This window comes from Nonomuraea sp. NPDC059194, from assembly GCF_042754765.1.
Taxonomy (GTDB): Bacteria; Actinomycetota; Actinomycetes; order Streptosporangiales; family Streptosporangiaceae; genus Nonomuraea.
This window is the reverse complement of the sequence record NZ_JBHZBH010000010.1, coordinates 1-111,631: the sequence shown is the minus strand read 5'-3', so window position 1 is coordinate 111,631 and position 111,631 is coordinate 1. Positions and strand designations below refer to the sequence as shown.

General features: G+C 68.6%; 104 protein-coding genes, 1 tRNA gene and 6 pseudogenes (1 of these 111 cut by a window edge). 68 read left to right on the top strand and 43 right to left on the bottom strand.

Translation table 11 applies throughout. The features are described 5' to 3' along the window. The 12 genes from ACFXJ8_RS15670 to ACFXJ8_RS15615 form a co-directional block, all read left to right on the top strand. On the top strand, nt 1–209 hold the 3' portion of the coding sequence (locus ACFXJ8_RS15670) for an ArsR/SmtB family transcription factor (protein WP_379644573.1). The gene continues 505 nt to the left of window position 1, outside the view; the window shows 209 of its 714 coding nt (coding positions 506–714); its start codon lies off the left edge, out of view; its stop codon occupies nt 207–209. Between the two features lie 203 nt (nt 210–412). Next, nucleotides 413–730 carry an ArsR/SmtB family transcription factor gene (locus tag ACFXJ8_RS15665; protein ID WP_379644638.1) on the top strand — a complete coding sequence of 106 codons (318 nt, stop codon included), beginning with the start codon at nt 413–415 and terminating at the stop codon, nt 728–730. Between the two features lie 52 nt (nt 731–782). Then, a complete protein-coding gene (locus ACFXJ8_RS15660; RefSeq protein ID WP_379644572.1) occupies nt 783–1,244 on the top strand; it encodes an SRPBCC domain-containing protein in 462 nt (153 codons plus the stop codon). 260 nt (nt 1,245–1,504) lie between these two features. Continuing rightward, nucleotides 1,505–2,446 carry a DUF1702 family protein gene (locus tag ACFXJ8_RS15655; RefSeq protein WP_379644571.1) on the top strand — a complete coding sequence of 314 codons (942 nt, stop codon included), beginning with the start codon at nt 1,505–1,507 and terminating at the stop codon, nt 2,444–2,446. Continuing rightward, complete coding sequence (locus ACFXJ8_RS15650) at nt 2,443–4,344, top strand: FG-GAP repeat domain-containing protein (RefSeq protein ID WP_379644570.1); 1,902 nt, start codon at nt 2,443–2,445, stop codon at nt 4,342–4,344. Before ACFXJ8_RS15655 ends, ACFXJ8_RS15650 begins: the two co-directional genes overlap by 4 nt. Continuing rightward, on the top strand, nt 4,341–5,282 hold the full coding sequence (locus tag ACFXJ8_RS15645) for an enediyne biosynthesis protein UnbU (protein WP_379644569.1): 942 nt from the start codon (nt 4,341–4,343) through the stop codon (nt 5,280–5,282). The genes ACFXJ8_RS15650 and ACFXJ8_RS15645 overlap by 4 nt, the downstream gene beginning before the upstream one ends. A 6-nt stretch (nt 5,283–5,288) precedes the next feature. Continuing rightward, a complete protein-coding gene (locus tag ACFXJ8_RS15640) occupies nt 5,289–10,895 on the top strand; it encodes an SDR family NAD(P)-dependent oxidoreductase (protein WP_379644568.1) in 5,607 nt (1,868 codons plus the stop codon). Further along, nucleotides 10,892–11,332, top strand: a complete 441-nt coding sequence (locus ACFXJ8_RS15635) for an acyl-CoA thioesterase (RefSeq protein ID WP_379644567.1) — start codon at nt 10,892–10,894, stop codon at nt 11,330–11,332. Before ACFXJ8_RS15640 ends, ACFXJ8_RS15635 begins: the two co-directional genes overlap by 4 nt. Before the next feature lie 20 nt (nt 11,333–11,352). Then, a complete protein-coding gene (locus tag ACFXJ8_RS15630; protein ID WP_379644566.1) occupies nt 11,353–12,054 on the top strand; it encodes an NADPH-dependent F420 reductase in 702 nt (233 codons plus the stop codon). 89 nt (nt 12,055–12,143) lie between these two features. Continuing rightward, nucleotides 12,144–12,986 (top strand): hypothetical protein, encoded by an 843-nt coding sequence (locus ACFXJ8_RS15625; RefSeq protein ID WP_379644565.1) that lies wholly within the window; start codon nt 12,144–12,146, stop codon nt 12,984–12,986. After that, nucleotides 12,986–13,534 carry a hypothetical protein gene (locus ACFXJ8_RS15620; protein ID WP_379644564.1) on the top strand — a complete coding sequence of 183 codons (549 nt, stop codon included), beginning with the start codon at nt 12,986–12,988 and terminating at the stop codon, nt 13,532–13,534. The genes ACFXJ8_RS15625 and ACFXJ8_RS15620 overlap by 1 nt, the downstream gene beginning before the upstream one ends. Nucleotides 13,535–13,576: 42 nt before the next feature. After that, nucleotides 13,577–15,049 carry an LLM class flavin-dependent oxidoreductase gene (locus tag ACFXJ8_RS15615; RefSeq protein WP_379644563.1) on the top strand — a complete coding sequence of 491 codons (1,473 nt, stop codon included), beginning with the start codon at nt 13,577–13,579 and terminating at the stop codon, nt 15,047–15,049. A gap of 12 nt (nt 15,050–15,061) precedes the next feature. Here ACFXJ8_RS15615 and ACFXJ8_RS15610 read toward each other — a convergent pair whose 3' ends face one another. Further along, the gene (locus ACFXJ8_RS15610; RefSeq protein ID WP_379644562.1) at nt 15,062–16,414 is read right to left on the bottom strand and encodes an LVIVD repeat-containing protein; all 1,353 of its coding nucleotides are present in this window, start codon (nt 16,412–16,414) and stop codon (nt 15,062–15,064) included. Between the two features lie 252 nt (nt 16,415–16,666). On the opposite strand from ACFXJ8_RS15610, the gene ACFXJ8_RS15605 reads away from it, so the two are divergent. From ACFXJ8_RS15605 to ACFXJ8_RS15590, 4 genes and pseudogenes are all read left to right on the top strand, one after another. Then, on the top strand, nt 16,667–18,115 hold the full coding sequence (locus ACFXJ8_RS15605; RefSeq protein ID WP_379644561.1) for a DHA2 family efflux MFS transporter permease subunit: 1,449 nt from the start codon (nt 16,667–16,669) through the stop codon (nt 18,113–18,115). Between the two features lie 133 nt (nt 18,116–18,248). Continuing rightward, complete coding sequence (locus ACFXJ8_RS15600) at nt 18,249–18,599, top strand: VOC family protein (RefSeq protein ID WP_379644560.1); 351 nt, start codon at nt 18,249–18,251, stop codon at nt 18,597–18,599. A gap of 12 nt (nt 18,600–18,611) precedes the next feature. Beyond that, nucleotides 18,612–18,866, top strand: a pseudogene (locus ACFXJ8_RS15595) (ArsR/SmtB family transcription factor); the annotation flags it as partial. A gap of 121 nt (nt 18,867–18,987) precedes the next feature. Further along, a complete protein-coding gene (locus tag ACFXJ8_RS15590; RefSeq protein ID WP_379644559.1) occupies nt 18,988–21,243 on the top strand; it encodes an ATP-dependent Clp protease ATP-binding subunit in 2,256 nt (751 codons plus the stop codon). 4 nt (nt 21,244–21,247) lie between these two features. On the opposite strand, the gene ACFXJ8_RS15585 is transcribed toward ACFXJ8_RS15590, so the two are convergent. Then, on the bottom strand, nt 21,248–21,838 hold the full coding sequence (locus ACFXJ8_RS15585) for a carboxymuconolactone decarboxylase family protein (RefSeq protein ID WP_379644558.1): 591 nt from the start codon (nt 21,836–21,838) through the stop codon (nt 21,248–21,250). 77 nt (nt 21,839–21,915) lie between these two features. On the opposite strand from ACFXJ8_RS15585, the gene ACFXJ8_RS15580 reads away from it, so the two are divergent. The 4 genes from ACFXJ8_RS15580 (at nt 21,916) to selA (ending at nt 25,920) form a co-directional block, all read left to right on the top strand. After that, nucleotides 21,916–22,596 carry a winged helix-turn-helix transcriptional regulator gene (locus tag ACFXJ8_RS15580; protein WP_379644557.1) on the top strand — a complete coding sequence of 227 codons (681 nt, stop codon included), beginning with the start codon at nt 21,916–21,918 and terminating at the stop codon, nt 22,594–22,596. 238 nt (nt 22,597–22,834) lie between these two features. Then, entirely contained in the window at nt 22,835–23,386 is a 552-nt protein-coding gene (locus ACFXJ8_RS15575) for a carboxymuconolactone decarboxylase family protein (protein ID WP_379644556.1), read from the top strand. A 99-nt stretch (nt 23,387–23,485) separates the two neighbouring features. Then, on the top strand, nt 23,486–24,553 hold the full coding sequence (gene selD, locus ACFXJ8_RS15570; protein ID WP_379644555.1) for a selenide, water dikinase SelD: 1,068 nt from the start codon (nt 23,486–23,488) through the stop codon (nt 24,551–24,553). A gap of 20 nt (nt 24,554–24,573) precedes the next feature. Further along, nucleotides 24,574–25,920 (top strand): L-seryl-tRNA(Sec) selenium transferase, encoded by a 1,347-nt coding sequence (selA, locus tag ACFXJ8_RS15565; protein ID WP_379644554.1) that lies wholly within the window; start codon nt 24,574–24,576, stop codon nt 25,918–25,920. A gap of 81 nt (nt 25,921–26,001) precedes the next feature. On the opposite strand, the gene selB is transcribed toward selA, so the two are convergent. Beyond that, a complete protein-coding gene (selB, locus tag ACFXJ8_RS15560; protein WP_379644553.1) occupies nt 26,002–27,765 on the bottom strand; it encodes a selenocysteine-specific translation elongation factor in 1,764 nt (587 codons plus the stop codon). 42 nt (nt 27,766–27,807) lie between these two features. Next, nucleotides 27,808–27,900, bottom strand: a tRNA-OTHER gene (locus ACFXJ8_RS15555). A 253-nt stretch (nt 27,901–28,153) separates the two neighbouring features. Here ACFXJ8_RS15555 and ACFXJ8_RS15550 point away from each other — a divergent pair. The 10 genes from ACFXJ8_RS15550 (at nt 28,154) to ACFXJ8_RS15505 (ending at nt 37,093) form a co-directional block, all read left to right on the top strand. Beyond that, entirely contained in the window at nt 28,154–28,597 is a 444-nt protein-coding gene (locus tag ACFXJ8_RS15550; protein ID WP_379644552.1) for a hypothetical protein, read from the top strand. Between the two features lie 52 nt (nt 28,598–28,649). Continuing rightward, nucleotides 28,650–29,381 (top strand): DUF6073 family protein, encoded by a 732-nt coding sequence (locus tag ACFXJ8_RS15545; protein ID WP_379644551.1) that lies wholly within the window; start codon nt 28,650–28,652, stop codon nt 29,379–29,381. 11 nt (nt 29,382–29,392) lie between these two features. Then, complete coding sequence (locus ACFXJ8_RS15540; RefSeq protein ID WP_379644550.1) at nt 29,393–30,124, top strand: hypothetical protein; 732 nt, start codon at nt 29,393–29,395, stop codon at nt 30,122–30,124. Between the two features lie 6 nt (nt 30,125–30,130). Then, a complete protein-coding gene (locus ACFXJ8_RS15535; protein ID WP_379644549.1) occupies nt 30,131–31,414 on the top strand; it encodes an ABC1 kinase family protein in 1,284 nt (427 codons plus the stop codon). Between the two features lie 148 nt (nt 31,415–31,562). After that, on the top strand, nt 31,563–32,951 hold the full coding sequence (locus ACFXJ8_RS15530; protein WP_379644548.1) for an MFS transporter: 1,389 nt from the start codon (nt 31,563–31,565) through the stop codon (nt 32,949–32,951). Between the two features lie 54 nt (nt 32,952–33,005). Continuing rightward, complete coding sequence (locus ACFXJ8_RS15525) at nt 33,006–34,238, top strand: acyl-CoA dehydrogenase family protein (protein WP_379644547.1); 1,233 nt, start codon at nt 33,006–33,008, stop codon at nt 34,236–34,238. After that, nucleotides 34,235–35,149 carry a phosphate/phosphite/phosphonate ABC transporter substrate-binding protein gene (locus ACFXJ8_RS15520; RefSeq protein WP_379644546.1) on the top strand — a complete coding sequence of 305 codons (915 nt, stop codon included), beginning with the start codon at nt 34,235–34,237 and terminating at the stop codon, nt 35,147–35,149. The genes ACFXJ8_RS15525 and ACFXJ8_RS15520 overlap by 4 nt, the downstream gene beginning before the upstream one ends. Next, nucleotides 35,149–35,907 carry a phosphonate ABC transporter ATP-binding protein gene (locus ACFXJ8_RS15515; protein ID WP_379644545.1) on the top strand — a complete coding sequence of 253 codons (759 nt, stop codon included), beginning with the start codon at nt 35,149–35,151 and terminating at the stop codon, nt 35,905–35,907. The genes ACFXJ8_RS15520 and ACFXJ8_RS15515 overlap by 1 nt, the downstream gene beginning before the upstream one ends. After that, entirely contained in the window at nt 35,904–36,746 is an 843-nt protein-coding gene (gene phnE / locus ACFXJ8_RS15510) for a phosphonate ABC transporter, permease protein PhnE (protein ID WP_379644544.1), read from the top strand. Before ACFXJ8_RS15515 ends, phnE begins: the two co-directional genes overlap by 4 nt. Further along, nucleotides 36,743–37,093: a DsrE/DsrF/TusD sulfur relay family protein gene (locus tag ACFXJ8_RS15505; protein WP_379644543.1), complete on the top strand. Its 351-nt coding sequence runs from the start codon at nt 36,743–36,745 to the stop codon at nt 37,091–37,093. Before phnE ends, ACFXJ8_RS15505 begins: the two co-directional genes overlap by 4 nt. A gap of 59 nt (nt 37,094–37,152) precedes the next feature. On the opposite strand, the gene ACFXJ8_RS15500 is transcribed toward ACFXJ8_RS15505, so the two are convergent. After that, nucleotides 37,153–38,361 (bottom strand): aminotransferase class V-fold PLP-dependent enzyme, encoded by a 1,209-nt coding sequence (locus ACFXJ8_RS15500; protein ID WP_379644542.1) that lies wholly within the window; start codon nt 38,359–38,361, stop codon nt 37,153–37,155. 327 nt (nt 38,362–38,688) lie between these two features. Between ACFXJ8_RS15500 and ACFXJ8_RS15495 the strand changes: the two genes are divergently transcribed. After that, on the top strand, nt 38,689–39,030 hold the full coding sequence (locus ACFXJ8_RS15495) for a YciI family protein (RefSeq protein ID WP_379644541.1): 342 nt from the start codon (nt 38,689–38,691) through the stop codon (nt 39,028–39,030). A gap of 9 nt (nt 39,031–39,039) precedes the next feature. Here the strand turns inward: ACFXJ8_RS15495 and ACFXJ8_RS15490 are convergent, their stop codons facing one another. Next, nucleotides 39,040–40,263, bottom strand: a complete 1,224-nt coding sequence (locus tag ACFXJ8_RS15490; RefSeq protein ID WP_379644540.1) for an MFS transporter — start codon at nt 40,261–40,263, stop codon at nt 39,040–39,042. Further along, nucleotides 40,260–41,594 (bottom strand): rhodanese-like domain-containing protein, encoded by a 1,335-nt coding sequence (locus tag ACFXJ8_RS15485; RefSeq protein WP_379644539.1) that lies wholly within the window; start codon nt 41,592–41,594, stop codon nt 40,260–40,262. Before ACFXJ8_RS15485 ends, ACFXJ8_RS15490 begins: the two co-directional genes overlap by 4 nt. Nucleotides 41,595–41,652: 58 nt before the next feature. Here ACFXJ8_RS15485 and ACFXJ8_RS15480 point away from each other — a divergent pair, with 58 nt between their 5' ends. Together ACFXJ8_RS15480 and ACFXJ8_RS15475 are read left to right on the top strand one after the other, a co-directional pair. Continuing rightward, entirely contained in the window at nt 41,653–42,312 is a 660-nt protein-coding gene (locus ACFXJ8_RS15480; protein ID WP_379644538.1) for an ArsR/SmtB family transcription factor, read from the top strand. Between the two features lie 10 nt (nt 42,313–42,322). Continuing rightward, nucleotides 42,323–43,528, top strand: a complete 1,206-nt coding sequence (locus ACFXJ8_RS15475) for a cysteine desulfurase family protein (RefSeq protein ID WP_379644537.1) — start codon at nt 42,323–42,325, stop codon at nt 43,526–43,528. Here ACFXJ8_RS15475 and ACFXJ8_RS15470 read toward each other — a convergent pair. Continuing rightward, nucleotides 43,476–44,648 (bottom strand): cytochrome P450, encoded by a 1,173-nt coding sequence (locus ACFXJ8_RS15470; protein ID WP_379644637.1) that lies wholly within the window; start codon nt 44,646–44,648, stop codon nt 43,476–43,478. The genes ACFXJ8_RS15475 and ACFXJ8_RS15470 overlap by 53 nt on opposite strands. Before the next feature lie 87 nt (nt 44,649–44,735). Between ACFXJ8_RS15470 and ACFXJ8_RS15465 the strand changes: the two genes are divergently transcribed. From ACFXJ8_RS15465 to chrA, 4 genes are all read left to right on the top strand, one after another. Then, nucleotides 44,736–45,335, top strand: a complete 600-nt coding sequence (locus ACFXJ8_RS15465) for a TetR/AcrR family transcriptional regulator (RefSeq protein WP_379644536.1) — start codon at nt 44,736–44,738, stop codon at nt 45,333–45,335. A gap of 106 nt (nt 45,336–45,441) precedes the next feature. Continuing rightward, a complete protein-coding gene (locus ACFXJ8_RS15460) occupies nt 45,442–45,939 on the top strand; it encodes a Chromate resistance protein ChrB (RefSeq protein WP_379644535.1) in 498 nt (165 codons plus the stop codon). Then, nucleotides 45,936–46,367, top strand: a complete 432-nt coding sequence (locus ACFXJ8_RS15455; RefSeq protein ID WP_379644534.1) for a chromate resistance protein ChrB domain-containing protein — start codon at nt 45,936–45,938, stop codon at nt 46,365–46,367. Before ACFXJ8_RS15460 ends, ACFXJ8_RS15455 begins: the two co-directional genes overlap by 4 nt. Further along, a complete protein-coding gene (gene chrA / locus ACFXJ8_RS15450; protein ID WP_379644533.1) occupies nt 46,364–47,743 on the top strand; it encodes a chromate efflux transporter in 1,380 nt (459 codons plus the stop codon). The genes ACFXJ8_RS15455 and chrA overlap by 4 nt, the downstream gene beginning before the upstream one ends. Nucleotides 47,744–47,760: 17 nt before the next feature. Here chrA and ACFXJ8_RS15445 read toward each other — a convergent pair whose 3' ends face one another. The 3 genes from ACFXJ8_RS15445 to ACFXJ8_RS15435 form a co-directional block, all read right to left on the bottom strand. Beyond that, nucleotides 47,761–50,226 (bottom strand): family 16 glycoside hydrolase, encoded by a 2,466-nt coding sequence (locus ACFXJ8_RS15445; protein ID WP_379644532.1) that lies wholly within the window; start codon nt 50,224–50,226, stop codon nt 47,761–47,763. Between the two features lie 186 nt (nt 50,227–50,412). After that, nucleotides 50,413–51,615, bottom strand: a complete 1,203-nt coding sequence (locus ACFXJ8_RS15440; protein ID WP_379644531.1) for an RNA polymerase sigma factor — start codon at nt 51,613–51,615, stop codon at nt 50,413–50,415. Between the two features lie 67 nt (nt 51,616–51,682). Next, nucleotides 51,683–52,024, bottom strand: coding sequence for a YciI family protein (locus ACFXJ8_RS15435; RefSeq protein ID WP_379644530.1), 342 nt, complete (start codon nt 52,022–52,024; stop codon nt 51,683–51,685). Between the two features lie 209 nt (nt 52,025–52,233). Between ACFXJ8_RS15435 and ACFXJ8_RS15430 the strand changes: the two genes are divergently transcribed. Together ACFXJ8_RS15430 and ACFXJ8_RS15425 are read left to right on the top strand one after the other, a co-directional pair. Beyond that, entirely contained in the window at nt 52,234–52,812 is a 579-nt protein-coding gene (locus ACFXJ8_RS15430; RefSeq protein WP_379644529.1) for an IS607 family transposase, read from the top strand. After that, a complete protein-coding gene (locus ACFXJ8_RS15425) occupies nt 52,805–54,460 on the top strand; it encodes an IS200/IS605 family accessory protein TnpB-related protein (protein WP_379644528.1) in 1,656 nt (551 codons plus the stop codon). The genes ACFXJ8_RS15430 and ACFXJ8_RS15425 overlap by 8 nt, the downstream gene beginning before the upstream one ends. Here ACFXJ8_RS15425 and ACFXJ8_RS15420 read toward each other — a convergent pair. Beyond that, on the bottom strand, nt 54,448–54,630 hold the full coding sequence (locus ACFXJ8_RS15420; protein ID WP_379644527.1) for a hypothetical protein: 183 nt from the start codon (nt 54,628–54,630) through the stop codon (nt 54,448–54,450). The genes ACFXJ8_RS15425 and ACFXJ8_RS15420 overlap by 13 nt on opposite strands. Nucleotides 54,631–54,726: 96 nt before the next feature. On the opposite strand from ACFXJ8_RS15420, the gene ACFXJ8_RS15415 reads away from it, so the two are divergent. Continuing rightward, on the top strand, nt 54,727–55,200 hold the full coding sequence (locus ACFXJ8_RS15415; RefSeq protein WP_379644526.1) for a MarR family winged helix-turn-helix transcriptional regulator: 474 nt from the start codon (nt 54,727–54,729) through the stop codon (nt 55,198–55,200). Between the two features lie 22 nt (nt 55,201–55,222). Here ACFXJ8_RS15415 and ACFXJ8_RS15410 read toward each other — a convergent pair whose 3' ends face one another. The 4 genes from ACFXJ8_RS15410 to ACFXJ8_RS15395 form a co-directional block, all read right to left on the bottom strand. After that, the gene (locus ACFXJ8_RS15410) at nt 55,223–56,038 is read right to left on the bottom strand and encodes a family 1 encapsulin nanocompartment shell protein (protein WP_379644525.1); all 816 of its coding nucleotides are present in this window, start codon (nt 56,036–56,038) and stop codon (nt 55,223–55,225) included. Then, nucleotides 56,035–57,084, bottom strand: coding sequence for a Dyp-type peroxidase (locus ACFXJ8_RS15405; protein ID WP_379644524.1), 1,050 nt, complete (start codon nt 57,082–57,084; stop codon nt 56,035–56,037). Before ACFXJ8_RS15405 ends, ACFXJ8_RS15410 begins: the two co-directional genes overlap by 4 nt. A 168-nt stretch (nt 57,085–57,252) precedes the next feature. After that, nucleotides 57,253–57,615: a DUF488 domain-containing protein gene (locus tag ACFXJ8_RS15400; protein WP_379644523.1), complete on the bottom strand. Its 363-nt coding sequence runs from the start codon at nt 57,613–57,615 to the stop codon at nt 57,253–57,255. Between the two features lie 166 nt (nt 57,616–57,781). Continuing rightward, complete coding sequence (locus ACFXJ8_RS15395) at nt 57,782–58,102, bottom strand: hypothetical protein (protein ID WP_379644522.1); 321 nt, start codon at nt 58,100–58,102, stop codon at nt 57,782–57,784. Nucleotides 58,103–58,276: 174 nt separating this feature from the next. Here ACFXJ8_RS15395 and ACFXJ8_RS15390 point away from each other — a divergent pair, with 174 nt between their 5' ends. Continuing rightward, complete coding sequence (locus ACFXJ8_RS15390; RefSeq protein WP_379644521.1) at nt 58,277–58,579, top strand: hypothetical protein; 303 nt, start codon at nt 58,277–58,279, stop codon at nt 58,577–58,579. 30 nt (nt 58,580–58,609) lie between these two features. Here ACFXJ8_RS15390 and ACFXJ8_RS15385 read toward each other — a convergent pair whose 3' ends face one another. The 3 genes from ACFXJ8_RS15385 to ACFXJ8_RS15375 all read right to left on the bottom strand — a co-directional run bounded on the left by ACFXJ8_RS15385 (nt 58,610) and on the right by ACFXJ8_RS15375 (nt 62,105). Further along, the gene (locus tag ACFXJ8_RS15385; RefSeq protein ID WP_379644520.1) at nt 58,610–59,113 is read right to left on the bottom strand and encodes an NUDIX hydrolase; all 504 of its coding nucleotides are present in this window, start codon (nt 59,111–59,113) and stop codon (nt 58,610–58,612) included. 85 nt (nt 59,114–59,198) lie between these two features. After that, the gene (locus ACFXJ8_RS15380; RefSeq protein ID WP_379644519.1) at nt 59,199–61,502 is read right to left on the bottom strand and encodes an FdhF/YdeP family oxidoreductase; all 2,304 of its coding nucleotides are present in this window, start codon (nt 61,500–61,502) and stop codon (nt 59,199–59,201) included. A gap of 102 nt (nt 61,503–61,604) precedes the next feature. Then, nucleotides 61,605–62,105 (bottom strand): SRPBCC family protein, encoded by a 501-nt coding sequence (locus ACFXJ8_RS15375; protein ID WP_379644518.1) that lies wholly within the window; start codon nt 62,103–62,105, stop codon nt 61,605–61,607. A 209-nt stretch (nt 62,106–62,314) separates the two neighbouring features. Between ACFXJ8_RS15375 and ACFXJ8_RS15370 the strand changes: the two genes are divergently transcribed. From ACFXJ8_RS15370 to ACFXJ8_RS15360, 3 genes are all read left to right on the top strand, one after another. Beyond that, the gene (locus tag ACFXJ8_RS15370) at nt 62,315–62,542 is read left to right on the top strand and encodes a hypothetical protein (protein WP_379644517.1); all 228 of its coding nucleotides are present in this window, start codon (nt 62,315–62,317) and stop codon (nt 62,540–62,542) included. A gap of 67 nt (nt 62,543–62,609) precedes the next feature. Continuing rightward, nucleotides 62,610–62,753, top strand: coding sequence for a hypothetical protein (locus ACFXJ8_RS15365; RefSeq protein ID WP_379644516.1), 144 nt, complete (start codon nt 62,610–62,612; stop codon nt 62,751–62,753). A gap of 80 nt (nt 62,754–62,833) precedes the next feature. Continuing rightward, entirely contained in the window at nt 62,834–64,012 is a 1,179-nt protein-coding gene (locus ACFXJ8_RS15360) for a GntR family transcriptional regulator (RefSeq protein WP_379644515.1), read from the top strand. Here the strand turns inward: ACFXJ8_RS15360 and ACFXJ8_RS15355 are convergent. Beyond that, complete coding sequence (locus ACFXJ8_RS15355; protein ID WP_379644636.1) at nt 63,907–64,629, bottom strand: DMT family transporter; 723 nt, start codon at nt 64,627–64,629, stop codon at nt 63,907–63,909. The two genes, ACFXJ8_RS15360 and ACFXJ8_RS15355, sit on opposite strands and share 106 nt — an antisense overlap. A gap of 181 nt (nt 64,630–64,810) precedes the next feature. Here ACFXJ8_RS15355 and ACFXJ8_RS15350 point away from each other — a divergent pair, with 181 nt between their 5' ends. The 4 genes from ACFXJ8_RS15350 to ACFXJ8_RS15335 are packed head-to-tail and all read left to right on the top strand — an operon-like array spanning nt 64,811 to nt 68,472. Next, nucleotides 64,811–65,935, top strand: coding sequence for a branched-chain amino acid ABC transporter permease (locus ACFXJ8_RS15350; RefSeq protein WP_379644514.1), 1,125 nt, complete (start codon nt 64,811–64,813; stop codon nt 65,933–65,935). After that, nucleotides 65,932–66,903, top strand: coding sequence for a branched-chain amino acid ABC transporter permease (locus ACFXJ8_RS15345; protein ID WP_379644513.1), 972 nt, complete (start codon nt 65,932–65,934; stop codon nt 66,901–66,903). The genes ACFXJ8_RS15350 and ACFXJ8_RS15345 overlap by 4 nt, the downstream gene beginning before the upstream one ends. Further along, nucleotides 66,893–67,696 (top strand): ABC transporter ATP-binding protein, encoded by an 804-nt coding sequence (locus ACFXJ8_RS15340; RefSeq protein WP_379644512.1) that lies wholly within the window; start codon nt 66,893–66,895, stop codon nt 67,694–67,696. Before ACFXJ8_RS15345 ends, ACFXJ8_RS15340 begins: the two co-directional genes overlap by 11 nt. Continuing rightward, entirely contained in the window at nt 67,693–68,472 is a 780-nt protein-coding gene (locus ACFXJ8_RS15335) for an ABC transporter ATP-binding protein (RefSeq protein WP_379644511.1), read from the top strand. Before ACFXJ8_RS15340 ends, ACFXJ8_RS15335 begins: the two co-directional genes overlap by 4 nt. On the opposite strand, the gene ACFXJ8_RS15330 is transcribed toward ACFXJ8_RS15335, so the two are convergent. Next, nucleotides 68,429–68,857 carry a YybH family protein gene (locus ACFXJ8_RS15330; RefSeq protein ID WP_379644510.1) on the bottom strand — a complete coding sequence of 143 codons (429 nt, stop codon included), beginning with the start codon at nt 68,855–68,857 and terminating at the stop codon, nt 68,429–68,431. The genes ACFXJ8_RS15335 and ACFXJ8_RS15330 overlap by 44 nt on opposite strands. 328 nt (nt 68,858–69,185) lie before the next feature. Continuing rightward, nucleotides 69,186–70,220 carry a hypothetical protein gene (locus ACFXJ8_RS15325; protein WP_379644509.1) on the bottom strand — a complete coding sequence of 345 codons (1,035 nt, stop codon included), beginning with the start codon at nt 70,218–70,220 and terminating at the stop codon, nt 69,186–69,188. Between the two features lie 399 nt (nt 70,221–70,619). Between ACFXJ8_RS15325 and ACFXJ8_RS15320 the strand changes: the two genes are divergently transcribed. Further along, nucleotides 70,620–71,570 carry an endonuclease/exonuclease/phosphatase family protein gene (locus ACFXJ8_RS15320; protein ID WP_379644508.1) on the top strand — a complete coding sequence of 317 codons (951 nt, stop codon included), beginning with the start codon at nt 70,620–70,622 and terminating at the stop codon, nt 71,568–71,570. 103 nt (nt 71,571–71,673) lie between these two features. Here the strand turns inward: ACFXJ8_RS15320 and ACFXJ8_RS15315 are convergent, their stop codons facing one another. After that, on the bottom strand, nt 71,674–72,504 hold the full coding sequence (locus ACFXJ8_RS15315) for an NAD(P)H-binding protein (protein ID WP_379644507.1): 831 nt from the start codon (nt 72,502–72,504) through the stop codon (nt 71,674–71,676). A gap of 377 nt (nt 72,505–72,881) precedes the next feature. Between ACFXJ8_RS15315 and ACFXJ8_RS15310 the strand changes: the two genes are divergently transcribed. Further along, nucleotides 72,882–73,397, top strand: a complete 516-nt coding sequence (locus tag ACFXJ8_RS15310; protein ID WP_379644506.1) for a hypothetical protein — start codon at nt 72,882–72,884, stop codon at nt 73,395–73,397. Between the two features lie 45 nt (nt 73,398–73,442). Here ACFXJ8_RS15310 and ACFXJ8_RS15305 read toward each other — a convergent pair whose 3' ends face one another. The 3 genes and pseudogenes from ACFXJ8_RS15305 to ACFXJ8_RS15295 all read right to left on the bottom strand — a co-directional run bounded on the left by ACFXJ8_RS15305 (nt 73,443) and on the right by ACFXJ8_RS15295 (nt 74,531). Continuing rightward, entirely contained in the window at nt 73,443–73,832 is a 390-nt protein-coding gene (locus ACFXJ8_RS15305) for a zinc-binding dehydrogenase (protein ID WP_379644635.1), read from the bottom strand. A 103-nt stretch (nt 73,833–73,935) separates the two neighbouring features. Beyond that, nucleotides 73,936–74,196: pseudogene (locus ACFXJ8_RS15300) on the bottom strand (alcohol dehydrogenase catalytic domain-containing protein); the annotation flags it as partial. Nucleotides 74,197–74,336: 140 nt separating this feature from the next. Continuing rightward, nucleotides 74,337–74,531 carry a hypothetical protein gene (locus ACFXJ8_RS15295; protein WP_379644505.1) on the bottom strand — a complete coding sequence of 65 codons (195 nt, stop codon included), beginning with the start codon at nt 74,529–74,531 and terminating at the stop codon, nt 74,337–74,339. A gap of 65 nt (nt 74,532–74,596) precedes the next feature. On the opposite strand from ACFXJ8_RS15295, the gene ACFXJ8_RS15290 reads away from it, so the two are divergent. The 3 genes from ACFXJ8_RS15290 (at nt 74,597) to ACFXJ8_RS15280 (ending at nt 75,912) form a co-directional block, all read left to right on the top strand. Further along, nucleotides 74,597–74,803: a helix-turn-helix domain-containing protein gene (locus ACFXJ8_RS15290; protein WP_379644504.1), complete on the top strand. Its 207-nt coding sequence runs from the start codon at nt 74,597–74,599 to the stop codon at nt 74,801–74,803. 442 nt (nt 74,804–75,245) lie between these two features. Then, nucleotides 75,246–75,560 carry a hypothetical protein gene (locus ACFXJ8_RS15285; protein ID WP_379644503.1) on the top strand — a complete coding sequence of 105 codons (315 nt, stop codon included), beginning with the start codon at nt 75,246–75,248 and terminating at the stop codon, nt 75,558–75,560. A 217-nt stretch (nt 75,561–75,777) separates the two neighbouring features. Continuing rightward, complete coding sequence (locus ACFXJ8_RS15280; RefSeq protein WP_379644502.1) at nt 75,778–75,912, top strand: hypothetical protein; 135 nt, start codon at nt 75,778–75,780, stop codon at nt 75,910–75,912. A gap of 50 nt (nt 75,913–75,962) precedes the next feature. Here ACFXJ8_RS15280 and ACFXJ8_RS15275 read toward each other — a convergent pair whose 3' ends face one another. Next, complete coding sequence (locus ACFXJ8_RS15275) at nt 75,963–76,727, bottom strand: hypothetical protein (RefSeq protein ID WP_379644501.1); 765 nt, start codon at nt 76,725–76,727, stop codon at nt 75,963–75,965. Nucleotides 76,728–76,994: 267 nt separating this feature from the next. Between ACFXJ8_RS15275 and ACFXJ8_RS15270 the strand changes: the two genes are divergently transcribed. Then, on the top strand, nt 76,995–78,164 hold the full coding sequence (locus ACFXJ8_RS15270; RefSeq protein ID WP_379644500.1) for an SMI1/KNR4 family protein: 1,170 nt from the start codon (nt 76,995–76,997) through the stop codon (nt 78,162–78,164). A gap of 763 nt (nt 78,165–78,927) precedes the next feature. On the opposite strand, the gene ACFXJ8_RS15265 is transcribed toward ACFXJ8_RS15270, so the two are convergent. Then, nucleotides 78,928–80,064, bottom strand: a complete 1,137-nt coding sequence (locus ACFXJ8_RS15265; RefSeq protein ID WP_379644499.1) for a hypothetical protein — start codon at nt 80,062–80,064, stop codon at nt 78,928–78,930. A gap of 194 nt (nt 80,065–80,258) precedes the next feature. Between ACFXJ8_RS15265 and ACFXJ8_RS15260 the strand changes: the two genes are divergently transcribed. The 4 genes and pseudogenes from ACFXJ8_RS15260 to ACFXJ8_RS15245 all read left to right on the top strand — a co-directional run. After that, nucleotides 80,259–81,470, top strand: a complete 1,212-nt coding sequence (locus ACFXJ8_RS15260; protein ID WP_379644498.1) for an MFS transporter — start codon at nt 80,259–80,261, stop codon at nt 81,468–81,470. A gap of 52 nt (nt 81,471–81,522) precedes the next feature. Continuing rightward, nucleotides 81,523–81,681 (top strand): annotated as a pseudogene (locus tag ACFXJ8_RS15255) (argininosuccinate synthase); the annotation flags it as partial. Nucleotides 81,682–81,683: 2 nt separating this feature from the next. Then, on the top strand, nt 81,684–82,001 hold the full coding sequence (locus ACFXJ8_RS15250; RefSeq protein ID WP_192773063.1) for a hypothetical protein: 318 nt from the start codon (nt 81,684–81,686) through the stop codon (nt 81,999–82,001). After that, nucleotides 81,959–82,279, top strand: a pseudogene (locus tag ACFXJ8_RS15245) (integrase core domain-containing protein); the annotation flags it as partial. The gene ACFXJ8_RS15250 and the pseudogene ACFXJ8_RS15245, both read left to right, overlap by 43 nt. 20 nt (nt 82,280–82,299) lie before the next feature. On the opposite strand, the gene ACFXJ8_RS15240 reads toward ACFXJ8_RS15245, so the two are convergent. From ACFXJ8_RS15240 to ACFXJ8_RS15200, 9 genes and pseudogenes are all read right to left on the bottom strand, one after another. After that, on the bottom strand, nt 82,300–83,511 hold the full coding sequence (locus ACFXJ8_RS15240) for an acyltransferase family protein (protein ID WP_379644497.1): 1,212 nt from the start codon (nt 83,509–83,511) through the stop codon (nt 82,300–82,302). A gap of 410 nt (nt 83,512–83,921) precedes the next feature. Continuing rightward, complete coding sequence (locus ACFXJ8_RS15235; RefSeq protein WP_379644496.1) at nt 83,922–84,536, bottom strand: hypothetical protein; 615 nt, start codon at nt 84,534–84,536, stop codon at nt 83,922–83,924. Nucleotides 84,537–84,620: 84 nt separating this feature from the next. Continuing rightward, nucleotides 84,621–85,959: pseudogene (locus tag ACFXJ8_RS15230) on the bottom strand (alkaline phosphatase family protein). After that, the gene (gene eboE, locus ACFXJ8_RS15225; protein ID WP_379644495.1) at nt 85,959–87,023 is read right to left on the bottom strand and encodes a metabolite traffic protein EboE; all 1,065 of its coding nucleotides are present in this window, start codon (nt 87,021–87,023) and stop codon (nt 85,959–85,961) included. The pseudogene ACFXJ8_RS15230 and the gene eboE overlap by 1 nt, the downstream one beginning before the upstream one ends. Then, nucleotides 87,023–87,850, bottom strand: a complete 828-nt coding sequence (locus ACFXJ8_RS15220) for a TatD family hydrolase (protein WP_379644494.1) — start codon at nt 87,848–87,850, stop codon at nt 87,023–87,025. Before ACFXJ8_RS15220 ends, eboE begins: the two co-directional genes overlap by 1 nt. Beyond that, nucleotides 87,850–88,338, bottom strand: a complete 489-nt coding sequence (locus ACFXJ8_RS15215) for an EboA domain-containing protein (RefSeq protein WP_379644493.1) — start codon at nt 88,336–88,338, stop codon at nt 87,850–87,852. Before ACFXJ8_RS15215 ends, ACFXJ8_RS15220 begins: the two co-directional genes overlap by 1 nt. Next, entirely contained in the window at nt 88,319–89,149 is an 831-nt protein-coding gene (locus ACFXJ8_RS15210; RefSeq protein WP_379644492.1) for a sugar phosphate isomerase/epimerase family protein, read from the bottom strand. The genes ACFXJ8_RS15215 and ACFXJ8_RS15210 overlap by 20 nt, the downstream gene beginning before the upstream one ends. Continuing rightward, nucleotides 89,146–89,958, bottom strand: a complete 813-nt coding sequence (locus tag ACFXJ8_RS15205) for an SCO3242 family prenyltransferase (protein ID WP_379644491.1) — start codon at nt 89,956–89,958, stop codon at nt 89,146–89,148. Before ACFXJ8_RS15205 ends, ACFXJ8_RS15210 begins: the two co-directional genes overlap by 4 nt. Next, entirely contained in the window at nt 89,955–91,085 is a 1,131-nt protein-coding gene (locus ACFXJ8_RS15200) for an inositol-3-phosphate synthase (protein WP_379644490.1), read from the bottom strand. Before ACFXJ8_RS15200 ends, ACFXJ8_RS15205 begins: the two co-directional genes overlap by 4 nt. A 127-nt stretch (nt 91,086–91,212) precedes the next feature. On the opposite strand from ACFXJ8_RS15200, the gene ACFXJ8_RS15195 reads away from it, so the two are divergent. The 8 genes from ACFXJ8_RS15195 (at nt 91,213) to ACFXJ8_RS15160 (ending at nt 103,227) form a co-directional block, all read left to right on the top strand. Next, the gene (locus ACFXJ8_RS15195) at nt 91,213–92,247 is read left to right on the top strand and encodes a Gfo/Idh/MocA family protein (protein ID WP_379644489.1); all 1,035 of its coding nucleotides are present in this window, start codon (nt 91,213–91,215) and stop codon (nt 92,245–92,247) included. Nucleotides 92,248–92,249: 2 nt separating this feature from the next. Beyond that, the gene (locus tag ACFXJ8_RS15190) at nt 92,250–93,680 is read left to right on the top strand and encodes a sugar ABC transporter ATP-binding protein (RefSeq protein WP_379644634.1); all 1,431 of its coding nucleotides are present in this window, start codon (nt 92,250–92,252) and stop codon (nt 93,678–93,680) included. Further along, nucleotides 93,677–94,690 carry an ABC transporter permease gene (locus ACFXJ8_RS15185; RefSeq protein ID WP_379644488.1) on the top strand — a complete coding sequence of 338 codons (1,014 nt, stop codon included), beginning with the start codon at nt 93,677–93,679 and terminating at the stop codon, nt 94,688–94,690. The genes ACFXJ8_RS15190 and ACFXJ8_RS15185 overlap by 4 nt, the downstream gene beginning before the upstream one ends. Beyond that, nucleotides 94,687–95,631, top strand: a complete 945-nt coding sequence (locus ACFXJ8_RS15180) for an ABC transporter permease (protein ID WP_379644487.1) — start codon at nt 94,687–94,689, stop codon at nt 95,629–95,631. The genes ACFXJ8_RS15185 and ACFXJ8_RS15180 overlap by 4 nt, the downstream gene beginning before the upstream one ends. Beyond that, entirely contained in the window at nt 95,618–96,838 is a 1,221-nt protein-coding gene (locus ACFXJ8_RS15175) for a substrate-binding domain-containing protein (RefSeq protein WP_379644486.1), read from the top strand. Before ACFXJ8_RS15180 ends, ACFXJ8_RS15175 begins: the two co-directional genes overlap by 14 nt. Next, complete coding sequence (locus tag ACFXJ8_RS15170) at nt 96,835–97,650, top strand: sugar phosphate isomerase/epimerase family protein (protein ID WP_379644485.1); 816 nt, start codon at nt 96,835–96,837, stop codon at nt 97,648–97,650. The genes ACFXJ8_RS15175 and ACFXJ8_RS15170 overlap by 4 nt, the downstream gene beginning before the upstream one ends. Nucleotides 97,651–97,679: 29 nt before the next feature. Continuing rightward, a complete protein-coding gene (locus ACFXJ8_RS15165; RefSeq protein WP_379644484.1) occupies nt 97,680–102,254 on the top strand; it encodes a ThuA domain-containing protein in 4,575 nt (1,524 codons plus the stop codon). A gap of 520 nt (nt 102,255–102,774) precedes the next feature. Further along, on the top strand, nt 102,775–103,227 hold the full coding sequence (locus ACFXJ8_RS15160) for a hypothetical protein (protein WP_379644483.1): 453 nt from the start codon (nt 102,775–102,777) through the stop codon (nt 103,225–103,227). A gap of 934 nt (nt 103,228–104,161) precedes the next feature. On the opposite strand, the pseudogene ACFXJ8_RS15155 reads toward ACFXJ8_RS15160, so the two are convergent. Beyond that, a pseudogene (locus ACFXJ8_RS15155) lies at nt 104,162–105,637 on the bottom strand (IS481 family transposase); the annotation flags it as partial. Nucleotides 105,638–106,283: 646 nt separating this feature from the next. After that, nucleotides 106,284–107,663 carry a hypothetical protein gene (locus ACFXJ8_RS15150; RefSeq protein ID WP_379644482.1) on the bottom strand — a complete coding sequence of 460 codons (1,380 nt, stop codon included), beginning with the start codon at nt 107,661–107,663 and terminating at the stop codon, nt 106,284–106,286. A 25-nt stretch (nt 107,664–107,688) separates the two neighbouring features. Here ACFXJ8_RS15150 and ACFXJ8_RS15145 point away from each other — a divergent pair, with 25 nt between their 5' ends. Further along, nucleotides 107,689–108,126, top strand: coding sequence for an HIT family protein (locus ACFXJ8_RS15145; RefSeq protein ID WP_379644481.1), 438 nt, complete (start codon nt 107,689–107,691; stop codon nt 108,124–108,126). Here ACFXJ8_RS15145 and ACFXJ8_RS15140 read toward each other — a convergent pair. Continuing rightward, complete coding sequence (locus ACFXJ8_RS15140; protein WP_379644480.1) at nt 108,118–108,540, bottom strand: hypothetical protein; 423 nt, start codon at nt 108,538–108,540, stop codon at nt 108,118–108,120. The two genes, ACFXJ8_RS15145 and ACFXJ8_RS15140, sit on opposite strands and share 9 nt — an antisense overlap. On the opposite strand from ACFXJ8_RS15140, the gene ACFXJ8_RS15135 reads away from it, so the two are divergent. After that, nucleotides 108,530–108,976, top strand: a complete 447-nt coding sequence (locus tag ACFXJ8_RS15135; protein ID WP_379644479.1) for a hypothetical protein — start codon at nt 108,530–108,532, stop codon at nt 108,974–108,976. The genes ACFXJ8_RS15140 and ACFXJ8_RS15135 overlap by 11 nt on opposite strands. A 231-nt stretch (nt 108,977–109,207) precedes the next feature. Here the strand turns inward: ACFXJ8_RS15135 and ACFXJ8_RS15130 are convergent, their stop codons facing one another. The 3 genes from ACFXJ8_RS15130 to ACFXJ8_RS15120 all read right to left on the bottom strand — a co-directional run bounded on the left by ACFXJ8_RS15130 (nt 109,208) and on the right by ACFXJ8_RS15120 (nt 111,547). Beyond that, nucleotides 109,208–109,645 carry a hypothetical protein gene (locus ACFXJ8_RS15130; protein ID WP_379644478.1) on the bottom strand — a complete coding sequence of 146 codons (438 nt, stop codon included), beginning with the start codon at nt 109,643–109,645 and terminating at the stop codon, nt 109,208–109,210. A 133-nt stretch (nt 109,646–109,778) separates the two neighbouring features. Beyond that, nucleotides 109,779–110,762 (bottom strand): radical SAM protein, encoded by a 984-nt coding sequence (locus tag ACFXJ8_RS15125; protein ID WP_379644477.1) that lies wholly within the window; start codon nt 110,760–110,762, stop codon nt 109,779–109,781. Next, a complete protein-coding gene (locus ACFXJ8_RS15120) occupies nt 110,756–111,547 on the bottom strand; it encodes a phosphate/phosphite/phosphonate ABC transporter substrate-binding protein (protein ID WP_379644476.1) in 792 nt (263 codons plus the stop codon). The genes ACFXJ8_RS15125 and ACFXJ8_RS15120 overlap by 7 nt, the downstream gene beginning before the upstream one ends. Nucleotides 111,548–111,631: the final 84 nt, after the last annotated feature.

The window sequence follows — 111,631 nt, the reverse complement described above, 5'->3', positions numbered from 1 at the left end:
TCGCCTACTGTCGCAGCGCGCACTGTCTTCTGGCCACCGAGGCCGTCTGGCTGCTCAAGGCGCACGGGCGCTGCGCCCGGCCCCTGGAGGAGGGAATGCTGGAATGGAGGCTGCATCGCCTGCCGGTCGAAGCTGGTCGGTCCGTCGTGCGGCGGCCGCGTCCCCTGCGACCTCGTGAATATGCCAGGTCAATGGCGCCCGGAGGATAACGACAGTTGACGCTAACGCAAGGAGCTGCCTACGCTCAGGGGGTTGGGCTGTACCGGCATCAGGATTGATGCCGGTTGGCGGCTGCGAGGTGCATCGTGGTGAGACACCCGCGGGCGGTCGGATCTCCGGCGACCTCCTCCTTCAGTGGGCCGTCCGTCGCCCGCTGGCTAGGATCGGCACCATGAGCGGAGACTTGGACGAGGTGCTGCGCGCGATCGCCGAGCCGCGGCGGCGTGCCATCCTGCGTCTTGTCGCCACCGAGGAGCTCCCCGCCGGCCGTATCGCGGAGCACTTCGACGTGACGCGGTCGGCCGTCTCTCAGCACCTGCAGGTGCTGAAGGATGCTGGGCTGATCATCGAACGGCGTGACGGCACCAAGCGGATCTACCGCGCCAGCGAGGACGCCCTCGGCCAGCTGCGTGATGTGGTCGAGTCGTTGTGGCAGGAAAGCATGATGAAGGCTCGCGCATCCGTTGAGGGCACCGATACGGAAGCGCGCGATGAGACGGCGGTCGGCTGAGCGATCTGGCAGACTTGTGCGCGTCGTCCCGACGCCTACAGAGGTCACGCCGATGAGTAGTCCGACCGAGACCGGAGTAGAGCCGATCCGCCATGCTGTCAATGTAGAGGCGGACCAAAGCCGCACTTTCGGCACCTTCACCAAAAAACTCGCAACCTGGTGGCCGATCGACTCTTTCGCAATCGAGCCGGGAAAAGTGCGTGACGTCTGCCTCGAAGAATGGGTCGGCGGTCGCATTTACGAAATTCTGGACGACGGCGAAGAGCGGGACTGGGGGCATATTCTCCGCTGGGATCCGCCGCGTTTGGTCGCTTTTTCCTGGGAAGTGATTCAGGGCCCCGCCTTCACGGAAGTCGAGCTGCTCTTCAAAGAGCTCGGTCCTGCCCTGACGCGCGTCGAGATGACCCACAGGGGATGGGAGAACCTCACGCCCCTGCTGATGGACTCCTACCTCGCGCATCAGACCGGCTGGCCCTTCATCCTGGGACGGCTGCAGGCCGCGCTGTCCGCGTAGTGCTTGATCGAACTCCCCCTTGGCATGGTGTGCCAAGGGGGAGTTCTCCTGTTGTCGGAATGTTTTGTTGACAGCGTGTGCGTCCGGTAGTCGTCCTGCGACCGCGCATTATTCAAAAGATTCTTATAGGATTTGTTCTCGCTGGTAGTGGTTTCGCCGCCGAGATTCGTGTTGACAGCCGCAGAAGGCTGTTATTTGGTGCCTTCCAGACCTCCCTCTCTGGCAATGGGGTATGGACGGTGGCTGACCCGAACTCGTTTATGCGATCTTTTCTTCGCCGACCGCTGATGCTCGACCCCGGTGATCTCGACCTCGCCCGGCGGGGCTTCTGCCCGGCCTCTCCCGCGGTGCGGCCCAAGCTCGACGCCGTCGTACGGAGTTTCGCGGCCGGCTACAACGCCATGATCACCGGCAGGCCGGAGGAGTTGGCCTTCTCCGACCTGAAGCCGGGGCTTCGCGGCTTCGCGTTCGAGGGGGCGGCGATGAGTGCGGTCCTGCTCGACCTGCTCACCTTCACCGGCGGCCGGCGGCTCGCGAGCCTCCACCGTCATGCGGGCCGGCGCTATGTGCACCTGATCCACGTGGGAGCCGGTTGGGCGTTCGCCCGCCTTCGCGTGCGCCCATGGACCGCGATCCGAGCCCACCAACCCGTGCTGCGGTGGCTGGCCTGGGACGGCTGGGGCTTCCACCAGGCCTTCTTCCGGCCTGAGGCGGTCTTCCACGGCCATGTGGAGCGTTCCGCGAGAGGGCCCGTCCTCTCCATCCGCGACCAGGGGGCCGGCCGGGCACTGTGGTTCTACGCCGGGGCGGATCCCGCGCGCATCGCCGAGGTGATCGGCGGATTCCCGCCAGGCCGGCGCGCCGACCTCTGGGCGGGCATCGGCCTGGCGGCCGGCTATACGGGAGCCCAGCCGGCCGACGTCCTCGAGCGGTTACTGCAGGTCGCCGACGGCTACCACGACCACCTGGCGCAGGGGGCGGCGTTCGCGGCCAAGGCTCACCACCTGTCCGGGGGCGTCACCTCCGACGTGGCGACCGCCGTCAAACTCCTCACCGGCGCGGAAGCCGATGCCGCGGCTGCTTGGACCGACACCGCTCTGGCCGCTGCCAAGACAGACGAGGACAGTCCGCGGACGTATGAGCGCTGGCGCGCAGGCATCCGCCACGCCTGGTCCCTGCACGCGGGAGGAGGAGAACGGTGAAGCATCGGCTGAGGTCCCACCTGGCGCAGATCGTGGCGCTCGTGCTGGTCGTCAGCGGCTGGCAGTTGTCGCGGCCTCCCGCGGCGTCGCCGGAGACGCTCGCGTCGGTGGCGCAGCGCTTCTCGTTCGAGAAGCACCCACTCAACACCGCGACAACCACCCGAGCGATTCGTACGGTGGCCCCCGCGTACCAGAAGATCGATCACTGGATCTCCTCGCTCGGCGCGGCCGTGGCGCTCGCCGACTTCGACGCGAACGGCCGCTCGGACGACCTCTGCCTGGTCGATCCCCGTGACGAGTCAGTGCGCCTGCAGCCGGTGCCCGGCAGCGCGAGCAGGTTCGCTCCCTTCGAACTCAAGCCCACGGGGCTGCCCTACGACGCCACCATGGCGCCGATGGGCTGCGTTCCCGGCGACTACAACGAAGACGGCAAGGCCGACACGCTGGTCTATTTCTGGGGACGCTCGCCGATCGTCTATCTCAGAAAGGCTGACCCGCTCGCGGTCGCGTCCTTCGTGCCGCAGGAGCTCGTCCAGCCGTACCAGGTCTGGAACACCAACGCCGTGACGCTCGGCGACTTCGACGGAGACGGCCACACCGACCTGGCGGTCGGCAACTATTTCCCCGACGGGGCCAGGGTGCTGGACCCGAAGGCCGTCCAGCCCGAACTGCAGATGCAGGACTCCATGTCCGGCGGATACAACGCCGGTCACAACCGGCTGATGCTCTGGCAGGACGCCGACGACGGAGTCCGTTTCACCGAAGCCGCGACGGCATTCACGCCGGAAATGGAGAACGGCTGGACGCTCGCCCTCGGCGCCCAGGACCTCAACGGTGACGGACTTCCAGACCTCTATGTCGCCAACGACTTCGGCCCGGACCGCCTGCTGAAGAACGTCTCGACGCCAGGCCGTCCGCGCTTCGAGATCATGCAAGGCGTCCGGCACTTCACCACCCCCAAGTCGAAGACCCTCGGCCTGGACTCCTTCAAGGGAATGGGCGTCGCCTTCCCCGATCTGAACAAGGACGACGTCCCCGACATCGTCGTCAGCAACATCACCGAGGATTTCGCCCTCCACGAGAGCAATTTCGCATGGGTCAGCCAGAGCGAGAACGTCTTCGAGGGCGGTACGGCACGCTACGACGATCACAGCGAGCCCCTGGGCATCTCCCGCTCCGGATGGGGCTGGGACGTCAAGACCGGCGACTTCGCCGGTGACGGGCAGACCCAGATCATCCAGGCCACCGGCTTCATCAAAGGCACCGCCAACCGCTGGCCGGAGCTGCAGGAGCTGGCCATGACGAACGACGAGTTGCTCATCGACCCGGCGATGTGGCCGCGCTTCATGTCAACCGACGACCTCTCGGGATCCAACCCCAACAGATTCTTCGTCCAGGGGCCGGACGGCCGCTTCATCGACCTCGCCGCCCGGCTGGGCATGGAGAACCGAGGACCCAGCCGAGGGCTGGCCCTCGCCGACACCGACCACGACGGGCGGCTCGACTACGCGGTGGCCAACCAATGGCGACAGTCGCACTACTTCCGCAATACCCGGAGCGCCGGTCATCCCTTCCTGGGACTGCAACTCGTCCGCCCGGCAACGCGGTGCCGCGGACCCGAACGCGGCGGCACCTCTCCGGCCATCGGGGCGACGGTCAACCTGCGAACAGGTGCGGCCGGAGTGAGAACCGCGCAGGTGTATCCCGCCAACGGCCACGCGGGTGTCTCCTCTCCCGAGGTCATGCTCAGCCTGGCCGACGGCACCACGGCCGCAGACGTGACAGTCCAGTGGCGCGACGCCTGCGGTGCGCGGCACAGCTCCGATATCACGCTCGCGCCAGGCTGGCGCACCCTCCTGCTCGACGCCGACGGATCCGCACGGGAGATCACCCGATGACCGGCAAACCAGACCCCCGAACAAGCGCACTGCGCCGGTTCGCCATCTCCATCACCGCTTTCAACATCCTCGGGCACACGCTGCTCGGCTTCGAGCAGGCCTTCGCCACGCCTATCGTCGCCCTGGCCGTCGCCTACGTCGTTGAGCTCGGTCTGGAGAAGATCGACGCCGTGACCAACAGCAGGCCGGTGAAGTACGCCGGCGGCTTCCGCAATCTGGCCGACTTCCTGCTGCCCGCGCACATCAGCGCTCTGGCCTGCGCCATGCTTCTGTACGCCAACGACAGGCTGATGCCGGTGGTCTTCGCTGTCATCGTGGCGATCTCGAGCAAATACCTGATCAGGGTCAGACTCCGCGGCGCCTACAAGCACGTGCTCAACCCGTCGAACTTCGGCATCGTCGTGGTGCTGCTGCTGTTTCCGTGGGTCGGGATCGCACCGCCGTACCACTTCACCGAGTGGGTCAGCGGACCGGTCGACTGGATCATCCCCGTGCTGATCCTCGCGTCGGGCACCATGCTCAACGCGATGCTCACCAAGAAGATGCCGCTGATCCTGGGCTGGGTGGGCGCGTTCGCCGTCCAAGCCGTCATCAGGACCGCCATCGACGGAACCGCCACGGTGACCGCGCTGACCGTCATGACAGGAACCGCCTTCATCCTGTTCACCAACTACATGATCACCGACCCGGGGACGACGCCCTTCAAACCGGGCCGGCAGGTCCTGTTCGGCATCGCCACCGCGACGGTCTACGGGCTGCTGGTCCACCTTCACATCGCCTTCGGGTTGTTCTTCGCCCTGGTCATCGTCTCCGCCGTCAGGGGCGGCGCACTCGCCGTCGTTTCGCTGCGGCAGCGCGGCCAGGAAACCCAGCCCGGGCTCGTCAACCCGATCGCCCCTTCCGGCCTGGTCACTGGACCTGCCGCGAACAGGATGTGACCTCCTATGGACGACCCCATCGCCATCGTCGGAGCATCGTGCCGGTATCCGGACGCTGACGACGTCGACCAGCTGTGGGAGCTGGTGATGTCGGGCAGACGAGCGTTCCGGCCGATTCCCAAGGTCCGGCTCAACCTCGACGACTACTCCAGCGAGGTCGCGGGCGAGGCGGACGGCACGTACGCGAAGTTCGCCGCGGTGCTGGAGGGATGGTCATTCGACCGGGCCAGGTTCCGGGTGCCTGGCTCGGTGTACCGGGTCACCGACACGACACACTGGCTGGCCCTGGAGGTGGCCGCCGACGCGCTCACGGCCGCCGGCTACCCCGAAGGGAGAGGACTCGAGCGCGACCGCGTGGGCGTGGTCATCGGCAACACCATGAACGGGGAGTTCAGCCGGGCAGGCGGCCTGCGGCTGCGCTGGCCGTACGTGCGGCGAGTGCTGCAGCAGGCCCTGTCCGACGAGGGCTGGGACCTGGACCAGCAGGCTCGTTTCGTCGCAGGCTTCGAGCGGGCTTTCAAGAGCCCCTTCCCCGAGCCCAACGACGAGACCCTCGCCGGCGGCCTGTCGAACACCATCGCCGGACGGATCTGCAACCACTTCGACTTCCACGGGGGCGGATACACCGTCGACGGCGCCTGCTCCTCGTCGCTGCTCGCCGTCATCACTGCGGCCAAAGCCCTTCGCGCCGGCGAGGTCGACGTCGCGATCGCCGGAGGCGTAGATCTCAGCCTCGACCCGTTCGAGCTCGTGGGTTTCGCGCGAACCGGTGCCCTGGCGACCACCGACATGCGGATCTATGACGCGAACCCGACAGGTTTCTGGCCTGGTGAAGGCTGCGGCATGGTGGTCCTGATGCGCGGCCAGGACGCTCTCGCGGCCGGGCGCACACCGCTGACGCTGATCAGCGGCTGGGGCGTGTCCTCCGACGGGCGCGGCGGCATCACCAGGCCGGAGAAGAACGGCCAGCTCCTGGCCGTCCGGCGAGCCTACGAACACACCGGGTTCGGCCCTGAGTCCGTGGCGTTGTTCGAGGGACATGGCACGGGCACCGCCGTGGGTGACCCTGTGGAGATCGCCACTCTGATCGAGGCGCAGGGCGGCAGACGCACGGCCGGGCCTGCCGCGCTCGGCTCGATCAAGGCGAACATCGGTCACACCAAGGCGGCCGCGGGAGTCGCCGGGCTCCTCAAGGCCACCATGGCTCTGCACCGGCAGGTCATCCCGCCCACCACCGGCTGCGCGAAGCCGCACGAGTCGCTTCACGGAGGAGGCGTTCCGCTACGGGTGGTCCACACGGCCGAGACCTGGCCGGGCGGCATGCCGCTGCGAGCCGGGGTGAGCGCCATGGGGTTCGGCGGCATCAACACGCATGTGGTGCTCGAAGGCGCCGCTCCTCGCAGGCGTCCGAGGTTCACCGCCAAAGAGAGGCGTCTGGCGAGCGGCCCGCTGGACGCCGAGGTGTTCGCCTTCGCGGCTGATACCCGCGAGGAGCTGTTGGCCCTGCTTGAGCAGGCGCAGGAGGTCGCTGCCCGCATCTCCTTCGCGGAGCAGGTGGACCTCGCCGCCTCCCTGGCGGAATCGAGCGCCGGCGGGATACGTGCGTTCCGGGCCGGCATCGTCGCCTCGAGCCCCACCCAGCTCGCCCGCAGAGCGACGCAGGCCGCGCGGCTCCTGGCCGACCGGGAGGACGGCGCGTTCCTCACAGCTCCGGGCATCGCCATCGGGATCGGTGCGGCGGGCAGCCTCGGTCTTGTCTTCACCGGCCAAGGAGCACCTGTCCCCGCTGGGCCGGGTGCTCTCGGCGTTGTCCTGCCCGGCCTCGACGATCTCTTCGCAGGTGGTACCCCGGTCACCGAGCCCGTTGACACGGCGGTGGTGCAACCCGCGATCGTCAAGGCCTCGCTCGCCGGGCTGCGCTGGCTCCAATGGCTTGGCGTCGTGGCAGGTGGGGTGGTGGGACACAGCCTGGGCGAGATCACCGCCCTGCACTGGGCGGGAGCCCTTGGCGTCCAGCAGGCCATGGAGCTCGCCGCGGCGCGGGGACGCCTCATGGGGCAGCATGGCGCGCCGCACACCGGCATGCTCTCTGTCGCCGCCGACCAGGACCTGACGCTCCGACTGATCGACGGCACCGAGCTGGTGATCGCCGCCGACCACGGTCACGCCCACGTGGTCGCCGGGCCGACAGTGGATATCGACCGGGTCATGCGTCGCTGCGAGGAGCGCGACATCCGAGCGAGACGTCTCAAAGTGAGTCACGGATTCCACTCGCCGGCGTTCCGTTCGGCTGAGCCGATACTCGAGCAGTACCTGCAGCGGGTCGCGTTCGAACCTCCGGTCCGCCCCGTCTACTCCACGATCACGGGTGAGCGCCTGGATGAGAAGGCAGACCTGCCTGGCCTGCTCACCGCACAGCTCACCGCTCCGGTGCTGTTCCGCCAGGCAGTGGCCGCTCTGGCTGAGGCGAGCGACCTCCTCGTGGAGATCGGGCCCGGCCACACTCTGGCTCCGCTCGCGGGCGAGCTTTCGGGCGTGCCGGCTCTCTCGCTCGATGTGGGGTCGCCGTCGAGCGCGGCGCTGAGCCAGATCGCCGCGGCTCTTCACGCGTTGGGCGTGGCCGGCGATCTCCGTCCTCTGTTCTCCACCCGCTTTCATCGTGACTTCGACCTCCGGCGCGACCCGCGATTCCTTGAGAGCCCGTGCGAGCAAGCCCCCTCATCAACGCCCTTGCCTGCCGTCGTCTCCCCTTCCACGGTGGCGACCGAGATATCGGCCGACCCCAACCTGGATCCGGCTGAGGTGGTGCGGGACCTGGTCGCACTCGCGCTGGAACTGCCGCCTGACGCGATCAGCGATGACGACCGGCTGCTCAGCGATCTTCACCTGAACTCCTTGCGCGTCGTCCAGCTCACCGCGCAGGCGGCGACCGCGTGCGGGCGTACCGTACCCATCGAACCGCTCGTCCTGGCCGACGTGTCACTGGCAGAGCTCGCTGAGTACGTGGCCGCGCTGCCCCCGGCCGGTGAGGACGACGGCGACGGTCCGAACATCGCAGGAGTGGGGCCCTGGCACCGCCTCCTGCTGCCCAGCAGGAAGCCCGCCGACCTGTCCGATGAACGGGTCGGCGTCACCTGGCGGGTATGGGGGAGCGGCCCGCTGCGAGCGGAGCTCGCGCCGCGGCTGGACACGGACGATCGGCAACCTGATGCCGAGCTCGTCTTCCTGCCGGAGGACCCCTCGGACGAGGACATCATCACTCTGGTCGATGCTGCCAGGACAGCCGTGGCAGAGGGACGTCCCCTCGTTGTCGTCGATCACGGAGATACCGCGACCGGGTTCGTGGCGACCATTCGCCAGGAGCACGCCGGCCAGGTGGCTCGGTGGATCGGCGCGAGCTCGGCCAAGGCCGCCGAAGCCGTCAACCGGATTCTTCACCTCCCCATGGACCGGCATCCCGAGCTCGTCGTCGACGACGATGGGACGGCTCACACCCGGGTCTACGCGCCCCTAGCGCCTCCCCTGGAGGGAGAGCTGCCGCTGGGGCCACATGACCTGGTACTGATCAGCGGTGGCGGCAAGGGGATCGGTTTCCAGACCGCCCTGGCGCTGGGGCGGCTGACGGCTGGTCGACTGGCCCTGCTGGGTCGCAGCAAGCCCGAGGAGGACGACGACCTGCGAGCCAACCTTGACGCCCTCACCGCGGCGGGCGTGCGGCACACCTACGTGAGCGCCGACGTCACAGATCCAGCATCCGCACGGCAGGCCATCGACGCCGTCATCGCCGCCCATGGCCCTGTCACCGCGCTGATCCACAGCAGCGGCATCAACGTACCCCGGCGCTTCCTGGACCTGGGCCCGAGCGACTACCTCGGCCACGCCGCCCCCAAACATCACGGCCTGCGGGAGATCCTGGCCGCGCTCGACACCGAGCAGCTGAGACTGCTGGTCACCTACGGGTCCGTCATCGGCCGCTTCGGGCTTCCGGGGGAGGCGCACTACGCCCTGGCCAATGGCCGCCTGCGCGAGCTCGCCCGGGTCCTGGCGCGAGACCTGCCGGACTGCCAGGTCCGCAACATCGACTGGACCGCGTGGTCGGGGGCCGGCATGGGGGAGCGCCTGGACGTGCTCGACAGTCTGCTGCGGTCGGGCGTGGTCCCCGTTCCCGTCGACAAGGGCGTGGACCTGCTACGGCAACTCCTGTCGTCCTCCGTTCAGGATTCGACCGTGGTCGCCAGTGGACGCCTGCCGCACCTCCAGGTGGAAGCCGACACCAGTGCGGGGACGTACGTCCAGCGGATCCGGACCCTGGTTCCCGGCGTGGAGCTAATCGCGGAAGCCGACCTCGACCTGGAGCGCCATACGTACCTGGTCGACCACACGATCGACGGTCTCGCGATCCTTCCAGCGGTCTGCGCCATGGAGGCGATGGCGGAAGCCGCTGCGATGGTCTCGGGCCGAGCGATCAGCGGGCTGGTCGACTGCCGTTTCGATCGGCCGGTGATCATCCCGGATGACGGCAGCCGCACCGTCCGGATCTGCGCTCTCGTCAGCGAGTCGGGTGAGATCGAGGTCGTTGTGCGCAGCGACGAGAGCGGCTACGCCGTGGACCACTTCTCCGCCCGCGTCGACCTCGAACCTTCTCCTCCGGTCGTCGACGTCGTGGAGGGACAGCGGCTACCTCTTCCGGCCCACGACGGACAGGACCTGTACGGGCCGACCTTCTTCCACGGCCGGCTCTTCCAGCGCCTGCGCAGGTACGAGCACCTGGAAGCCACTGCCTGCGTCGCCGTCCTGGACGGAGGGCGCCGATGGAGTCTCGGCGGTCGTCTCGTCCTCGGTGATCCGACCCTCAACGATGCGACCATCCACGCGTTGCAGGCCTGCGTGCCCAACCGGCGGCTGTTGCCGATCGGCTGCGACGCGTTCACCGCCAGCACCGGGACGGCTGCCCCGGATGAGCTCGTGCTGTCCGCTGTCGAGCGAGCTCGCCAGGGCGTCGAGCACGTCTACGACGTATCCGTTCGCGACTCGCGGGGCGCCGCCGTCATGAGTTGGCAGGGGTTACGGCTGCGCGACATCGGACCGCTGGAGCCTGGTTCGTGGCCCCCGGTACTGCTCGGCGCCTACCTGCAAAGGAGCATCGAAGCGCTCCTTCCGGCCAGCCCCGTTCACGTGCACGTGGCGCCGAAAACCGGAGGCCGAACCGGATCCCGGAAGGGACGTCCCGATCAGGCCGCAGGACGGAGTCACCTTGACGTATGGGTGCTGGAGGTCGGCGGCCCCGCGGCGCTGGCATGCGATTGGGAGTGGGTCGACCTCAAGGGAGCAGGAGTGCCACAGACCCCGGCCATGTCTGGACAGCGCGAGCAGATCGCGACGCTGACCGCTGAGCCGGAAAGCCACACCCTCGCCCGGCTGTGGACCGTACGCGAATGCCTTTCCAAGCGCGGTCAGGCGATCGCCCAGGCACCGCTGACCGTCCAGGGAGTCTTCGAGCAGGGGTGGGTGCTGCTGCGCAGTGGAACCACCCAGATCGCTTCAGCCGTCATCCGCGTCGACGGCACCACGCGACCGATCGCCGTCTCGGTCATGGTGAAAGGAGGATCATGAAACGGCATTTCGCGTACGAGCACCTGGTGACCTTCGCTGACACCAATCTTGTGGGCAACGTCTACTTCGCCAACTACCTCATGTGGCAAGGCGCCTGCCGGGAGCGATTTCTCGCCGCGCACGCTCCAGGCGTCGTGCAACGGCTGGCCGTCGACCTGGCGCTCGTCACCGTGTCGTGCTCCTGCGAGTACTTCGCGGAACTCGTGGCCTTCGATCAGGTTTCGGTGCGCATGTCGCTACGAAGCATCGAGTTCAACCGCATCGCCATGGCATTCGACTACTTCCGGCTCAACTCGGGCCCTGGACAACTCGTCGCCCGCGGAGCGCAGACCGTCGCCTGCATGAAGCGCGTCGACGGAGAGCTGGTCTCGGTGGACGTGCCGCACGAGCTGTTCCAGGCGCTCGAGGCCTACGCCCCACCCGCGGAACAACGTTGACCCCCGGCAGGGATGTGCCCATGGCCCCGATGGGGGTGGTGGGGTGCGGCGCCATGGGAACGGCGGTGGCCGAGCTTCTGGGCCACGGCGGATTCCCCGTCCTTCTGGCGGGAGGAAGGAGAAGAACAGCAGAACGCCTCGCCTCGACCATTCCCGGTGCGACCGCGGCCCCACTGGAGACGGTCGCCCTCGAAGGACAGCTGGTGATCCTGGCGACCAGCCTGGAGGTGAGCCGGCGCGAGATCGCTCCACGGATCCACGACCACCTCGTCGGCAAGGTCGTGGTGGACGTCTCCAACCCCGCGCCGGCCGACCTCATCGGCTCGGCGCACGACTCGGCGGGAGAGATGCTCGCCGAGCACTTTCCGAAAAGTCCCATCGTCAAAGCACTGAACTGCGTCTCCGCTCGCAGGCTGCGGATGATCGCGCACGGCGGGCAGGCGCCGACGGTGCCCATCGCCGGTGACGATCTCGCCGCGAAGCAGTGCGTGACGTACATCCTTCGCCGGCTCGGACTCGACGTGGCGGACGCCGGTTCCTTGCGCACCAGCAAATGGATCGAAGGGCTGGCCGAGCTGCTGCGCAGCTTGGGGAGCGAAGAAGGGCTGGGAGACGCGGTCGGATTCCGTCTCCTCCGCCTCGATCAGGTCGACCGTACCAGTGCCGGACGAGCGGCCATCGTCCCGGCAGACCGCTACGACTTCGGAAAGGAGCAGGGATAGTGACAAGCACGGAAACCGGCCCAACCACCGCACCGGCTGTTCCAGCACGGCGTGGGTTGGTGATCGGTCTCAGCATTCTGGGAGGGTTCGTGCTGACCGTCCTCTGGTCAGCGCCCTTCGTCGACCGGGTGATCGGCGACGGGGTCACCAGCGCGATCACCGGCCACGAGAGCGATGCCCCCATCGCGGGCATCATGTCGGGTGTCGTCTTCGCCTTCGCCAGTGGCCTTGGTGGCACCTTCACCGCCTGCAACATCGCGGCGCTGGGGGCCGTCGCTCCGCTCCTGGGCCAGAAGCAGTCGGTGAAGGGCCGGATTCTGCAGGCGCTGCCGCCGCTGGCCTGGCTCGTGGCGGGGATGGCCGCGGTCTCGGCCGGCTACGGCGTGATCGCCGCCCTGTTCGGCACCTCCATGCCGCAGTACTCGACCGCCACGGTCACCTCGGGCCTGTCCCCGCGCCTCATCCAGTCGATGGTGGTCTTCGGAGTGATCGGGCTCGTCCTGTGCTATCTGGGTCTGGCGGCGATGGGACTCGTGAAGGATCCCATGGAGAACATCTCGCGACGCCACCCGCACGCGAGGTCCGTCCTCATGGGGGTGCTGATCGGGGCATTCCTCATCGGCAGGCCGTTCGGTCTCTACCGGCACCTGTTCCGAGACGTCGCCAACAGCCACAACCCGCTCTACGGCGCGGTGTCGTTCGTGATGCAGTCACTCGGGAACATCGTCATCCTCGCGGTTCTCTTCCTCCTCCTGGCGGTCGTAGCCGGTGGCAGAGTGCAACGCTGGATGGCCGCCAAGCCGGGACGCGCCGCACTGGTCACCGCCTCCGCGTTACTCGTGGCAGGCGTCTTCACGTTCCTCTACTGGGATGTCAGGCTCTTGGCTCGTACCGGAGTCATCTGGTACCCGATCATCACCTGGTACTCCTGATGGCGATCACCATGAACGCGCTGGCGGTCAACCATCGCTACCACCGGGCGGCGTTAGGCATCTACTTCGTGATCGTGCTGGCCCACTGGGCCGAGCACGTCTCGCAGGCGGTCCAGATCTATGCCCTGGGCTGGCCGGTCCACCACGCCAGAGGCGTGCTCGGCATCCCCTTCCCCTGGCTGGTGTCATCCGAATGGATGCACTACGGCTACGCCCTCCTCATGCTCATCGGGCTCATCCTCCTCCGCCCCGCCTTCGTCGGCAGGGCTCGCACCTGGTGGAACGTGTCGCTGGCGATCCAGGTATGGCACCACTTCGAGCATCTTCTGCTCCTGCTGCAGGCGATGACAGGCACCAACATCTTCGGCAGGCCGGTGCCGACGAGTTTGATTCAGCTCCTGGTGCCCCGGGTGGAACTCCACCTGTTCTACAACGGCCTGGTCTTCATCCCCATGGTCGTCGCGATGATCCTTCATTACCGCCCGCGTGCCGAGGAACGGGCTGCGATGTCGTGCACCTGCGCGGGCACTCCTGTGTCCGCCCGCTGATCCCCGGCCGTTCGCTGGAGCATGACGGGGTAACACATCCTCGTGTCCATCCGACTGCCCTCCCCCTGCGTGATCGTTCTCGTCGGCCCCGGGGCCTGCGGGAAGTCGACCTGGGCCGCGACGCACTTCCCGGCGGGTGAGATCGTCTCCAGCGATCGGCTCCGCTCCATGGTCGGAGAGGGGGAGGACGACATCGCCGCCAGTTCTGACGCGCTGGCGCTGCTGGAGACGGTGGTGAGCCGCCGCATCGCCCGACGGCTCACCACCGTGATCGACACGCTCGGGCTTGACGCAGAGCGACGTCGCCACTGGCGCGAGCTCGCTCGTGCGCAGGACATGCCCTGCGTCGCCGTAGCGTTCGACACGCCTGTCGCCGAGTGCCGAGCCCGGAACCGAAGCCGGTCCAAGCGCATCCCCGCCGAGGTCCTGGCCGGCCAGTTCCGCGCGTGGGCGCGGACTCGCGACGTCCTGGCCGATGAAGGCTTCGATCAGGTTCTGACCCCGGAGCCGGTCAGGGTAGTGGCACCCGAGTTCCTGACCGCCCAGGCCGCCGCCGAGCGGCAGTCCGTGCGACCTGTCTCCTTGCGCTTCGGGCTGCACCTCGGCCGGTTCGACTTCACCGGCGGCGCCGCGGCGATGGCGCCCGCACTCAGGCAGATCGCGGAGGCGGCGGAGAGCGCCGGATTCGACGCCATCTACACGATGGATCACTTCCGGCAGATCCCGCAGCTCGGCCGGCCTTGGGAGGACTTCCCCGAGAGCTACACCACTCTCGCCTACCTCGCCGGTTACACGGAGCGCGTTCGGCTCGGCACGCTCGTCAGCGGGATCACCTATCGGAACGTGGCTCACCTCGGGAAGACGGTGGCCACGCTCGACGTCCTCAGCCAGGGTCGTGCGGTGTGCGGGCTGGGGCTCGCCTGGTTCCGCGACGAACACCGAGCGTACGGATGGGATTTCCCTTCCGTGCCCGAGCGCTATGCCTTGCTCGAAGACGCCCTGCGACTGCTTCCGGTCCTGTGGGGACCGGGCGCCAAGCCGTTCAAGGGCAAGGTGCTCGACGTCCCTGAGGCGATGTGCTACCCGCGTCCCCTTCAGAAATCGATACCGATCATCGTCGGTGGCGGAGGGGAGAAGCGAACGCTCCGGCTGGCCGCGATGTACGGCGCGGCCGCCAACGTCATGGGCGACCTGGAGACCGTCCGCCGCAAGGCGCGCATCCTCGGAGAGCACTGCCGGCGAGCCGGTCGCGACGTGCGGCTCACCCACCTTTCCACGGTCCTTGCCGGCGCAGATGCTCAGCATGTCGCAGACCTGGTCGACCGGCTCCGGCCGCGGAGACAGGGCGCCGCGCGCTTCGCGGAGTCCGTGAACGCAGGCACGGTCGCCGACCACATCGGTCGCTGCCGCGATCTGGCCGACGCCGGGGTGAGCGAGATGATGGTCCGGTTCGCGGACCTGACCGATCCCGGCCCGTTGGAGCTCTGGGCCAAGGTGATCGCGGCATTCCGCTGAGATCATGTCGGCTCAGCGTCCCGGATGCCACGGCTGCGTCTGCGGGTTGAATTCTCTGTAGCGGACGAGCTTGGCGCCGAGCGTACGCGGGTCGCGAATGTCGATCACGTCCAGGCCCTTCTGCGTGTCCGTGACGTAGATGAACCCGTTGTAGTAGTACGCGGACCACGCCCCACCAAGGAGGAGCCGGTCGGGCGACAGCGGCCCGCGGTCGAAGAAGGCGATCTCGTGCGGCCGCCGTGCGTCGGTGAAGTCCCAGACCGACACGCCGCCCTGGTACCAGGCCTGCACCATGATGTCCCGACCGGGCACCGGAAGCACGGATCCGTAGTGCGCCACGCAGTTCTCGGTCGGTGTCTGGTGCCGCGGGATCTTGTAGTACCCCTGCTTCACGAGGGTACGGCGATCGCCGTACCCGCTGATCGTGTAGATCGCGTTGGCGCCCCTGGTCGAACCGACGTTCGGCATGCACGTCGGCGCGAAGCCGCCGCCCAGCTCGTCGCTGAAGACGACCTTGTCACCGCTGTTGCTGAAGACCGCGGAGTGCCAGAAGGCGAAGCTCTCGGTGTCGCGAACGGTGGTGATGACCCGAGGGCGGACGGGATTGGAGATGTCCATCAGGATGCCGTCGCCCATGCAGGCGCCGGCCATCAGGTTCCTGCTGGGGAGGGCCGTGAGGTCATGGCAGCCTGACGTGGGAAACCACGTGGTCCCTCCTCCTGGGTTGCCGCCGTCAGGGAAGAGCACAGGCTGGGCGACCACGGCGGCCTGGTCGGGAGCGCTGAGCGGAACCCGGATGATCGAGATCTTGTCGTGTGGCGATCGGCATCCCGGCGATTCCGGCCCAGGCAGGTACGAGGACACGTAGACGAAGACGGCCCCACGGTCCCGGCCCTTGCCGGGGACCAGCGTGTGGGTATGCGACCCGCACGCCGTCTCGACGGAGCGGACAAGGCGCGGATGCGCGACGTCGCTGATGTCGAAGATCTTGATGCCTTCCCACGCGGACGGAGCGGTGGGCGGTGCTGTCGCGCTCTGGCAGGAGTCGTCGCTTCGCGGGTCATCGGTCGACAGGAAGAGCAGGGAGCCCGCGATCGACACGTCGTTCTGAGCGCCAGGGCATACCACCTGGGTGACCACCTTGGGAGCGCGCGGGTTGCCGATGTCGTAGACGGTGAACCCGGCGAAGTTGCCCGCGACGGCGTACGTGCCGGAGAAGGCAAGGTCGGTCGACGGCGTGAACATGCCCTCGAAGGGCGGCTGTTTCGGCAGGTTGGCCACGTGCCGCAGGTTGCCGCTCGCCACCGGCTCGTCAGGGGGACTGGCGGCGGTGCCGCCGGCCGTCACCATGACCAGAACCGCCACGAGGGCGATCAAGATTCGGACCCGCCAGAAGGGTTGAAGGCTGTTCCTCATGACTCCAGTGGAGTACTTTAGAAATATATAGTCAACAGGTAAGCCAGTGATGTCATTGAGACTCCGAGCCTGGCGCTCCAGGGTCATGAGCCGGGGAGCAAATGATAGTTGACGCTTTCGGAAGCCATCGCTAACGTTTAAAAGCATGCAGCGGAACGGGGGCGCTGCCCGTCCTGCCAATCTGTCTGGTTGGGAGTAACCATGACTGTCGACGACAGTTCCGCACCGGGGTTCTCACGGGCACGGCAGCGATGGACCCTTGTCCTCGCGTCGTTCGCCTCCTTCATGGTCGGGCTCGACGTGCTCGTCGTGACGACCGCGCTTCCCACTCTTCACGAGCAGCTCGGAGCCGGAGTGGCGGGTCTGGGCTGGACCGTGAACGCCTATGAGCTGGGATTCGCCGCCTTCATCCTCACCGGCGCCGCCCTCGGCGACCGTTTCGGCCGCAGGAAGCTGTTCGTGCTCGGCATCGCACTCTTCACCCTCAGCTCCGCCTTCTGCGCCATGAGCACCTCGATCGAGACCCTGATCGCCGCCCGTGGCTTCCAGGGCGTGGGTGGTGGCATCGCCATCGCGCTGGCCCTGGCCGTCATCACCGATGCGACGCCACCCCAGGAGCGCGGAGCGGCCTTCGGCGTATGGGGAGCCATCTCGGGCGTCGCCGTGGCGGCGGGCCCGCTGGTCGGTGGCCTCATCATCCAGGGCTTCGCCTGGCAGTGGATCTTCTGGCTGAATGTGCCCGTAGGCATTGTGCTCATCGCGCTCAGCACGATGAAGATCGCGGAGACGCGCGGGGCCGTGCGCGGCATCGACCTGCTGGGCTTGCTGCTGTCCACCGTCGGCGTCTTCGGTATCGCTCAGTCGCTCATCCGCGGCGGCGAAGCCGGCTGGACCTCGCCGACCGTGCTGGCCGGGTTCATCGGCGGCGCGCTCGCGCTGGTGCTGTTCGTCGTCTGGGAGACCCGGGCGAAGAGCCCGATGATGCCCGTCGACATGTTCCGCAACCTCAGCTTCACCGGTGGATGCCTGACCAGCTTCGTGCTCGCGGCGGCTCTCTACGGCAACGGCTTCGTCTTCGCCCAGTACCTCCAACTCGCCGAGGGCAACGACCCCCTGGGAGTGGGCATCAGGCTGCTGCCCTGGGTGGGCCTCGCACTGTTCATCTCGCCCATCGCGGGCAAGATGGCCGACACCATGGGGGAGCGTCCACTGGTGATCGTCGGCCTACTTCTCCACGGGATCGGATTCCTGGCGATCGCCCTGATGGCCTCCGCCGGGATGGGCTACGGCCCGATGATCATCCCGCTGCTGCTGGCCGGTATCGGTGTCGCCATCGCCTTCCCGACCGTCGCGTCGGCCGTCATGCGGTCGGTCAGCCCCATGGAAGTCGGTATGGCCGCCGGCGTCAGCAACACCATCCGACAGGTCGGAGCGGTCTTCGGCGTGGCGGCCGTTGCCGCGATCTTCACCGCGCAGGGCGGTTACGGGACCGACGAGCGGTTCGTCGCCGGCTTCACCCCGGCCACCATCGTGCTCAGCGTGATCACCTTTGCCGGCGTGCTCGCCGCGCTGATCATCCGTCGCCCGTCCGACCAGCCGTCCGGCGCGCCTGTGGCGCCCGACATGCAGCCCGGTCCGGCCGCTCCCTGACCACTGTTCCAGCCGCTGTCCGCGTGTCCGGGACAGGGGAAGGTCCCGGGCGCCCGGACCCGATCGCCGGGAGGGCCCACTGCTCCGACCCGCTTGACCGCAACTCAACGCACCATCACGAAAGGAAAGATCCATGGGTAAGCCGATTGCCTGGTTCGACCTCACCTCCAAGAACGCCGCCACGTCTCGCGCCTTCTACTCCGACATCTTCGGCTGGAAGATCGACGTCGATCCGCAGATGAACTACGGCATGGTCGACACCGGTTCCGGGGAAGGCATCCCCGGTGGCATCGGACAGGCGGACGACAGCGGCAGCGCCGCGCTGGTCATGTACATCGTCGTCGACGACGCCGAGGCGACGCTCAAGCAGATCGAAGCGCAGGGCGGCGAGCGGGTCACGGCCCCGTACGACATCCCCGGCATCGGTGTCATGGCCACCTTCAAGGACCCGGATGGCCTCCAGGTCGGGTTGTGGCAGCGCTGAGAAGCCTCCGACATGCACCCCGGTGAGATGCGGGAAGAAGCGACGGCTGAAGAACTCGATGTCGTCCTTCGGGCGATCGCGGAGCCCACGCGGCGAGCGATCCTCCACCTCATCGCGTCCACCGAGTTGCCGGCCGGGCAGATCGCCGAGCACTTCGCGGTCACCCGGCCGGCGGTGTCGCAGCACCTGAAGGTCCTGAGAGAAGCCGGGCTCATCACCGAGCGCAGACAGGGCACCCGGCGGCTGTACCGAGCCAGCCCGGTGACGCTCGCCAAGCTTCGCGCGTTCGTCGAAGACATGTGGCAAGCGGGCCTCGATCTCGCCAGAGAGGCCGCGGAGGATCCGGACCCCGGCCTACACCTCGCCGGGGTCCGAGCGAGGAGCGGAGATGGTGGACCGGCTCGGCGCTCGCGCGCGCAAGGTACTCGTCCTGGCCGAAGAGGAAGCCAGGATGTGCAATCACAACAGCATCGGGACCGAACACATCCTGCTCGGCCTGGTCCAGGCCGGAGGGATCGCCGGAGCGCTGCTCACGGAGCTCGAGATCGACCTCGACGCGGTCCACGAGCAGGTGGAGAAGATCGTCGGCCGAGGCCAGGTCTTTTCCGCCGGACGCCTACCTCTGAGTGAGCAGGCCGTCGCTCTTCTCATGCGTTCGTCGGGCGAGGCCACCCGCCTGGGGCAGGACGACATCGACACCGAGCACATCCTGCTGGGCATGCTCGGCGACGACGAGGACGCTGGACTGCTCGTCCTGAGGAGCCTGGGCGCGGATCCCGCCCGGCTCCGCGAGCGGGTCCTGGAGAAGCTCGACCAGGTGCCGCAGCTGATCAGGGTGGCCACCGGCCCGGTCCGGTCGGCCGATGTCCTGCTCGGACGGTTCGGACGAAGTCTCACCGACGCCGCGCGAGCGGGAGAGCTCGATCCAGTCGTCGACCGGGACGCGGAACTCGACAGGCTCGTGCAGATCCTCCTGCGGCGGGCCAAGAACAACCCTGTTCTGCTGGGTGAGCCGGGGGTGGGCAAGACCGCGCTGGTCGAGGCGCTGGCCTGCCGCATGGTGAACGGACAGGTGCCCGAGGAACTGCGGGACAAGCGGCTGTACGCGCTGGACCTGGGCTCCATGATCGCAGGTGCCAGTCGTCGTGGGGTGTTCGAGGAACGCCTGAGAACCGTCCTGCGCGAGGCGAGCGACGATGGCGGCGTTCTGCTCTTCCTCGACGAGGTTCACTCGCTCGTCGGAGCCGGCGACAGGACCGGTGGCCTCGACGCGTCCGCCATGGTCAAGCCGATGCTGGCACGCGGCGAGTTGCGCATGATCGGCGCCACCACTCCTGAGGAGTACCGCGCCTCCATCGCACGGGATGCGACCTTGGAGCGGAGATTCCAGCCGCTGCCGGTCGAGCCTCCGACCGTGGCGGGCACCATCAGGATCCTCAAAGAGCTGCGCGAACGTTACGAGTCGCACCATGGAGTGGCTTTCACTGACGAGTCGTTGGTGGCAGCCGCCCGGCTGACGGACCGGCACGTCACGGGCCGCTCTCTTCCGGACAAGGCCATTGATGCGATCGACGAGGCCGGCGCATTGGCGCGCATCCGCGCATTGGCAGGATCACCCGCGTCGCCGCCTCAGCGGGTGACAGAGGAGCTTGTGGTCGAGGTCGTCGCCGCCAGGACGGGCCTCCCACTCGAACGGCTCACCGCGGAGGAGTTGACCCGCCTGCGAGGGCTCGAAGCCGCACTGAGTAAGCGGGTCGTCGGGCAGGATCACGCCATCGCGGCGGTGGGCGCCGCGATACGGCGAGCGCGGGCGGGCGTGTCCGACCCGGATCGCCCGGTCGGCTCGTTCCTGTTCGCCGGGCCGTCAGGCGTGGGAAAGTCGGAGCTCGCCAAGGCGCTGGCGGCCTTCCTATTCGGCCACGACGACGCCCTCATCCAGATCGACATGAGCGAGTACGGCGAGAGCCACGCCGTCTCCAAGCTCTTCGGCGCGCCCCCCGGGTACGCGGGCTACGACGAAGGCGGCCGGCTGACCCGCCACGTGCGGGACAAGCCCTTCAGCGTGGTTCTCTTCGACGAGATCGAGAAGGCTCATCCGGCCGTCGTCGACGTTCTGCTGCAGGTCCTAGAAGAGGGAAGACTCACCTCGGGAGATGGCCGGACGGTGACCTTCACGAGTGCGGTGGTCATCATGACCACCAATCTCGGCACCAGAGAGGCCTACGGCGTCTCCGGCTTCCGACCTGATGACGAGTCTGGGCGCGGTTCGACGGCCCAGGCCGTTCACGCCGAACTGCGGCGGCATCTCCGGCCGGAACTCCTCAACCGCGTCGACGACACGGTGGTCTTCTCTCCTCTCGGCGCAGCCGAACTGATGGCCATCCTGGATCTGGCCATAACCGGAGTCGCGCAGCGGCTGCTCGACAGCACGGGCGCGAGACTCGAGGTGTCGGCCGAGGCGAGACGACTGCTCCTGGCGATGTGCCACGACCCAGCCTTGGGCGCCCGCCCCCTCCGCTGGATCGTGCAGAGGGAGCTGGACGACGTACTGTCGACGGAGCTGCTGAACGGACGGCTACGCTCCGGTCACAGAGTGACGGTGGAGGTAGCAGGCGACTCGGCGCTCGCCTTTAGTATCGTCTAGCGATTCACGTCCTGCCGCTGGCGTCTCCTTCGGCCAGCTGCCCGAGCGACGAGAGCCCGGCCGCGTTGACCATACGCGCGACCCAGTTGAACTGGCATGCGGTCCACACGGCCTCCAACAGCTGAGCGTCACTCCACCCGAGCCGTCTGGCCTGCTCGAAGTCATCGTCGGTGATCCGGTAGGCCTGATGGGTGATCGCTCGAGCGAGACGGAGGAGCACCCGCGTTGATTCGGGTAGCGGCATGTCGTCGATCTCGCTGACCCGCAGGCTCTCCTCGAGGCGTGGATCAGCGCTCACCAGGTGCAGGAAGAGCACGTGGGCGTCGACGCAGTAGCCGCAGGACACCTCGCGAGCGACGAATGCCGCGATCAGCTCCTTGATGTCACGATCGAGGAGTCCATCCGAGAAGATCGACCGGTACCCGTCCCAGAAGACCTTCAGGAACTCGGGGCGGGTGCTGACCAGCTTGAACACGTCCGGCACCAGCCCGAACCCGAAGTGGGCTCGCATCTCCTCGTAGAGCTCCGCCGTCGCACCGACCGCCTCGCTCTCGTTCATCACCGGGATCCGGACGCTCGTGCCGTCTGTGGCCATTTCCGCTCCTGAGATGTTGAGCGCTCTTGCAATGTTCTATGTATAATTAAAGTACGGCATGCGGCAGGGAGATCACTATGGGTCACATTCGGCGAAACTACGGCCAGTACTGCGGCCTTGCTTCGGCCCTTGACGTCGTGGGCGAGCGGTGGACCCTCCTCATCATCCGAGAGCTGCTCCTGGGGCCTCGCCGCTATGGGGAGTTCCTCGCCGAGCTTCCCGGGATCGGCACCAACCTGCTCGCCGAACGCCTCAAGAACCTGGTCGAGCTGGGCGTGATCACCAAGCCCGAGTCGCGCGAGCAGGGCTACGAGCTCACCGACCTCGGGCGGCAGCTCAGGGAGCCCGTCCTCATGCTGGCCCGGTGGGGCATGGCGTTCCTGGGCGCGCCCGACGACGGTCTCGAAGTACGGCCGCACTGGGGCTTTCTCGCCGTGCAGGCCATGATCGACCCCGCACTGGCGTCCGACATCGACGAGGCGTACCAGTTCCACGTCGATGACGTGGTCTTCCACATCGCTGTGGAGGGGCGGGTGCCGCGAGCCGTGGAGGGTCCGTACCCGGGCCAGGCCGCCGTGATCGCCCGCACGGACGCGAAGACGTTCGTCGAGATCGGCGCCAAGCGCCTGAGTCCCTTCGAGGCGCTGGCCTCGGGCAGGCTGTCGCTGGTGGGGGAGACCGACGCCGTCATCCGGTCCAGCGTGCTCCTCGGCCTGATGCCCGCCACGGCGGCGCCGATGGCCTCGTCCACGCACTGAACCCCAGCGGGCTATCTGATTCGGTAGCCGATACTCCTCCATCGATGTCCCTTCCTGCTCTTCATTGAACGAGCATCGAGCCTCGATGGCAATGCTTGACTATATATCTCTAAAGTTGTCTACTTTGAGGAGTTGGTAGAACGTCGCCCCGCGTCCGCGGGCCGTGAGAAATCGCCCCTGTGACGGCCTGCCGCGGCGGCTCCGTGGGTGCCGTGCACCCATCTCCAGAGGAGAGATCATGCCGCACATCGCCATGTCCCCTGAGCTCGCTCCTGGCACGCCGGGTCTGTTCCAGTACCGCCCCGAGACCGGTCGTCCCCTGGGTGAACTCGCCGAGGTGCTCCTTCGTAACCCGCACTCGCTGAGCCGGGGCGACCGCGAGCTCATCGCCGCCTACGTCTCGGTGCTGAACCACTGCAAGTTCTGCAGTTCCACTCACTCCGAGGTCAGCGCGGCCCAGATCAACGGGGGCCGGGCGCTGGTCGACAAGGTGATCGACGACCTCGACAGCGCGCCGATCTCGGCCAAGCTCAAGGCCCTCATCACCATCGCCGGCGCCACCACGCGAGGCGGTCACGAGGTGACCGATTCGATGGTGGACGCCGCTCGCCAGGCCGGCGCGACCGACACCGAGATCCACGACACGGTGCTCATCGCGGCGGCCTTCTGCATGTTCAACCGCTACTGCGACGGGCTGGCCGCGATCGTCCCCGACGACCCGGCGGCCTATGTCGGAATGGCACAAATGATCATCAACGACGGCTACCGGATGTGCGCGACCGGCCACTAGAGGCCCCATCGGACGGCGGCCGCCCGGCACGCGATCACGCGCTGGCCGCGGCGGCCGCCAACCGTCCAGCCTTTCGACGCTCATCCGGAAAGGGCTGTCATGAGCGAAACCACCCCGCCTGCCGTCCGTCTCACCACTCTGTCGCCGGGCGCGGGTTGCGCCTGCAAGCTCCCTCAGTCATCTCTCGAACAGCTCATGAACGGTTTCGGCGCGCTCCCCGACGTCCCCGGCCCCGAAATGATCGTGGGTCTGGCGGAAGGCGACGACGCGGCGGTCATCCAGCTCGACTCGGGCCAGGCCCTCATCCTCACCACCGATTTCTTCACCCCGATCGTCGATGACGCCTATGACTGGGGCCGCATCGCGGCGGCGAACGCGCTGTCCGACGTCTACGCCATGGGAGGCCGTCCTCTCGTCGCACTCAACCTGGCGGCATGGCCGGGTGACGAGCTCCCGTTGAGCATGCTGGCCAGCGTGATGAAGGGCGCCGCGGCGACGGCCGCCTCCGGTGGCTGCGCGGTCGTCGGCGGGCACACCATCAGCGATCCCGTGCCCAAGTACGGCATGGCCGTTCTCGGCCTGGCCGCACCGTCGCGGCTGCTCACCATCGACCGAGCGAGGGTGGGTGACGAGTTGGTTCTGACGAAGCCGCTGGGGACAGGTGTGGTGGTCACCGCGCTCAAACAGGGTGCCGCGGACCGGATGACCGTCGAAGAGGCGGTCGCGTCCATGGTCGCGTTGAACGAGGCGGCCAGCGAGGTGGCCGTCTCGATGGGAGTGCGCGCGGCGACCGACGTGACCGGATTCGGCCTCCTCGGCCATCTCCGCAGGATGCTCAAGGCCAGTGGTGTCGCGGCGGACCTGGACGCGGACCGCGTACCGCTCCTCCCGGACGCGCGCGAACTCGCCGCCAAGGGCTACGTGCCCGGCGGCACCCGCGCCAACATGGACTTCCTTCAGGACTGGGTCCAGATCAGCGTCGCGGTCGACGAAGAGGTGGCGATCCTCCTGCATGACGCGCAGACCTCTGGTGGCCTGCTGATGTCGGTGCCGAGCCCGTCGAGCGATCTCGTGGAGCGTCTGCGGGGGCGCGGCGTCGCGGCAGCGGTGATCGGCCAGGTCGTTCCCGGCACCCCCGGCCGGATCAACGTCCGAGCAGGCGTGTGACGACCAGGGAGGTGAAGGTCATGAGCGGAGACCCGCGACGAGCCCTGCCCAAGATGGACACCGTCCTTGCTCACCCACAGATCACCGAGCAGATGCGCACCTGGGGACGGCCCCTGCTCACCGAGATGGCGCGACGCGCGCTGGAGGAGGCCCGCCAAGCCGTCCTTGACGGACGTCCGCTGCCGCCGTTGGACGACATCGCGGCCGCGGTCACGCGGACCGTCGAGCTGCTCACGGTCGGCCGGGTCCAGGCCGTCATCAACGCCACGGGGGTCGTCCTGCACACGAACCTCGGCCGTGCGCCGCTGTCGCAGGCCGCTCGCCAAGCCGTACTCGCCGCCGCAGGCTACTCCACCGTGGAGTTCGATCTGCAGACCGGTGGGCGCGGCAAGCGGGGGAGCACGGCCAACGCACTCTTGCGGGAGCTGACCGGAGCCGCCGGTGCGATGGCGGTCAACAACGCGGCCGCAGCGCTCTTCCTTGCCCTCGGTGCGTTCGCCCGCGACCGCGAGGTGGTCGTCTCCAGAGGAGAGCTGGTCGAGATCGGAGGTGAGTTCCGGATCCCCGCCATCATGGAGGCGGCAGGAGCGCGCCTGGTCGAAGTCGGATCGACCAACCGCACCCATCTGTCCGACTACGTCGATGCCATCAACGAGCGCACCGCCATGCTCATGGTGGTGCATCCCTCCAACTACCGCATCGAGGGGTTCACCACTCAGCCAGCCGTATCTGACCTCGTCGCGGTGGCGCGCGACGCCGGTGTCCCGCTGCTCCACGACATCGGCTCCGGCCTGCTTCGTGGTCGCATGGGGGATGAGCCCACCCTTGAGGACAGCCTCAACGCGGGGGTGGACCTCGCCGTCTTCTCCGGCGACAAGCTCTTCGGGGGGCCGCAGGCCGGCATCATCGTGGGCGACGCGACCCTCGTACAGAGGCTCGCCCGTCATCCCATCGCGCGCGCGGTACGCATCGACAAGCTGACGCTCGCCGCGCTGGAGGCGACGCTGGTGGCGCACCTGTCGGGGCGCCAACAGGACCTTCCGGTGCTGCGCATGCTCGGTGTTCCGCTGGAGGAACTGAGAGCACGCGCCGAACGGCTGGCCGGAGAGCTCGGACCGCAGGCCTCCGTCCAGGAGGGCACGGGCATGGTCGGTGGTGGCAGCCTCCCGACGGAGCGGTTGCCCACGGCCGTTGTGGAGATCAAGCCGCGCGCCGTGACCGAAACCGCCATGGTCGGCAGGCTTCGCGCCGGCGAGCCACCGGTGATCGTGCGCGCTGAGCGGGGAAGAGTCATCGTCGACCTGCGCACCGTGCCACCAGCTCAGGACGCACAGGTGGCGACGAGTCTCCTCAAGGCCATGCACTGACAGTCGCGATCATCGGCGGGCTGCGGGCAGATCGGCCAGGTCGGCGGGCATGCGCATCCGCTGGGTGACCGCCTGCCGGTGTCAGCGGCGGTGTGTCCTGACGCGCCGGGTTGTGGAATCCACGCGGACGGTGTGCCCCTTGTCGTCGAGGTACTCAAGGAGCGGGATCGCCACCCTGCGAGAGGTGTCCAGCGCACTTCTGGCGTCGCTGGCCGTGAACGGCTGCCGGAGCGTGCTGAGTATCTCGACAGCCGCCGTCTCCGCGCTCAGCGGCAGGACGACGCCTTCCGCCAGCCTGAGCAGGGCGCCGACACGGGAGGCGGCGATGACCGCCTTGGAAGTCAGGCCGAGCTCTACCAGCCGAGCCGCGTCGGGAGCCCGGAAGGGGGCTGCGGCGAGCTCCTCCTCGAGCCGACGTACCGCGGCGGCCACCGCTTCGGGCAGCTGGGGTTTGGCGGCAGGCCGGTGGATGCGGCCCGTCTCAACCCGCAGCGGGGGCTGGACGAGCGCTTCCACCAGACGCCGGTCGGGCACGCCGAGCAGCTGTTTGGCGATGTCCATGGGCAGGGAAGGCGCCAGGGGGTTCTTCTCGGCGTACTCGGCGACGAGGTGGGTGAGCTGTCTGCCAAGAGCGGTCCACCGGTCATGGTCGACCAGCCAGTCGCCGGCGGCCCGGTGACCGTCCGCCTGACTTCCCATAAGAGTGAAGTCCGACTTCTTGAGGTACTGATGCCTGCGCAGGAGCTCGCGCGCGGTCGGCGTCTGCGGCCATGAGGCCAGCTCCCGGCCCGCCGCCGCGGCCGCGCCTCGTCCGCTGAGGGATGGCGGCCGGACGTCGAGCACCGTCACGCCCGCGATACGGCGCGAGCCCGGGTCTCGCAGGATCGCGCGATCACCGATATGGAAGGGAGCAGCCTGCGCCAGTGTCAGGCGGGCGAACTCCTTGCCGAGACGCCGTACGGCGACGGCCACCGCGGCGGATCCGATGTGCAGGATGCATTCGCGGCCGAGCTCGTCCGTGGTCAACCCGCGCAGCCGGACGTCCAGTGAACGCGTGGTCGTCCAATGATCGGGGGTGGTGAGCGCCATCCCTCGTGAGGTCTCGGGGAGCTCGATGCCTTTGAGATTGAGCGCCACCCGGGCGACGCCGGAGGCGGACGTCACCTTCTGCTTGAGCGACTCCAGCCCCCGGACTCGTACCCTTCGGCCCGAAGGGCTCAGCACCAGCTCGTCGCCCACCGCTACCTTCCCGTCGGGAAGGGTGCCGGTGACGACCGTGCCCATGCCCTTGACGGTGAACACGCGGTCGATCCACAGTCTGACCGGCGCGTCGGGTTGCGCGGGAGGAAGGCTGGAAACCAGCCTGTCCAAGGCCTGCACCAGGTCGTCGATGCCGTCGCCCGTCGTGCTGCTGACGGTGACGGCTTCGATGTCTGCCAGGCAGGTCCCCGCGATCTCGGAGCGCGCCTCCTCCACGGCGAGAGAAGGGTCGGCACGGTCTGATCGCGTGACGACGAGCAACCCGTGAGCCGTGCCCAGCGCGTCGATCACCGCCAGGTGCTCGGCCGACTGCGGCATCCAGCCTTCGTCGGCGGCCACCACCATCATGACCGCGGGCACAGGGCCGACACCCGCCAGCATGTTGGTCAGGAATCGCTCGTGGCCGGGCACGTCGACGAAGGCCAGCGATCGCCCCGATGGAAGCGTTCGCCAGGCGAACCCCAGGTCGATCGTCAGCCCTCGCCTGCGCTCCTCGGCCCACCGGTCCGGCTCCATTCCGGTGAGCGCCCGGACGAGCGTGGACTTGCCGTGATCCACGTGGCCAGCGGTCGCGACTACGTGCATGCGTGCTTTCCCATCGCTCGGGCGTTCCAGCGAGGATCTCCAGCGGAGGCGAACGGGAATCGAACCCGCCGGCGACGTGAACGCCGCCCCATCGGTTTTGTAGACCGGGAGGGCCACCAGGCACCCAACGCCTCCATGGACTAACTAATGATATTTGAAGTACAAAGTCAACACGTCGAGTGCCCTGATCGCTGAAATCCACGTCAGCCCTTCCCCTGACATGGCTATTCAAAAGCTGCTTTGTTCATCGGAACGTTGAAGTGGGCCGATTCAGCCGAGAAGCCTTGACTATATGAATTTAAAGCGATCCACTGTGCATATCGACGCTCAGCGTTCTGAGCTTGCTCGGACGGGTGTCCTGATCAGCTGCCCAGGTTGGGAGAGAAGCATGACCATCGCTGACCGCACGCTGTCGACGACGTCGCCCGACGTTGGCCCCCTGCTCAAGGAGTACCGGGAGCAGTTCGTCCCCGCCGCCATGGACTACCTCGAGAGGAGGATCAGCGCCAACGAGCTGCGTCGCCTGTGGAAGCCGCACTACCTCGGAACCTTCCACCAGTACGACCTGACCGTGGAGCAGGCGTGGCGGCAGCAGAGCGGCTCCACCGGCCGGCTCGAGTCGGGTGGTCCTCCGGCTGACCCTCACCACGAGACGCCGCTCGCCCACTTCCCGGTGAGCGTTGCCTACAACAACCTCGATCGGCTGATCGAGGTGCTGGCGATCGAGCTTGGCGACCAGACGGTCGACAAGACCCGGATCCGCGAGCGCACTGTCGACTTCGCGCACGTCATCGACTCGCTCGATGCTCTCATGGCGTCCCTCGACAACTGACGGGTGACGCCGGGCAAACCCGCTCCATCGCTCTCACTCGAAAGGTTGAACTGTGAGCGAACCGTTCAGAATCCTTCAGCAACTCCACGACAGGGGGGTCGCGGCTGATATCGACGCCGCCACCCTCTCTCCGGCGGAGGTTGTGAAGGGTCACGCGTCCGCGTGGGGAGGGCCGGGGAACCTGTACCCCATCCGCCCTTACACGCTGACGCCGTCGGCCCTCGAGACCTTCATCGTCCGCGAGCGCATTCACGTGCGCATCGACGGCCTCGGTGAGGACATCGTCGACCTCCACGGTATGGCGATCTACCGTCGCCACGACCCGCACTCCGCCACCGAGCTGGACTGGGCCAGTTCGACGATCACCGCTCAGTTCCTGTCGCTCCAGGTGACGGGGCACAGCGAGATCTTCGGCCAGGTCAAGGTCTCGAACACTCCCAGCAAGTCGGAGGGAGCGCGGGTCAAGCCGAGTCCGGCGCCCGATGATGGGACAACGATGCCCATCAAGGACTGTATCACCATGATCTATCCTCGGTTCGAGGTAGAGCAGCTCGGCACGACCGTTGACACCGGCGACCAGGTGGTCCGTCTGGAGTCGCGGGTCGCGATGGTCCCGCCGATCGGGGACGTGTCGCGCACATCCAGGTCCTACGCGCTGTACGACAGCGAGGGCCGTCAGCTCGGCGAGTTGATCGCCGCCGACATCGAGATCGGGAACCTGCTGCACCACGTTCCCATCACCAGCGCGGTGGTGCCCGCCGAGCTCGCCAGACTGCTGGCGTAGGCACCGAGACGATGAGTGACGTGCGCGTTGAAGGGCCGGCCCGTGCGAACTTCCGCGCGGGCCGGCTCGACTCCTATGCGTTCAGTGTCGAAGCGACTATCGGGTACAACCCCATGCGGTACCTGTTCGCGCGACGGTTCTCCGACAGGGCCACGAGTGCGATCACCGCGATCTTCGTCCTGAAGCCCGATGTGCTCTTCGGAACTTATGTCTGGATTGAGGAGAGGCTTGATCCGGCCTCATGTCAGATCCACACCTATTTGCCGACGATGAAGAAGCCGATCCAGGTCGTGGATCGGCTGATGTTCGACTGCCTGCCACTGACCGACATCGGCTATCTGGACCTCATGGCCTGGCCCCATCCCGCACTTCAGCCCAGCCTGGCCGACGGTTGCCCTCCTGTCGACGGACGCACGAGGGCGGAGAAGCGGTGCTATGCCGGGTCATCCTCCTTGTCGGGGCTGCACGTGGCAGAGCTCGTCACTCCCCGCCATGGGCTGGTGGTCACGAGGGTGGTGAGCCATCGGGGACAGCAGATCAGGCGCTGGGACGCCTTGGAGTTGGGCAGCGCCGAGGAGGATCGGCTCCCTCGCCGCGTGCGTGTCGCCCGGGTCGAAAGCGGCCATCAGACCGATTTCGCCCGGACCAGCGCGGTCGTGGCGGTGCCTGCTGACGGGTTCGACACCCCACCGGAGATGCTCCGTGAGGTGGTGGAGCAGTACCTGAGCAAAGAACAGGGGTGAGCGCACATGCCTGGCCTGTCGTCTGCCGCTCGTGTCGGTGGTCGCGTGCTTCATCTGACCGTGACGGTCGTCTCAGCGGTGCCCCGTCTGCTGATCGTGGCCGTATCGGCTCGGCGACAGGACAGGCGGGTGCGTCTCTCCCGGGAGATCGCCGGCGTGATCGAGCAGTTGGGCGGTGCGTTCCTCAAGGCAGGCCAGTTGCTCGCCACCCGAGTCGATCTGGTCGGTGCCGACCTGGCCGCCGCGCTGGGCAGGCTGCACGACGATGTGAAGCCGATGACCGCCCGGCAGGCTCTGCTGACGGTGACCAGTGCCTTCGACAGGGTGCCGGTCGCCATCGAGGCCGCTGTGCGGACTCCTCCCGTGGCCAGCGGCTCCATCGCGTGCGTCTACCGTGTGCGTCACGACGGGGCCGACGTGGCGGTGAAGGTCCGGCGTCCGGACGTGGCCCGGCGCTTCGCCGCCGACATCGCCATCGTGGCGTTCCTGACCAGGGCGGCGGCGAGACTACCGATGCTGCGTCGAGTGCCGCTGGTGGAGATCGTCGATCAGGTCGGCATGTCGCTGGCCGCGCAGATGGACTTCTCGCGGGAAGTGGAGCATCTCCGGCGGCTGCGTACCGACCTCGCCGACCTGCCCGACATCGTGGTGCCCGCCGTGCTGGAGGAATGGTCATCGGGCGGTGTCATCGCGATGGAGTACGTCCACGGGCTCGACCGCGCGTCGGCCGACCAGCTTCCGGCCGAGACGAAAGAGGCCGGACTGTCCCGCCTGGTAAGGGCGGTTTACCACATGCTCTTCGTCGACGGATTCATCCATGTCGACCTGCACCAGGGAAACGTCTATTTTCGGGCCGACGGCACCGTCGTCATTCTGGATGCCGGATTCATGTTCCAGCTGAGCGATATGGCCCGCACGAGATTCACGCAGTTCTTCGCCGGAATGATTCGCGGCGACGGTGAATTCTGTGCCGATATTTTGTTGTCCACGGTGCGGCACATCGAAAAAGACGCCGACGTCTCGGCCTTCAAACGGGATGTGACGGATCTGGTGGCGCGGAGCACCGGCGCGGTCGCCAAGGACTTCGAACTGGCCGCCTTCTCCGTCGAACTGTTCGACCTCCAGCGGAGAAACCGCCTGTTCGCGGAGCCCGAGTTCGTCTTCCCGCTGCTGTGCCTGCTGTCGCTCGAGGGCGCGGTACGGCGGCTGCATCCGCTGATGGACTTCCAGCTGGAGGCGGCCCCGCATGTCATGCACGGCCTGCTCTTGACAGACGCCGTCGTTACGTAGCGAACATTAGTTGTCACGCGCAGGAATCCCGACAGAGGGGCTTGACAGGTCCATTACCTCCATAGAATATGACTATATATTTCTAAAGTTAATTTCCCGCCGCATGGTATTCGGGTCTCTCTTGTCCTGATCAGCTGGGAGCGTTTGCATGTCCGCGCGAGAATTTCCGCGACAAGCACCACCGATCAGCGGTTCCGTCGCCACGCTATGTCTCACGGCTTTCGTGGTGATGGTCGACACCACCGTCGTGCAGGTGATGGTGCCGGATCTGGTGCGCGTGGCCGGAGGCAACCTGGATTACGCGCTGTGGGCTGTCAACGGTTTCGTGCTCACCTATGCGGCGCTCCTGATCACCGCCGGCCGACTGGGCGGCCTTCGGGGACCCAAGGTTCTCCTCCTGGCCGGTCTCGTTGTCTTCGCCCTGGCTTCCCTGGCATGCGGCCTGTCCTCGTCGGCGGCGCAGCTCATCGCCGCCCGACTGGCGCAGGGCATCGGGGGCGCATTGATCGTTCCGCAGAGCCTCACCATCATCGCGACGGTCTTCCCGAAAGAGCGGCGCGGGGTGGCTCTCGGCGTGATCAGCGCGACCATGGCACTGGCGGCCATCATCGGCCCCGTAGGCGGGGGATTGATCGTCAGTGCCTGGGGCTGGCGGTGGGCCTTCCTGGTCAACGTGCCCACCTGCCTGGTCGCCCTGGTACTGACCCTCCTGTGGGTACCTGATGCCCCAGCGGGACCGCGGCAGGCGCTCGACTGGCCGGGCGTGGCATTGGCCACCGCGGGCCTCGCGGCGATCACCTACGCGCTGATCGGCAAAAGCGAGTTCGGGATGGTGTTCGCGGTCGCCGGCGTGCTCCTGCTGATGCTGTTCGTCTGGTGGGAGCGGCGGCACAGGGCGCCGCTGATGCCGACCGCCTTGTTCCGTCAGCGCTCTTTCAGCCTTGCCGGCTGGCTGGCCTGCACGCAGTTCCTGGTGCTGTCCGGGCTCATGCTCGTCGTCAGCCTCCACGTGCGAGGGCCGCTCGGCGGCAGTGCGATCGACACCGCTCTGGCCTTCCTGCCCATGGCGGTCACGGCGGGTCTCGTCTCCCCGTTCGCCGGCGCCATCACCGATCGGGCAGGCGGACGGCTCGTCATCAGCACCGGACTCCTGGCTATGGGTGTCGGCGTGGCCGGCTTCGCCGTCCTGGCCGCCGCATCGGCCCCGCTCGGGCTGCTGGCCCTGCCGTTGGGCGTGGTGGGGTTCGGCGTCGGACTGGTGATGGCGCCGGCCAGCGTCGAGGCAGTCAGATACCTCCCGCCCTCTCTCGTCCCTGCGGCGTCCGGCGTGCTGAACACGGGCAGGCAGGTAGCCGGACTGCTCGGCGTGGCGATCACCGGGGCGCTCCTCCAGACGGGCCCGTCGGGGCAAGCTCCGGCCGGAGTCGCTCTGGGACTTCTGGCAGGCGTCGCGCTGGTGGCCGCGGCGAGCGGGTTGCTGCTCAGAGCACGACCGGCCCAGCCAGACGTCCTCCCTGCCACCTCCGTGACCTCCTGATCCGCATCTGTTTTCGCCGTCCGTCGCGTCTCATCGAGTTTCGAGGAGATCATCATGCGCCAGTGCCTGGACGAACGCCAGCGATCGCTTCTAGCGCTCACCGACAAGGTGATTCCCGCGCTGTCGGAGCGAGCGGCACGCCACGATCGGGACAACACGTTCCCACACGACAACTACACCGACCTGCGCGACGCCGGGCTCATGAGACTGACGGTCCCCGAGGAACTGGGCGGGCTCGGCGCGGACCAGCAGGACATGCTGTTGGTCCTGGAACAGCTGGCGGGCGCTGACGGAGCCACGGCGCTGGCCTACGCCATGCACGTCGCCCCCCTCGGTTCGTGGGGGCTGACCTGGCGCCGGACCGGTGCCCCGCCGCTCGAGCAGGTCCTGCGGCTCGCGGCGATGGGACACCTCACCCTGGCGGCGATCGCCAGTGAGATCGGGACCTCCAACCTGTTCACCGATGCCAAGACGACCGCCACGCGTGTCGACGGCGGCTTCCTCCTCAACGGCCGCAAGAATTTCGGCACCAACAGCGCGGTGGCCACCATGTGGGCCACCACCGCTCGCTATGAGGATCCCGAGCTGGGCCCCCGGTTGCTGGTCCTTCTCGTGGATCCCGCCAGCAAGGGGATCACGATCGAGCAGACCTGGGACACGCTCGGCATGCGGGCCACCCAGAGCAATGACGTGGTCTTCGACGGCCTCTTCGTTCCAGATCAAGGCGTCGTCCAGTCCATCCCGATCGGTCATTTCGATGTCCAGGTGCTGGAGACGATCATCTGCTGGACCGCTCCGAGTTTCGGCGCCGTCTATACGGGGATCGCTGCGGGAGCCCTCAACTGGGCCGTGGAGCAGATCCGCCGGCGAGGACTCGAGAGGGACGCGCGCGTCCAGGACGCCATCGCGGACGTCGAGATCGCGTTGGAGGTCAACCGCAGCGTGCTGCGCCGCCATGCGTCCGAGGTGACGAGCGGGCAGTTGATCAGCCAGCTCAGTGTGCAGGAAGGGCTGGGCCGTTGCGCCTTCGTCAAGAACGTCTGCACGAACAATGCCGCGGCGATCATGACGCGCCTTGCCGATGTGGTCGGCGGGGCGGCCTACAGCCGTACCCAGCCCTTTGAACGCATGTGGCGTGACGTACAGGCAGGACTGATCATGCCCATCAACAACCGCACGGGCAAGGAACTGATCGGCGCGAGCGCGCTTGGGACAGCGCTCGCTCCGGTAGCCCCGCCACCGCGGTTCCCCGGCGCGGCTCCTGCCACGGAGGATGAGCGCAGATGAGGCGCGGACGGAAGGTCATCGTGGCACTGATGTCATTGCTGCTCCTGGCCATCGGCTGCGGCTCGGGTCACCACGGGCATCGCAACGGCATACCCACGACCTTGCGAGTCGGAATCATCCCCAACATTTCACCGGAGAGTCAGCGAGCGCAGTACGAACCCTTCCGCGCCTACCTGGCCGACAGACTGAAAACCGATGTCGAGCTCTTCGTGGCGACCAACTACGCGGGGGTCGTGTCCGCGCTGGTGGCCAAGAAGCTCGATGTCGCGTACCTGGGTGGGTTGACCTACGTCCAGGCCGAGGCACAGACGGCGGTGGTCCCGCTCGTCACCGAGGTGGATCAGGAAACCGGTACACCCGAGTACCTGTCCGCGGTGGTGGTGAAGGCGAGCTCGCCGTACAAGTCGACCAAGGACGTGGTGGCAGCCGGCGGGAAGTTCGCCTTCGGCGACGTCGCCTCCACTTCTGGCAGCCTGTACCCCCGAGCCATGATCGTCGATGCGGGCGCCCGCTGCGATGTCGGTGATCTCACCGCGTGCCCGCCGCTCTCGTCGGTCTCGTTCACCGGCGGTCACGACGCGACAGCACAGGCTGTGCTGTCCGGGGGAGTGGACGCCGGAGGCATCGAGCTGCGGATCCTGCACCGGCTCGAGAAGCAGGGCAGTGTGCCCAAGGGAGCGCTTCGGGTCGTCGAAACGCGCCAGGTGATGGGCTACCCCTGGGTCGCGAGCTCAGAGCTCAACGCGACGTCGCGGAAGGCGGTCGCCGACGCGTTCGTCGCCATCCGCGACCCGAAGCTGCTGGATCTCATGCGGGCCAAGAGCTATGCGGCCGTCACCGCCACGGACTACGCGGAAGTCCGTCAGCACGCCACCACCCTTGGATTGCTGACCCCGCCACGAGGGCAGTGATGGGCTCAACGGGAGTGGAGATCGACGTCTCGCGGGTCAGGGTGGTCTTCGCAGGGCGGGCGGTCCTCGACGATGTGACTCTCAAGGTCGACGTCGGCGAACGGGTCGCGTTACTCGGGCCGTCCGGCGCCGGTAAGACGACTCTCCTTCGCGTGATCGTCGGCGCGGTCCGCCCTGAACAGGGGCAGGTCGGCATCGACGGCTCCAGCCCTTTCGGCCGCCGGGCGGACGTGACCAGGCTGAGAAGAGCCATCGGATGCGTCCGCCAGCGGGACGACCTCGTGCCGGGGCTCACCGCCAGAACGAACATCCTGGCCGGAGCCGCACACCAATGGCGACCGGGTGACTGGGCGTCGATCCTCGTCGGCGTCGTTCCTCGTCGCTTCGCCGACAGGCTCGCGGAACTGGCCCACCGGCATGAGATCGAGCACACGCTCAGCGAGCGGGTGGAACAGCTGTCGGGAGGCGAGCGCCAGCGCGTGGCGCTGGCTCGAGCCCTGTTCACCCGGCCCCGCCTGCTCCTGGCCGACGAGTGCACGTCAGGTCTCGATCCGGTACGGGCCGCCGTCGCCCTGGAGCACCTCAGAAACAGCGGCGCGACACTGGTGGCCACCACCCACGACCTGAACGTGGCCAGGTACTGCGACCGCGTGGTCGCACTGCGCGAAGGAAGGGTCGTCTACGACGGCTCGCCACCCGACAGCGAGGAGATCGAGCGCATCTACGGGAAGATCGACCCCGCGGAGATGGTCATATGAGACAGCCCCCGCGTAGGTCCCTGCGCCTGACCGTGGTGGCGGTGATCGTGGTGGCCGTCTCCTGGTCGCTCGCGGGCACCGGCGTCGGGCTGGGCTCGCTCATCCAGGGGCGGGCCGGAGCCGTACAGATGATCTCTGGGCTGTTCCCACCGGATCTCGACGCCGTGCTTGTCTCGCGGGTGCTGAAAGCTGCCGTGGAGACCCTGCAGATGTCGATAGCGGCGCTCCTCCTGGGAGCGGTGATCGGTCTCCCGCTCGCAGTCCTGATGGCGGCGAACGTCCAGGCACCCGCGCCGCTCGCCATGGCCGCGCGGACAGTTGCGACGCTGCTGCGCAGCGTGCACGAGTTGCTGTGGGCGCTGCTGTTCGTGGCCACGGTGGGTCTCGGCCCTGCCGCAGGGGTGTACGCCATCGCCCTCCATTCGGCCGGTGTGATGGCCAAGCTCTGCTCGGAGCAACTCGAAGCCGTCGACCCCGGACCCGTGGAGGCCATGCGGCTCACCGGTGGCGGCAGGGCCACGACCGCGCTGCTCGGCATCATCCCGCAGGCACGGGCCAACCTCGCCTCCCAGGTGCTCTACCAGTGGGAATGCAACATTCGCAGTTCCGTCGTCATCGGGTTCGTCGGGGCGGGCGGCATCGGGCAGGCGCTCGGCATCGCCCTGCACCTGTTCCGCTACCAGGAACTCGCCACCCTGGTGGCCTCTGTCGTGATCCTGGTCATCGCGGTGGATCGGATCTCGAAGGTCTTCCGGAGCCGTCTGGGCGCGGCCTCCGGGCGCACGAGCGGCCGCAGGTCGCACCCCTACCGATCACTCCTTGAGAGGAGCTCCAGATGAAGTTCCTGTTCGTCCTGCACGACGGCCCCTACGGAAGCGAACGGACCTACAACGGCATCCGGTGGGCCAGGCAGATGCTCGACGAGGACGGCAACGAGGTCAAGGTCTTCCTCTTCGGAGACGCCGTGGCATCGGCGATGGCAGGTCAGAAGACGCCGGACGGCTACTACAACGTCGGACACATGATCAAGGGCCTGGCGTCCAAGCAGGCCGAGGTGGGCTGCTGCGGTGCCTGCCTCGACGCTCGCGGCATCAGCGAGGACAGCGTCGCCAATGGCGCGCGTCGATCCTCCATGAAGGAGCTCGCCCAGTGGACCTCCTGGGCGGATCAGACCATCAACGTGTGAACGCCCCAGAAAAGGGACCGGCCGGATACGCCCGCTGCGGAGTATCCGGCCGGAGTGTGTCAGCCCAGGCTCGCCATCGCGCGAATGGCACGATCGACTTCCTCGGGGTTGGTGACGATGCTCGGACCGAACCGGACGAAGGACTCCCGGTAGGGCGTCTCGGCGGCCGAGACCGCCTGCTCGCCCAGCTTCCGCACGACAGCCTCAGGCTTCAGGCCATCGACCGAACAGCAGAGGATGCCCGCGGACAGATCAGCGGACAGCGGCGTCACCAGGCGCACGTGCTTCATCCCGGCCAGGCCGGCCTTCAGCTGATCGACCTGCGAACGGACGCGGGCGGCGATGCGGTCCAGGCCGATGCTCTGGTGGAACTCGACCGCCTTGGCCAGCGCCCATCGATGTTCAAAGGTGTGGTAGCCGCCGAGCGTGGCCAACTCACCGGGAGCTCCCTTCGGCGACCGGCCCGAGAGCCAGCCGACGAACGCCGGCATCGAGAAGCTAGGGACGACAGGCTGGAACCGGGCCCACGCGGCCGGGCTGCCCCAGATGAAGCCGGTGCCGCGAGGACCGAAAAGCCACTTGTGCGTCGAGGTCATGAAGAAGTCGCAGCCGAGATCCTTCATCTTCACGTCCTCGGCCGCGAAGCCGTGTACGCCGTCGACGCAGAGCAGAATCCGATCTTTCTCGTCACGTTCGGCGTTGACCTGAGCCAGGGCGTCGGCGACCTCCTTGACCGGCAGTTTCAGTCCCGTACTCGAGTGCACCCAGGTCACCGCCATCACGCGAGTCCTGCTGGTGACGGCGGCGCGCAGTTTCGCGACCAGTTCACCGGAGCGTGCGCGCGCGGGATCGTCGTAGAGCTTCACGGTCTTGACCACCGCTCCGGTGGCCTGGGCACGAAGGCGGAGCGACTCGTGAGTGGAGTAGAACTCGTGCTCGGTGGTCACGATCTCGTCGCCCGGCCTCAGCCCCAGCCCGCCGTACACCACACCGATGGCCATGGTGGCGCTGTCGGTGAGGGCGATCTCCTCGGCTTTGGCGCCGATGTACCCGGCGAGCGCCTTCCGCACGTGATCACTGCGCTCGAAGTCCTGCATGCCCATGCCGAACTGCTGAGGGAAGGAGTCGAGCCCGTCGCGGAACTCCTTGATCGCCGCGGTCACGGGAGCGGGATGCGAGGCGAGCATGAACGCGGAGAAGTGCGCCAGACGCCGGGTGAGGGGGAACTGGGCGCGCACGGACTCCCAGTCGTGGGGGTCCAACCGCATGGCGGCCTCTGGGGTCGTGGGCGAGGGAGCGGGGGCGCCGGCTTGGGCCGTGGTACATCCTGCCGCGAGCACGCCCGCTGTGGCGAGCACGCCACCGCGAAGCAGCTCCCTTCGCCCGTACTTGTTTTCCATAGTCTCGCTGGGAGCTTCCCGAGCCGATTGAGGGTTGTGGTCAGCCATGATGCCTCCTGTGCACAGCTTGCAGCAGTGAAGGAGCTATATTTTTCTAAAGCTTAGCATCGGGTCATGAACTGCCAAAGGTGTTGCATCGCCGGAGATGTCGAAATGTCCCCATCGTCAGTCGTCTTCCTGTTAGGAGGTGCTCACATGAGATACGCGCTTGTGTTTCGTGACGCCGGGGCCATCGAGGCCGTGTGGGAAGCGATGAGTGGCGACGAACAGGACAAGGCGTTCGAGCAGATCGACCGCTGGTTCGCCCGCCACGCCGATCGCATCCGGCACAGCCGCCACCTCAAGTCGGTGGTGACCGCGACGACTCTCCGCCAGCCGGCCGGTAGGAAGGTCCGCTTAGTCGACGGCCCCTTCGGCAGTGAGTCCGCTGCCGTCAGCGGCTACATCGAGGTCGAGGTGACCCGGCTGGAGGAAGCCGTCGACCTGGTGCGGAGCTGGCCGTTCGACACGCTGGTCGAGATCCGCGCGATCGCCTGAGCCGATCACTTACCGGTGCGTCAGGGTTTCCCGCATACGGACCGCGACGACCACGCCGGAGGCCACGGTGATTCCAGCGATCACCCAGATCGCCGCGCGGACGCCGTACAGGTCTGCCAGCACTCCCGCGAGCAGAGCACCCACCGCGAAGCCCCCGTCACGCCACAGCCGGTAGACGCCTACAGATCGGGCCCGCCACGAGGGGTGGGCGACATCGCCCACCGCGGCGAGCAGGGTCGGGTAGACCATCGCGGTCCCCGCACCGATCAACGCGACAGCGATCAGCCAGCCTGTGAAGTCGTTCGCCGAAGCGACGGCTCCGAGGGCCACTCCCTGGAGGAGCATGCCGCCGGTGATGAGGTGCTTGCGTCCGATGCGGTCGGAGACCGCGCCGGTGATCAGCTGGCCCGCGCCCCACACGGCGGGCAGCGCCGCCGTGAGCAAGCCGATCTCCGGGAGGCTGAGGCCGCCCGCGGCGAACAGTATGGGGAACAGCCCCCACGCGAGACCGTCGTTGAGGTTGTTCACCATGCCTGCCTGGCTGACCGCCGACAGCGATGGGTCCTTGAAGCTGGTGGTGAGAAAGATCTGCCACGTTCGCATCTCGTGGCCATGAGCGAGACCGCCCTCAAGATGCGCGTGCCCCCGTGTCTCCTTCACGAACAGCGCGGAAAGGCCGAGGCCGAGCGCGGCGTAGGAAAGTCCAAGGAGGAACGGGGCGGGCCGCAGCCCGTATCGCTCCGCGAGGTAGCCGGTGAAGAAGGCCGTGAGCGCGACCGCGACGTAGCCGGCCGACTCGTTCAAGCCCATGGCCAGGCCGCGCCGCTGAGGGCCGACCAGGTCGATCTTCATGATGACCGTCGTCGACCAGGTAAGCCCTTGGTTGACGCCCAGCAGCACGTTGGCGGCGACGATCCAGCCCCAGTTCGGTGCCCAGATCAGCAGCGCCGGCGTCGGCAGGCCGATGAGCCAGCCTGCGATCAGGACGGGCTTCCTGCCGAAACGATCCGACAGCGTGCCCGCGAAGAAGTTGCTCGCCGCTTTCGTGGCGCCGAAAGCGACGATGTAGGTGAGGATCGCGGTGTACGCCTGCAGCGCGAACGTCTCTTCGGCAAGCAACGGCAGGACCGTCCGCTCCTGCCCGAGCATGCCGCCGACCAGCGCGTTCACGGCCACGAGCAGGACGAACTGGGGGAGGTTGGCGCGTAGCCCCAGTCGAGCTGTCTCGGTCACCGATCGCGCTCCAGCGGGAGGCTCGTGATCCGCGACCAGTCGTCTGGTCCGCCGGACAGGATCGCCACATGCCGATGCCCGGTACGGCGCAGCAGGCTCGCGGCGGTGGCGGCGCGTTCACCGTGACCGCACATGACCACCAACGGCTCATCGCCGAGGTCGGCGCCCGCCAGGTGGCCGAGCTCCACATGGCGCGCGCCAGGCAGGTGCCCGTCGTGGTACTCGACGGTCTGGCGCACGTCGAGGACCTGGGTGTGACCGACCTGATGAGGGCCGATGACATCGATCGTGCTCGCGGCACTGTGCCGGTCATCGACGATCTCGCCCATCAGGTTCTCGTGGCCGATCTTCAGGGACTGCCAGACGATCTCCTTCGGATCCTGTTCGGGATTGCGCACGACCACGAACGGCTGGGACGCGGGCACGACCCAGCCCAGCCAGGTGCCGAACTGTGGTCGCAACGGGATAGAGACGGCCCCCGTGACGTGGCGTCGGGCGAAGTCGAGCACGGGACGAACATCGACGACCATGGCCCCCGCCGCAATCGCCGCGTCAAGGGGAACGCGATTCAGCGGCGGATCGGGGGAGACGATGGCCGGACCACGGCGGTTGATCTCCGGGAGGTGGGAGAAGTAGGCCGGATAGGTGCCGAGCCCTTCGATCAGCCCCCGGGCGAAGATTTCCGGGTCGGCTATCCGCAGCAGGGGGTTCGTCCGCTTCTCCGCGCCGATGGTGGACGTGCGTTCGGCGCTGGGCGGGGCGGAGCAGAAGGACCCCGCGCCGTGCGTCGGCCAGACGCCGACCTCGTCCGGCAGGCGGCTCAGCCGTCGCAGCGATGCGTGCTGCGCCCGCGCCAGTGGCACCGTCTGGTCGGGCGACACCAGATCGGTCCGCGCGGCGGCCCCCACGATCAGCGATCCTCCGGTGAACACGCCCAACGGCGCATCGCCGTCCAGCAGGAGGAAGGACAGATGCTCCGTTGTATGTCCTGGTGTCTCCAGGGCCCGCAGGGTCAACCCACCCAGATCGACCTCGTCTTCGTCGCGCAGCGCGGTATGCGGGAACCCGCGCCGACCGGCGGCGGAGGCGATCACCGTGGCGCCGACGTCGTGCGCGAGCTGAGGAGAGCCGGACAGGTAGTCGGCGTGCAGGTGTGTGTCCGCCGTGAAAGCGATGGTCAGCCCCCGCTGTTCGGCGGCGCGGCGCACCGCCCGCAGGTCACGGGAGACGTCCACCGCCAGGGCGCGCCCATCACCCAGGGCCACCAGGTATGCGGTGTTGCCGAGTCCCTCGTCGACGATCGGGATCAACTGCGATGGCGAGAAGCCCACGATGTCCCTCCTCGAATCCGGCTGTTACAATATTCCATAACTAATTGGAGGATGTCGCATGAGTGACCGTGGGCGCAAGTCCCAGCTCTACGAACAGTTCGCCCGCCTGGGTAAGGCGCTGGCCAACCCGCTGCGGTTGGAGCTGATCGACGTGCTCGCCCAAGGAGAGCGGAGTGTGGAGGACCTGGCCCTGGCCTGTGGCCTCAAGCTCAGCAACACCTCCGCCCAGCTCAAGGTGCTGTACTCCACCGGGCTGCTGAAGACCAGGCGGGACGGCACCCGCGTCTTCTACCGCCTCGCCGACGACTCGGTCCACGCCTTCGTCGAGTCGATGAAGCTGCTGGCCGCCTCCTCGCTGGCCGAGGTCGAGCGCGCGGCGCGCGACTACCTCGGCGATGATCAGGACTTGGCGCCGGTAAGCCGACCCGAACTGGCCGAGATGCTGGACACGGGCGAGGTCCTCGTCATCGATGTACGGCCGGAAGCGGAGTTCGAGGCGGGTCACATCCCGGGTGCCCTCTCCATCCCGCACGACCAGGTGGCCACCCGCCTCGCGGAACTGCCGAACGGGAAGACGATCGTGGCCTACTGCCGCGGGCGGTTCTGCGTCATGGCGCCGAACGCGGTACGCCTGCTGCGCGGGTTCGGATACGACGCCAGAACACTTGAGGACGGCCTGCCCGAATGGCGGGGCGCCGGGCTCCCCGTGGCCTCCTGAGGAGTGCGCCTTGACGCATCCCGCGCTGGCCGGCGGCCCCGTCTACCTGGACTACAACGCCACCACCCCGGTCGACCCCGAGGCGCTGGAGGTGGCGCTGCCGTACCTGACGACGCATTTCGGCAACCCCTCCAGCGGGCACCACTACGCCGGCGCGCCACGCCGCGCCGTCGAGCAGGCCCGCGGACAGATGGCCGGGCTGCTGGGCGCCGCACCCGAGGAGATCGTCTTCACCGGCGGTGGGTCCGAGGCCGACACCCTGGCCATCCGCGGCGCCGCCCTCGGCTCCCGCCGGCGGCGGGTCGTCACGCTGGCCACCGAGCACCCGGCCGTGCTGCGCTCCTGTGACAGCCTGCGCGCCGAAGGGTTCACCGTGACCCTGCTGCCGGTGGACGGCCACGGCCGCGCCGACCCCGGTGACCTGCGCGCCGCCGTGCGGGAAGCCGCGCTGGTGTCGATCGCCTACGGCAACAGCGAGACCGGCACCCTGCAGCCGATCGCCGAGCTGGCCGCCATCGCCCGCGATGCGGGGGCGCTGTTCCACACCGACGCCGCCCAGGCCGTCGGGAAGGTGCCGATCGACGTGGACGCGCTCGGGGTGGACCTGCTGACCGTGGTCGGCCACAAGATGTACGCGCCCAAGGGAGTGGGCGCCCTGTACGTGCGCTCCGGCACCCCGCTCCACCCGGTCATCCACGGCGGCGGTCAGGAGGGCGGCCTGCGGGCCGGCACGGAGAACGTCGCCTTCATCGCCGCCCTGGGCCGGGCCGCCGAAATCGCCGCCCGTGAGCTGCCTGGCAGCGCCGTACGGCTGGCCATCCTGCGCGACCTGCTGCGGGCCGAACTGGAGGCCGCCCTGCCAGGCAGGGTGCTCCTCAACGGCCACCCCACCGAGCGCCTGCCCGGCACCCTGAACGTGAGCGTCGAAGGCGTCAGCGGCCGAGCCATGCTGGCAGCAGTCCCCGGCATCGCCGCGTCCACCGGCTCGGCCTGCCACGAAGGCGTCGACGCCCCCTCACCCGTGCTGCTGGCCATGGGGCTGCCCGCGGAGCGGGCGCTGGCGGCGCTTCGCCTATCACTGGGCCGCTGGAGCACCGAGCAGGAGGTACGGCTGGCCGCGCACCTGATCGCCGAGGCGGTCGTCACTCCGCCAGTCATGGGGGTCACCACCGCACCGGCAGTGCGGCCAGCCCGCCGGTCAGGACGTGCTGGTTGACCGTCAGCTCCTCCACCTCGACGGCCAGCCGTAGCGTCGGGAAGCGGGTGGTGAGCTGGGAGAAGACCACCTGCAGCTCGATCCGCGCCAGGGGAGCGCCGATGCAGTAGCGCGCGCCGTGGCCGAACGTGAGATGAGGCACGGCTTGGCGGGAGGAGTCGAACCGGTCCGGGTCCTCGAACACCGTCGCGTCGTGGTTGGCCGCACCGGTGTCCAGGAGCACCAGTTCCCCTGCGCGTACGTGCACGCCTTCGATGTCGAGGTCGGCGTGAGCATAGCGGGGGATGCCGCCGCCGCCCTGGCCGGGCGCGCGCAGGATCTCCTCGACGGTGGGGTCGATGAGTGAGGGGTCGGCGACGATTGCCTGCCACTGATCGGGGTTGGTCAGCAGCCACAGCGCGCCCATGCCGATGGCGGTCACCGTGGTCTCGTGGCCCGCGAACAGCAGGGCCATGCCCATCATGGCGGCCTCGTCGTCGCTGACGCCTTCGGTGTCGGCCAGGCGGGTGATGACGTCGTCGCCGGGCTCGGCCCGCTTGCGCGCCACCAGTTCCTGGCCGTAGGCGAACAGCTCGGCCAGTCCGTGCTCCGAGCGGGCTCGGTCGGTCACGTCGGCGGCGGCCTGAGTCCAGGCGCGGAACCGGCCGCGGTCGCCGTACGGCACGCCCAGCAGCTCGCAGATCACCGCGATCGGCAGCGGTAGCGCGAGCGCGGCGTTCAGGTCGGCGGGCGGCCCTGCGGCGGCCAGCTCGTCCAGGAGTGCGCTCGTGAGCGTCTCGACGCGGCCGCGCAGCGCGCGCATCCGCTTGGGGGAGAAGTGCGGCTGCAGCAGTGAACGCATCCGCCGATGGTCGGCTTGCTCGCTCTCGTAGTCGCCCAACGGGCCGCCGAACATCGCCGAGTCGCCGGTGCGGGCGGCCTTGTCGGGCTCGGGGTGGGAACGGCCGAGCCGGTCGTCGTCCAGCAGGTGCCGGACGAGGTCGTAGCCGGTGACCAGCCATCCTTCGTCGCCGACCGCCGTGCGGATCCGGTGGATCGGGCCGTCGGCCTGCAACGCGCGCAGCAGAGGCGGCGGCTGGAGCAGACCTGGCTGGTCGAACGGGAGTTGGGCTGCGACCATCACGTGCCTCCTTTGTATATGACTCTTTGTACACTCGCCTTTAAACAAAGTACTTGTTAACTTTGGAGTACACAAGAAGGGCGGCCCATGGAAGCGAGCGATCGGTTGGCTGAGCCGGTGCGCCGGATGCGGCGCACCGAGCGGCGGCAGCAGATTCTTGACGCGGCCACCAAGGCGTTCGCCCGTGCCGGCTACTCGGCCACCAGCCTGGACGACGTCGCCGCCGAAGCCGCCATCACCCGCGTGTTGCTGTATCGGCACTTCGATTCCAAGGCCGACATGTACCAGGCCGTCCTCGATCGCGCCTGCGAGCGGCTGGTCCAGGCGACAGGCGCCGACGACTTCGGTGATGACGCCATCCCCGCCCTGCTGCGGGCCGCCTCAGCGGATCCCGACGGCTTTCGGCTGCTGTTCCGTCATGCCGCCAGGGAGCCGGAGTTCCGCGACCTCATTGACAGCCTGACGGCGGCCTCTCGGGAGGTCGCCGAGCGCAACCTGGCCAAGCGCATCCAGCCGGGGCCATGGCGTTCGTGGGCGGCGAACCTGCTGCCCACCCTTACCGTGGAGGCCGTGATCGCCTGGCTCGACGCGGGCCAGCCTGACCCCGCCGAAGCCGCCGAGCGGATCAGTCAGGTCGTCCATGGCGTCATCGCCGCCGCCCAGGACGACCGAGTTGAAGGGGGGTAGCCGGGCTGCTGGCGGCTCTGCTTGCCTGGCCTGCAACGTTGACCGCACTCCAGTAGTGCTGTAACCATGGTTTCAGTAACGATGGTTGCAGCGAGGAGATCGGAACGTGACGGTTCAGGCAGGCCAGTGGGTACTGCTGGCATACCGGATCCCGCGGCAACCCTCCACGCTGCGGATCACCATCTGGCGCAAGCTGGATCGGCTCGGCGTCGCCCGCCTCGGGGACGGCCTGGTCACGCTGCCGGCCGATGCCCGCACGCGTGAGCAGTTGGACTGGATAGCCGACGAGATCGCCGAGATGGGCGGTACGGCGACGGTGTGGCTCGCCGTACCAACCAGCCTGGCCCAGGAGCAGGCCATCGCCGCCGATATGCGCCAGGCGCGGGCGGCGGAGTACCGGGCAGTCAGCGAGCAGGCGCAGCAAACTCTCCACGCCCGTCCGGGGGAGCGCGCTCGCGTCGTCAAGCGTCTGCGCGCGGAGTTGCGCCGCATCGGGCGCCGGGACTTCTTCCCGCCCGCCGAGCGCGACGCCGCTCTCCTGGCGGTTCGAGAGCTGGCCCAGGACGGCGTCACGGACCACGCCGCCAAGGAGGATGCCAGATGAAGTGGGCAACCCGTAGCGGGGTGCACATCGATCGGGCCGCGTGCGCCTGGCTGATCCGCCGCCATGTGGACGCCGAGGCCGAATTCGTGTTCGTCAACGATCCCGCCCTGGTACCGGCGGACGCCGTCCCCTTCGATCTGCGGGGGGTGGAGCTGTCGCATCACGGTGGCGACTGCACCTTTGAGACGATCCTGCGCCGCTACGAGATCCACGATCCGGTGCTGTGGAAGCTCGCCGAGATCGTCCACGAGGCGGACATCGATGACGAGCGCTTCGACGCGCCCGAGGCCGCGGGGCTGGACGCGATCCTGCGCGGACTGTCGATGATCTGCGATGACACCACCGTCCTGCAGATCACCGGGACCGTGTTCGACGGGTTGTACGAGTTCTACCGGCGGGCCCTGACCCTGGGAAGGGAGCCGGCATGAGCGGCGCGAAGGAATCGACATCGCCGCCGTCGGCGCGGGACCACCTGATCCCGTTCCGGCAGGCGGTGCGTGCCTGGCTCGGCATCTCCCTGCAGACATTCGGCGGTCCGGCCGGGCAGATCGCCGTCATGCAACGCACCCTGGTGGAGGAGAAACGCTGGATCGGTCAGCAGCGCTTCAACCACGCGCTCAACTACTGCATGCTGCTGCCGGGGCCCGAGGCGCAGCAGTTGGCCATCTACATCGGCTGGCTGCTCAACGGCACGCTCGGCGGCCTGGTGGCGGGCACCCTGTTCGTCCTGCCCGGCGTGGTGGCGCTGCTCGTCCTGTCGAGCGTCTACGTGATCTGGCAGGACACCACCCTGGTCACGGCGCTGTTCGCCGGGATCGCCCCGGCTGTCGTGGCGATCGTCGCGCAGGCGCTCATCCGCGTCGCCCGCCGCTCGCTCACGCATCCAGCGCTGATCGGGCTGGCCGTCGCCGCCTTCCTTTCGCTGGCCCTGTTCGCGGCTCCCTTTCCGCTCGTGATCGCCGTCGCGGCCATGGCAGGCTGGCTGCTGCACCGGCGCGTCCTGAACGCCGCCGCGACTCACAACGGCCACAGCGAAGAAGGCGCGGCGCCGCTCATTCCTGACGACGCCCTGCACCACGTGCAGCCCAGCGCAGGCCACGCGGTGAAGGTGCTGGCCATCGGCCTGGCCGTCTGGGGGTTGCCCCTGGCCGCGATCATCGCCCTCACGGGCACGGACAGTGTGTTCACCACGCAGGGCCTGTTCTTCTCCGGCACCGCGCTGATCACTTTCGGCGGCGCGTACGCCGTGCTGGCGTTCATCGCCCAGCGCGCCGTGGAGACCTACGCCTGGCTGTCGCCCGCGGAGATGGTCCGCGGGCTGGCGCTGGCCGAGAGCACGCCAGGCCCGCTGATCATGGTCGTGCAGTTCGTCGCCTTCCTCGGCGCCTACCGCGACCCCGGCGGCCTCGACCCGTGGGCGGCCGCGCTGCTCGGCTCCCTGCTCACCGTCTGGGTCACCTTCGTCCCGTGCTTCCTGTTCATCTTTATCGGCGCGCCCTACGTCGAGCGGCTGCGCCACAACACCGCGATCAGCGCCGCCCTCACCGGCATCACCGCCGCAGTCGTGGGCGTCATCGCCAACCTGGCGCTCTACTTCGCCGAGCACACCCTGTTCACCACGACGTCCCCGTGGAGCTGGGGCCCCTTCACCATGCAGCTGCCCGACCCGGCCTCGCTGAGCCCCGTCGCGCTCGCCATCACCGTGACGGCGCTGCTCATGACCTTCGTCCTCAAGTGGCCGATGCTGCGCATCCTGGGGATCTGTGCCCTTCTCGGCCTGGGTACGGCGCTGCTCCACCTCTGAGCAGGGACGACGCTCGTCTAGATGACGCTGATACGGATGCGGCGGAAGCAGACGCGACCGGTATGGGCTTGCAGTCCGAGATACGCGGGCGCTTCCGGAGCGGTCGGCAGTCCGCGGTCGGGGTCGGTGTTGGTGAAGGTCGTGACCTGCTGTCCGTTGAGCAGCACGGTGTAGTCCTGGCCGCGGACGCGGATCTCGTAGTCGTTCCACGCGCCGGGCGGCCTCGCCGCCACCGGCGTGTAGGTCTGGTCCGTGGCTCCGTAGATGGCGCCCGTGCGTTGCGTGTCGACGCCGTCGGGCCGGGCCAGATCGTCGATCTGAGCCTCGAAGCCGAAGTGCGCCGCGACCCACGCCGGGTTCTCGTAGCCCTTGCCCATGGGGTCTGGGAAGCGCACGAACACGCCCCCGTTGTCGTCGGGGCGCGTGAGGCGGTACTGCAGACGCACCGAGAAGTCGGTGGGGAGAGGCCGGGTGCACCACAGCAGGCCGAGGCCGTTACCGGGGATGGCCTGCAGCGCGCCGTCCACGATCTGGAACCGGCCGGCGCCGGCCATCCGCCAGGCGCTCATGTCGGTTCCATCGAACAGCACCTCGTAACCGTCGTCGGAGACGAATCGGCGGGCCGGTGTGAGATGTTCGGCCAGTCGGCGGGCGAGCGCGACGCCGGCGAGCATCGGGTTGGGCGAGCCCAGGCGCGGGAACAGCGCCGGACCGGCCACATAGGCGTTGTCGACGCCGTGCAGGCGGCAGTCGGCGTTGGTGACCGAGCCGGCCGGGTCGTCGCCGAGGCGCAGCGTACCGCCCTCGTGATGGGTGGTGCCGAGCCCGTCACGGCGGCGGGCGAACGGCACGATTTCGAAGGGCGCCTGCCCGGCGGCCGCCGGGCGGAACGTCGCGCCGTCGAGGATCTCGTACGGTGACCCGCCGGCGAAGGCCAGGGCGGCGGCGTCGGCGCAGGCGTCCATCTCCTGCCAGAGCCGCCGGTCGGCCTCGCCGGGGGCCAGGTGCACGAGCGCGCGCGGGACGCCGTACTCGTCGAGTTCGGAGTCCAGCTGGATCCGGCTGGCCGGGTTGCCGGGATCCATTTCGCCGATGCCGCGCAAGGTGATCACCACGTGGGTGTCGTTGGCGGACTGGAACCGGTCGAACAGGTCGATGTCAGGCAACTTCTTGAACAGCTCCGCCTCGGAGTCTCCGCCCCTGGAGCCGAGGCCGGCGGCGGTGATCTGCAGGTGGAAGAAGCGTTCGCGCCCGTCGGTGTCCACCGCGTGGCCCTTGAGGAGCAGGGCCGCGGCCATGAGCTCGCGTTCGGCGATCGTGCCAAGGGACTGCCGCGGGATGCGGATGGTGAGGTTGGAGCGCAGGTGCCCCATCAGCCCGCTGCCGATGGGGCCAGCGCCGGGCTGGGAGGCGAAGGCGTGTAGCGCGAGCCGGGTGCTCTCGATCGTGCCCAGCGCGATGACCAGCGATCCGCCGGGCGGTAGCGGCACGTAGCCCTGGCTCGTCTGGACACCGATGACCTCGCTGCCGCGGGTGTCCAGGCGCAGTACGTGACACTGGGGCACGATCATCAGCCGCTTGTCGGCGTCGTTGCCGCCCGATTCGGCCCAGGCGGCGCGGGCGGCCTGCACCAGCAGCGGTCCGGCGCTGAACTTGTTGTTCGGGAAGAAACCTGGCCGGGTGCCGGCCTGCACCGCCAGCGGGGCCTCCAGCTTCAGCTGGTCGGCCAGCTCCTGCGGACTGCTGTCGCCGGCGTCCTCGGGGCTGATGCCGAGCAGCCGGGCCAGTTCGGCCGTCGTCGTGGGCGCCTCGCCCGCCGCTGGATGGTCGGGCAGCGCCGCCAGCTCCATCGCTCCGGGAACGAGCTGCTGGCTCACCGCCTGGTACAGGCGCTCGCGCAGCGCGTTCTGCAGCGGGCCGAAGATGAAGTCGTTGGTCTGGTCGATGCCGAGCTGTCGGGAGGCGGCGTCGAGCTGATCATCACGCAGGTCGTCCACGACGACCTTCGGCCACACGGTGGGCGACAGTTCCTCCGACAGCGGCCTGGGGGCCCATCCGCCCCAGTACAGGGACCGGCCGCCCACGCAGTAGGCCAGCCCGGAGAAGGGCACCGGGGAATGCCAGGCCAGCCCCCACACCTCGTTGCGCGCGACGCTCGCCTGCCCGGCCTGCCGCAGCGCGGCGATGCTCGTGGCGGCCGGCACGGCCAGGCCCAGCATTGGGAGGTTCTGCACGTGCTCGGGCAGCATGAACGGGCCGCCCTCCAGCACGAGGATCCGGTGTGCCCGTGCGGCGTCGACGTGGAACATGTGCGCGGCCACCACCGCGCCAAAGCTGCCACCCCCGACGACGACGACATCGAACGGCCGGGCTCCGGGCGAGGCCTGGTCGTCTGTGCTGGCCATCGCCTCGGCCAGCGTGTTGCACACATATCGGCCGAGAACGTCGCGAGAGAAGTCGGTTACTTGGGTCTGCGTCGCCATGGGCGCCGCCTTTCGCCAGCGTCCAGCAAGGACTCCATGCAGACGCATGCCTATACGCTCCGTGCTGAAACTAACACATAGCGCTACATGCGCGCCAATACTCCCATAGTGGGATGTCACGGCGGGAAAGGGTCGCGCCCCCTTCTGACCTGCTGCTTTTGCATGCCTGGCGACCTTGCATCTGGGCTAGGCCCAGGCCAACCGCTGTTCGAGGAGGGCTTGCTGGGCCGGGTTGGCGGTCAGTTCGAGCGCCCGCTCGTCCGCCTCCTTCGCCTCTCGCGCGCGTCCGAGCTCCCGCAGCAGTTCGGCTCTGGTGGCGTGGAAAAGGTGGTACCGGGGCAATACGTCGCCGAGGCGATCGACCGCGGCCAGGGCGGTCGCCGGCCCGTCGACGTAGCGGGCCGCGATGGCGCGGTGCAGGTGGGTGACCGGTGAGGGCGCGAGGTGCAGCAGCATGTCGTACAGCGTCACGATCTGCTCCCAGTCGGTGTCCGCCCAGCTCTCGGCCTCGGCGTGGCAGGCGACGATCGCCGCCTGGAGCTGGTAGGGGCCGGGCTGCCGGTGCGCGCGTGCCGTACGGCTCAGCAGGGCGACGGCCGCGGCGACGGCGGCGCGGTCCCACAGGGCGCGGTCCTGGTCACGCAAGAGCACCAGAGCACCGTCAGTGTCGAAGCGGGCGGCTTCCCTGGCTCGATGCAGCCGGATGAGCGCGAGCAGGCCCGCGGCCTCCGGCTCGTTCGGCGCCATCGCCGCCAGGAGCGCAGCCAGCCATTCCGCGTCGTCGACGAGGTCCCGCCGGTGGGCGCGCTCGCCGGCGCTGGTCAGGTAGCCCTCGTTGAACAGCAGGTAGATGACCGTCAGCACCTGCTCCAGCCGTTCGGGGAGCTCGTCGATCGGCGGCATGCGGTACGGGATGCCCGCTTCGGTGATCTTTCGTTTGGCCCGTGTCAGCCGCTGGCCGACCGTCGACTCGGGGACGAGGAACGCCGCGGCGATCTGCGCCGTCGTCAGGCCGCAGACCGTCCGCAGGGTCAGCGCGATCTGCGCCGGACGCGACAGCGCCGGGTGACAGCAGATGAAGATGAGCCGCAGCCGATCGTCCGGTTCGGGGCGCACCGGCCACTGGAGCTGGGCGAGCTTGGTTCGATACGTGGCCTCACGCCGCAGAACGTCCAGACCGCGCCTGCGGGCGACGGTGAACAGCCAGGCGTCGGGCCGGTCCGGGATGCCCTCCTCGGGCCAGCGTCGCAGCGCCGTCTCCACCGCGTCCTGCACCAGGTCCTCGGCGGCCGAGAAGTCGCCCAGCAGGGAGACCAGGGACGCGGCCAACCGGCCCGCATGCTCACGCACCACGCGGGCCAGGGCCTCATGCGTCCCGGTGTCGGTCATGATGCCGGACGGATCTTCATGTGCTCACGCACCACGCGGGCCAGGGCCTCATGCGTCCCAGCGTCGGTCATGATGCCGGACGGATCTCCACGACCGGGCAGGCCGGCCACGATCTGGCCATGCGGAGGGCCTCGTCCAGATCGGCGAGCTCGGCCTCCACGTAGCCGCTGACGACCTCCTTGCCCTCCACGAAGGGTCCGTCGGTCATGACCGGCTCGCCTGGGCCGCCGAGGCGCAGCGTGGTCGCGGCATGGGCGGGCTGCAACTGGGTGCTGTGAGTGATCTTCTGCCCGTGTTCGGCGAACCAGCGGCCGACCGCCTCGAACGCCGCATCACGTTCGGACTGGTCCTTGGCCTCCCAGTCCTTGCGGTACTGCTCGGTCTCGACGAACATCAACACGTACTTCACGTGAACCACCTCCTACCCATGAGACGAACAGCGGTCCCTCCGATACGACACCTCGGCTCGGTGGCGCGCTACCGAATCGCATACGTTTGGCGGAAAGTAGCGTGGAGGGATCGCTGTGGTGCCCCCCCGGCGTCAGGGGTTAGAACTGCTGAAGAATGAGTGTGAATTAGTGTCCATGAGATGTCATGAGCAGCGTAAGATCTCGCCCTGTGAACCTGACGGAATGGGCGCGAGCACAGGGGATCGCTCCTCGTACCGCGTACCGCTGGTTCCGCGAGGGCACGCTGCCGGTCCCTGCGGAACGGGTGGGACCGCGCACGATCCTGGTCAACATCGACGCGAACACCTCGCCGTCCGTGATTGGCGGTGTGGGCCTGTACGCCCGCGTCTCCTCCCCCGAGCAGAAAGCAGACCTGGAACGCCAGGTCGCCCGGCTGGCCGTGTGGGCGGCGAATGCCGGGCACCCGGTGGTGCGCGTGGAGTCCGAGATCGCCTCCGGCATGGACGGAAGCCGGGCGAAGGCCCGTCGCCTGCTGGCCGACCCGAAGGTGACCGCCGTGGTGGTGGAGCGCCGTGACCGGCTCGGCCTGATGAACACCGAACTCGTTGAGGCCGCACTCCAAGCCGCCGGACGCCGTCTGATTGTCCTGGATGACGGTGAGGTCGAAGACGATCTCGCACGGGACATGGTGGAGGTGTTGACCTCGTTCTGCGCCCGCCTGTACGGCCGCCGTTCGGCGACGAGCCGGGCGAACAAAGCCCTGCAAGCAGCGGCGGCCGATGACTGAGAACAAGCAGCCGCTGCGCGCCATCGATGCGCCGTTCGTCGCTCTCGGGCCGTCCGGTGTGTCGATACGCGGCCGGCTCAAGGGTCTGACACCGCAGGATGAGAAGGTGTTGCGGCTGGTCGGCGACCATCTGGGTAAGTTGGCATGCCGCGACCTCAAGCAACGGTGTGCCGATGCTCTGGAGCACTCCACGGACACCTGGGCGGCCCGTAAGCGGGACCTGACTGCCGAGTCGTCCTCCCGGTGGGCCGGGTCGATCACCAAGGCGACGCATGACCAGTGGGCGCTCGCCCGGCGTGGGCAGGCCGCGCACCTGGACTCCCTGGACGCTGACATCCGCACGCTTCGCCACCGACTGTCCTTGCCGATCGGCACCAAGGGCACCAAGCGCGCACCCGGCGGGTACCGATCCAAGCACGAATGGTTCGCCAAGAGCCGCCGCCTGCACATCCTTGAAGAGCGCAGGGCGCAGGTCGCCGCCGACCGTGAAGACGGCCGCGTGCGGGTAGCACGCGGCGGTAAAGGCCTGCTCAACACCCGGCACAACCTCAACGCGGCCCAGCTTGGCGAGACCGAGTGGCGGGAACGCTGGCAGGCCGCCCGCTGGTTCCTGTCGGCAGACGGCGAATCCGGCAAACGCTTAGGGAACGAGACCATCCGCGTCACACCGGACGGCGAAGTGTCGATCAAGCTACCCGCCCCGCTGGCCGGCCTGTCCAACGCCAAACACGGCCGGTACGTCCTGACCGCCCGCGTCTGCTTCCCGCACCGGGGCCAGGAATGGGCAGACCGCATCGAGGGCAACCGGGCGGTTGCCTACCGCATCCACCTGGACGTGCGGCGCGGCCGCTGGTACCTCGACGCCTCGTGGACGCGGCCCGTCGTCACGACCATCCCGCTGGAGGCGGCACGTGCCAACGGCATGGTCGGCGTGGACACCAACGCCGACCACTTCGCCGCCTATCGCCTCGACCGGCACGGCAACCCGATCGGTGACCCGCACCGCTTCTTCTACGACCTGACCGGCAACGCCCTGCACCGGGACGCCCAGGTGCGGCACGCCATCACCCGCCTCCTGCACTGGGCCAAACGGTCCGGCGCCGCCGCGATCGGTATCGAGGACCTCGACTTCGCGGCCGACAAGAGTCGGGAGAAGCACGGACGGCGCAAAAGGTTCCGGCAGCTCATCTCCGGCATGCCCACCGGCAAACTCCGCGCCCGGCTGGTGTCGATGGCCGCCGAACTCGGCCTTGTCGTCGTCGCCGTCGATCCCGCCTACACCTCGATGTGGGGCGATCAGCACTGGCGTCAGCCGTTGACCAGCACCAAACGAACCATGACTCGCCATGACGCCGCCTCGGTGGCGATTGGCAGGCGCGCCCTCGGGCACCCGATCCGGCGACGGACGGCACCGCCCCGTATCCACCAGAGCGATGGGTACGGGCATCGGACCGTCCAGGCCGAACCGGGCGCCCGAGGGCGTGAGGAAACCCGCCGCCCCATCACGGAGCGCGCACACGATGCACGTATCCGGACGGGGACAGCTCAAGGAACGCGGGCGACCAGCGCACCCAAAACCGTTCGGGATGCGCGCAGTGCCGGGACGTGGGTCCAAGACCCATTACTGATCACTGATCAGGAACGGTAGAAGTGCATGACGATCGCAAGCCCGACGAAGTGCATGATCACCACCAGGGCGATCAGGAAGACGAACACGAACTTGGCCGGGCCGTGCTCGAAGTGCTTGCCCTCCTTCAGGGGAGGCAGCTTGGCCTGTCGCTCGGCGATGCGCTCCTCCAAGGGCTTGCGGTAGAACACGAGTCTCCTCCAGGGGATGGTTTGTGCAGCTATCCTTTGTGGGCTATTAGTTTGTACACAAAGTAATTTACCATGGAGTGGAGGAGGTACCCACAGATGGAGCCTGTGACAGAGGCGACAGATCTGCTGGCGCTGGACCGCCAGGTGTGCTTCGCCCTGAGCATCGCCTCGCGCAGCGTCATCGGGCTGTATCGGCCGCTGCTGCAGCCGATGGGCCTGACCCATCCGCAGTACCTGGCCATGCTCGCGCTCTGGCAGCACGAACCGCTGTCGGTCAAGGAGTTGGGAGAGCTGCTTCAGCTCGATCCGGGCACCCTGTCCCCCCTGCTCAAGCGGCTGCAGGCCCTCGGCTACATCCACCGCGAGCGCAACAGCAAGGACGAGCGTGCCCTCGCCGTGACCCTCACTCCCGCCGGCAGGCAGCTACGAGTGGAAGCGGAGAAGATTCCCCCCGCCATCGTGGCGCGTCTCGGCATGGACATCGACGAGTTGCAGGATTTGCACCGGTCGTTGATGCGAGTGATCGCGGCAGCGCACGGTGCCAACGGAGCCAAGCCGCAGGAGTCCTGAGCGCGGCCGGCACAGGGCGCCGTCAGGTCGGTACGCCGGGGGCCGCGGTGAGGCTGACCGACGCCTCAGCCGTATAGGCCAGGAAGGTGAACGTCTCCTGGAAGTACAGCCGGATGCTGGTCTCGTCGTGCGAGAGATAGCCGATCGACACGTCCTGGCCGAGGCGCATCTCGAAGTCACCACCTCGGGTGGACAGCAGGACAGCGCCCTCGATGGCCGGTCCCCAGACGATCTGGCCGTCCAGCAGGCGGGCGACGTGCTCGAAGATCGGGTAGCCGTGGTCAGAGGTCTCACTGACGGCGGTGTAGGCGTCGGCGCTGAGCACCAGGCTGTACGGCCCGCCCACACCGGCCAGCCGGAGCGTCGACACGGCCCGGCTGACCGCGTCGGGGTAGGCGCGGATCTCGGCCGGCAGCGCGATCGCCGTGTTGGAGGAGGCCTCACGGATGCCGGCGACTCCGGCCGCGGCGTAACCGTCGAAGACAGTGCGATCTTCGACGAAGGCCAGCCGGCGGGCGGCGTCCTTCACCGGCTGCCAGTCGGCGTCCTTCGCGCCGCGCTCGACGTCGTCCACCTGCCGCCGGTCGACGGTGAACGGCACGCGTAGTTCGACGAGTTGCTGGGAGAGACGGACATGCGCGCTCACCGCGTCGTCGGCAGCGCCGATCTCCTCCAGCCGGCCGGTGGAAACGGCGGCGAGCTGGGCGCCTTCCGGCTCGGACACGTCGACGACCCGCCGCCCGGCCACATGGCGTGCGAACGTGCGCCTGGCCTCCTCCTCCAGGTCGGTCCATGCCGCGGCGGAGATGGGCGCCAGTTCGCGATGCAGGTTGTTCATCGGGCAGTGCCTCTCTTCAGGTCGCCGATTCCGAGAGATCCGTCGGCCGTGGCCGGGACGCCGGTCGCGGGGGAGAGGTCCGCTTCGGCCGTGGTCGCGCTGTCCGGCGGACCAGGCAGGTCCTGGAGGAAGTCGAGGCTCGGGACGAAGAACAGCGTGCCGGTCACGGCCGTCGAGAAGTCGAGGATCCGGTCGTGGTCGGCCGGCGGGGCGCCGAGGAACATCCTTTCGAGCATCCGCTCGGTGACCGTGGGGGTGCGGGCGTAGCCGATGAAGTAGGTGCCGAACTCGCCGCGGCCCACGGTGCCGAAGGGCATGTTGTCGCGCAGGATCTGCCGCTCGGTGCCGTCGGCGTCGACGATCGTGGTCAGGGCGACATGCGAGTCGGCCGGTTTGACGTCGTCGTCCAGTTCGATGTCGGTCAGCTTCCTGCGGCCTATCACTCTCTCCTGCGCCTCGACCGGCAGCGCGTTCCACGCTCTCAGGTCGTGCAGGTACTTCTGCACGATGACGTAGCTCCCGCCGGCGAACGCGGAATCCTCGTCGCCGATCAGGACCGCCTCGTGCGCATCGGGGCCGACGGGGTTCTCCGTCCCGTCGACGAAACCGAGCAGGTCGCGGACGTCGAAGTACTTGAACCCGTGCACCTCGTCGCGGACGGTCGCCGCGCCGTAGAGCCGGTCCATGATCTCCGATGCCAGCGCGAAGCACAGGTCGAGGCGCTGTGCCCGGATGTGGAACAGCAGGTCACCGGGCGTGGCCACGGCGCGGTGCCGGCTTCCGGCCAGTTCGCGAAAGGGGTGCAGTTCGGCGGGGCGAGGTCCGGCGAACAGGCGGTCCCAGGCGTGGGAGCCGATGGCGGCGACGCAACTGAGCGTGCTGTCCGGCGCCCGGAAGCCGATGGCCCGCTGCAGCGCCTCCAGGTCGGACAGCAGGTCTCGGACCGCCGGCTCGCCACCCGGATCGATGGTCGCCACGATGAAGATCGCCGCCCTGGTCAGCGGGCTCAGCACCGGTTGGGGGAGCGCGTCCGCGAGTTCCGCCATGCCGTCCCTCTCTCACGAGTTCGTGCCGAAACCGTTCCCCGTTTTCGGTCAACCGATTCAAGGCATGTCGTGGTTAATCGGTCAGGCGCGGCGCGTGTTCCGCAGTCTTTGTCGCGCCGCGAGCAGGTGTTGGAGAGTCCCTGAGGAATGGCAGCGGCTTGGGGAGGGTCAGCCTCGGAGTAGTTCGGCGAGCACCTCGGCTTCGCTGATCTCCGGATGCTTGGTCGCGGTGAGCAGGGTCAGAGTTCCGTCCTTGGCGAGGTCGCGCAGGTGAGCCAGCGCGTCCGCGTGCTGGGGATCTTCGAGCTCGGCCCGGTAGCGGCGGCTGAATTCCGCGAAACGCTCGGGGGCGTGGCCGTACCACTTGCGCAGCTCCGTGGACGGTGCGACCTGCTTGCACCACTCGTCGAGGTGGGCCCGCTCCTTGGTCATTCCCCTGGGCCACACTCGGTCGACCAGTACCCTGGCGCCGTCGGTCTGCGTCGGATCCTCGTAGACCCTTCGGACGTGCACCGTCCTCTTGGGTGCCATGGTGGTACCTCCCCTTGAGCGTGGTGTCTCGACGCGTGCCACTTCGCAGGTGCGTTCATGGGGGCTGTCTTCCACGCTATCCAGCGTTCGTCGCGCTCGTCATGGCGGTCTTCCGTCGGCGCGAGACGGGCCGGTCGTGTGGTGGCGGGATCGATGTACCGGGCGCCTACCCGGTGCGCAGGGACATCCAGGAACCGGCGGTCGAGTAGTGGTGCCAGGGGAAGTAGCAGGAGGGGACGGTGGCACCGGCGATTCTGGCGAGAATGTCCGGCGTGGTGGCGGAGACGGTCATGGGTGAGCACCGAGAGACCACCTCGCCCTGGTCCACGTAGGCAAGGTCGACGCGGAAGCCGAGACGGTCCCCGGCTCGGTGCCTGCCGTGGCCGCCGCCGCGCGCGCCGTACCCGACGAAACCGGTGTAGCCCGCGGGAACGGAGTAGGCGGTGGTCTCGATCCGCACGTTGGTGGGCAGCGGCTCGGGTGTCATGCAAACGATGGAACAGCGGGCGTTGCCGGTGAGGCGCTGGTCTCGCGCTGGCCCAGTTCGAGAGCTGCCTCGCGAACGCGGGGTTCCACCACACCAGGCGAATCGCCTGCCCGGGCTGGACCCCGCACGGGATCGTCGGGTCGAAGGACGCGCCGCCACCCGGGATGGGATCCGATGAGCCAGGATGAGGCCGCCACTCTGCTGCGGCGTGCCGTCGACTCGCTGCGCACCCACGCCGATCCCAGCAAAAACGTCTCTGATGCGGCCCTGGCGCTGACGGAGGCCGCCGCTTTCCTGACCCGGGTCATGTCCATCGAGCACGACCTGGACGACGACTCCCGCCGGAAGGCGCTGAGCGAGGCACAGCAGTACGTGCGACCGGCGGACCTCCGCATGCGATTCGCCCGCCTGCAGGCCGACGAGGAGATGCGTTCCCGGAACAGGAAGCAGGTCGTCTCCGGCGGTGAGCCCGTGTAGCGGCCGTTGTGTCGTGGGCCGGCGCGCTGATCATCGGCTGCCGCCGGCCCCGGATCCGAGATATCGGCGCAGAGCTTCCCGTCCTCCCGGAACGAACGGCCATTCATCGATGACCCCGCACAGTTCGGCCTCCGTCAGCCAGCTCCGCCAGGAGATCTCTCTCGGGTCCGGGGTCAGCGGTTCCGCGACGACGCTCTCGTGCACACCCAGCCAGATGGGGCTGATTCCTTCCCTGCACAGGAACTTGAACAGGAAGCGCACCGGCACCCGGACGCCCAACTCTTCGACCAGCTCCCGGGCCGCAGCCTCCTCATACGACTCGCCGACGTCCACAGCGCCGCCGGCCATCACGTCGTAGTGACCGGGGAATCGGAAATGCGTCTCGGACCGTCGCAGCACCAGGATTCGCCCCGCCTGGTCACGGCAGATCGTCGTCGCGATGCGATGCGGCCAGTTTCGACGCACCGCCTCGCCTCGGTCGACCACTCCCACCACGCGGTCATGCTCGTCGACTCGCTCGACCAGTTCGCCCATGGAAGCACGATCTCAGTTCCCACTGACAATGTGGCTCCGCGAGGACCACGGATCTCCGCGGTTCGCGGGCGCCACGACGAGTCCGTCACGATCTTGGCGGCGGGCTTGCCGGCTCCAGCCGTACGACGATCCCCTTCGAGGTCGGTTGGTTGCTGCTCTCGGCCACGCTGTCCAGCGGCACCAGGACGTTGGTCTCCGGATAGTAAGCAGCGGCGGAGCCGCGGGTGGTCGGATACGGGACCACCACGAAGTCTTCGGCACGGCGCTCGGCGTCGTCGGTCCACACACTGACCAGGTCGACGTGCTGCCCCTCGGACAGGCCGAGTTCCCTCAGGTCCGCCGGATTGACGAGCACCACCCGGCGGCTTCCGTGGATGCCTCGGTACCGGTCGTTGGGCGTATAGGGAATGGTGTTCCACTGGTCGTGGGAGCGCAGGGTCTGCAGCAGCAGGTGCCCCTCGGGAGCGTACGGCATCTGCCAGGCGTTGCAGGTGAACAGCGCCTTGCCCTGGGGGGTGGGGAACACCCCCTCGTTGACCGGGTTCGGCAGGGTGATGCCGCCGGGACGGGCCACCCTTCGGTTGAAGTCGTGCAGTCCCGGCACGATGCGGGAGATGCGGTCACGGATCGTGCCGTAGTCGGCCTCGAACTGCTTCCACGGGATGTCGGCTCTGCCGTCAAGGGTACGGCCGGCGAGCCTGCACAGGATGGCGACCTCGCTGAGCAGGAGCTTGGAGGCCGGCTTCAGCCGTCCATGGGAGGTGTGCACCTCGCTCATGGAGTTCTCCACGGTGACGAACTGCTCTCCGTCGGCCTGGATGTCCCGTTCGGTGCGGCCCAGGGTCGGCAGGATGAGCGCGGTCTGGCCGCACACCGTGTGGGACCTGTTGAGCTTGGTGGAGATGTGGGCGGTCAGGCGGCACTTCCGCATGGCCTCCTCGGTGACCGCGCTGTCCGGCGCGGCCCTGACGAAGTTGCCCGCGAGAGCGAGGAAGAACCTGACGCGGCCCTCTCTCATCGCCCTGATCGAGTTCACCGAGTCCAACCCGTGGGCACGAGGCGGGTCGAAACCGAACTCCCGCTGGAGCGCGTCCAGGAAGGAGTCCGGCATCTGCTCCCAGACGCCCATCGTACGGTCGCCCTGCACATTGCTGTGCCCGCGTACCGGACAGGCCCCGGCTCCCGCCCTGCCGAGGTTTCCCCGCAACATCAGGAAGTTCACGATCTCCCGGATGGTGGCGACGCCGTGCTTGTGCTGCGTCACCCCCATCGCCCAGCAGACGATGACGCGTTCGCTGCGCAGGACGTCGTCCCTGACCTTCTCGATCGCCTCACGGGTCAGTCCGGTCGCGGTGATGACGTCCGTCCAGTCGATGGTGCGGGCGTGCCGGGAGAACTCCTCGAAACCGCTGGTGTTGGCGCGGATGAAGTCATGGTCCAGTACGCGGCCCGGGTCGGCGTCCTCCGCCTCCAGCAGCAGCCGGTTGAGGCCCTGGAACAGCGCGAGGTCGCCGCCGGGGCGGATGTGGAGAAAACGATCGGCGATCTGGATGCCGCGTCCGATCACCCCGCCTATCTGCTGCGGATTCTTGAACCGCAGCAGTCCGGCTTCCGGCAGCGGATTCACCGCCACGATGCGGGCGCCGTTCAGCTTGGCCTGCTCCAGCGCGGAAAGCTGCCGCGGATGGTTGGTCCCGGGGTTCTGACCCACCAGGAAGATCAGGTCGGCGTGATGAATGTCGTGCAGGCTGACCGTTCCCTTGCCGGTGCCCAGGGTCTCGTGCAGGGCGAAACCGCTGGACTCGTGGCACATGTTGCTGCAGTCGGGCAGGTTGTTGGTGCCGAGCGCCCTGGCGAACAGTTGCAGGACGAACGCGGCCTCGTTGCTGGCTCTGCCCGAGGTGTAGAAGACCGCCTCATCGGGAGAGTCGAGTGACGTCAGTTCCTCGGACAGCAGCCCGAAGGCGTCATCCCAGCTGATCGGCTCGTAGTGATCGGAACCCGGCCGTTTGACCATCGGTTCGGTGAGCCGCCCCTGGTGGTTCAACCACATGTCGGACTGCCGGCCCAGCTCGGAGACCGAGTGCCGGCGGAAGAAGTCGGCGGTGACGCGCCGCGTCGTCGCCTCGTCGTTGATGTGCTTGGCGCCGTTCTCGCAGTACTCGTTGCGATGCCTGTGACCTGGAGTGGGGTCCGCCCAGGCACAGCCGGGACAGTCGATGCCGTCCACCTGGTTCATGGTCAGCAGCGTCACTCCGGCTCGCCATGGGGACGTCTGCTCCAGGGAGTACTCCAGCGCGTGCACCACCGCCGGCACTCCCGCCGCCCATTTCTTGGGCGGCGTCACGGTGAGCGGATCTTTCGGCTCGTCGCCCGTTGGCTTCGGCATCAGGTCGCCTCTCACTCGTCTCTTCCGGCACGCGGGGTCAGCTCTTCCGCACACGGGGTCGGCTCTTCCGGCTCGCGGGGTCGGCTCTTCCGGCTCGCGGGGTCAGCCGACGGGCCAGGTCGGTACCCGGCACCTTGGCGGTTCCGGTTCGACCGGCAGTACGCGTCCGTCGCGGATGGCCCCCCGCCAGGCCCCGCCCTCTTCCCCCAGTCCCTCGATGAACTCCTTGAAGTGCCCGAGTTCCCGCCGGACCACACGGCGGGTGACTCCAGCGGTGTTCATGAGGAGGACTGCGCCACCACGCGGCTTGAGCTGTATTCGTACGGTGACCGTGGTACCTCCCGATGCGGTGGGGCGGAACGACACTTCACCCCGATGACAGGGACTGCGGTCCAGGCTCCGCCAGGCCACATGCGAGTCAGGCTGCTGCTCCACGATCTCCGCCACGAACTCGCGGCGCATCGGTCCGACGCCGATGACCCAGCGGGTGAGCGCGGGCCTGACCTGCTCGACCCTCTTCACCACGGTCATGAATCGCGGAAAGCTCTTGAACTGGGTCCACTGGTTGTACGCGGTGCGCACCGGGACCGCGATTTCCACCACCGCTTCAATAGAGCTCACGGGTCGCCACGGTATGGCGCAGCGCCTTCTCGACACCATCCGCAAAAGTGCAAATTAGTGGTCAAATTTCACTTTGTTCGGAAAAATGCGGACAACACGCCATATACCTACCCTGGCCTGCCATGGGAGCGGAGCCACGGAATGCTGTGCCGGCGGTTTGCAGGAGCTCGAAATCCGGAAACAATCCTGGCATGGAAACAGCACCCAGTTTCGCCGCCGACATCAAGCCGCTCTTCCGGGAAAAGGACCGGCAGGCTATGCTTGACCACTTTGACCTGTGGTCCTATGACGATGTCTGGCACAATGGCCAAAGAATCCTCGCCAAACTGATTGCCGGTGAGATGCCGTGCGACGGGGCGTGGGGTGAAGGCAATGTGGCGACCTTTCAGAATTGGCTGGACTCGGGCATGAACCCCTAGGAGGACCGGAAGCGCGTCCTCGGTCCAGCTCGCTGAGGACCTGGCCGGGCTACCCCCGGCGGTCAACGTGGTCGGCACCGACGACCCGCTGCACGAGGCGGGCGTGCCCGTGGATCTGCACGAGTTCCCTATGACGCACACGGCCGCGACCGAGCCGGTCTGCCAGGCGAGCCTCGACGTCGTGGTCGCGGGAGCGGGCAGGGGGCTGTGAACGAGGAGATCCTGCGTGGTGCCCGCGCTTGTGACATAGCTTCTGTGTACTTGGTTGTATACAGCGACCGACGGGGAGTCATGGCCGATCGGAAGAATCGCCGTACCGCCGAGCTGATGGCGGACACGGTGCATGAGCGGCTGCGCGAGGCCATTCTGTCGGCCGCCTACCGCCCCAACCACCGACTGGTGGAGGAGGAGCTGGCCGAGGAACTGGAGGTCAGCCGGACTCCGGTGCGGGAGGCGCTGCTGCGGCTGCGGCAGGAAGGCCTGGTCGAGCAGCGCAAGGGGTGGATCGTCAGGGACCACGCGCCCGAGGAGATCCTGGAGATCATCGAGGCTCGGGCCGGGATCGAGGCGGAGGCCGCGTTCCTGGCCGCCACCAGGCTCGGCGGCGACCGGCTGGCCCGCCTCGACGAGCTCATGACGCTCATGGAGGACGCGCGCATCTCCCGGCTGCGGCTCAACGAGCTGAACAACGAGTTCCACGAGATCATCACCGAGGAGGCGGGCAACGCGCTGATCGCGCAGTTCCATCGGCGCACCAAGATCGCCTACTGGAACCTGTCCCAGCCGGTGGTCTTCACCCCGGCCGACGACGAGATCGTCAACAAGCAGCACCGGGAGCTGGTCGCCGCGCTGCGTGCCGGGGATGGCGAGGGTGCGGCGCGGGTGGCGCGAGCACGTGCGCAACACCGCGCGCATCATCGCCGCCGCTGTCGGCCTCGGCTGAGCCGCCCGACGCACCCGCCTGTGGAGGGGCCGTTTCGGCCCACCCGCCTGTGGAGGGGCCGCTTCGGCTCGCCCGCCTGTGGAGGGGCCGCTTCGGCTCGCCCGCCTGTGGAGGGGCCGCTTCGGCTCGCCCGCCTGTGGAAGGGGCCGCTTCGGCTCGCCCGCCTGTGGAAGGGCCCGCTTCGATCCGCCCGCCGTGGTGTGGCTGCTTCGGCGTGCCCGCCGCCCCGCCGTACTCTGGAGATCATGGAAGCTCGCCCGGCGTGGACGGATCACACCCACCTGTTCCCCGGCGCGGTCGTGCGGGTCGACGGCCTGGCCGCGCCCGAGCCCGCCGCCCTGCACCTGCGCCTGTCCGACGGCGTGGAGGTGAGTGCCGAGCTGTTGTCGGGACCGCACGGCACTCTGGTCGAGGTCGCCGCCTACACCACCCGCGCCGGCACCCGGCTGCCCGCCAGGGCCTGGCCGGTCAGTTCGTGGGAGCTCCGTGACGGGGCCGTGCTGCTGCGGCTGGGGCGCGGGCGCTGAGCGTCGCCCAGCCGAACAGCGCCAGGCCCGCCAGAACCACCCCGAGCGCCGCCCACTGCCGCCCTGTCAGTTTCCTCTCCCAGCACCAGCACGCCAAGCAGCAGCCCGACGACCGGCTGCAGGTAGGTGTTGACCGAGGTTGCGCCCGACCCCCACAGCAGGATGAAACGGAAGTAGAGCAGGTAGGCAGCGGCCGAGGCGAGCAACCCCAGCTCCAGCACCGCCGCCACCGCCAGCGGCCCGGCGCCGGCCACGCCGAACTGCCCCGACAGCACCGTGACCGGTAGCAGCCACAGCGCCCCGGTGCCGATCTGGCCGGCCGCGATGACGGCCGGGTCCAGGTGCGCCAGGCGCCGCCCGGTGTAGACGTTGCCGCAGGCGAAGATGGCCGACGAGGCCACCACGGCCAGCTGCCACCCCGGCTCGCCGCCGCCGTCCGGACCGGACAGGGCGGCGACGCCGAGGAAGGCCACTACGATCCCAGCCGGCCGCAGGACTCCCGCGCCCTCCCTGCGCCAGGCCAGCAGGAAGACGAAGATCGGTGTCGTGGCCGACAGCACCACCGTCATGGAGGCGGACACGTGCGTCTGCGCCCAGGTCAGCAGCGTGAACGGCAGCGCAGTGCACCACCTTCGCCGACTGCCTGGCCCTGATCAAGGCGGGCAAGAGCGCCGACTACGACGGGCTCAGCGGCGGGCTGAAGTTCGGCGCCGACAACGACATCACCGAGACCAGCTACCAGCTCATGGTCTACGGCGACGACGGCACGTACGCGGTCAAGAAGTAGGCCCGGGACACGTGAGACCGTACAGACTGCTGCCGGTCGTGGTGGTGGCCGTGGTGGTGGCCATCCTCGCCACGGCCGTGCCCGCCTTGGCCACCGCGTCCGATGAGTGGGGCTTTCGGGGCCTGCTGCGCGACGGCACGCGAAAGCCGGTCGCCGGGGTGACCGTACAGATCAGCACCGGCGGCACCGTCCTCGGCGGCGACGTCACCGACGACGCCGGCCGTTGGGGACCCATCGCGGTGCCAGGCCCGGGCAGCTACCGGATCTCGGCCGGAGATCTGGAGGTGACGCGAGAGCTGCGCGACGACCCGACCACGCTGAAGATCCAGAACATCGTCCTCTCCACCGACCAGGACGTCACCGACCAGGCCGGCCGCGACACGCTGGGCACCCAGCTCGCGCAGCGCGCCGCCGCCGGGCTCAACCTGGGCCTGCTGATCGCCATCGCGGCGATCGGGCTGTCGCTGGTGTTCGGCGTGGCCCGCTTCACCAACTTCGCGCACGGCGAGAACGTCACCTTCGGCGGCGTGATCGGCTTCCTGTTCGCCTCGGTGCTCGGCCTGCCGCTACTGGCGGCGATGGTGCTGGCCACCGTGGCCGGCGCCGCGTTCGGCTACGCCCAGGACCTGGCGCTGTGGCGGCCGCTGCGCCGCCGGGGCGTCTCGCTGGTCACGCTGATGATCGCCAGCATCGGTGTGGGACTGGCCCTGCGCAGCGCGATCCAGTTCTTCTACGGCAACGCCGCCCAGGCGATCTCGCGCGAGGACTGGGGTGTCGTCACCCTCGGCCCGGTGACCATGCCGGCCACCAACTACGCGAGCATGGCCATCAGCGTCGCGGTGCTGGTGGCCGTGGGGCTGTGGCTCAAGCGCGGCCGGCTCGGCAAGGCCGTACGCGCGATCTCTGACAACAGCCCGCTCGCCGCCGTCACCGGCATCGACGTCGGCTCGGTGACCCGGCTGGTGTGGGTCGTCAGCGGCGCCCTGGCCGGCGCGCTGGTCGTCGGCCTGTGCACCGAGTTGCTGGTGCTGTGGATCCCCACGGACATGAAGTACACCGGCGGCCTGGCCATCCTCATCGTGGTGCTGCTGGTGCGGCCGCAAGGAATCTTCGGGCGACGGGAGCGCGTCGGGTGAACGTCCTTCTCAACTCGCTTCGCGAGCTCATCACCCCGACCACGGCCGCCTACGCGCTGGCCGCGATCGGCCTCAACATCCACTTCGGCTTCACCGGGCTGGTCAACTTCGGCCAGGCGGGCTTCGTGGCCATCGGCGGGTACGGCTTCGCGCTGTCGGTCGTGGTGCTCGAGCTGCCGGCGCCTCTTGCCATCGCGCTGACGCTGCTGCTGGCGACGGGTTGCGCGCTGCTGCTGGGCCTGCCGACGCTCCGGCTGCGCGCCGACTACCTGGCCATCGTGACCATCGCCGCGGCCGAGATCATCCGCTTCGCGCTCAACTCCAGCGCGTTCGCCTCGGTCACCGGGGGCGCCAACGGCCTGTACAACAGGTACTCGGGCTGGCTCAAGGACGCCAACCCCTACCCATCCGGCCTGATCCACCTGGGTCCATGGACCTTCACCTCGGTGGACCTGTGGATCGCCACCGTGGACTGGGCCGTCGTCGCGCTCGTCGCTTCCGGCGTCTTCGCCCTGGTGCGCAGCCCCTGGGGGCTGGTGCTCAAGGGCATCCGCGAGGACGAGCAGGCCATGCTCAGCCTCGGCAAGAACGTCGCCCTGTACAAGCTGCAGGCCCTGGTGCTGGGCGGCTGCGCCGGCGCGCTGGCCGGGATCCTGTACGTGCAGCCCACCTCGGTGCAGCCCTTCGACTTCGCCGGCCGGATGACCTTCAACATGTACACGATGCTCATCCTCGGCGGCGCGGCCACCGTGCTGGGGCCGATCCTCGGCTCCATGGTCTTCTGGGTGGTCATGCGCCTGACCGACGAGCTGGTCGGCCTGGGCGTGGCCGCTGGCCTGTTCCGAGACGTCACCCAGGGCAGCATGGTGCGCTTCTTCCTGGTCGGTGTGGCCCTGGTGCTGCTGGTGGTCTTCCGCCCGCAGGGCATCCTCGGCAACAGAGTGGAGGTGTCCTTCGATGCCAGGTGACGCGATCCTCGTGGCCGACGGCGTGCACCGGCACTTCGCCGGTGTCACGGCCGTGGACGTCGAGCACGTGGAGGTGCCCCGAGGCGCCATCACCGCCCTCATCGGGCCCAACGGCGCGGGCAAGACGACCCTGTTCAACCTGCTGACCGGCTTCGACCGGCCGCATCGAGGCGTGTGGACCTTCAACGGCCGGCGGCTGTCCGGCCTGCCGCCGTACCGCGTGGCCAGGATGGGCATGGTGCGCACCTTCCAGCTGACCCGGGTGCTGGGCAAGCTGACCGTGCTGCAGAACATGATGCTGGGCTCCAGGCGCCAGGGCGGTGAACGGCTGAGCGCCGCGCTGCTGCCCTTCACCTGGAAGGCCCAGCGCGAGCGCGACGCCGCGCGGGCGATGGAGCTGCTGGCCCGCTTCAAGCTCGACGCCAAGGCGCACGACTACGCCGCTTCGCTGTCCGGCGGGCAGCGCAAGCTGCTGGAGATGGCCCGCGCGCTGATGAACGAGCCGGAGCTGGTGATGCTGGACGAGCCGATGGCCGGCGTCAACCCGGCCCTGACGCAGGAGCTGCTGCACCACATCCTGGAGCTGAAGGCGCAGGGTATGACGGTGCTGTTCATCGAGCACGACATGCACATGGTCCGCTTCGTGGCCGACCACGTGATCGTCATGGCGGAGGGCCGAGTCATCGCCGAGGGCACCCCTGGCGAGGTGCTGGCCAGCCCCGCCGTGGTCGACGCCTACCTGGGCGCCCACCACGGCACCAGCCTGCGCGAGCTGATCGAGGAGGAGCGGTGAGCGTCGAGGTCTCCCGGCTCGTGGCCGGATACCTGCCCAACGTCGACATCCTCAACGGCTGCGACCTGGTCGCCGCGGCCGGCGAGGTGGTCGGCATCATCGGGCCGAACGGCGCGGGCAAGTCCACCCTGCTCAAAGCCATCTTCGGCATGGTCACCGTACGCTCGGGGACGATCACCCTGGACGGCGAGGACATCACCGGGATGCGTCCCGACCGGCTGGTCGGGCGCGGCGTCGGCTTCGTCCCGCAGAGTGCCAACGTCTTCACCGACCTGACCGTGCAGGAGAACCTGGAGCTGGGCACCTTTCAGCGGCCCAAGGCGTTCGCCGCGCGTTTCGGGGCGGTCGCCGAGATCTTCCCCGGCCTGGAGCGCCTGCTCAGGCGCAGGGAGGGCGGGCTGTCGGGCGGCGAGCGGCAGACGGTCGCCATGGCCAGGGCGCTGATGGCCGAGCCATCGGTGCTGCTGCTGGACGAGCCGTCGGCCGGGCTGTCACCGCATCGAACGGACGAGGTGTTCCTCAACGTGCATCGGATCAAGCGCGCCGGCGTGGCGGTGGTCATCGTGGAGCAGAACGCCCGCCGCTGCCTGGAGATCTGCGACCGCGGGTACGTGCTGGACCAGGGGCGCAACGCCTACACCGGGACGGGAGCCGATCTCATGCACGATCCCAAGGTGGCCGAGCTCTACCTCGGCTCCCTGGCCGCGGAGGATCACCATCGATCAGGCCGGCTCACATCCCCGGCGGAAACCAGGCTTGAAGGTTCTGCGGGTTGATCGGCACTGAGATGTGCTCGTGCGTGATCAACCACGTGCCGCTTGACCGTCGGCAACAAACGGTTGACCGTACCCATATCGCACTCTTGGGCCCGTTCTTGCGCGTGCCGGAGTTCAGGTGGAGCATGTGCGCGAACGCGACGTCTTCACTCGTCGCTATGGTCAGGTCGTGCGTTTCCAGGCCGATGGGGCCGTCGTATTCATCGAACCACCGCACGAAGTTGCGGCGGACTTCATCGGTTCCCGCGAACTGGAGAGGGGGGACGACATCGTAATAGACGATGTCGGAAGAATAATGTGACATGAGTCGATCGATGTCCTTCGCCTGGCTGGCATCGACTCGGCTCTCCAAGAGAGCCCTAACCTCGGCATCATTCGAAGTCATCGCATTCTCCGTTTCTTCGTTCCAGTGCGCCGGTTTCAGTAGTCCGACGACGCAGCCCACCGGAATGTGAGGCGACGAGCTGAGCCGCTACGCCGACGCCTGGCGCGAGCACCTGGAGGCCGACCCTCGGGCCGGCAGTGTGGCGAGCGTCTACCGGGCCATGATGGGGGCACTCAGGACGCTGCCGCTAGCGGCCGCCAGCGTCGCCCGAGCCGAGGACGTCTTCGGCAAGTACCTGCGCAAGCGAGGGAGCGTCTTCGCGCGGCTGCCGGAGATCAGCAGGAGCCACGATCAGGTCAGTCAGGCGGTGCTCTGTCAGGACGGCTGGTCAGCGGAAGTCGGTGATGCGGAACACCGCCATCATGTCCGCGGCCCTGGAACCGGGTGAGAAGGAGGCTTCGACGCCGACCCACCCGCGGAAGGCGCCCTTGTCGTCGATGATCTGCATGAGCGGTTTGACGTGGGAGTTGCCGGTGTAACAGAACTCGCCGCGCTCCATCGCCAGACAGGTGCACCAGTGCCACAACGTGTCGCGGCGATCGGAATTGGAGATCTTCGTGAGGTAGTACTGGATGGAGCTCACGTTCGCGCGCGTCCCGCCCCCGTACTTGGGGCAGCCGCCCGACTTCTGGCAGGCGCCCCTGGACGACGGCTGCAAGTAGGTCAGGCACCAGGTGGTGTCGGCGCAGGTGCGGAAGGAGGAATGGGCGAACCTCTGCCCGCTGGAGTTGACGATCTTGCCGCCCGCCCAGCTCGTCAGATCCTGCCTGAGCGCACCGGAGAACGCCTTCACCGAACTCATCGCGCGCCTGGTGCCGAGCGCCGCGTTGCTGCCGTATCCGTAACCGTGGGTGGCCAGGGTGCTGTCCTTGAGGTCCAGACGAGCGAGCTTGCCGTCGGGGGAGGGCCGCACGTACCACTGCTCGGTCCACGTCTGGGCGATCTTCCACCGAATGCTCACCACGTTGCCTGACACGGTGTATGTCCCGGTGCGGTTCTCATCGGGGGCGCCGGTGAAGCCCCCGGCGGTGAGCACCTCGCAGGTACGGGGGCGCGATTGCGAACCGCCTGCCTTGGTGGTGCAGCCTGAGTCGGGGATGGTGCCGGTGCGCTGCCTGGCCTCGGGATGGCGTTGCCACCACAGATACAGGGCCGCGGTCACCGTGCCGTCGGCGGCGAATCGGTAGCTGCCGAGTCGTACCCAGTTCCGGCTGGATGCGGCTTTCAGGTGTCCTTGCGAGACGACGTAGGTGGCCTTGCCGCCCGGCAGGGTCGCGGTGGAGGCGGCAGCCGGCCAGGGGGCGACCGTACAGGTGAGGAGGAAGGTAAGGGCCGCCGCCACGATGGAAGGAAGCGCGCGCATGAAGTCTCCCGATCATTTACGGACGTTGCCGATGGTGCGCGAGCGAGGATCCGGTCTGTACCGGAAGGCTCCACGTCATACTGTCGGGCGGTGGACGCCTTTGTGCGCCGAATGGCAACAAGAGCCGTACAGCGAAGCGAGCTTCCTGACCGCATGCGGGCTCACGTGACCGGATAGGCGGGTTCGATCTGCACGGCTGTCGTGACGTTTCCGGCAGCCTCGCGCCGTGTGCCAGACGCGCCAACCACATCCGCCACCCGGACAGCACCTTTGACGAGACCCGTGCCACTCCTGGCTGGTGAAGACGAGAGTGATTCGGCGGAGCGTGCGGCCCTGCCGTACCGAACTATCACTACAGGTCAGGTCGCCTGAGAGGCGCTGGCCCTCGGGCGACCTGACGTGCTCCCTTTAGGGCCTGACCAGGATGACGTTGCCGAGCGAGCGCTGGACGCGGACACTCCCGATGCCGACAACTGGCCGCGGCCGAGGTTCATCTCCTACAACGTCTGTGGCGCTGCGAGCCAGTGCGCCGGCATCTACGGGAACTCCACGACCGCGTGGCGTGACCAGGTCGTCAAGGCCATGGACCACTGGGACGCCGACCTCGTGATGCTCCAGGAGGTCTGCTACAACCAGTGGACGCTCCTGCGTGACCGCCTCCGGAACCGTTCCGACGGACCCGCGTACGACTCCGTCTGGGCAGCGGCCCTGCCGGCAGGGCCGTCGACCGCCGGATGCTCGCGATGGGGTACGGATCACCGCTTCGGCCTGGTGATCTTCGCGAAGGGAGGTGTCGGGACGATCAACAACGGCTCCCGCACCGTCCATCCGCTTCCGGAGGTCGACCCGAACAACTCGGTCGAGAACCGGATCATGCTGTGCGCCCGGGCGTCGGTCACCGGCCGTATGGTCCGTGCCTGCAACACGCACATCGACTACCACACGGCGACGGCCAAGATCCAGGTCGAGCGCGTCGCACTCCTCACCGAGGGCTTCGCCGGTCAGGGCGACCCGGTGGTGCTGGCCGGAGACTTCAACGTCAAGCCCAAGGACGACATCCTCGACCCGCTCTACGACCACACGGGCGGTCACGGCGTCTTCCAGGAGGTCGACGAGAACGACAAGGACTACTTCACCGGGACCGAGTGCGGCCAGGACCAGGACCGCTGCCGAAGCGGTGAGGCAACCGCCGAGAAAGGATGCTCGCCCAAGGTCGGCGAACCCGGAAAGATCGACTACATCTTCCTGAGCTACTACTGGTTCACCAGCGTCCGCGGTGACGCGGCGGCCTGCACCCCGGGCATGTCGGACCATCACCTCCTGCGCGGCGCCGCCGCCTGGGAGCACTGACCCACCCGCAGCAGCAGGTTGCCGGCGACATCGGCGGCGTTCCACTATCCACGCCAGGATGGCGACGGCCTCGCGGGTCGGGCGACCGGCGAGGCCGTGGTGGTCAGCGCTGGTTCCAGAGGCCGGTGGCGGCCGTACGGCGGGCGAAGTCGGCGAAGTCGCGGGGCGAGCGGCCCAGAGCGCGCTGCACGCCGTCGCCCAGGTGGGCGTTGCGGCCGTCCAGCACCGTGGTGAACAGGTACAGCAGCAGGCCGATGACGTCCTCGGGCACCCCCGCGCCGGCCAGCGCGGCGGCGTAGTCGTCGGCGGCCACCTGCTGGTAGCCGATCCGGCGGCCGGTGGCGGCGGAGATGTCGGCCACGGCGTCGGCGAAGGTGAGCAGCCTGGGCCCGGTCAGCTCGTAGATCTCGCCGATGTGGCGGGCGTCGGTGAGCGCCGCGACGGCGACGTCGGCGATGTCGTCGGCGTCGACGAACGGCTCGGGCACCTCGCCGGCCGGCAGGACCACCTCTCCGTCCACCACCGGGTCCAGCAGGTAGCTCTCGCTGAAGTTCTGGTTGAACCAGGCCGCGCGCAGGATCGTCCAGCCGGCGCCGGAATCCTGCAGCAGCTTCTCGCTGTCCTGGGCCTCCTCCTCGCCCCGGCCGGACAGCAGCACCAGGCGCCTGGCCCCGCCGTCCACCGCGAGCCTGCTGAAGGCGCCGACCGCCTCGGGCGCGCCGGGCGCCGCCAGGTCCGGGTAGTAGGAGACGTAGACGGCGCGGACGTCCTGCAGCGCCGGCTCCCAGGTGGCCGGGTCCTGCCAGTCGAAGGGTCTGTCGCCGCCGCGCGTGCCCGCACGCACCGGCACCCCGCGCCGGGTCAGTCCCTCCAGCACCCGCCGTCCGGTCTTGCCCGTGCCACCCAGGACGAGCGTCAGATCACGTGAGGTCATGGTCGTTCTCCTTGATCAATATGGATGTTCATCGCGCCGGCCGGCGGATGCTGTGGGCGTCGGGCGGCCAGGTCATCGGTCAGGAGGGGCCCGGCCTCGGGAACGGTTCCCGGGCGCGGGTTCGACGGCGATGACGGGCGCGCGGCGACGATGGTCACCCTGGCGCAGCGGGACAAAGGCTGCCAAGATGACCGGCTTTCAGGTTGTTGCATGCTTTTCGGGTGTTCTCGCAGCAACATGCAGAGATCGCTAGATTTTCCGCATGAGCTTGGCGGCCCTCGGGATCTCTCCGCGCGAAGAGCAGGTCTACCGCTACTTCCTGCGCCATCAGGGCTCCAATACCGCCGACGTCGACGATGCATCCCTACAGGTCGCAGGTGGATCCTCGGGTCAGGGAACGGGCCCTGGCCGAGCTCAAGGCAGGCGTCCGCCACCGGTCCATCGTGCACCGCAGCACGCTGGACGATCCGGCGGTGGCCGCCTACTTCCATGAGATCCACCGGGCCGGGGACCGCCACCGGGTGATCGACGAGCCGATCCAGCGCCTGCTCATCATCGACCGCGAGACGGCGTTCGTGCCGATCGAGCCGGGCAATCCGGCCGCCGGCGCTCTGGCGATCAGGCAGCCCGGCATCGTCGTGACGCTGATCGGGCTCTTCGAGCAGGCCTGGAGCAGGGCGACCGACCTCGAACCCGACGCGGCCGACCCCAGCCCCGTCGAGAAGCAGGTGCTCGACCTGCTCGATCGGCTGGGCAAGGACGAGGTGGCGGCGCGGGCGATGGGCGTGTCCGTGCGCACCTTCCGCGGCCACGTCGCGGACCTGATGGCCAGGCTGGGCGCCGCCAACAGGTTCCAGATCGGCGCCCGCGCCAAGGAACGGGGCTGGATCTAGCCTTCGTCAGCGTCCTGGCTCCTGGCGCCCACCGCGCGCGGTCCGTCAGCCGACGATCAGGACGATCTTGCCTCTGGTGCGCCCGCTCTCGGCGAGCTCGTGGGCCTTGCCTGCCCGCTCCAGGGGCAGCGTCGCCTCGATTCGCGGGCGCAGGCGGCCGGAGGCGGCCAGCGAGGCGATCTCCCGCATGCCCGCCTGGTCCGCTTCGACGATCATGAAGGCGGCGCGTAGCCCCAGCGGGCGCGCCTCCGCCGCCAGGTAGCCCTCGGCCGGCGAGGCGAGCGACACGACGATGCCGCCCGGGCGCAGCGTCCGCAGCGAGCGCGGCCCGTACTCGCCACCGATGGTGTCGATCACCACGTCGATGTCGCCGGCCGCGGCGGTGAAGTCGACCTGGGTGTAGTCGATGACCTCGTCGGCGCCCAGCTCCCGCACGAAGTCGTGCTTGAGCGAGCGCGCGGTGCCGATGACGTGGGCGCCGCGCGGGCGAAGTGACGTACTCCGCGTACGTTCCGGCCGGCAGCGGATGGCGCGGCAGGCCGAACACCTCCTCACCTGGCTCAAGGGTGGTCACGCCCGGCCCGACGGCCTCCACGACGCCGGACACGTCCCAGCCCAGCCTGACCGGCGCCTCGCCGCCGGCGAGACCACCAGTGGCCCGGTGCCAGACGTCGGTCGGGTTGACCGCGGCAGCACGCACCCTGACCAGTACCTCGGCGGGTCCAGGCACCGGCCGCTCCACATCGATCACCTTCAGCACCTCGGGCCCGCCAAAAGAGTCCTGACCGATAGCGCGCATCATGTCCGTTCCTTCACTGTCTGATCTCGCTGACGGGACAAGCGTGCCCAATGGCCCAGGGACGCCACGAGTGGCCAGATAGCCAATGTATGGAAGGATCTGGCCATGCATCGTGTCGTCGTCCTGGCCCTCGATGGCGTCTACCCCTTCGAGCTGAGCATCCCGGTCCGGATCTTCGGGACCGCGGTGGGGGCGCAGGGCGAGCCGCTGTACGAGGTCATCACCTGCAGCCTGGACGGTGGCCCCGTCCTGACGAACGTCGACTTCGCGCTCGCCGTCCAGCACGGCGGCGAGGTCGTGGAGACCGCCGACACGCTGGTGATCCCGCCGTTCACGTGCGGCCCCGACCGTGACAGGGACTGGCTGCCCGAGGAACTGTCCCTGGTGCTGGCCCGGGGGCATGACCCCGCTCCAGTGGCTCACCCAGCAACGCCTCCAGCACGCGAGGCGGCTGCTGGAGACCACGGATCTGCCCGTGGACCGCGTCGCGGCCGAAGCGGGCCTGGGCAGCGGCGCCTCGCTGCGCCAGCACCTGGCCGCCGCGATCGGCGTCTCGCCCATGGCCTACCGCCACACCTTCCGCGCCAAGGATCACGAGGGCCGGTGAGGCGCCTCGGCGCCCCGCCCCTGCAGCGAGCCCGCACTTCCGATGGCCAGTCCTGGTCCGATGGCCGCTTACTCGGTCGATATGGACGACTCCTATGCCGTCACCAGGGAGGACATCGCGGCTCTGCCGTACCTCGTCGCCACGGCACCTGACCGGCGGCAACCGCAACGATGTCACCCAGCTCATCTCACGGCTACAGGCCATCGGGTTGGTGCCGTCGCTCATGGTGACGGCCGCCTCGCGCAGTTGGGCCACGGTCAGGCCGTCGTCGACGTGCTTCTCGGTGACCGGCGAGCCGGGCGCCATGTCGACGGCCGTCCACGTGACATGCTTGCCCAGGGGCTTGGAGGTGCGTGCCATGTGCAGCACGGCCGCGCAGAGCAGGCCATGGTTTGGGGGATTTCGTCATTCTTTGCGGTGATCGCGCCTAGGATGTCGCCTCATGAAGATCATGACACTCACGATGATCGCCGCCGCTGCGGTTGTCTCTCTCACTCCCGGGGTCGCGAACGCCGAGCCCCTCCCGTCCGGATGCACAAGCGGATACGGCTACCCCTCCGCCGGAAAGTACTACTACACCTGGGCCAAGTGCACGGGCGGGGGCGGATATGTTCAGGCCATCGCGACATGCACCAACGGACGGGTCACCACCAAGGCTCGAGGCCCCTGGGTTTATGTCGGCTCGTACTCGAAGGCTCACTGCCCGGCCACTCACCAGAGGGCCACCGGCCACGACTACGCCATCAAGAAGTACTGACCGACAGCACCCTGAGGGCGACCGGCGGCGGCTTCGCGGTCGCGAGCCGCCCAACCCGGCGGCTGACCGAGAGGCCTCTACGCCGAAGTGCGGGGTCATGATTCCGCCGACCCTCACTGACAGGTGCGGCGGCAGTTCGAGCAACTCGCGTCAACGCCCCTGCAGAGCGAGCAGTTCGGAAACTGTGACGAATCGGTAGCCCTGGTCGCGGAGGCCGGTGACCAGGACTGTGTTCGTCCCGCTGGCGTACCACGGATGGAGCAAGATGATCGACCCTGGCCTGGTCTGCTCGCGCACTGCCGTGACGATCTCGGCGGCGGTGGGGGTCGTGCCCGAGTCCGGCTCCACATGACCGTGTGCCGCTGGTTGTGGGCCAGGTACAGCGGCAGGATCAGCAATTCCCTACCGGTCGGCGGACGGAACGGGATGTCGCCTTGCTGGCCGGCCGCACGGATGGCTCTGTCGGTGCGCTCGACCTCCTCGGCCACGGTGGAGCGGGTGTAGGTGTGGTTCGCGAGCTGATGACCGGCGGCGACCAGCGCGCTCGCCGGCCCAGCAACCCGCCACGTCGGCGGCCACGATGGCGTGGCTGGCGCACTCGCTGATGGCGACCACCCGGGCCTGGGGGAAGGCGGTCTCGTAACCGCCCGCGCTGTCGCGGCCGAACTCGGCGCCGTTGGCCTCGGTGTCGGGCAGGTCCACGACGAACCCGTCGATCGCCATCACCCGCCGGCGGTTCAGCCAGGCGCCCCACTCGGTTGCCGCGGGCCAGGCGATCTGCTGGAACACCTCTTTGACCGCCTCGGTTCCCAGGCGCTGTCGGGCTTGGGTGATCGCCCCGTGGGTCGGCGCGCTCAGTGCTCGAGGCTCACCGTCGTCCTGGCCGAAGTCGTCGTGGAGACGAAATACGGCCCCGTCCCGAGAATCGTCGCGTTCACCAGCCAGGGAGGCCTGCCTGTCGAGCTCAAGAAGCAACTGGCCACGCTGGGCGTTCAGGTATACAAGGCGGGCCGAGCGCATCGAGGGTATGTGAACGGTCACGCCGAGCCGGGCCGACGTCAAAGCGCAGATCAGGGACCTGGGAGGCTGGATAGCCACCGTCAAGAGCGCCTTCTCAACCGTCCGGATATGCGGCAGGATTTGCGCGGACCGGCTGAACAGGTTCATCGGCGACCCTCAGAAGAATGTCCTCGCCGGAACGAACGGAAATGATCGGCGGAAAGGTCATCGACTCGCAGTTCCTCAAGGCTGCCAGAGGTCTTTTCGGTAACCGAGGGATGAATATGGTCGCGACGATGATGACCTGGAAGGCTTGTGTCGCCGGAATGCTCAGGGAAGGTCGCGGAGGGCCGAGCGCCCAAAACCGGGCCGTGGAGCCCCACGGCCTGGACGCTTCCCTGACTCCGTCGACCGGCCTATCCAAGAATGATGACCATGACAGAGAATGAGATCGTCCAGGCTTTTCGTGCGCTTTCGAATTCTTCGGCTCCCGCATCGCCGGAAGCGGTCGCCCAAGTGGAGGAGGTGATCGGCCACCCGCTCCCACCATTGCTCCGCCGGCTTTACCTTGAAGTGGCCAATGGGGGTTTCGGCCCGCGGGACGGAATTCTCGGGGTAGCCTGCAGCGAACACGAGCACCATTCCGACGTGGCCGACATTCTCGAGATATATGAAAGCACGCGGGACGAATGGCCTGGAATGTTATGGCTTTTCGACTGGGGCGACGGGATCTGGTCGGTGGTGGAGTTCCGTGATCCGGCCGGACCCGTATGGGTGTGGGATCCGAACATCGATGATTCCGACCTGGCCGAGGAATCTCCGCTGAGCCCCCAGAACATGGTCCTGGCCGAATGGCTCACGGAGTCCCTCGACGGGAATCTGGAAAAGGCCTTCGAAACCGGCGGCTTGGTGGCCGTGTCCGAGCGGCGGGCGGCGTTCGATGTGCGCCCCGGGGAATTGGAGTACGACCCGCCGGACCCGCTGACCGACGACGAGATCATTGGGGCGATGTCCAGGCTGCCCGGCACGACTGCGACCGCGTCTCCAGCGGCAGTCGACGAGGCGGAACGGGCAATGGGTCTTCGCTTGCCGCCACTGCTTCGCCGGGTGTACCTGGAGGTTGCCAACGGAGGGCTGGGGCCTGGAGGCGGCATCCTCGGTGTGCCGGTCACGGGCACTGCTCAGCCGGCTGACGTCGTCGAATGCCACGCGGCATGGAACGCGGGTCCCGACCCCTTCGTCCCTTCCGGTCTGGTGTGGCTCTGCGACTGGGGGTCAGCGATATGGTCGCTGGTGGACTGCCGTGATCCGGCCGGGCCGATGTGGCTGTGGGATCCGATGGGTCCCTATCTCAGCTCAGATGCGGTCAAGAGCGTGGACCGCACGTCATTGGTGGCGCAGAACATGACCCTTGCCGAATGGCTCACCGAGTGGTTGAACGGCTCGTTCGGGGCAGATTCCAGGCCCTCGACTCTTCGTGCCGTCGCGGCGCGCCGGAGCGGTCAGCACTGTGAGACAACGTGCGCAGTGGAGTGGGCCGAGTTTGGAGAAGAATGCCGGCCGCGCTCGACGACAAGCCCGAGACGGCCATCCTGCGGACGATGAAGTCTGATCCGGCCCGAACTTGCGGGTGGATGAACGGAACTCGTCGGCGCAAGTTCGGGCCGAAGGTGATCAATCAACGGTTGGCGGCTGTGCCGCCAGCTTCTGGCAGGGCTGGTTTACCACCACCAGCCGCCGCCCCAGCCGCCCCACCAGCGACGGCGGCGGCAGCCGCCGCCCCACCAGCGGCGGCGCCGCCACCAGTGGTTTTGCGTGTAGCCAGGCTGATACCGAGGCGTCCTAGCCATGATTCCTCCCCCGAGGACTAGTCGACCTAAATTTGAACATTACACCGGCATCCCCCGCATCGCGAGGGGGTCGCACCGGTTGTGCGCGTGGAGTTGCGAAGTGCAGTCCCGCTGATGTCTGACGATCTGCAATCAGGCGCACCGGCGACCATGCCCTCCGCCACACGTCAGTCGTACGGGTGGGTGTCCAAGCTTCGAAGCCGCGCTCATGGACGCGCTGCGGGCCTGCAACGTTCGCCCGCGACGCCATGACCCGCCTGCTGGCGTCGAGCTGGGAGATCGTGGCCGAGTCCGCGGCCCTGCAGACCGCCGCCGAGGAAGTCCTCCCGGCGCGGCGGACGGGGTACGTGCGGGGCGCCGGGCGCCACACGACCCACAAGGTTGCTCACGCGGGGCGAACAGCGGGCCCGCGATCATGCTGTGATCCGCACCCGCCGCCGGAGGATGAAAAGGGGTCAAGGATGCCCCCACATCGGTCGCCATTTCCAGGCCGCAGCGCTCTTCGCGCGGTTCGTGGTTCAGCGGGTCGCCGTTCCCCCGGTGTAGCGGCGGGGAAGGACCACGAGCGGGTTGTCGTCGAGGACCACATCGGGCGGGCCGAATCGGGCGGCGACCTCCCGGATCTCCGGGTCGCCGAGGAGCAGCAGGCGGCCCTCGTCGACGAACAGCTCGCCGTCGACATGGATAGTGGGCCGGTCGATCTGGCAGTCGCAGTGCGCGAAGCCGGGCCTGGTGGTGACCGGGGCGCCGTCGTAGAGGGCATCGAGGCCGCAGTAGAAGGCTCCGGCGTGCTTCTCACGCTCGAACTGGGTGCCACCGGCGAGCCGCGTCTTGGGGTTGAGCCCGATCAGGGCGTGCCGGAGGTAGTAGCCGCCTGGCGCGGCGCGGCGGATCTGCTCGGCGGCGATCCCGCCCTCGATCGTACGCACCAGGTTCCCCTCGAACGTGATGCGCAGAGGTTGTTCCGGCATCCCCGTGAAGGTCGAGTCCTCGATGACGAGGACGCCTTCGGTGCTGGCCGGATGGAAGTTGGCGCCGCCGTAAGGGAAGGGCTGCCAGTCGCCGGGCCCCAGAGGGCCCTCGTCGGGGGTGAAGGCGAGCCGTGACAGGGTCAGGTCGGTCCCCAGCGTGGAGGTCACGCGGATGCTCTGGGCCGCATCGAGTCGGGCCAGAGCCCGATGCTGGATGGCGTAGAAGACCTCGTTGGGGAACCTGGCGCCGGTGAGCATGGCGCCGGCCGTGGCGGCCATGTGCAGCGAGGCGAAGCGGAGGGGCAGGGCTCTGATCTGATCGAAGAAGAGGGGAGCGCTGTGCACCTCGGCCCACCACGTGGCGCTGATCACGACGTCGGCCTCCCGGACCGCGGCCGTCTCGATCCGGTGAGTCACCTCCTTGTCCCACCCCCCGGGGCTGAACGGCGCCACGGACAACACGTGCACATCGGCGTCGCGGTAGGCCGCCGCCGCGGCGACAGCCTGAACGACGACGGGGTCGGCCGTGTGCTCGACCAGCAGGAGGACCCGTTCCCCTGACGCCACCTGGGCGTGGTGCATCAGATTCCGGGCGCCGGGCATCAGCTCGACGATCGAGTACGGAGTGGCGCCCGGCACGGAGACGTAGCTGAAAGGCGCCGCGGCGTAGGGATTGACGATCATCGAGCTCTCATCTGGTGTGGAGTGCCATCCTTCGTGGAAGTACCCATTCCATAGCGTGATATTACGACTACGGCGAGTTATATAGAGTGCTTCACCGGAAGCCACCGACGACCCGGCGCGGCGCGCGCCGCAAGCCGGCCTGCCCCGGGGTATTGCTGCGACGACTCACCCAACACGAGAAAAGGAAGGTGCGGATGAGTACCCAGCAGGTGGCGCTGAGCCGGGGCAGGACGAACCTCGCCCTGGCCACGCTGTTCTTCGGGGTGTTCGTACTGGGCTGCGCCGAACTGCTCGTGGTCGGCGTGCTGAATCTGATCGCCGCCGACCTTCAGGTCTCCATTGCTGCGGCTGGCACGCTGGTGACCGCCTATGCGCTGGGGATCGCGATCGGCGGTCCGATCCTGACCGCACTGACGATCAAGCTGAGCAAGCGGGCCGTTCTGATCGGCACGCTCATCCTGTTCGCCCTGGCCAACCTGGTCCCGGTGCTGGTCCCCGACTACGGCCTGTTCGTCGTGGCGCGCATCCTGGCCGGCGCGATCCAGGGGTTGTTCATCGCCGTCGGGTTCGTAACGGGCATGTCGTTCGTCCCGCCGGAGCGCGCGGGCCGGGCGATCTCCGTGATCATCTCCGGTATCGCGGTGTCGGCCGCACTGGGCGTGCCGCTGGGCACGCTGGTCGGGCAGACACTGGGCTGGCGCGGCTCGTTCACCGGGATCATCATGCTCAGCGTGGTCGCGTTGATCGCCATGGTGGCGCTGGTTCCGGCCGTGCCCCGCACCGGCAGCGGCGTCGCCGGCCAGGCCAGGTACGCCTTCGCCCCGCGGGTGCTCGCCGTGCTGGCCCTGAACTTCCTGGTTTTCGCGGCGGTGTATTCGGCGCTGACGTACATCGTGCCGTTCCTGGAAGGCGTCACGGGCACCTCCGGCGCGCTGATCAGCGTGTTCCTGCTCGCCTACGGCCTGGCCAATGCGGTGGGCGCGTTCGGCGGCGGCCGGTTCGCCGACAAGAACGCCGCGCGCACCCTCATCGTGGCGACCTGCGGCACAGCGGTCTGCCTGCTGGCGCTCTACCTCGTCGGCGCGATCGCGTTGCTGGTGGCGCCGGCACTGTTGGCCTGGGGCCTGTTCGTCGGCGGCATGGTGCCCTCGCTCCAGTTCCGCGTGGTGAGCCTGGCCGGCCCCGGCGGCGCGCTGGCGTCCTCGCTGCCCGGTTCCGCGGTCAACGTGGGGATCGCGTTCGGCTCGGTCGCCGGTGGCGTGGCGATCGACAACTTCAGCGCCTCGGCCCCGTTGATCGCCGGCCTGATCATCGCCGTGATCGCCATCCCGGCCGCCTGGGCCACCAGCTTCCTCAAGCCGCCGATGGTCCAGGGGGCGGCGGCGCTCACTCCTGACGTCGCGTAACAAGCCGGTGATCAGGTGGCCCGTAGTCCATCCTTACGCGCGGCGTCGATACGGCTACACCCCGCATCCGGCCTTGATCGGTGCCGCCAGGACGACTAGCCTGATCGCCTTGCTGCCGGAAGGCGGGGCCGAGGCGATCGCGTCACGCGGGAAGAGCCCCGACCACGACGAGCTGCTCGACCACGCCGCCATGAAGTTTGGGACCGACTGACGATGAGCGCGGAAGAGGATTTCAAGCAGGTCGGCGCCGAGCTGGCCGACCTGGGTGTACGGATCTCCAGGATGATGGGGAGTCCCGCGCTCAAAGATCAGGCGGGGAAGGTGTTCGCGAGCCTGCAGCGCGACGGCGCGATGGTGTTCCGGCTGGTCAGGGACACCCCCGAACACACAGCCGCGCTCCAGCTGGCCGGGGCGTCCCTGTTCGACCCTTCGGGGCAGGGCAGGGCGATAAAGGACTGGGTGGTCGTGCCCCACTCCTCGGCCGAGAAATGGACGGATCTGGCCGAGGCCGCCCTCAGCCGCCCACGCTGATCAGTAGGCAACGTCGACGGTGTGGCGTCGCTCCCACGGCGGGCAAGCATGGGCTGTGCGAGAAACCGCTGGCCACTGGGCATGCTCGTCATCCAGTCGATCGCCTCGGGGATACCGCCGCCCGCTACCGGGCCGAATGCCGCAAGCACGGGGTGGTGCAGTCGATGGGCCGGGTCGGCTGCGCGCTCGACAACGCCGCCGCTGAGTCGTTCAACAGCACGCTGAAGGTCGAGTACGTGCACCGGCACCGCTTCAAGACCCGGGCCGAGGCCCGCCTGAAGATTGACATCGCCGCCCGTCAGCGGGCTCTTCCGGGTCGTGGGGAGGCGGAGGCGAGGCGTTTGCCCAGCCGCTGGGCCGGAGCTTCCACCAAGCGCCAGGTCAGCGCGCTGAGTGCCAGCAGCACCCCCACCACGCACGCCAGCACGGCCAGCCGCAGGCCCAGCGTCACGACCAGCGGTTCGGGCAAGAACCGCTCCACACTTTCCAGCAGCAGGGGATGGAGCAGGTAGATCGAGTAACTGACCAGCCCCAGCCACGCCAGAGGCCGCGGCACCTGCCTGTGCCGCAGCCTCATCCCCACGGCGAAGGTGAGCCAGGCGGCGGCCATAGCCGTCTGCAGGCCGAGCTCTCCCCACGTCAGACCCGTCCAGGCCAGCGGCACCAGCGCCACCCATCCCGCCGCCGTCCAGGAGATCTCGCCCTGCTCGGCCCGATACAGCGCCGTGCCCGCGAACATGGTGGCCAGGATCAGCAGCCCTTGCCATGGGTCCGGATAGCTCTGATTGACCGCCAGGAGGCCGAGCACGGTCACTCCGAGGACGATCGCACCCGCGCGCCGTACCGAGGCTGAGCCCTTCAGCACGGCGGTCAGGCCGCCCGCCACCAGCGCGGTCACCACCAGAACGACCGTCAGCATCCGGCCAGAGCCGCCGACCGACAGCAGCTTGGCAGGCAACGCGGCCGCGCCCAGCACGGCCACCACAGCGAAGCCCAGTGCGCCCGTGACGCTCCTGCGGTGCACGCCGAGCGTGAACATCGCGGTCAGCAGCAGGTAGAAGGCCATCTCATACGACAGCGTCCACAGCACGTTGACCAGGTTCGGCACGTACAGCAGGTTCTGCAGCATCGTCAGATGACCCAGCACCATGGAGGCCGGTCGGTCGCTCCACCAGATGTGCAGGCCGTCCCAGCCCACGGCCACCAGCAGCGCCATGCCGGCCACACATACACCGAACAGTGGATACAGCCGGAACAGGCGAGAGATCCAGAAGGCCCGCACGCTGCCTCGCCGCTCCAGCGAGGCGGGGACGATGTAGCCGCTGACCAGGAAGAACACGATCACGCCGTACCAGCCGGGCTCGAAGAGCGCTTTGACCGGCACCCTGGCCTCAGGCAGCAGCGGCTTGAGCGCGTGCTCGAAGACCACGACAAGAGCGGCGATGCCGCGCAGGGCGTCGAGCCATGCCAGGCGCTGCCGGGTCCGCTCGGGCGCTTCGATGCTCAGCATCCGGACATGCTAGCGATCAATGTCTGCAATCCCGGTGTTTGCTGGGAATTGAGCAGTGGGGGTGGCGGTGGGAGCCGACACCCGGGGTCGGTTGCGTCCACGACTTGTCACCCAGGTGCTCCCTGAATCGTGGCCGACCACCACAGCCCGGGAACGTCCGGACTGGCAGCGAGGTCTCAAATCGTGCGTTCCAGCTCTGACAAAGCCACCGAAACGTAACCAGATCACGAAATAGCGGCCGGGGCTCGGTCGCCCGGTGACCGTACAAGGGCCTGCGTACGGCCGACGACGCCATGGTGATCGCGCTGTCCCGGCAGGAGCCAGAGCGGTTCGCCACGCGGCGAAGATCAAGCGGTACGTCGTCAGACGCCTCAGCGAGGCCCCCGCCGGTCGATCTGCTGGACGCCGTCTCAGCACTCCCCGGCGGCCTGGCACAACCGGGGAGCCATCGCCCGGGCGTCGGCCAGCAGCGTCGTGAAGTCATGCTTGCCGATCTTGCCGTACGCCGTGAACTCGCTGTACACCAGCACGGCGCTGCCCTTCCTGACCACCACGGCACGCTCGGCGCCACCGAGGCTCTGCTTCGAGACGTTCTGGGCACTGAAGGTGAAGGCCTCATCACCCAGCTTCGCGGCCGACGTGGTCTTGGTGGCCAGCTTCTTCGTGGCGCACGACGCGGCCCCGGTCACCAACCGCTTCATGACCTGCTGCGCCCCCGCGGGGCTGGGCATGATGACCACCTGCTCGGCAAAGCGGTAGTCGCTGTCGCCGCTGGCGTTGACCGTACGGGAGTCCTCGGCCTTCCGTACGCTCGGCCGCTTCGACGGGCAGTCGGTCAGCAGGGCGAGGGGCTGGGCCTTGTCGGTGACCTCCCAGCCCATGTGCTCGTGCTGGGCCTTCTTGTGCTCGTACTTCAGAAAGCCCTTGGGGATCTCGCGCGGGGCGGCCGCGAAGGCGGGGGCGGTGGCGGTGGCGCCGAAGACGAGCACGGCACCGGCGACGCCGGCGAGGGTGAGCTTGATCATGGGGGATTACCGCTTTCTTGATCAGTGAATGCGCAACATCATCTTTGATGCGATCAAGAAGCCAAAGGTTCGCGAACAGGCGCCTCAAGACCGTCGACCTCCGCCGGGGTGGCGGATGGAGATGAGCCCTTCGAGCAACCCCTTCACCGCCGTGGCGGGGTAGGCGTCACCGTCGAAGGGGCCGAGCAGGACGGGCCCGTCGTCGGCGCTGTCGGGCAGCCGGCCGTGGCTCCCCCGCACGGGCGAGGGGTCCAGCGGCACCACCGACATCGTGTAGCGCAGGCCGAGCTTCTTGCGGGCCACCGCCAGGCCCGCGCGGACCTTGACGAACGGGTCGGCGGGATCCATGAACAGCTCGGCCGGGTCGTAGCCGGGCTTGCGGTGGATGTCGACCAGCCGGGCGAAGTCCGGGGCGCGCGTCGTCCAGCCAGTAGTAGTACGTGAACCACGCGTCAGGCTCGGCGACCGCGACCAGCTCGCCCGAGCGCTCGTGGTCGAGACCGTGGACGGCCTTGCCCGCCTCGTCCAGCACCTCGTCGACGCCGGGCAGCTCGGACACGACCGACCGCACCCGCGGCAGATCGGCGGGCTCGCGCACGTAGACGTGGGCGAGCTGGTGGTCGGCGACGGCGAACGCCCGCGAAGTCCACGGGTCGAGGTACTCCATCCCCGCTTGCGTGTACACCTCGAGCAACCCGGCCGCGCGCAGCGCCCGGTTGATGTCGACCGGCCTGGACGCGGGCGTGATGCCGTACTCCGACAGCACGACGAACGTGGCGTCCTCGGCCAGCAGGGGAGCGAGGGCGGCCTCGACCGCGCGTGCCGCGGCGACCGCCTCAGGCCCGTCGGGACCGTACCGCTGCAGGTCGTAGTCGAGGTGCGGGACATAGACCAGCAGCAGATCGGGCCGGTGGGCGCGCAGGATGTGGACGGAGGCGTCGACGATCCACTCGGTCGAGGCGATGCCCGCGCCCGGCCCCCAGTAGCTGAACAGCGGGAATGGCGGCAGCTCGTCGTGGAGGGAGGGCGGCCGCGTGTAGCAGTCCGGCGACTTGCGCCCGTCGGCGTGGTAGATCGGGCGGGGGGTGACGAGCAGGTCGGCGGCCGCCCCCATGGCGTACCACCAGCAGACGTTGGCGGTGCGCAGGCCGGGCACCGAGTCCCAGAGCTGGCCGCCCTGGATGAGCGCGTTGTGCTGCCGCCACAGGAAGATCTCGCCCAGGTCCCTGAAGTACCAGCCGTTGCCGACGATCCCATGCTCGCGCGGCGGCGCGCCGGTGAGCAGGGTGGCCTGCATGGAGCAGGTGACGGCGGGCAGCACGGGACGCAGCGCGGCCGCCGCGCCTACCTTGGCCACCCGCGGCATGTGCGCGAGCAGGCGTGGGGTCAGCCCGACCACGTTGATCACGACGATCGGCGGCATCACAGCTCCTTCAGTCCGAGGGCGGCCAGCTCGCGCCGCATCCAGGCGAGCTCGGCGGCGATGCCGCCGAGCACGTCCTGATCGGGTAGCACTGTCCAGGTGTAGGTCTCGACCTCGATGTGCCTGGTGAGCGGCGCGGCCAGCACCGCACGCAGCAGCTCGCCGAGATACCCGGCGGTGGTGGTCAGCGGCGGCGGAGGGGCGGCGTGCAGGGGCATGTGGAAATGGGTCCGCCACCTCTCCTCGTACGGCAGGCGCGCCAGCGCCTCGTCCAGATCGTCGGCGTAGCCGGAGGCGCACCTGGTCTGGTGCAGGAACCGCGCCTCGTGGAACCTCTCGAGCGCCCGCTGCGCCCCCGGCGGCGTCTCCAGCGCGCACGACGCCTGCAGCTTCACGATCGGCAGGTCGCCGAAGTCGAGCCCCTCGAATCCGACGGCGAGGTGGCAGGCGTCCAGGCAGACGCCGAGGAGGTCGTCGCGCGGCAGCAGCTCGGCGGCCTGGGCGGTGGTCTCGATGACGCAACCGGGTTCCGGCTCGAAGGCGACCCTGATGGTCTTGCCCGTCCGCTCGCCCACCTCGCGCAGCCCCTCGACCAGGCTCCCCAGCAGGGCGGTCGGCGCGCCCTGGGTCCGCCAGGCCAGCGGCAGCGTCGAGATCGAGCCCTCGGCCACGTCGTCCGGTAACAGGGCGGCGAGGATCGCGGCCAGGTCGAGGGTGTAGGACAGCCGCTCGGGCGAGGACCAGTCGGGGGAGTAGACGCGGTGTTTCACCACCTCCCGCTGGAAGCCGCCGTAGGGGAAGCCGTTCAGCGTGACGACCTCCAGGCCGTTGGCGTCGAGCGTGGCGCGCAGCCGTACCAGCTCGCGGCGGTCGGCCAGCAGGGCGCGGGCGGCTCCGGCGGAAAGCCACAGCCCCACGCCGAGCAGCGGCACACCGAGCAGCGCGCGGACGCGGGCGCAGGAGCCGGACAGCTGGTCGTGGATGCCCGGCAGGTCCTCGGCGGGGTGGACGTTCGTGCAGTAGGCCAGGTGGACGATGGAGCCGCCGGGATGTAGCAGGCGCATCAGCCACCCCGCTTGATGGTGTTGCCCGCGTAGTCGTCGCCCGTGATGGGCGCCGCGGGATCGACGCCGTAGAAGGCGGACGGATTGCGCCACAGCACCCTGTCGACGTCGTCAGCGGTGAAACCGGCGGCGAGCATCGCCTCGCCGACGGCCCTGGTGCGCAGCGGATCGCTCCTGCCCCAGTCGGCCGCCGAGTTCACCAGCATCCGCTCGGTGCCGTACTCCCGGAGGATCGCCACCATCCGGTCAGGGTCCATCTTGGTGTCGGGGTAGATCGAGAAGCCCATCCAGCAGCCGGAGTCGGCGACCATGCCCACCGTCACCTCGTTGAGGTGGTCGACCAGCACGCGTTCGGGCGGCAGGCCCTTGACGACGTCCAGCGTGCGCCGGGTGCCCGCCGCCTTGTCCCGGTGCGGAGTGTGCACCAGGACGGGCAGGTCGTGCTCCGCGGCCATGGCGAGCTGCGCCTCGAACGCTCTGTCCTCCGCGGGCGTCATCGAGTCGTAGCCGACCTCGCCGACCGCCACGACCGCTTCCTTCAGCAGGTAGCGGGGCAGCTCGTCGAGCACGCCCATGCAGCGCGGGTCGTTGGCCTCCTTGGGGTTGAGCGCCAGCGCGCACAGGTGGCGGATGCCGTGTTGCGCCGCCCGGTACGGCTCCCAGCCCAGCAGCGCGTCGAAGTAGTCGAGGAAACTGCCCACGTTGGTGCGCGGCTGGCCCAGCCAGAAAGCCGGTTCGACGACCGCGCGCACCCCCGCCCCGTGCATCCGCTCGTAGTCGTCGGTGGTCCTGGAGGTCATGTGAATGTGGGGGTCGAAGATGCGCATCAGATCCTCTCCAGCACGTCGGAGGGCACGGTCCGACCGGCGGCTCTGCGTTCGTCGGCGTAGGCGGTCAGCATCCGAGCCAGCTCGGGGTCGAAGCGCTCGTCGAGCCCGGCGATCCGGTCGAGCGGGATCGCCATGAACACGCACTTCAGCACGCCCTGGCGGTAGGAGTGCTCGTCGAGCACGCGCGCGCCGTACGGGCCGAGAGCGGCGGCGACGAGCCTGGCGTCGTTGGTGCGCAGCGCGTCCTCCACCAGCGGCAGCGCCGCGTCACCGAGGTCGAGCCGGTCCAGCGCGTCCAGAACGGCCAGGCGCTCGCCGGCGTCGCCGTTCCGGTACAGCGCCACGACCGTCGCCGCGTCCACCTGCCGTAGCAGGGCGGCTCTGGCGGAGGGGCCGCCCCTGCGAGCTGCCACCGGGAACAGGCGGTGCACCGCCTCCCGGTCGGCCTTCACCTGCCGTACGGCCTCAGCCGTCCAGTCGCCCATGTGCCCTCCTCAGGAAGTCGATCGACCGGCGGGCGACATCGGGGGCGGCGTGGCCGTGCCTGGCCAGCTCGACCGCCACCTGACCGCGGTAACCCGCGAGCGCGGCGATGACAGGCGGGAAGCTGATCTCGCCCGCCCCGAACTCCAGGTGCTCGTGGACTCCCCTGCGCATGTCCTCGATCTGCACGTGCGCCAGGTGCGGAAGCGCCCGCTGGACGCAGTCCGGCACGTTCTGCGGTTCGACGCACCTGCAGTGCCCGACGTCCAGCGTGAGCCCGAAGCGGGGGTGGCCGCCGAGCAGGTCACGCAGCCGTTCGTAGCCCGCCAGGTCGGCGACCAGCATCCCGGGCTCCGGCTCGAAGGCGAGCGTGACGGCAAGCTCGTCGGCGTCGTCGAGCAGCCGCTCGCACCATCCGGTCAGCCTGGCCCACGCCTCCTCCTCGGGGACGCCGTCCGGTCTGGCCCCACTCCACAGGTGCACGACGGGCGCGCCGAGGTCGGCGGCGATCCGCATGGCCCGGCGCAGGTAGTCGGCCCTGCGCCGGCCGTCCTCGCCGAGCAGCGTCGGGTGGTGCTTGCGCCACGGGTCGAGCGTGTAGCGGCCGCCCGTCTCCACGACCGCTGTCATGCCGAGCTCGCCGAGCAGCTTGGCGGTGGCCGCCACCTCACGGGCGAGGCCGGGAGCGTACGGGTCGAGGTGGCCGTGGTCGGGCGTGATCGCGGCTCCGGTGTAGCCGAGGTCGGCCAGGACGGCCAGCGCCTCGGGCAGCCGGTGGTCGCGGAAGCCGTTGGTGCAGTAGGACCAGTTCACGAGGTGGCCACCAGTCTCGACAGCCGGCCGCCGAAGGGCGCGGCGGCCAGGAGCGCCACGGACTGGGCGGGGCGGCCGTGCCCGGCGACGGCGGCGGCCTGCAGGGGGATGAGGGCCACGATGCTCAGCCGTACGGCCTGCCGTACGCGCGCGGGATCGGGGTCGGCGCGGAGGCCGGCCAGGGCTCGCCCGGCGGTGGTGACGTAGCCGGCCAGCGGCGCGCCGGGGCAGGTCCACGCGACGAGCGCGGCGGCGGTGGCGCAGGCGGCCAGCGCGCCCCTGATGGTCGCGCCGGTGGCGCCCTTCGTCTCGGCGCGGCCGAGGACGCTGATGCCGTAGGTGTGCGCGCCGATGGCGAGCGCGGTGGGAACGGCCCGCGCCGCCCCGCCCGCGCCGAGCATGACGTCGAGCACCCGGCAGGCGGCCATGGCGCTGGGTCCGGCGGCCGTGCGCTTGAGCGCCAGGTCATAGGCCCATACCGCGCCCGCGAGCAGGCCGGCCAGCCCGAGCCCTCGCCTGCCGTCCGCGACGAAGGCGGCGAGCAGGCCGGCGCCCGTGCAGCCCACCGCGGTGGCGAGCGCCGTGGCGGGGCTGATCCGGCCGGAGGGGACGGGGCGTTCGGGCCGGTCGAGAGCGTCCTGGTGGCGGTCCGACCAGTCGTTGAGCGCCATGCCGGCCCAGTACAGCAGTGTCGAGGCCAGGGCCGTCCCGGCGCGGACGGGCGAGCCCGCGGCGGCGGCGCCGGCCATCGTGTCGCCCGGCACCGATAGCGCGGCGGGTGCTCTGACCAGTTCGAGAAGCGCTCTCATGCGAGCGACTCCGCGAAGGCCCGCAGCCTGGCGTCCTGGGCGGGCAGCGCGTGCTCGGCGTCGCCGAGGGGGTCCTTGAAGAAGTAGCCGAGTTCGCCGAGCGCTCCCCGCCGGCCCCGCTCGTGCGCCCGGGCGACGAGCCTGGCCAGGTCGAGCACCAGGGGCGCGGCCAGCGCGGAGTCGCAGCCTTGCCAGGTGAACTGCATGGTCATCCGCACGCCCATGAACCCCTCGAAGGTGACGTGGTCCCATGCGGTCTTCCACTCGCCGAGGCCGGCCACGTAGTCGATGTGCGTGTGCCCCTCGACCTGGCCGCCGAGGATGCCCTCGACCGCCCTGTCCTTCGAGGTCTGCTTGCTCAGCCTGGCCGCAGGGTCGGCCAGGGTCGCGCCGTCGCCGCCGCCGAGCAGGTTCAGGCCCGACCACGAGCGCACGGCCAGCCCTCGCCCCTCGAACATCGGCGCGAGCGCGCTCTTCACCAGTGTCTCGCCCGTCTTGCCGTCGCGTCCCGCGTACGGCACGCCCTCGGCCGTCGCCAGCTGCGCCAGCGCGGGAAGGGCGGGACCTGCCGACGGAGTGAACGCCACATAGCCGCATCCGGCGTGGAAGGCCGCGTAGGCGTAAAGCGAGCTGGCCGGCAGTATCGAAGCCCCGGTGGCCAGCGCCGCCTCCAGCGCCTCCAGGTCGGCGAACTCGGGCCGCCACGCCACGGGCGGCTCGGTCGATGACAGATCCACCACCACGACGCGCGCCAGGCCCCTGCGCTCGCGGAAGGCGGTGATGTCGCGAGCCAGCCTGGCGGCGGCGTCGGCCTGGTCGCCCTCGTGCGTGTGGCCGGGCCGGATCTCCTCCTCGGCCGCCTCCAGGTCGGCAGCCACCAGGGCGGGGAGCGCGGCGGGGATCACCCCGGCCTCGCTCAGCCGCTCGGCTCGCTTCCGTAAGGAGAGGGAGGCGATGTCATGGCCGCCGAACACGAGGTCGGCGATGCCGGGTAAGCCGCACGGCGGCAGCCGTTCCGCCACGCATCCCGCGGCGGGCAGCAGGCCCGACCTGATGGCCGCCGCTCCGGCCATGACGGTCGTGGCGACCGAGCCTCTGGCGCCGATGATCCATACACCAATAGCCATGTATCGGTATATAGGTCGAAGGCCTTGTGAAGTAAAGGCCCAACTTTTGCTTGACCATCATCATAAGTCGAATCTACGATCACCAAACATGGAGGACATAAGCCGGGAATCGGCTGATAATCCCCGGGTGGGCATCATCGGGACCGGCTTCATGGGCCGCGTGCACGCCCGGTCAGCCCGCCTCGCGGGCGCCACGATCGTCGGCGTCGCAGGATCCAGACCCGACAGATCAAAGGGCCCCTACGCCTCGGCGGACGAGCTCATCGAGTCGGGCGCGATCGACCTCATCCACATCTGCACCCCCAACCACCTGCACGCGCCGTTCGCGCTCAAGGCCATCGCCGCGGGGGTGGCGGTGATCTGCGAGAAGCCGCTGGCCACCGACGCGGACACGGCACAGCTCATGGCCGCCCGCGCCGGCGAGGCGGGCCTGGTGGCAACGGTCCCGTTCGTCTACCGCTTCCACGCGATGGCCCGCGAGGCCAGGCAGCGCGTGGCACGCGGCGACGTCGGCAGGGTCACCCTGATCCACGGCAGCTACCTGCAGGACTGGCTGCTGCGCCCCGAAGACGACAACTGGCGGGTCGACCCGGAGCTCGGCGGGCCCAGCCGGACGTTCGCCGACATCGGCTCGCACTGGTGCGACCTGGCCGAGTTCGTCACGGGCGAGCGCATCAGCGCGGTGTCCGCGCAGACGGGCGTCGTCCAGCGGGAGCGCGCCGGTCACGCGCCCGTGCTGACCGAGGACGTCGTCACCGTCCAGTTCCGTACGGCCGGCGGGGCGCTCGGCTCGCTCACGACGAGCCAGGTCTCGCCGGGGCGCAAGAACCGGCTCTTCCTCGAGGTGGCGGGCACCGAGCAGAGCCTGGCCTTCGACCAGGAGGAGCCGGAGAAGCTGTGGGTCGGCAGCCGCGAAGGGTCGATGACGCTGGTGCGCGACCCGCAGACGCTGACCGCCGCGGCGCTGCCGTACTCGCCGCTGCCCGCCGGGCACGCGCAGGGCTACCACGAGTGTTTCGACGCCTTCGTCGCCGACAGCTACGCCGCGCTGCGCGGCGAGCGCCGCGACGGCCTGCCCACCTTCGACGACGGGGCCCGCGCCGCCCGCGTCTGCGACGCGGTCCTCGCCTCCGCGGCCTCGGGCGGGTGGGTCGAGTGCTGAACATGACCGGGATCGGCAAGAGCTTTCTCGGCGTGCGGGTGCTGTCGGAGGTGGACCTTGCGGTCGAAGCTGGACAGGTGCACGCCGTCGTCGGCGAGAACGGCGCCGGGAAATCCACGCTCATGAAGATCCTGGCCGGGGTACACGCGCCCGACTCAGGAACGATCACCATCGACGGACGGCAGGTCTCCTTCAGTCACCCGATAGACGCCCAGCGGGCGGGGGTGGCGATCATCTATCAGGAGTTCACGCTGCTGCCCGAGCGCAGTGTCGCCGAGAACGTCTTCCTCGGCAGGGAGCCGCTGCGTCGCGGCCTGGTGGACAGGGCCGCGATGGACGGTGCGACCGCCGCGCTCCTGGCCGAACTCGGCGAGGACTCCTTCGGCCCCCGCGACCTCGTCAAGCGGCTCTCGGTGGCCCAGCAGCAGGTCGTCGAGATCGTCAAGGCGCTCTCGCTCGACGCGCGCATCGTGGTGATGGACGAGCCGACGGCCGCGCTCGCCGACCACGAGGTCGAACTGCTCTACCGGCTGGTCAGGCGATTACAGGAACGCGGCATCGCGGTGCTGTACATCTCGCACCGCCTGCGCGAGGTCTTCGACCTCGCCTCCCGGGTCACCGTGCTGAAGGACGGCCGCCTCGTCACCACCGTCGCCGCCGCCGAGGTCACCTCCGACGACCTGGTCCGCCTGATGGTGGGCCGCGACCTGGGCACCTACTACCCGCCCCGCGCCACCTCGACGGGAGAGGTACGGCTGAGCGTCACCGGCGGCGGCAACGCCCGCCTGTCGGACATCTCGCTGGAGCTGCGGGCGGGCGAGATCGTCGGCATCGCCGGCCTGCAGGGCTCCGGCCGCTCCTCCCTCGCCAAGGCGCTGTTCGGCGCCGCCCCCTTCACCACGGGCACCATGACCCCGGTCCGTCCCCGCTCGGTTCGCGAGGCCGTCGCCGCCGGCATCGGCCTCGTCACAGAGGATCGCAAGGCCGAGGGCCTGGCCCTCCGCCAGTCCGTGCGCGACAACGCGCTGCTGGTCGCCCGCGCGGTCGGCCGCCGCGGCGGCTCCGTGCGTGACCTCCTCGACCGCGTACGGGTCTCGCCGCCCCGCCCCTCGCAGGAGGTTCGCTACCTGTCGGGCGGCAACCAGCAGAAGGTCGTCCTCGCCAAGTGGATGACGCTCGCCCCCGACGTCCTGCTCTTCGACGAGCCGACCCGCGGGGTCGACGTCGGGGCCAAGGCCGCGATCCACGACCTCATGCGGGAGCTGGCCGAGGACGGGACGGCGATCATGATGATCTCCTCCGAGCTGCCGGAGCTGATCGGCATGAGCGACCGCATCGTTGTCTTACGCGACGGGCGCATCGCGGGCAGCCTGCCGGCGGGCGCGTCGGAGGAGGCCGTCATGCGACTGGCCGCGAGCGAGGAGGCGGCATGAACGACGCGCCCCCGTCCCAGCTCAAGGTCCCGCGAAAGGCGGCCGCCCCCGCGTCGGCCCGGCGTACCGCATGGGAGAGGGTCGGATCGACCCAGGCCGTGTTCGTCGCGCTCGCGGCCACGATCGTCATCGGTGGGATCCTCGTCGCCATCGACGGCGGGAACCTGCTGACCATGGAGACCGTCGTCGGCGTCCAGCAGCGCAGCGCCGCCCTCGGCATCGTGGCCGTCGGCCAGACCCTGGCCATCCTGGCCGGCTCTCTCGACCTGTCCGTCGCCTACCTCATCAGCCTCTCCTCGCTTGTCGCCGCCGAGATCATGCAGGCGGGCAGCATCCCGGGGGCTGTCGCCACCGTCGTCGCCGTCAGCGCGCTGGTAGGCCTGGTCAACGGCGTGGTGATCACCAAGCTGAAGGTCCACGCCTTCATCGCCACCCTCGGCGTCGCCCTGATCATCAAGGGGGTCCTCGACCACCTCTACGACGGCCCCGCCGGACGCGTCCCCGAGTCGTTCCAGCACCTCGGCTACGACCGCGTCGGCCCGATTCCCGTCTCCGCGATGCTGTGGGCGGCCGTGGCCCTGACCGCATGGTTCCTGCTCGCCAGGACCAGGTACGGCTACCGCGTCTACGCCGTCGGCGGCGACCCCGAGGTGGCCCGCCTGTCCGGCGTCCGCACCGACCGGGTGATCATCCTGACGCATGTCCTGTGCTCCCTGTGCGCGGGCATCGCGGGCCTGCTGCTGGCCAGCAGGCTCGGCGCGGGCGTGCCCACCGTGGGCACCGACGGAGGCTACGACCTGGAGTCGATCGCCGCGGTCGTCCTCGGCGGCACGGCGCTGGCCGGCGGCAGGGGAGGCGTGGCCGGAACCGTCGGCGGCGTCCTGCTGCTGGCCGTCCTCGACAGCGTCTTCAACCAGCTCGAAGTCAACTCCTTCGTCAAGGACGTGGTGCGGGGCGTGGTCATCGTGGTCGCCGTGGCCGTCTACGCGAGGAAGAGGAGCACCTCATGAAGCGCGCGCTCCCCATCTTCGCGGTCCTGGCCGTCCTGCTGGCCGCGATCGCGCTGGCCAACCCGTTCTTTCTCGAACCCGCCGGCTTCCTCGCCTTCGTCAAGCGGGCCGCGCCGCTGGTGATCCTGGCGGCGGGGCAGTACTTCGTGATCGTCGCGGGCGAGTTCGACCTCTCGGTCGGGTCGCTGGTCACCGTCGAGGTGGTCGTCGCCGCCCGGCTGATCGACGGGAACGAGGCGGCCACCTGGCCCGTCCTCGCCCTGGTGGTCGTCATCGGCCTGCTCGTCGGTCTGGCCAACGGGGCGGTGACGACGCTGCTGCGGGTGCCGTCGTTCATCACCACGCTCGGCATGATGCTCGTCCTGTCGGGCGCGGTGTTCCTCTGGACGGGCGGCGCGCCGCGTGGCGCGCTCTCGCAGGCCTTCAGGGTCTTCGGGCGCGACACCCTCTGGTCGGTGCTGATCCTCGCGGCCGTCGGGGCCGCGGCGGTCCTGCTCATGCGCGCCGACTTCGGCCGCACGCTCATCGCGACGGGCGACAACGCCCGGGCGGCCGCGCTGTCAGGAGTCAGGGTCACCAGGGTCAAGATCCTCGCCTTCGTCATCTCGGGTCTGGCCGCCGCGATCGCGGGCGTCCTGCTCGGCGGTTTCGCGGGCGTGTCGGCGCAGGTCGGGCAGGGCCTGGAGTTCTCCGCCATCACCGCGGTCGTCCTTGGCGGCGTGGTGCTCGGCGGCGGCAGGGGGTCGGTCGTGGCCGCCATGGCCGGGGCGCTCACCCTGGAGGCCCTGTTCACCCTGCTCAACCTGTACGGAATCTCGGGGGCGCTGGAGTTCACCGTGCAGGGCGTCATCATCATCGCCGCCGTGGCGGCGGGAGCCGTACGGCTGCCTTTCCCCCTCACCCCCCGAAAGTCCAAAGGAGACGCTCATGCCGCGTCGTAAACCCCTCCTGCTCGCGGTGACGGCGGTCACGCTGCTCGTCGCGGGGTGCACCAGCGACAAGCCGACGGACACGACCACCGCCGCGCAGTCGGCGCCCGCCTCCTCCGCCCCCGCCGCCGAGACAACGGCGGCGGGCACCGGCGAGCAGTCGGCGTTCTTCGTCCAGGCCGACTACGACGCCCAACTCGCCATGCGCGCCAAAACCGCGCAGGGGCCGGCGGACAAGCCGTGGGAGCAGGCCATCGACCCGCAGATGGTGAGCACCACCCAGTACAAGAAGGACGGCGGCTACCACCTGTGCTTCTCCAACGCGGCGGTCAACAACCCGTGGCGGCAGGTCGGCTGGAAGAGCATGCAGGCCGAGGTGGCGCTGCACAAGGAGATCACCACGTTCACGGCGCTCGACGCCGAGGGCAAGGACGACAAGCAGATCTCCGACATCGCCGAGCTGACCGGCAAGGGCTGTGACGCGTTGATCGTCTCGCCGAACACCACCGCCACTCTCACCCCCGCCGTCAAGGCGGCCTGTGGCAAGCTGCCGGTCATCATCTTCGACCGGGGCGTGGAGACCGACTGTCCCGTCACCATGATCAACCCGATCGGCGGCTACGCCTTCGGCGCCGACGGCGCCGAGTTCCTCGTCGAGAAGGTCCCGGCGGGCGGGAAGATCCTCTCCTTGCGCATCCTGCCGGGCGTCGACGTGCTGGAGACCCGCTGGTCGGCCGCCAAGGCAGCCTTCGACAAGAGCCAGTTGAAGGTCGTCGGCGTGGAGTTCACCGACGGCGACGCGGCCAAGACCAAGAGCATCGTCAGCGACTACCTCGCCCGCCACGGCAAGCTCGACGGGGTCTGGATGGACGCCGGCGCGACGGCCGTCGCCGCCATCGAGGCGTTCGAGGACGCGGGCGTGCCCGTCCCCGCCATGGTCGGCGAGGACCAGCAGGACTTCCTGCAGAAGTGGAAGCAGAACAATCTGACCGCCGTCGCGCCCACCTACCCCACCTACCAGTGGCGCACCCCGGTCATCGCCGCCCTCAGGATCCTCAAGGGTGAGGAGGTGCCGAAGACGTGGAAGCTGCCCCAGCCGAAGATCACCACTGACAACCTCGACACCTACCTGCAGCCGAACATGCCGCCGCTGCACTACGCGCTGTGCGGCTGCGAGAGCCTGCCCGGCTTCCCCGAGACCTGGGGCGGCAAGAAGTGAACCTCGGGGTCAACACCTGGGTGTGGACCTCACCGCTCACCGACCGCGACCTGGCGGCGCTCGCGCCCAAGGTCGCGGGATGGGGGTTCGACGTCATCGAGCTGCCGGTCGAGCGACCGGGCGACTGGGACCCCGCCAGGGCGGCCGACCTGCTCACCCAGCTCGGCCTGGCCGCCACGGTGGTGCTGGTCATGCCGCCGGGCCGGGACCTGGTCTCCTCCGACACGGTCAAGGAGACCCAGGACTACCTCATGCACTGCATGGACGTGGCCGAGATCGTCGGGTCCCACGTCATCGCCGGACCCGCCTACAGCGCGGTCGGCCGTACGTGGCGGATGTCGGGGGAGGAGCGCGCCGCCGCCTACGCCGAGCTGCGCGAGAACCTCAAGCCCGTCATCGACCACAGCCCGGTACGGCTGGCCGTCGAGCCGCTCAACCGCTACGAGACCAGCCTGCTCAACACCGTCGAGCAGGCGCTGGACGCCCTGCCGGAAGACGCCGGCCTGGCGCTCGACGTCTACCACCTGAACATCGAGGAGAAAGATCCGGCCGCCGCCGTCCGCGCGGCCGCCGGCCGGATCGCGCATGTCCAGGTGTGCGGCACCGACCGGGGAACCCCCGGGCAGGACCGCTTCGACTGGCCGGCCTTCACCGCGGCCCTGCGCGCGGTCTCCTACGAGGGACCGCTGGTCATCGAGTCCTTCACCGCCCACAACCAGACGATCGCCACCGCGGCCTCCATCTGGCGGCCGCTCGCACCCAGCCAGGACGCTCTCGCCGTCGACGGGCTGGCCTTCCTCCGCACTCTCTGACTCTCCCCTCTTCCACCGGAGTCACCGCCATGCGTCGTCTTTGCGCTGTCCTGATCCTCCCCTTCCTGCTGTTGTTACCGGGCACGGCCCACGCCACGGCCACCGCCCACGACACCTTCCGCGCGCTGCTGTTCACCAAGGCCGTCGGCTACGTCCACGGCTCCATCCCGGCCGGCATCCAGATGATCAAGGACCTGGGCGCGGCCAACCACTTCGCGGTCGTGCAGACCGACGACTCCTCGGTGTTCAACGACACCGACCTGGCCGGCTACGACGTGCTGATCATGCTGCAGAACTCCGGCATGGTCTGGGAGAACGACGCCCAGCGCCAGGCGCTGCAGAAGTACGTCCGGTCGGGCAAGGGCGTCGTCGCCATCCATAACACCCTCGACATGGGCATCGAGAACGACTTCCCCTGGTGGGACGACCTGGTCAACGGCGGCGCGCACATGCCCGCCCACTCGCCGGGCGTGCTGCAGGGCACCGCCAAGGTCACCGACCGGGTCCACCCGTCGACCAAGAACCTGCCCCTGCGCTGGCAGCGTCCCGAGGAGTGGTACAACTTCGCCCCCAACCCGCGCGGCAACGTGCACGTGCTGGTGTCGGCCGACGAGAAGACCTACAACCCGGGCCCCTCGGCCATGGGCCCCGACCACCCCATCTCCTGGTGCCGCAACGCCGAGGGCGGCAAGGTGTGGGCGACCGCCATGGGCCACGACACCGCTTCCTACACCGAGGCCGCCTTCCGCGACCACGTCCTCGGCGGGATCACCTGGGCCGCTGGCGCCGAGGCGGGCGACTGCGGCGGCACGGTGAACAGCAGCTTCGAGAAGATCACTCTCGACGACAACACCGCCGACCCGATGGAGCTCGACGTCGCCGCCGACGGCCGGGTCTTCTACGTGCAGCGCAAGGGCGAGATCAAGATCTTCAAACCCGACACGCACACCACGGTCACCGCGGCCACGCTCGACGTCTACACCGGAGGCGAGGACGGGCTGGTCGGCATGGAGCTCGACCCGGCCTTCGCGCAGAACGGCTGGATCTACCTCTACTACTCGCCCGCCTCCAGCGCCGAGGACGTCAACCGGCTCTCCCGCTTCACCGTCACGGGCGACAGCATCGACCTGGCGTCGGAGAAGAAGATCCTCGACGTGCCCGCCTACCGGCAGCGCACCTACCCCGAGCCGGGCCACACCGGCGGCGCCGTGGAGTTCGGCCCCGACGGCACCCTCTACCTCAGCACCGGCGACGACGTGCCGCCCAACCTGTCGCCGGACTGGCAGGGCTACGCGCCGATCGACTGGCGTCCAGGACAGCACATGCTCGACGCGGCCCGCACCGCCGGCAACACCAACGACCTGCGCGGCAAGATCCTGCGGATCAAGCCGAAGGCCGACGGCGGCTACGACATCCCCTCGGGCAACCTGTTCGCGCCCGGCACGGCGAGGACCAGGCCGGAGGTCTACGCGATGGGCTTCCGCAACCCGTTCCGCTTCACCGTCGACCAGAAGACCGGCTACGTCCACGCCGCGGACTACGGGCCGGACCGGGGCGGCCCCACCACCGACCGCGGCCCCGAAGGGCTGGTCGAGTACAACGTCATCAAGAAGGCGGGCAACTACGGCTGGCCGTTCTGCCACGGCGACAACCAGGCCTACGCCCCGTACAACCCCGACACCAAGGTCGTCGGCCCCAAGTTCGACTGCGCGAACCCGGTCAACGACTCGCCGAACAACACCGGCCTGACCGAGCTGCCGCCCATCGAGCCGCCCGTCATGTGGTACGGCTACGGCACCTCGCCCACCTTCCCCGAACTCGGCTCCGGCGGCTCGGCCCCGATGAGCGGCCCCGTCTACCGCTACGACGCGGCCTCCACCTCCCCGACGAAGTTCCCCGCCTACTTCGACGGCACGAGCTTCTTCTACGAGTGGTCGCGCCACTACGTGAAGAACATCCACCTCGACGACCAGGACAAGCTCCTCAAGATCGACCCCTTCCTCGGCACGTTCGTCAAGCCGATGGACATGACCTTCGGCCGCGACGGCTCGCTGTACCTGCTGGAGTGGGGCAGCTCCTTCGGCGGCGGCAACAACGACTCGGGCCTGTACCGGATCGACTACTCCGCCGGCGCCCGGGCACCCATCGCCAAGCTCACCGCCTCGCGCACCGACGGCCCGGCGCCGCTCAGCGTGGAGTTCGACAGCGCGGGCAGCATCGACCCCGACGGCGACCCGATCGAGTTCTCATGGGACTTCGACGGTGACGGCACCTTCGATTCCACCGAGGCCAAGGCCACGCACGTCTACTCGGCCAAGGGGCAGTACACCGCGCAGCTCAAGGTCAAGGACTCCACCGGCAAGGAGGGCTTCTCCAACGTCGTCATCACGGCGGGCAACTCCAAGCCGGTGGTGGCCGTCGAGGTGCCGATCGACGGCAGCACGATCGAATTCGGCCAGGACGTGCCGTACAAGATCAAGGTCACCGATCCCGAGGACGGGACGGTGGACTGCACGAAGGTCTTCGCCAACCCGGCGCTCGGCCACGACGACCACGAGCACGAGACGGTCGAGATCCCCGGCTGCGAGGGGACCATCTCCACCAGCGACATCGGCGGCCACCCCGCGGGCGCCAACCTGTACTACGTCATCAACGCCCACTACACCGACAAGGGCGAGCACCCGCTCACCGGTTACGCCAAGGTCGTCCTGCAGCCCAAGCGGAAGCAGGCCGAGTACTTCAAGACGTCGTCTGGCGTCAGGGTGATCGACCAGGCGGGCGCGGAGAGCGGCAAGCGCATCGGCGACATCAGCGACAACGACTGGATCGCCTTCACCCCGCTCGACCTCAACGGCGTCACGTCCGTCGCCTTCCGGGTCTCCAGCCCGTACGGCGGAGGCACGATCGAGCTGCGCGCGGACTCGCCCACGGGCACGCTCCTGGCCACCGCACCCGTCCAGAACACCGGAGGCTGGGACACCTACCAGATGACCAGCGCCGTCCCGGTGAAGAACGACGTGCGCACCAAGACCGTCTACGCGGTGTTCAAGAACAGCCGTAACAACGGCTTCGACCTGGACGCCGTCCAGTTCGCCGGCGAGGACACGGGCGGCGGGCTCGAGCCCGGCGTCTACACCGTCACCGCCCAGCACAGCGGCAAGAACGTCACCCCGGTGTCGCTGCTCGACGACGCCAAGATCGTGCAGCTGGGCGCCACCCAGGGCGACGAGCAGAAGTGGGAGGCGATCCCCGCCACCGCGGGCGGCTACCAGCTCAAGAACGTCAAGAGCGGCAAGTGCCTGGACGTGCCCGGCGGATCGACGGCGACGGGCACCCAGCTCGTCCAGTGGACCTGCCACCCCGACGGCGCCGCTCACCAGCTCCACCAGCGCTTCTTCATCGCCGCCGCGGGCGACGACCACATCATCACGGCCGCGGCCAGCGGCCTGTGCGTCGACGTCAACGGCGTCTCCCAGGCCGACAACGCCGCCGTGATCCAGTGGACCTGCGTCAACGCCCCCAACCAGCGCTTCCGCTTCACCCCCGTCGCGGGAGCCGACAGGACGCCGCCGGTGACCACCGCCAAGGCCGCCCAGCCGAACGCGGCCGGCTGGCACACCACGGCTCCGGTCGAGGTCACGCTGAGCGCCACGGACGAGGCGTCGGAGGTCGCCGCCACCGAGTGGCGTCTCGACGACGGCGCGTGGACCCCCTACACCGAGCCCGTCCTGGTCAGCGGCGACGGCGCCAGGAAGGTGGAGTTCCGCTCGCGTGACGCCGCGGGCAACGTGGAGGAGCCGAAGGCGCTCGACCTCAAGCTCGACGCCACCGCGCCCGTGACCACCGCCACCTTCGCCCCGCCCAACGCCGACGGTTGGAACGGCGGCGACGTCCCCGTCCTGCTCTCCGCCGCCGACCCCACCTCGGGGGTGTCGAAGACGGAGTACTCCCTCGACCAGGGCGCCTGGACGGCCTACGCCGACCGGCCCGTGGTCATCAGCGGCGACGGACCGCACGAACTGCGCTACCGCTCGACCGACACGGCGGGCACCACCGAGCAGGAGAAGGCCGCCGTCCTCAAGATCGACGGAACCAAGCCCACGCTCATGGTCTCGGGGGTCTCGGACGGCGAGGTGTACGGCGACGCCCAGGACCTGCGCATCACCTGGCAGGCCGTCGACACCACCTCGGGCGTCAGAACCACCACGGGCACACTGGACGGTGCGACCCTCACACCCGACTCAGTGGTGCCGCTGTTCCCGCAGACCCTGGCCACGCACACCATCTCCGTCACGGCCGGGGACAACGCCGGCAACTCGATCACCACGAACGTCCGCTACGCGGTGACCACGTCCCTGCGGGACATGCAGAACCTCGTCGACCGCTTCCGGGCGACGAACTGGCTGTCGAGTGCGGCGGCACATTCGCTCACCCGGGAGCTGACCAAGGCACGGAAGGCGGAGGCATCGGGCAAGGACGCCAAGGCCATCCGGCACCTGCAGGACTTCAAGAGCCTGGTGGCGGATGCCCGGCGGGTGCCGAGGGCCGACGTCCGCCAAGTCCTGACCAGGGACGCCGACAAGGTGATCGCCACGCTGGACTGACACACCGCACATGAGGAAGCTCTCCGGACCACCTTGGTCCGGGGGCTTTCTCGCGCCGAGATCAGGCGGCCACCTGGGCCGTGGAGGCCTGCAAGGCGGCAGGCGGTGAGGAGCCTCACTCACAGTGAAGGTCACCGGGCATATGGGTGGGCATATCGGGCGGGACTGTGACGAGTGCACAGATAACGCGGCGCGGCGATTCCCTTCCAGAACCATGACCTCAGCGGCAACGCCGGGCCCCAACCTAGATCACCAACAACATCCTTGTGCTCCGCTCGGCGAATTCAGTCCATGGTGCACGTGAGCTGGTCGCGGGTCAGCGGCGGCTCGGGGAGTACGTGGGCCGCCGATGGCCTGAGCCCGTCCAGGATGAGGGCGAGGTGCCGGCGCCAGCCGCGGTGGCCTGAATCGTTCGCGTGATGGCCCACGTGACGAAGGCCATGTCCTCGAGGACGAAGTCGGGGCGGAGTGCCCCGCTTTTCTGAGCACGATCGATTATCTGGGCCATCAGGCAATAGCCGTGCTCGTATGCCTCGGCGGATGCCGCCTGAGGGACGCGACGGGCGGTGAGGTCGTTGAACCCGGAATCCGCTGCCTGCAGTCGGCATATCTGTTCGACGAAGCCGGCGAAATCCTCCGTGATCACATCGACAAGCTCGGGGTCGGCGAGGATGGCCGGCTGTTCCGCATCCGCACGGACGGCATGATCTCCGGCTCGGCGTACGCCAAGGTGTGGAAGGAGGCCCGGACCTACGCGTTCACTCCCAATCAGGTCGCCTCGCCGCTGGCGGCCCGGCCGTACGACCTGCGGCATGCGGCGGACTCCCTCTGGCTCAATGTCGGAGTGCACGCGCCGGAAGCGGCCGAGCGGGCGGATCACGGGGTGGATGTGATGCTGAAGGTCTACGCCAAGTGCATCGACGGCCAACGCGATGTGGCCAACCAGCGGATCTTGGATGCTCTCGCTGCGTGAGACATCGCTAGAGCACTGAGCACACGAAGGGTCTCGGATTGCACCGGGACCCTTCGCTATGCATGGCGGTGATCATCCTCTGTGAAGGCGACGATGCCACCATCCGTCGGCGTACCGCGGGTAGCGACGTGGTCGGGGATCGGGGAGAGTGCGGCGATAGAACTCGTCATCCAGCCTCGACACGATTCGTGAGAGGTCTCTCCTCGCCGATCGGCTAAGACGCCGGAGCGCGTATTCCAGGCTGTCACGGGCTTGGATCGGATCGCAGCACGGGCAAGCCGCTTCGAGTACGTAGAGGTAGCGGCCGGGCTGCCGTAGGAACCCCTCGTATTCGGCGAAGGCCGCAGCGACGCCTCCGGGTCCTAAGTACCGGTGCTGGCGTTCGATTCGTGCGATGGCCGCACAGGTCCGGCCGGAGACGCCGGGGATCTGGATGGGTGAACGATGGCCTGGGAAGGCCGGCCACAGGTGCGCACGCAGGGCGCTCGGCCGTCTACGCGGCATCTGCCTTTCGGGTCGTCATGGACCGCATGGTGCCATACCTCGACATCGCGGACCACTCCGCGGCGTGCCCCGAAGGACTCGGAACCATTCCGCGAACCTCCGAAACCCCCGGCTCCACCTGGAGATGCGTCCCAGAGCATTCCGCGTATGTCAAGTTCCGGTACCCGCGTGACGGCGTAGTTCCGGTAGATGCGTGACAGACCGGCGTTCACGTGCCTGTGACCTTTCCGGACCCACCCGGTAGCCGCCCCGCCTCGCGGGAGAGCGAGACCGCCGTCCAGGGTGGGCGTAGCCCATCGCGGAGCGACGCCGTAGGCGCCCTTGACGACGGGGTCGCCTCCCGCATCATCGCCGGCGGGTGGTCTCGGAAGCATGGGGTCCTGGGCCCCGGGCGTGGCTAAGAGTCCGCCAGCGCAGGCCGGTCGGATGCGGCCGGGGGCTTGGGCTTGCGGGGACGGCCGCCGGGGGTGGCGAAGGCGCCGTGCTCCTTGGCGCGGTCGTGCCGGATGGCGTGCACCCGGATCACCTTGTCGTCGGCGGCCAACTGCACCGACCCGGCCACGATCGACACCTGGATGCTGTGCCGGGCCCAGGCCCGCCCGGCCTGATACATGGTGCCGGCAAACGACACCGCCCCGCCACCGTCGGCGATCCGGGTCACCACCGGACCGGTGCTGGCCGCCCGCGCCCGCCGGGCCGCCCGCACCCGCGGCTGTTCGGCGCTCTGCCTGCCCGGCCTGCTGCGCTGCACATGCGTGGCCACCAGCACCCCGCGGTGCAGCACCTCCACCAACCCGCCGCCGACCACCACCTCCACCAGTTCCCCGGCGAAGATCGGTCCGACCCGGTAGCCGAACCCGGCCAGCGAGATCTGCCCGCGCTGGTCGACCCACCGGGTGACCCCGGCCGGACGTGCCCCGCGCCGCGATGCCCCCGCGACCACCTCGGGCGCCACCTGCCGCGGCGCCGCGGCCACCTGCTGCTCGCCGGCCAGGCGGAACCGCTGGACGGGTGAGCCTCCGCCCAACGCCTGGTGCGGCCGGACGGTGTTGTAGGTCTCCACCCAGGCATCCAGCGCCGTCTGCGCCGCCGCGACGGTGGCGAACCGGCGCTCGCATCCGTCGAAGTGCTCGCGCCGCATCGTCTTGTGCAGCCGCTCCACCTTCCCCGTGGTGGTCGGCGCATACGGCGCGGTGAGCAGATGCTTGATCCCGTTGTCGGTGCAGATCCGATCGAAGGCCACCGGTCCCGGGCCCGGCCCGAACCGGGCGGTGAACACCTTGCCGTTGTCGGTGAGAACCTGCTCGGGCACCCCATGCCGGGCCAGCGCCGCGCGCAGCGCCGCACACACCGGCCCCGAGGTGGCCCGCGCCACGATCGTCGCGCACACCACGAACCGGGAATGGTCATCGATCCCGGTCACCACCTTGCACTCGCGGCCATCGGCCAGGTGGATGCCGCCCATCACATCCATCTGCCACAGCTCCATCGCCCGGCCGCGTTCCCACCGCTTGTAGTCGGCCCGCTTGCGCACCCGGCGACTCGCCTCGATCAGACCGTGCCGGATCAACGCCCGATACACACTCGAACGCCCCGGCACCGGCGCCAGCTCTTCCCGCTCCAACTCGTGCACGATCCGGGTCGGCCCCCAGCCCGGGTGCGCCGTCCGCATCGCCACGATGCGCACCTCCACCGCCGCGGTCATCTGATGCGGACACGAAGCCGGCCGCGACGACCGATCCGCCAAATTGGCGATCCCACCATCGGCCGCATACCGGCGCAACCACCGATGCACCGTCTGCCGCACCACCCCGAACCGGCGGGCCACCTCGGTCACCGACGCGCCCTCCAGCACCTCGACCACCGCCCGATACCGCTGCTCCACCACACCCAGCTCCACCAGCATGGCCATCGGCTCCCTCGCTGCAGGAATGACGACCCACAGCCAAGAGCCGAACCACAACAAGCGGCAAGCCACCCCGAGGTGTCGCGCACCTACCGGAACTGCTGTCGCACACCAGCCGGAACCTTGTCGCCCAGCTACCGGAACCGCGTCTTCAAACCGTCGCGCAGGAACCGGAACCGATGTGTCCACCATCTACCGGAACCACACAGAGCATTCCGCGTATGTTCCGCGACCACTGGCATGCGGCTGCATCTGACCGCCTGCGGCTGCATGAGCCGTGCGAACCGTACACATGCAAAAGACCAGGTCAGCGTACGGATGACCTGGTCTTGGTGGCGCGCCCTGCAGGATTCGAACCTGCGACCGTCGGATTAGAAGAAAGATCGTTTACTGTTCGGTGGTGTCAGCTAGTGTCTGTCTGTCCCGTGCTGGATTGATTTCGGTGTCAGGCCGTGACGGGTTCTGTCGGTATGTTCCGGGGCGGACGAGCACGGACCGAGCACGGGCAACCGCACCACGCATCCATGACCCGGGGATATGTGAACCACATGGCAAACGCGGTGAACCAGCAGGTCAGCTCTGTGTGATGAGTTTTGACGCACTACAGGTGAGTCAGCGGCCGGCAGATGGCCCGGATCGAGACAGGTCAGGCCTGATCGTGCTCCGCCCGTCCAGCGAGGTGGTTGAGGAAACTCGTCCAGGGATTGAGCTGGGTCACCCAGTCCGTCTTCTTGATCTGATACCGCTGCCCGGCGGCGGCGACGATGGTGTCGGGTACGTTTGTGCGGAACCGCGCGGTCGCCAGTTCATTGAGGTTCGGAATGGCCAGCCGTCCGTCGAATGCCGCGGTGATCTCCTCGTCCGTCCAGGACTTATGCTGCCACTCTCCAAGGTAGCTCTCGTAGAGTTTTTTGCTTGGAAGCGTGGTTTGTAGGTGCTTGATCAGCAGGCCGGTCACGGCTTGATGGTCGTGCTCGGTCTGGAACTCGGCGTCGCGGTATATCGGCAGGATGTTGTTCACGCAGGTGAGGATCTTCCTGTTCTTGTAGTTCTGCTGTGCGGATTCGAAGCCGTCGCGGAACTGTAAGGCCAGCGGGGTAGGGGTCGACGACCAGTCCCTTAGCGCGACGAAGGCGGGGTCCTGTACCTCGTCGCAGACGGTCGTCATGTTCAGGGACGCGACGAGATACTCGTACACGCACCATCCGCGGGTGAGGTAGCCGGGGCCGTCGAGGATGACGACGTTCCTGATCAGCTCATCCATCGACTGCAGAATCCGGTGGAATTCGGCCTCCTCCTCGGCGGTCCGCGGAAGCTGCGGGAAGGAGCTGTAGTCGTAGATGAAGAAGCAGTCGCGCAGTTCCTTCAGCCGGTTGAGCTGGCCTCCCGTTGGGTCCGGGTCGTCGATGGTCTCCCAGCGGTGCGAGATGAACAGCACCGGATGGGAGAAACGGCTGGTGTTCACCTCGTGCAAGATGCTCAGCCGTTCCTCGTCGGCGGAGGCGAGCTGTTCGGTCAGCCGTGCGATCTCTTCGGCGTGCACGACGCGGGATGGGCCGGTGTAGGTTACTTGGACGTTCTTCTCCCGCCACCCGGCCCGAATCTCCAGGACGCCGTCGACGATCGTGCCGCCGCCTATTTCCGTGCCCGGCAGCGCCTCATGCGGCAACGGGATCCGGGCGCGCCTGCGGAAAAGGGAAGGCGGAATGGTCAACCACTCCGTCCGGTAGGTGACGACCTCGTCGGAGTCGATCTTCTGGAGCCGCTCCTGCGCCGCCAGCAAATCGGCCACCGCCTTCCGCCGCTTCTTGAGCCGCTTGGCGCCCAGGCGATACTCCAGGTAGGTGATCCCCGGCGTTTCTTGACACCGTGGAAACCGCTCCCAATTCTGGATGTCGCCGCAGTGGATGAGCTTGACCCCGTCCCACGGACGCGGATCGACATCGTCGCGAATCCGCTCGTGCAGGTAGTCGAGCAGCCAGCCCAAACCCGATGACAGCGCGGCCACGTCGTCGTGTATGCCCATGACGTCGTGTATATAGGGTGGCACGATGGTCCGTGACCTACTGCCGGAGTGCGCGTTCTGTGCCTTGAGCGCGGGCGCGGCGACGACCCCTGTGATCTTCGAAGATCCCTCGGTCTTGGCCTTCTTCCCCAAACGCCCCGCCGCGCTTGGTCACACGCTCATCATCCCCCGCGCGCACATCCAGGATCTGTGGCACCTGGACATCGGCACCGCCGCCATCCTCGCGCGCGTGACTGTCGACCTGGCCCACGCTCTGCGCACGGCCCTGCGGCCGGACGGGCTGAACGTCATCAACTCTTCGGGAGCTGCGGCCTCGCAGACCGTGTTTCACCTCCATGTCCACCTGGTGCCGCGCTGGAGGGACGACCAGTTCGGCGCGATCTGGCCCGATCCGAGTCCGCCCTTCACCGCAGAGGAGCTTGAAGCCGCGGCCGACGCGCTGCGGAGCAGCCTCTCACCGTAAGGTGGCCACCGCGATCAGGACGAGGTCTACCGCGGCAAGCCCGCCGTAGAAGAGCGCCAGCGTGGCCGAGAACGTGGCGGTGCGCCAGCGCTTGGTGGCAGCGTACGGGGCGGTGTTCATGGACATGAGCTCGACGGTGGAGTCTGGCTTGCGAACATCGTCGTAGAGGCAGCGGAACAACCGTTCCTGCCACAAGAAATACCCATCGAGCAGCCAGAAGGCCACCAGAGGCACCAGGGCGACCACTGCGATGCCGGTTTCCAGCCGGTTTGCCAGAACGGCGAAAATGGCCGCCGCGATGGTCAGCACCCAGCCCTTGATAAGGAAAGAGCTGGTCCCGAGTCGGGCGATGACGGCCTGGATGAACTCCAGGTGCTTGATGCGGTCCGGGCCTAAGATGCTTTTGTCCTCCACCGGCTTTCCTTGCTCCCTCCGGGCGGCGCATTGGTGGCATTCTCGCACTATCCGACCATCCTCACGGCTGATTGATCAGTTATCATCGAGACCGAAACCGCAGTCGTATCGCGACTGGTACTGCAAGTCGGCCACCGAGATCGAGCGCACGCTGCTGACCCTGGAATCCAAGACACCCGAGCAGCGACTGTTCCTGTCACCGCAGGCCACACCGCTGCCGGCCTGCGGTGACAAGGCCGGGTTCCAGACCGATGCGGACCTGTCCGAACTCCAGTGGGACTACTTCGACCTCGCACGCAGCCAACCCAGGGTGCTGGGCCTCATGTCCTTCGGGCTCTGGGTGGCGCAGACATCGGCCTCACAGGTGCCACAGACCATCGACGGCCACGAACGCATCGCAGCCCGCGTCATGTCGGCGCCCACAGCCCACCCGTAGGGTCGCAGCTTGGTCATCTCCGTGGCGGATCGGGCCCCGTAGAGGCGTTACCGAGAGGCCCTGTCTTCATTCGCGTACAACGGGAAGATCACCCCGACGGGAAGCCTGTCCGACCCACACGTTCCATGATCGGTCGAGATACGGCTTCTTGTCCCAGCGGTCGGGTGTGTCCAGCGATGCGATGCGTGCACGCTGAGTAGAGACGTCGCCTGTGCTCGGAGTGGATCCGACTCACCGGGGTGTACGGCGCAGCTCTATCCCGGTGCTGTGTGCGAAGGAACTGGCCCGCAGTGACAGGTCATCCCGCTTGTCACTGCGGTCTATGTATGTTGGCCGTTTCTTGACGCAGCCCGGGGTCGGCGTCGGGGGGCTCGGCTCCAGCGCTGCAAGTGCGAGGATGCCGCCACGTACGGAGAACGCCTCTCCCTTGTACTCACACTTCCGTCCGTCCGGCGTCCGGTAGCGGAGCACGATGTCGCTGGTGTCGAGGGTGCTCCGGCCTAGGTCGAGGGAGTCCAGCTTTCCGGAATCCGCGTGCGGGCTGTCGTGGGGCTCCGCCACCCACTGGCCGGCGAGCTTGTCGGGCACCGGGGTCTGGCTCCGTGGTTTCTCCTTCTGGACCGAGAACTCGTACCGGCCACCGGACCAGTCGAGCCAGTCGTCGCCCATCGTGTGGGTCGGCCACCGCGGTCAGGGCAGCGGCCGCTCGCACTGTGAGCACAGGCTGATGGCTTGCAGGATGAGGCTGTACGGCATGGTGCCACGCCGGGCCCTCGGCAGCGACGGCCTTCGCACGTGACGCTCACGCGCAGGGGAAACTCTCCGCAGCGGTGTTGGCACTGCTGCGATATTCGACGAAGCGGCGGCGTATCTCCTCGACGGCTGCCGACAGAGGGAAGATGTCGCGGGTGACGAGCTGGTCGAGATGGTCGGCGCCGACGGGATGCCAATAGACGCCGTCGTCGGTCACGGTCACTTCGGGGATGAGACTGTCGACGGTGAGCGCGACTCCATCGGCGGCGGATCCGCGTTGCGCCACGGGCCGGACGACCCGGTCCTGGAGGGGGATGCCCAGAGTGTCGAGGTAGGCGTGGAAGGCGTCGGCGTCGCTGTCTTCGCCAGGTGCGATCGTGGCGGCCACCCGGACGCGGAAACCCTCGTCGAGCGCGATGCGGATACCCGCGACCGCGCGGTTCCAGCTCCCTTGGCCGCGATGCCGGTCGTGCCGGTCCGGAGCGGGGGAGTCGAGACTGATCTGCAGCGTCAGCCGATCCCGTGGCATGCTGCGCAGCAGGTCGAGGCGGCGACCGCGGAACAGCATGCCGTTGGTCAGCAGGGTGGTGGGGAACCGGTCGGTGCAGGCTCGCACGATCTGGTCCAGGTCGGGCAGCAGGAACGGCTCCCCGCCGGTGAGAAAGACCTCGGTGACCTCGGTGAGCTCTGCGGCTTCGGCGATGATCCGGCGTACCCGGTCCAGGCCGAGCGCGCGGCGCGGGGTCCGCGGTGAGGACCGCGCACAGCAGTAGTCACAGGCCAGGTTGCAGTCGAAGTTGGTGTAGAGCCACAGACGCGCGCCCGGACGCCGATCACGCGGGAGGTCCTCGACGGGGTCGCGCGCGCGGCCTCGCCGTACCGTCGCGGTGTCGGGACCGATCCCGACGAGCTCGTTGCCGGTCCGCTCGCACCAGCGCCGGACCAGATCGGCGTCGCCGGGCGCGAGGGGAACCTCGACGGTCGCCCCGACCGGCAGGGCGCCGACGCGTTCGACCAGGTCGAGGATCACCATCGCGACGGGATCTGCTGTCTGTCCACCGCCTCGAACAGCGAGGCGTAACCGTCCAGTTGGGGCCGGACCCACCGGCGCAGCCCTTCCATCTCCAGGATCCGCCGATGGTCGGGATTGTTCCAGTCCATCTTCAGCAGGTGCGTCACCCACGGCTCGGTGCGTTCCGCCGGGAGGAGGGTGGTGAAGTTGCAGTGGCAGTACGGCTCGGAGCGCCACACCTCCTCCAGCGCGCCCGGCATGAGCTCGTCCCTGCCGATCGCCTCCCAGGAGTTGATGCCGATAGCGGCGGCGTCGGCCTGGTCGTCGAGCACCGCGCGGATGGCGTCCAGCTCGCTGCGGCCGGTGTCGCCGTGCTTGCCCAGGTCGCTGTCGATCCGCAGGAAGTCCACGTCGGTGACGCCCGCCAGGGTGAGGAAGTGCACGGGCAGGATGGCGGCATGGGCGGAGTCGCGGGAACCCAGCGCGATCCGGCGCTTGTGCAGGGCGTCCAGGCCGCGCATGCCGCTGCCCGCGCGGGCGACCAGGACGGTGGCGAAGGTCAGGTCGGTGTCGCGCATGGCCAGCGCGTGGCACTGGTTGCCGGTTCGCAGGACGGTTCGGACCCAGGCCAGGTTGGTGTTCCAGGCGATGTCGATCGTGCCGGCGAGCAGGGAGTCGACCTGGCGGGCGTAGTTGGAGAACAGCACGAAGTCCATCTCGGCGTCGCTGCCCTCGAAGTAGCCGCGGATGCCCTCCCAGATGGGCACGACGTTGGCGGTGTAGGCCACCGCTCCGATAGTCAACATCAGAACAACTCCTGCCCGGTGATCGCTTTGCCGTAGAAGTCGTAGAGGACATCGGCGGTGGGGGCCATGACGTGCCCGGCGCGG

Excerpts from the sequence above, each read along its gene's own strand:
- ACFXJ8_RS15660 (WP_379644572.1), top strand. The coding sequence starts at position 783 with ATGAGTAGTCCGACCGAGACCGGAGTAGAGCCGATCCGCCATGCTGTC.
- ACFXJ8_RS15655 (WP_379644571.1), top strand. The coding sequence starts at position 1,505 with ATGCGATCTTTTCTTCGCCGACCGCTGATGCTCGACCCCGGTGATCTC.
- ACFXJ8_RS15645 (WP_379644569.1), top strand. The coding sequence starts at position 4,341 with ATGACCGGCAAACCAGACCCCCGAACAAGCGCACTGCGCCGGTTCGCC.
- ACFXJ8_RS15640 (WP_379644568.1), top strand. The coding sequence starts at position 5,289 with ATGGACGACCCCATCGCCATCGTCGGAGCATCGTGCCGGTATCCGGAC.
- ACFXJ8_RS15635 (WP_379644567.1), top strand. The coding sequence starts at position 10,892 with ATGAAACGGCATTTCGCGTACGAGCACCTGGTGACCTTCGCTGACACC.
- ACFXJ8_RS15630 (WP_379644566.1), top strand. The coding sequence starts at position 11,353 with ATGGCCCCGATGGGGGTGGTGGGGTGCGGCGCCATGGGAACGGCGGTG.
- ACFXJ8_RS15620 (WP_379644564.1), top strand. The coding sequence starts at position 12,986 with ATGGCGATCACCATGAACGCGCTGGCGGTCAACCATCGCTACCACCGG.
- ACFXJ8_RS15605 (WP_379644561.1), top strand. The coding sequence starts at position 16,667 with ATGACTGTCGACGACAGTTCCGCACCGGGGTTCTCACGGGCACGGCAG.
- ACFXJ8_RS15600 (WP_379644560.1), top strand. The coding sequence starts at position 18,249 with ATGGGTAAGCCGATTGCCTGGTTCGACCTCACCTCCAAGAACGCCGCC.
- ACFXJ8_RS15590 (WP_379644559.1), top strand. The coding sequence starts at position 18,988 with ATGGTGGACCGGCTCGGCGCTCGCGCGCGCAAGGTACTCGTCCTGGCC.
- ACFXJ8_RS15585 (WP_379644558.1), bottom strand. The coding sequence starts at position 21,838 with ATGGCCACAGACGGCACGAGCGTCCGGATCCCGGTGATGAACGAGAGC.
- ACFXJ8_RS15580 (WP_379644557.1), top strand. The coding sequence starts at position 21,916 with ATGGGTCACATTCGGCGAAACTACGGCCAGTACTGCGGCCTTGCTTCG.
- ACFXJ8_RS15575 (WP_379644556.1), top strand. The coding sequence starts at position 22,835 with ATGCCGCACATCGCCATGTCCCCTGAGCTCGCTCCTGGCACGCCGGGT.
- selD (WP_379644555.1), top strand. The coding sequence starts at position 23,486 with ATGAGCGAAACCACCCCGCCTGCCGTCCGTCTCACCACTCTGTCGCCG.
- selA (WP_379644554.1), top strand. The coding sequence starts at position 24,574 with ATGAGCGGAGACCCGCGACGAGCCCTGCCCAAGATGGACACCGTCCTT.
- selB (WP_379644553.1), bottom strand. The coding sequence starts at position 27,765 with ATGCACGTAGTCGCGACCGCTGGCCACGTGGATCACGGCAAGTCCACG.
- ACFXJ8_RS15550 (WP_379644552.1), top strand. The coding sequence starts at position 28,154 with ATGACCATCGCTGACCGCACGCTGTCGACGACGTCGCCCGACGTTGGC.
- ACFXJ8_RS15540 (WP_379644550.1), top strand. The coding sequence starts at position 29,393 with ATGAGTGACGTGCGCGTTGAAGGGCCGGCCCGTGCGAACTTCCGCGCG.
- ACFXJ8_RS15535 (WP_379644549.1), top strand. The coding sequence starts at position 30,131 with ATGCCTGGCCTGTCGTCTGCCGCTCGTGTCGGTGGTCGCGTGCTTCAT.
- ACFXJ8_RS15530 (WP_379644548.1), top strand. The coding sequence starts at position 31,563 with ATGTCCGCGCGAGAATTTCCGCGACAAGCACCACCGATCAGCGGTTCC.
- ACFXJ8_RS15525 (WP_379644547.1), top strand. The coding sequence starts at position 33,006 with ATGCGCCAGTGCCTGGACGAACGCCAGCGATCGCTTCTAGCGCTCACC.
- ACFXJ8_RS15520 (WP_379644546.1), top strand. The coding sequence starts at position 34,235 with ATGAGGCGCGGACGGAAGGTCATCGTGGCACTGATGTCATTGCTGCTC.
- ACFXJ8_RS15515 (WP_379644545.1), top strand. The coding sequence starts at position 35,149 with ATGGGCTCAACGGGAGTGGAGATCGACGTCTCGCGGGTCAGGGTGGTC.
- phnE (WP_379644544.1), top strand. The coding sequence starts at position 35,904 with ATGAGACAGCCCCCGCGTAGGTCCCTGCGCCTGACCGTGGTGGCGGTG.
- ACFXJ8_RS15505 (WP_379644543.1), top strand. The coding sequence starts at position 36,743 with ATGAAGTTCCTGTTCGTCCTGCACGACGGCCCCTACGGAAGCGAACGG.
- ACFXJ8_RS15500 (WP_379644542.1), bottom strand. The coding sequence starts at position 38,361 with ATGCGGTTGGACCCCCACGACTGGGAGTCCGTGCGCGCCCAGTTCCCC.
- ACFXJ8_RS15495 (WP_379644541.1), top strand. The coding sequence starts at position 38,689 with ATGAGATACGCGCTTGTGTTTCGTGACGCCGGGGCCATCGAGGCCGTG.
- ACFXJ8_RS15480 (WP_379644538.1), top strand. The coding sequence starts at position 41,653 with ATGAGTGACCGTGGGCGCAAGTCCCAGCTCTACGAACAGTTCGCCCGC.
- ACFXJ8_RS15470 (WP_379644637.1), bottom strand. The coding sequence starts at position 44,648 with ATGGTCGCAGCCCAACTCCCGTTCGACCAGCCAGGTCTGCTCCAGCCG.
- ACFXJ8_RS15465 (WP_379644536.1), top strand. The coding sequence starts at position 44,736 with ATGGAAGCGAGCGATCGGTTGGCTGAGCCGGTGCGCCGGATGCGGCGC.
- ACFXJ8_RS15455 (WP_379644534.1), top strand. The coding sequence starts at position 45,936 with ATGAAGTGGGCAACCCGTAGCGGGGTGCACATCGATCGGGCCGCGTGC.
- chrA (WP_379644533.1), top strand. The coding sequence starts at position 46,364 with ATGAGCGGCGCGAAGGAATCGACATCGCCGCCGTCGGCGCGGGACCAC.
- ACFXJ8_RS15445 (WP_379644532.1), bottom strand. The coding sequence starts at position 50,226 with ATGGCGACGCAGACCCAAGTAACCGACTTCTCTCGCGACGTTCTCGGC.
- ACFXJ8_RS15440 (WP_379644531.1), bottom strand. The coding sequence starts at position 51,615 with ATGACCGACACCGGGACGCATGAGGCCCTGGCCCGCGTGGTGCGTGAG.
- ACFXJ8_RS15425 (WP_379644528.1), top strand. The coding sequence starts at position 52,805 with ATGACTGAGAACAAGCAGCCGCTGCGCGCCATCGATGCGCCGTTCGTC.
- ACFXJ8_RS15415 (WP_379644526.1), top strand. The coding sequence starts at position 54,727 with ATGGAGCCTGTGACAGAGGCGACAGATCTGCTGGCGCTGGACCGCCAG.
- ACFXJ8_RS15410 (WP_379644525.1), bottom strand. The coding sequence starts at position 56,038 with ATGAACAACCTGCATCGCGAACTGGCGCCCATCTCCGCCGCGGCATGG.
- ACFXJ8_RS15405 (WP_379644524.1), bottom strand. The coding sequence starts at position 57,084 with ATGGCGGAACTCGCGGACGCGCTCCCCCAACCGGTGCTGAGCCCGCTG.
- ACFXJ8_RS15400 (WP_379644523.1), bottom strand. The coding sequence starts at position 57,615 with ATGGCACCCAAGAGGACGGTGCACGTCCGAAGGGTCTACGAGGATCCG.
- ACFXJ8_RS15395 (WP_379644522.1), bottom strand. The coding sequence starts at position 58,102 with ATGACACCCGAGCCGCTGCCCACCAACGTGCGGATCGAGACCACCGCC.
- ACFXJ8_RS15390 (WP_379644521.1), top strand. The coding sequence starts at position 58,277 with ATGAGCCAGGATGAGGCCGCCACTCTGCTGCGGCGTGCCGTCGACTCG.
- ACFXJ8_RS15385 (WP_379644520.1), bottom strand. The coding sequence starts at position 59,113 with ATGGGCGAACTGGTCGAGCGAGTCGACGAGCATGACCGCGTGGTGGGA.
- ACFXJ8_RS15380 (WP_379644519.1), bottom strand. The coding sequence starts at position 61,502 with ATGCCGAAGCCAACGGGCGACGAGCCGAAAGATCCGCTCACCGTGACG.
- ACFXJ8_RS15370 (WP_379644517.1), top strand. The coding sequence starts at position 62,315 with ATGGAAACAGCACCCAGTTTCGCCGCCGACATCAAGCCGCTCTTCCGG.
- ACFXJ8_RS15360 (WP_379644515.1), top strand. The coding sequence starts at position 62,834 with ATGGCCGATCGGAAGAATCGCCGTACCGCCGAGCTGATGGCGGACACG.
- ACFXJ8_RS15340 (WP_379644512.1), top strand. The coding sequence starts at position 66,893 with ATGCCAGGTGACGCGATCCTCGTGGCCGACGGCGTGCACCGGCACTTC.
- ACFXJ8_RS15330 (WP_379644510.1), bottom strand. The coding sequence starts at position 68,857 with ATGACTTCGAATGATGCCGAGGTTAGGGCTCTCTTGGAGAGCCGAGTC.
- ACFXJ8_RS15325 (WP_379644509.1), bottom strand. The coding sequence starts at position 70,220 with ATGCGCGCGCTTCCTTCCATCGTGGCGGCGGCCCTTACCTTCCTCCTC.
- ACFXJ8_RS15315 (WP_379644507.1), bottom strand. The coding sequence starts at position 72,504 with ATGACCTCACGTGATCTGACGCTCGTCCTGGGTGGCACGGGCAAGACC.
- ACFXJ8_RS15290 (WP_379644504.1), top strand. The coding sequence starts at position 74,597 with ATGACCCCGCTCCAGTGGCTCACCCAGCAACGCCTCCAGCACGCGAGG.
- ACFXJ8_RS15285 (WP_379644503.1), top strand. The coding sequence starts at position 75,246 with ATGAAGATCATGACACTCACGATGATCGCCGCCGCTGCGGTTGTCTCT.
- ACFXJ8_RS15275 (WP_379644501.1), bottom strand. The coding sequence starts at position 76,727 with ATGAACCTGTTCAGCCGGTCCGCGCAAATCCTGCCGCATATCCGGACG.
- ACFXJ8_RS15270 (WP_379644500.1), top strand. The coding sequence starts at position 76,995 with ATGACAGAGAATGAGATCGTCCAGGCTTTTCGTGCGCTTTCGAATTCT.
- ACFXJ8_RS15265 (WP_379644499.1), bottom strand. The coding sequence starts at position 80,064 with ATGATCGTCAATCCCTACGCCGCGGCGCCTTTCAGCTACGTCTCCGTG.
- ACFXJ8_RS15260 (WP_379644498.1), top strand. The coding sequence starts at position 80,259 with ATGAGTACCCAGCAGGTGGCGCTGAGCCGGGGCAGGACGAACCTCGCC.
- ACFXJ8_RS15250 (WP_192773063.1), top strand. The coding sequence starts at position 81,684 with ATGAGCGCGGAAGAGGATTTCAAGCAGGTCGGCGCCGAGCTGGCCGAC.
- ACFXJ8_RS15240 (WP_379644497.1), bottom strand. The coding sequence starts at position 83,511 with ATGCTGAGCATCGAAGCGCCCGAGCGGACCCGGCAGCGCCTGGCATGG.
- ACFXJ8_RS15235 (WP_379644496.1), bottom strand. The coding sequence starts at position 84,536 with ATGATCAAGCTCACCCTCGCCGGCGTCGCCGGTGCCGTGCTCGTCTTC.
- eboE (WP_379644495.1), bottom strand. The coding sequence starts at position 87,023 with ATGCGCCTGCTACATCCCGGCGGCTCCATCGTCCACCTGGCCTACTGC.
- ACFXJ8_RS15220 (WP_379644494.1), bottom strand. The coding sequence starts at position 87,850 with ATGCGCATCTTCGACCCCCACATTCACATGACCTCCAGGACCACCGAC.
- ACFXJ8_RS15215 (WP_379644493.1), bottom strand. The coding sequence starts at position 88,338 with ATGGGCGACTGGACGGCTGAGGCCGTACGGCAGGTGAAGGCCGACCGG.
- ACFXJ8_RS15205 (WP_379644491.1), bottom strand. The coding sequence starts at position 89,958 with ATGAGAGCGCTTCTCGAACTGGTCAGAGCACCCGCCGCGCTATCGGTG.
- ACFXJ8_RS15200 (WP_379644490.1), bottom strand. The coding sequence starts at position 91,085 with ATGGCTATTGGTGTATGGATCATCGGCGCCAGAGGCTCGGTCGCCACG.
- ACFXJ8_RS15190 (WP_379644634.1), top strand. The coding sequence starts at position 92,250 with ATGACCGGGATCGGCAAGAGCTTTCTCGGCGTGCGGGTGCTGTCGGAG.
- ACFXJ8_RS15185 (WP_379644488.1), top strand. The coding sequence starts at position 93,677 with ATGAACGACGCGCCCCCGTCCCAGCTCAAGGTCCCGCGAAAGGCGGCC.
- ACFXJ8_RS15180 (WP_379644487.1), top strand. The coding sequence starts at position 94,687 with ATGAAGCGCGCGCTCCCCATCTTCGCGGTCCTGGCCGTCCTGCTGGCC.
- ACFXJ8_RS15175 (WP_379644486.1), top strand. The coding sequence starts at position 95,618 with ATGCCGCGTCGTAAACCCCTCCTGCTCGCGGTGACGGCGGTCACGCTG.
- ACFXJ8_RS15165 (WP_379644484.1), top strand. The coding sequence starts at position 97,680 with ATGCGTCGTCTTTGCGCTGTCCTGATCCTCCCCTTCCTGCTGTTGTTA.
- ACFXJ8_RS15150 (WP_379644482.1), bottom strand. The coding sequence starts at position 107,663 with ATGGGCATACACGACGACGTGGCCGCGCTGTCATCGGGTTTGGGCTGG.
- ACFXJ8_RS15145 (WP_379644481.1), top strand. The coding sequence starts at position 107,689 with ATGGTCCGTGACCTACTGCCGGAGTGCGCGTTCTGTGCCTTGAGCGCG.
- ACFXJ8_RS15130 (WP_379644478.1), bottom strand. The coding sequence starts at position 109,645 with ATGGGCGACGACTGGCTCGACTGGTCCGGTGGCCGGTACGAGTTCTCG.
- ACFXJ8_RS15125 (WP_379644477.1), bottom strand. The coding sequence starts at position 110,762 with ATGGTGATCCTCGACCTGGTCGAACGCGTCGGCGCCCTGCCGGTCGGG.
- ACFXJ8_RS15120 (WP_379644476.1), bottom strand. The coding sequence starts at position 111,547 with ATGTTGACTATCGGAGCGGTGGCCTACACCGCCAACGTCGTGCCCATC.